Consider the following 115,343-nt stretch of genomic DNA (forward strand, 5'->3'; position numbering starts at 1 on the left):
CTCTCCAATAAAGTTTGTTACTGGTTCAAAGCTGGCAAATCATTTAATGATAGACTCATCAACGCTTTCGCTGTTCAGTTTTCAAAGAGCATTTTGCGCTTTTTACTAGCGCGGAATTTCATTCTATCATATCTCTTCAAGCGAGTCAATGACTTTTTTGAAGACGATTTGATATTTGTTCACTCGCTTTAAACTACTCATTCGCGAGCGGACTTTTAATATAACATCTTTCAAATGTAATTTCAAGAGTTTTTTTAAATCTCATTGAAATTTGTTAGTGGTGCGGTCGGCGAGACTCGAACTCGCACGGGTCGCCCCGCCACCCCCTCAAGATGGTGTGTCTGCCAATTCCACCACGACCGCATGTAAAAACGTCTCAGGAGAGGTTCGAACTCCCGACCGTCCGCTTAGAAGGCGGATGCTCTATCCAGCTGAGCTACTGAGACATATATCGTTATTTGAAATAAAAATGGGGCGATCGATGGGACTTGAACCCACGAGTGCCGGAGCCACAATCCGGTGCGTTAACCCCTTCGCCACGACCGCCATAATTGATTCAATATGTTTTTTTGGCAGGGGCAGTAGGAATCGAACCCACACCAAAGGTTTTGGAGACCTTCGTTCTACCGTTAAACTATGCCCCTATGGTAGCGGTGGAGGGGATCGAACCCCCGACCTTTCGGGTATGAACCGAACGCTCTAGCCATCTGAGCTACGCCGCCACGAACATCAGGTAGTAATTGAAATGGCGGAGGGAGAGGGATTCGAACCCCCGTGAGCTTGCACTCTAACGGTTTTCAAGACCGCCCCGTTATGACCACTTCGGTATCCCTCCGCAAAAAATGGAGCGGGTGATGGGAATCGAACCCACGCGACCAGCTTGGAAGGCTGGAGTTCTACCATTGAACTACACCCGCAAAAATATGGTGCCGGTGAAGGGACTTGAACCCCCACGGTTTCCCTCACGATTTTGAGTCGCGCGCGTCTGCCATTCCGCCACACCGGCATATCAAGTTAATAAAACTGGTCGGGAAGACAGGATTCGAACCTGCGACCCCTTGGTCCCAAGCCAAGTACTCTACCAAGCTGAGCTACTTCCCGACTATTAAGATAAAAATGGCGTGCCCTGAGAGATTCGAACTCCCGACCTTTTGATTCGTAGTCAAACGCTCTATCCAGCTGAGCTAAGGGCACATGTTATGGAGCAGACGACGGGTCTCGCTTCTACTGGCGCTGCTTCGTCAATTTCCTACCCGACAAGCCAGATTGGAAGTGCCCGTGACACTCTTCGTCGATGCTCTTCAAGGGTAAACCCGGAACGGGTGAGAGGCCCGAGAACATCTATGGAGCGGACGACGGGTCTCGAACCCGCGACCTTCGCCTTGGCAAGGCGACGCTCTACCAATTGAGCTACGTCCGCATATTTGTTTAAGAAAATATGGTGCGGTCGAGAGGACTTGAACCTCCACGGTGTTGCCACCACTAGAACCTGAATCTAGCGCGTCTGCCAATTCCGCCACGACCGCATATTCACTTTGTAAAAACTGGTGAGCCATGAAGGACTCGAACCTTCGACCCTCTGATTAAAAGTCAGATGCTCTACCAACTGAGCTAATGGCTCTCATTATGGCTGGGGTACTAGGATTTGAACCTAGGAATGACGGAGTCAAAGTCCGTTGCCTTACCGCTTGGCTATACCCCAATAGCCATGAAGTAAAGATGGTGGGGAGAGACGGATTCGAACCGCCGAACCCGGAGGGAGCAGATTTACAGTCTGCCGTGTTTAGCCACTTCACTATCTCCCCATCTTGTCCTTTTTCAGCATCAGTATTATCAACTGAAAATTAAAGGTGGTGCCGGCAATAGGACTTGAACCCACAACCCCCTGATTACAAGTCAGGTGCTCTACCAATTGAGCTATACCGGCATATTTGATTATTTCATGGTGGCTCGGGACGGAATCGAACCGCCGACACGAGGATTTTCAGTCCTCTGCTCTACCGACTGAGCTACCGAGCCTCGTGCATATGAGATGCCACCATTAGTTTGAATAATGGCGGAGCTGACGGGACTCGAACCCGCGACCTCCGGTGTGACAGACCGGCGTGAACTCCAACTTCACCACAGCTCCATATTAATTATCATTTTGTAATAATGGTGGAGGCTGACGGGATCGAACCGCCGACCCTCTGCTTGTAAGGCAGATGCTCTCCCAGCTGAGCTAAGCCTCCGTACTCCCCGACTTTTGTCAGGGACCCAACAAAGTAGTTGGGATTCATAGGTGACCCGTAGGGGATTCGAACCCCTGTATGACAGCGTGAAAGGCTGCTGTGTTAAACCGCTTCACCAACGGGCCGTGCTTTTTAACAATCTGGTGCTCCCGACAGGAATCGAACCTGCGACCTCTTCCTTACCATGGAAACGCTCTACCGACTGAGCTACAGGAGCGTGATATGGCTCCTCGGGACGGACTCGAACCGCCGACCGATCGGTTAACAGCCGATTGCTCTACCAACTGAGCTACCGAGGAACAATACAATATCCAGGCCAATTGCCTTTAGGAGTCTATGGTGGAGCTGAACGGGATCGAACCGATGACCTCCTGCTTGCAAGGCAGGCGCTCTCCCAACTGAGCTACAGCCCCATTTTCAAATGGGTAAGCGATCTTGATTTTGCTGCTATCGCCTTATGTAAGTGGTGGGCCTAGGCTGACTCGAACAGCCGACCTCACGCTTATCAGGCGTGCGCTCTAACCAACTGAGCTATAGGCCCGTATCGCTTCCTGGATCTTTAATCTAGCATAGATTTTTATTCATTGCAATAGAATTTTTGATTTTTTTATCGGGTAAAAGTGAATTTTTTGCAAGAAGGCTGGCCCAACTACGAAAAAGCCAGCGAAAAACCCGCTTCGATCCGCAAAACAGCGTGGTAGAAGCCTTTTCCACACCTGTTTCATAGCTGAGCCTTCCTGCAATCAATGTCTATATGGAGCCATCAAGGTCTTAAATATCCAAATCTCTGACAGTCGCTGCGTATTGCTCAATAAACTCTCTGCGCGGCTCTACTTCATCGCCCATGAGCGTCTCAAACACCATATCGGCATCCATGGCGTCTTCCAGGTCAACTTGCAAGAGTGTACGCATCTCTGGGTCCATTGTAGTTTCCCACAATTGGTCCGCATTCATCTCACCCAACCCTTTGTAACGTTGCACATTTGGCTTTGGTGTAGTCTTCAGGGTAGCGAGTATTTCATCCCGCTGCCTGTCGTTGTAAGCATAATGCAGCGTCTTGCCCTGCTTGATGCTGTACAACGGCGGCTGCGCAATATAAATATACCCCGCTTCGATGAGCTGACGCATGTAGCGATAGAAGAACGTCAACAGCAACGTACGGATATGTGAGCCATCCACGTCGGCGTCCGTCATGATTACGACTTTATGGTAGCGCGCTTTGGTGATGTCGAAGTCTTCGCCCACCCCTGTGCCGAGCGCCGTAATGATCATGCGAATTTCGTTGTTGCCGAGAATTTTGTCCAAGCGCGCCTTTTCTACGTTCAACACTTTTCCACGCAAAGGAAGAATCGCCTGGAAGTGACGATCGCGGCCAGACTTCGCAGAACCGCCCGCAGAGTCTCCCTCAACGATGAACAGTTCGGATTCGGAAGCGTCCTTGGAAGAGCAGTCGGCCAATTTACCCGGCAGCGCACTGACTTCGAGCGCGCTCTTGCGGCGAGTCATTTCCCGGGCTTTACGGGCAGCTTCACGGGCACGCGAAGCCATCAGAGCCTTCTCGACCACTTTTTTCGCTACGCCAGGGTTTTCCTCCATAAAGGTGCTGAAACGATCGCCAAACACGGACTCGGTAATGCTGCGCGCTTCCGAGTTGCCGAGCTTTGTTTTCGTTTGCCCTTCGAACTGAGGCTCCTGGATCTTCACCGAAATAATCGCCGTGATCCCTTCACGCACATCATCCCCGGACAAGTTCGCATCCTTTTCCTTGAGGAGATTGAATTTGCGGCTGTAGTCGTTGATCACGCGGGTAAGAGCTGTCTTGAACCCGGTTTCGTGCGTACCGCCTTCATGCGTGTTGATGTTGTTGGCAAAAGAATAAATATTGCTCACGTAGCTGTCGTTGTATTGCAGGGCAACCTCAACAAGCAGGCCGTCTTTCTCCCCTTCGCAATAAATGACTTCTTCGTGCAGCGCTTCGCGGTTTTTATTCAAATATTCCACAAACTGAACAATACCGCCCTCATAGTGGAACGATTCTTCCTTTTCCTGTTCGGGACGGGTATCTTTCAGCGTAATCCGCAGTCCTTTGTTGAGGAAAGCAAGCTCGCGAATACGTTTTTGCAAAATGTCGTATTCGAAAACGGTTGTTTCTGTAAAGATGGTCGGGTCTGGCTTGAACGTGACTTTTGTTCCCGTCTCTTCTGTCTCGCCAATAACAGCAAGATCAGCAACAGGTGCGCCGACCGTAAAACGCATATAGTGAATTTGATTGTTCTGCTTTACTTCTACTTCCATCCACTCGGATAGCGCGTTTACAACCGAGCTACCTACCCCGTGAAGACCGCCGGAAACTTTATATCCGCCGCCGCCAAATTTTCCGCCGGCGTGCAGGACAGTTAAAACCGTTTCTACTGTCGACTTCCCGGTTTTCTCGTGGATGCCGGTTGGGATTCCCCGGCCATTATCAGTTACAGATACGGAGTTGTCCGGATGAATGACCACCAAGATGTTGTCGCAATAACCGGCAAGCGCCTCATCGATGGCATTGTCGACAATCTCCCATACCAGGTGATGCAAACCGCGGCTGCTGGTTGAGCCGATATACATGCCGGGGCGTTTCCGAACCGCTTCCAGCCCTTCCAGAACCTGAATCTGACTCGCATCATAGTTTGTATCGTTCGTCGTCACTTGATCCACTACTCTGTCAACTCCTCCACTTCAGCTTGTACAAAGGGAAACTGATCCAAGCTGTCCACGAACTGAGCGCGTCGCTTTAGCGTCAGAGAAGAAATAGGTGAACAGTAAATGGCATCCTTGGTGATTACATACGATTTTGTTTCTTCTACGCTGTGGTCGACGATCGTCTTCCGCTTTTCCTGCAAGAAAGCCTTGTTGACCTTCGAGGATTTCACGGTTTGATGATCGAGGATGGAAATGACTTCCTTTGTGCTCACCACAGTATCTCCACCAATGTGAATAAACATCCCTGATCCCTACCTTTCTCCCGAGATTGTCCCTTCCTTCACGTAAAAACGAGAGGCTTGCTGGAGAACCTGATGCTTTAAGCCTTCCACACCTGTCGTGCTCACAAACGTCTGAACCCGATCCTGAATGGTTTCGAGTAACAGGGTTTGCCGATGTTCATCCAACTCTGACAAGACATCATCCAACAAAAGAACGGGGTATTCCCCCACTTCTTCTTTAATCAGTTCGATTTCGGCCAGTTTGATGGACAGTGCGCTCGTGCGCTGCTGCCCTTGTGAACCGTACGTTTGGACATCCATGTTGTTCACTTTGAGCGAAAAATCATCGCGATGCGGTCCGATCAAGGTGCTTCCGCGCATGATTTCCCGGTCGCGAACCTCTTCATAGGCAGCCAGCATTGTATCAACAGCCTGCTCGACCGACATTTCTTCCGTAACTGGCGATGAGTTTACATAGTGCAAGGAAAGCTTCTCCCGGCCATTGGTAATGCCCGTATGGATCTCCTGCGCCCATACTTGGAGCTTGCGCAGAAACTCAAACCGCTTCCTCAACAATTTTACCGCTAAATCGGCTAGTTGGGTATTCCAAATTGCCAGCATTTCCAGCGAATGGCTTTTTTTCATCGCCAAGTCCTTCAGCAGTTGATTCCGCTGCGCCAGCACTTTGTTGTAATTGCTTAAATAATACAGATAAGTGGGCGATACTTGGCCGATTTCCATGTCAATAAAACGTCTGCGCTGAGCGGGTGCCCCTTTTACAATGGACAAATCCTCCGGCGCAAACATGACTACGTTCAAGGCTCCCACATAGGCGCTCAGCTTTTGCTGCTCCATCCCGTTGATTTTGGCCCGCTTTCCTTTGCTTGTCAACTGCAGCTCCAAACGAACAGAACCGTAGCGACGAAGAACATCGCTACGGATCGTGGCGAAATCGGCATCCCACGTAATTAGCTCCTTGTCTCGGGGCGTACGGTGGGATTTGGCCAGAGCCAGAACGTATATCGATTCGAGTGCATTTGTTTTCCCCTGGGCGTTGTTGCCAATAAACAACTGGATGGGGCCATCAAAATCCAAGGACAGGGATGAATAGTTGCGATAGTTGGTAAGCGACAGGTTCTTGAGAAACAAGAATCACGCTCTCCTCTCAGCGGCGTACCACTTGAAAGCGGCCATGGCCTTCAATCGCCACTTCATCGCCAGGATATAGCTTGCGGCCTCGTCTGTTGTCCAGCTCGCCATTGATTTGAATCGGCACCTCTGCCAAAAAAGCTTTGGCCATGCCTCCGGTATCGATGACGTCAGCCAGCTTTAAAAATTGGCCGAGAGCAATGTATTCGGTGTTGATGGAAACCTCACGCATGGCTTGGCTCCTTTCTTTTACGAAAAAGAACTTTTTTACGAAAAAACCCTAGTAAGTACGGACTGGCAAGATCAAATGCAGCATCCAATCGTGGTCCGTCGGACGAATGACAAACGGGCTCATCGGGCCAGTAAAGCTGGCTCTGATTTCGGAGCTGTCAATCGCACGCAAAGCGTCAATCATGTATTTGGCGTTGAAGGAAATCTTCAGCTCTTCGCCTTCCATCGCTTTCGGACTCAAAATATCCGTTACTTTCCCGATTTCAGGAGCGTTGGAGGTGATCTCTACAGTGCCATCCGGCAGCGTAACGAGCTTGACCACATTGGATTTGCCTTCGCGGCTGAGCAAGGAAGCGCGCTCGATCGACTGCAAAAATTCTTTGGTGCTGACAGTGATCTCTGTTTTGCTTCCTTGTGGAATGATTCTGGTCGTGTCTGGATAAGTTCCCTCCAGCAAACGCGAATAGAACAAAATGTGCTTGGACTTCACCAAAATTTGATTGTCGGCTACGACGATATCAGCAGGATTTTGGTCATCATCCAAGATTTTTACCAATTCGTTGCAGCTTTTTCCTGGTACGACTACGTTGTGGAAGGAAAGGTCATCCGGGCATTCTACCATGGCAGTACGGCTGGCCAAACGGTGACTGTCAGTCGCAACAAAACGAAGCTTGCCTTGTTCCAGGGACCACATCAATCCAGTAAGAATCGGGCGCATTTCAGAAGTGGATACGCCAAAAACAGTCTGACGGATCATTGCTTTTAGCAAGTCACAGGGAACGCTGAATACTTTATCCTCTTCCAGATGCGGCAATTGCGGATACTCGCTGGCATCCATTCCGTTGATGGTGAACTCAGCTTGTCCGGAACGGATTTGGGTAACAAGGCGATCGTCTACCTGGATATGGATTTCGTTGCTTGGCAGCTTGCGGACGATTTCGCTGAAAATGCGAGCTGTCAAAACGATGCTTCCAGGCTGATGGATCGTTACTCCCCATTCTCCCGCTTCTTCCAAAGGAATCTGTACTTCGATGGATACATCCGAGTCGCTTGCAGTCAGAGTAAGCCCCTCGTCATCTGTTTTTATCTTAATCCCGGTCAAAATCGGAATGGTTGTTCGGCTGGAAACGGCTTTACTGACATGTGACACGGCGTTAGACAGCTTGTCTCGCTGAACGGTAATATGCATCAACGTGATCCTCCCTCTATCTGCGCCATTTTTTTAATGGACTATGCATAATGGCTGCGTCTTTATCATAACTTATTAGGATATATCTTTTTAACAGAAGTAGTAATAGGGCCTGTGGATTTGTGGATATGTGGACTGATAACGTAAAAGATAGCCTATACACATGTGGGTAAGTTGTGTATAGGCTTTTTGCGTTATGCACAGGTTTAGTGGTTTGCTTTTAACTTTTCAATGAGCGACTGAATCGTAGTTTGCATCTGCGGATCACTTGCCAGTGCCCGCGAGATTTTTTCATGCGCATGGATGACAGTTGTATGGTCGCGTCCGCCAAATTCGTCGCCGATTTTTGGCAAGGAGGCGTCTGTCAGCTCCCGAGACAAATACATGGCGATTTGGCGAGGAAAAGCGACGGTTTTGGTCCGCTTTTTCGCTTTGAAGTCTTCCAGCTTCAGACTGAAAGCTTCTCCGACAGCACGCTGAATGTCCATAATGGTAATCACACGCGGGCGAGAAGACGGAATGATGTCTTTCAAAGCTTCGGCAGCGAGCTGCGTATCAATGTCGCGATTGATCAAGGAAGAGTAAGCAACGACACGGATCAGCGCACCTTCCAGCTCGCGGATGTTGCTGTCGATTTGATTCGCGATGTAAGCCATTACCTCGTTCGGAATGTCGAGGTTTTCTGCCTTCGCTTTTTTGCGCAAAATGGCAATCCGCGTCTCCAGATCAGGCGGCTGGATGTCGGTAATCAGTCCCCATTCGAAGCGGGAGCGAAGCCGGTCTTCCAGCGTCGGGATCTCTTTTGGAGGCCGGTCGGAGGAAATGATGATCTGTTTGCTCTCTTCGTGCAGAGCGTTGAACGTATGAAAAAACTCCTCTTGCGTCGACTCCTTGCCAGCCAAAAACTGAATGTCATCAATCAAAAGAACGTCTACACTCCGGTACTTGTTGCGAAATTCGACGGCCTTGTTGTCCCGAATGGAGTTGATGAACTCATTGGTAAACTTCTCGGACGACAAATAGACCACTTTTGCCGATGGATTGTGTTGGATAACATAATGGCCAATTGCGTGCATCAAGTGGGTTTTGCCAAGTCCGACTCCTCCGTAAATGAAGAGGGGATTGTAAGCTTTGGCAGGAGCTTCTGCGACTGCAAGCGAAGCGGCATGAGCGAAACGATTTCCCGCACCGATAACGAAAGTGTCAAAGGTGTACTTGGGATTCAAAATGCTGGGTGGCTGGTCATCCGCTGCTGTGGGCGGAGCGCTCATTTTCACCCGTGGGGTAGGTTGTTCCTCGGCAAATGCGGCATCCTGATTTTGCAGGGCGACGAATTTTACCTTCATATTGATACCTGTCACTTCATATAGTGTATCGGTAATCAGTTGAGCGTACCGGGTTTCGAGCCAATCTCTCGCAAAGTCATTGGGCGCCACGACGATCAGTGCATCCTCTTCCAGGGTGGTTGCCCTGGTTGCTTTGAGCCAGGTATCGAAACTTGGTTTGCTTAGCGATTTTTCTATCTTGGCGAGAACTTTGCGCCATAGTTCGCTAATCGCTGCATCCAACCAGAATCCCTCCTTTTGGGCCATCCGAAAAATAAAAATCACCGATAAAAAATAAACGATAACAATTGCAAAAACCGCATATGTGTGACCCGATTGTCAACACGGTCGTATTTGACGACTGTGGATAAAAAAAGTCGAAAAATAGGGATTCTGCTCGCAGAAGAGAAAAAAAGCAGACGGTTATCCTCATCCCTGTGTGTAACGACATACACATAGGAAGGAATCTGTCCACAAACTTATCCACACCCTGTGGAAAAACCGATTAGCCTATCGGAGTTATTCACGCTTCAAAACAAAAACATAATAACAGATATAAGGCATGGCATCAATGGTTTTTTCATACTTATCCACAAACACAACCACTGGTACTAGCCACATATTCACATATCTATATTTTGTGTACAAGCTGTAGATAAAGTTGTCGAAACCTGTTTTTGTGGATAAAACGATATCCACAGACCCGGGAAATAGTTTTGTGGGGATATTTGCCTTGGAAACGAAATTCCATCGCTGCTTGACTTTTTTTATATATGTCCTTATAATGCAAAAGAATGTCTGTGCTAGACGGAGGTGTATACGATAATGAAACCATCATTCAACCCTAACAATCGCAAGCGCAAAAAGGATCATGGATTCCGTAAGCGCATGAGCACAAAAAACGGCCGTAAAATTTTGGCTGCTCGTCGTCAAAGAGGTAGAAAAGTTCTTTCCGCGTAGGCCACATTTCCAGTGGCCTTTTTGTTTGCCAGATGATGTCGGAAAATTCTTTTTTTAGGTGGAAAGAGGAAGTCTCGCCGCGGCGTGGAACCTTTTGGTGGAGAATCATTACCTAGCTACCAAAAAAGTTCTTGATTCATGCTGTTTGAAAAGAGCGGGAGGGACGATGAAGCCTAATGAAGAGAATTTCACCGACTTTTTTATTGGGGTAGGCCGTGATTTTGTCCATGAGCTGGCTTTGCCTGACTTAGTTTGCGCCTATGCAGGAGGTTCGGTTGGGAGAGGGGAGGCAGACGCCTTCAGCGATCTCGACTTGAACCTTTTTGTGGAGGGAACGAGGGAACACCGCAGCGAAAATCATTCGTTTCGCGGTCAACTGATTCAGCTGCACGTCCATCCTGTGCCGACTGCGGATGATGTACGCGACAATCCTTGGCGTTGGCGCTATTTGCAGGAAGCACGGCTGGTGGCAGATCCAACTGGCCGCTTTGCAGACTGGTTTCCACAGATGCGTGCTTATCTCGAATCAGAAGAGGCAAAAGCGAAGATGATTGCACAGGCGAGGGCGGCGGTCGAGGAGTACGAGCGCATCGCAGATGAGGCTTTGGCAGAAGGGCGCTTGTACTCCGCTGCTTTGCTCGAATGGGCAGGGTGGCTGGAGGCCATGCAGCTGATTGCTTTCGTCTCGCAAGGACAGCTCAGCGATCGTGCGCTTTTCCAGCTCGTGAGTGGGTTAGGCGGCTGGTCGGAGCTTGAGCGGCACTTTTCCGTGAGATACGCTGCAAGAGAAGCGCTTATGGAAGGGCTGGCGGTGCTTTCCGATTATCGTGCCCACTTGCAAACGAAGGCTGGTCCAGAGGCGTTCGCACTCGGAGCGGAAAACGATGTTCTTTTGCAGCAGAAGATGGGAAGACTTTTGCAGAAGGAGCAGTATGCCGAAGCGGGGTTCCTGCTGTTTTCCGAAGCGGTTTGGCTGTATTCGAGCACAGACGCCGACAACTGGTGGGAGGAGCATCGACAAGAGCTTCCGCCAGGGCTTGGGGAGTCGCTGCTGGAGCTGGGCTTTTTCCAGATGGATCAGGCGAAGGCGGCAGAACTGCGAAGCGCAAGAGCCGAGCTGATCGCGAAAATCGGCTAAATTTCTTGCAAAGTATGTGTACTTTGGGAAAAAAGTGGACGAAACAAGGATATACTGGTAGATGCTGTTTGCGTTTTCTACTATAATTGTGATGTTAGGGGTTGTTTACCTTGCATCGTTCACACCGGCTCAAAAAAAATGAGCACTTTCAAGCGGTTTTTCAACGAGGAACTTCTGCTGCCAACAAGCAATTTGTCCTGTATTCAGCCAAGCAGGAGGGACAAGCTGCTTTTCGCGCTGGAATTTCCGTCAGCAAAAAAATTGGTAACGCTGTTATCCGCAACAAAGTCAAGCGACTGATCCGAGAAGCGGTAGCGCGGTTGGAGTCAGTCATTCCACTCGGCCTCGATCTAGTCATCATCGCCCGTCCGGGAGTGGAAAACATGTCGCTTGAAGCCATTGAGCAATCTTTGTTGCATGTGATGAAGCGGGCCAAAGTGATCAAACGGGCACCCGTACATAATGGAAAAAGAGGGTGAAACGATGGTTGCGAAAATCATGGTTTGGTTGATTCGGGGATACCAGCTGTTCATATCTCCGTTAAAGCCTCCTTCATGTAGATTCGCGCCCACCTGCTCACACTATGCGATCGAGTCGGTTCGCCGATTTGGCGCGTGGCGTGGAGGCTGGCTGGCTCTTCGTCGCATCCTGAAATGTCATCCGTTCCACCCGGGCGGGTTTGATCCAGTTCCGGATCAACGCAAATAGCATACCTCACTGAAGCGGGGAAAAGGAGGACCACCCTTGAGTAGACGTACCCTCAGCATAATTATGCTGACTATGCTGGTTCTTGTTCTGTCAGGCTGTAACCCGACGACTGCTGCACCAATCGGGCCTGACGCAACCGGCTTCTGGGACAAATATCTCGTATATCCCTTGTCCTGGTTGATTAAAGAAAGCGCTTTGATCCTTGGCAACAACTACGGCTTTGGTATCCTGGTAGCGACGGTCATCATCCGTTTGATCGTACTGCCATTGATGGTCAAGCAAATCAAGAGTTCCAAGAGAATGCAAGAGCTTCAGCCGGAAATGCAAAAAATCCGCGAGAAGCACAAAAACGATCCGCAAAAGGCTCAGCAAGAAACAATGGCTCTGTTCCAGAAAAACGGCGTCAATCCACTCGCGGGTTGCTTGCCGATGCTGGTGCAAATGCCAATCCTGATCGCCTTTTACCACGCGATCATCCGAACAGAAGAAATCAAGACTCAAACCTTCCTGTGGCTGACGTTGGGCGAAAAAGACCCGTTCTACATTTTGCCGATCATCGCCGCAGTTACGACTTACTTGCAGTCGAAAATGATGGGACAGGCTACACAGGGCAACCCGCAAATGCAAATGATGCTGATCATGATGCCGCTGATGATTTTGGCTATCGCAGTAACCTTGCCATCTGCGCTCTCCCTGTACTGGGTATACGGTAACCTGTTCACTATCGTACAAACGTATTTCCTGTATCGTGATAAAGGCAATAAGCTTACTCCCAAGGAGGGAACCTCCAAGTGAAAAAGGTGGTAGCTACGGCAAAAACGATAGACGATGCTGTGCAAAAAGCTTTGCTGGAATTGGGTGTACCGCGTGAAAAGGCGAGTATTCGCGTCCTGGAGGAACCAAGCAGAGGGTTGTTTGGCCTGATTGGGGCGAAGGACGCCAAAGTGGAAGTGGAATACCACTACGACCCGGTTGCACAGGGACGTGACTTTCTTCAAGATGTTTTGTCTAACATGAAGGTGAACGCCAAAGTGGAGACTCGTACTAATGAAGAGGGCATCCTGTTTGATATCCAGGGCAGCAACCTTGGAATCATCATTGGCCGCAGAGGGCAGACTCTGGATTCCTTACAGTATCTCGTAAACGTCGTAGCGAACCGTCATGCGGACAAACACGTACGCATCACATTGGATGCCGAGAATTACCGGATGCGCCGCAAGGAAACGCTGGAGCAGCTGGCTGACCGGGTGGCGAAAAAAGCTTTGTCGACCAGACGGGATGTGCGGCTGGAGCCAATGTCGGCTGCCGAGCGCAAAGTAATTCACGCCTTCTTGCAAAAAAGAGCGGACGTCGTTACCTTCAGCGAAGGAGACGAGCCAAACCGATACATCGTCATTGCACCGAAAGAAGCCTCGCGTTAGGCTTCTTTTTTTGTGTCAAAAGGAACGTGTTATCGACAAAAGTCGACGTTTGCGCATGCAGGCGCAGCTTATGTCGAAGCAAACGGTTGTCCACTGTGGATAAATCAAAGCGAGGGTTGAGCTTTTCGAAAAAAGATCATACTGTGGATAACGAGAGCGGACAGCAACCTTGGACGGCAGGGTTGCTTTTTCCTGTTGATGAAGAGAGGGTGTAAAATTTACACTTTCATTTGGAATTTTTCAAGGCGATCTGTTAAGCTAATAAGTTAGTGGCTGACTTGTCTGATTGGAAAGCTTGAGGTGAAGGTCATGAAATTCGATACAATTGCAGCGGTTGCGACGCCGATGGGGGAAGGTGGCATTGCCGTCATTCGGGTAAGCGGTGCGGAAGCGCTCGAAGTTGTGGATAAGATATATAAAGGAAAACAGCGGTTGTCCACTGTGGACAGCCATACGATTCATTACGGGCACTTGTACGACCCGCATACAGGAGATCGGGTGGAAGAGGTGCTGGTGTCTGTTATGAGGGCTCCGCGAACTTTTACGCGAGAGGATGTAGTGGAAGTAAACTGTCACGGAGGAATCGTGTCCGTTGAAAAGGTGCTGGAACTGATTCTCGATAACGGAGCCAGACTGGCGGAGCCGGGCGAGTTTACGAAGCGTGCGTTTTTAAACGGACGCGTTGATTTGTCCCAGGCAGAAGCTGTCATCGATCTGATTCGGGCGAAAACGGACAGAGCGATGAAGGTGGCACTGAATCAGGTAGAGGGGAAGCTGTCGCGTTTGATCCGCCAGCTGCGCCAAAATTTGATTGAAGCCATGGCCCATATAGAAGTAACGTTAGATTATCCCGAGCATGACGTGGAGGAGTTTACGCAAAACTTCCTGCGCGGAAAATGCCTGGAGGTAAAAAGCGAGATTCAACGTCTTTTGCAGACCGCAAAGCAAGGAAAAATCTTGCGTGAAGGCTTGTCGACAGCGATTATCGGGCGGCCAAACGTGGGGAAATCCTCTCTTTTGAACAGCCTTGTTCAAGAGGAAAAGGCGATTGTCACGGATGTAGCCGGGACGACTCGCGACGTTATCGAAGAGTACGTCAATGTGCGCGGGGTGCCTTTGCGTCTGATTGATACGGCAGGCATTCGCGATACGGACGATATCGTGGAAAAAATCGGGGTAGAGAAATCGCGGCAGCTTTTGCAAAAGGCGGATCTCGTCTTGCTCGTGATCAACTACAACGAACCGCTCACTGCTGATGATTATGCGATTTTTGAAGCGGCAAAAGGGTTTCAGGTCATCGTGATTGTGAACAAGTTCGACTTGCCGCAAAAAGTGGACCTGGAAGAGATCAAACGCCATTTTCCACAGCAGCCGCTCATCATGACGTCGGCGCGCGAAGAAAAAGGCATCGATTTGCTGGAGCAGGCGATCGGAGAAATTTTCTTCAGCGGCCGTGTACAGCAGGATGATTTGACGTATGTCAGCAATGCCCGGCATATTCAATTGCTGCGCCAGGCGGAAAGAGCGATTGACGAGGCGCTCGGCGGCATTGACGATCTGATGCCAGTCGATATGATTCAAATTGACATCAAGAAGTCGTGGGAGCTGTTGGGAGAAGTCATCGGCGAGAGTGTCGGTGAGGATTTGATCGATCAGATTTTCTCGCAATTTTGTCTGGGCAAGTAGGCTGGTAATAGAAAAGAAACAGTTCGTCATTCGCCGCAAGCAGGGGATGCAGGCATGGCGATGGTGCGTAGTCGGTTAGAGCGAGGAAAGCTCGCGGCATAGGCAAGAAAGAAGTCGTACTGTATTGGCAGGACGCAATCGTTTTTATGAAAAGAAAGTTAGATGCGAGATAGCACTTATGAGCAAGGGGGAAAACAAAATGAACGCTGTACCTGCGTATGAAGCAGGCTCGTTTGACGTCATCGTAATCGGGGCAGGTCATGCGGGGTGTGAGTCAGCTTTGGCTGCGGCACGCATGGGCTGCAACACGCTGCTTTTGACGATCAATCTGGATGCGGTCGCTTATATGCCCTGCAATCCGTCGGTAGGTGGTCCGGCAAAAGGCCACGTTGTACGGGAGCTGGATGCACTCGGCGGCGAAATGGGACGAAATACGGATAAAACGCATATTCAAATGCGGATGCTGAATACGGGAAAGGGTCCTGCTGTACATGCTTTGCGTGCACAGGCAGACAAGTTTGCCTACCAGCACGAAATGAAGAAAACGATTGAAAATACGCCAAATTTGATCCTTCGCCAAGCCATGGTCGAGGAGCTGCTCGTCGAAGATGGAGTATGCGTAGGGGTCATCACCCAGACAGGCGCTCGCTACAAGGCTAAATCCGTCGTGTTGACTACCGGAACGTATTTGCGCGGAAAAATCATTCTTGGCGACTTGCAGTATGAGAGCGGGCCGAACAACATGCGCCCGTCGATTCGCCTGGCGCTGCATTTGAAAGAGCTTGGTTTTGAAATGACTCGCTTCAAGACGGGAACGCCACCTCGTGTTCATAAAAACAGCGTTGATTTTTCCAAAATGGAGATTCAGCCTGGCGACCCTGTTCCACGGGCATTTTCTTATGAAACGACAGAATTTATTATGGACCAGCTGCCTTGCTGGCTGACGTATACCAATGAAGACACGCATGGCTTGATCAATAGCAATTTGCACCGTGCTCCGATGTACTCCGGCATGATTGAGGGAACCGGGCCGCGTTACTGTCCGTCCATTGAGGATAAAGTGGTGCGTTTCAACGATAAGCCACGCCATCAAATCTTCCTGGAGCCGGAAGGGCGAAATACAGAAGAGATGTACGTACAAGGCTTGTCCACGAGCTTGCCGGAAGACGTGCAGTTGTCCATGCTGCGTTCGATGGCTGGAATGGAAGAAGTCAAAATGATGCGCCCTGGCTATGCGATCGAGTACGATTCGATTGTGCCGACACAGCTTTGGCCGTCGCTGGAAACGAAGAAATTGCCGGGATTGTTTACTGCCGGGCAAATTAATGGAACATCTGGCTATGAAGAAGCAGCGGGCCAAGGTTTGATGGCCGGGATCAATGCTGCACGCCGCGTTCAAGGGAAACCGCCTGTCATTTTGGGCAGGGAAGAGGCGTATATCGGCGTGCTGATCGACGACCTCGTGACAAAAGGAACGCATGAGCCGTATCGGCTGCTCACTTCCCGGGCCGAGTACCGTTTGCTTTTGCGCCATGACAATGCCGATTTGCGCCTGACTGATATCGGCTATGAAATCGGCTTGATCAGCGAAGAGCGCTACAGACGCTACAACGAAAAACGCCGATTGATCGAGCAGGAAAAGGAACGTGTGGAAAATACGCGTGTACGCCCTGATATGCAACATGTGCAGGAAGTATTGCGCGCTGCCGGTTCGCCGGAATTGACAGAAGTGATCGAGCTGGCTCAGTTGTTGCGCCGTCCAGAGATCAACTACAGCCATATTGTGGCGATGGTGCCAGCCCCGGAAGTTTTGCCGGACGATGTGACAGAACAGGTAGAAATCCAGATTAAATACGATGGCTACATCAAAAAGTCTTTGCAGCAAGTAGAGCGGATGAAGAAAATGGAGGAACGTCGCATACCAGCCGACATCGACTATCATCAAATTTCCGGCTTGTCCAAAGAGTCCCGCGAGAACATGTCCAATATCCGCCCGCTGAACATCGGGCAAGCAGCGCGTATCGCCGGGGTTACTCCTGCGGACATCTCGGTATTGATGGTGTATCTGGAGTATAAACGCGTAGGGGCAGCGGAGTAAGGAGATTAGCCAAAATGACTAAAGAACAGTTTGCCGAGGCGCTTGCCGCACAAGGCATTTCCTTAACAGAGCGTCAAAAAGAGCAATTCGACCACTTTTTCCGTTTGCTCGTGGAATGGAACGAAAAAATGAATTTGACGGGCATTACGGAAGAAGGACAAGTGTACGTCAAACATTTTTACGACTCGATCACCCCTGCCTTTTACTTTCCTTTTGACCAGGTAAAATCGGTAGTGGATATCGGAGGAGGAGCCGGGTTCCCCAGCATTCCGCTGAAAATTTGCTTCCCGCATGTGAAAATGACGATTATTGATTCGTTGAACAAGCGTATGGGCTTCTTGCAGCATGTGGCGAGTGAACTGGGGCTGGAAGATGTTCATCCGGTGCATGGACGGGCAGAGGATCGCGGGCAGGAAGCCAACTATCGGGAAAAGTTTGATCTGGTCGTAGCACGGGCTGTAGCCCGCCTGAATTTGCTCTCTGAATTTTGTTTGCCATTTGCTCAGCCAAAAGGTCATTTTATCGCTCTCAAAGGGGCAGATATTACGCCAGAGCTGAACGAAGCGAAAAAGGCGATCAAGACGCTGGGCGGCAAAACGCGAAAGGTCGAGACGTTCCAACTGCTGGAGGAAGCAGGAGAGCGCAACATCGTGATTATCGAAAAGGTAGAAGCTACACCCAAGAGCTATCCGCGCAAAGCGGGCGTTCCTGCGAAAAAACCGCTGGTATAGTCACTTAATAGGTTTTAAGGAACGAAGGAAGATCGCAGTTTGATGCTGCGGTCTTTTTTTGTGTGAAAAACGTCTCGACGTTTTTCATGAAATGGGATGTGACCACTCGCGGTCAACAAAACGGTCAGGTCATGACCGTTTTGTAGGCAAAAGTCTTGGCGTCTGGCTGCAAAAAAGAGATGCGCTTGAGTGCTGATTGCCCAAAACAGTCATGGGCGGTGTGGTTTCTGGTTTCGTTTCATGGAAAAAGCTTGTGCCAAGGAGAGTGAGTGCTTTGGGGCTGATGACGTGACGGGTATTTCCGTCTTTTTTCTCGAACGGGGCTTTTCTCATGACAAAAGGGAAAGAGATCTTTTGGTGGTCTTGTGATGTGTGCAGGGGAAAGGTGTTTGTGATTGTGTATCGGTCATTGATCGATGGTGATCGGGCAAAGGAATCTACTTTTTCAAGCATGGAGTTCTTTCAGAGGGCATATACATACCAGTAACGTTGCAGGGAACGACAACCGTTCTGAGAGGATGATAGACATGGAAGAAGTGTGGATGTCTCTTTTTCCATCAGAGCTTCCGACCATATTGCTGAGGCTGTTTCTCGCTTTTTTGGCTGGAGCCATCATGGGGTGGGAACGCGAGCGTTTTATCAAGGATGTGAGCAGACAACGAGGAGCGGGTTTTCGCACGTACAGCCTGGTTTGCTTCGGCTCATGTCTGTTTGGACTAGCTTCGATTTACGGCTTTCAGTCCAGCGGGGTAAACAACGACCCGGGCAGGGTAGCTGCTCAGGTGGTGACTGGCATGGGCTTTTTGGGAGCGGGAGCCATCCTCAAATTTAACGGTTCCGTTAAAGGCTTGACTACGGCAGCAGGGATGTGGGTTGCGTCTGCCATCGGATTGATGTTTAGTGCCGGAATGTATATTACGGCGATTGTCGCTGCCTTCTTTGCCTACCTGACTTTGGACTTTCATCGACTGTTTCCGAAGCTTTTTGCTGTCACCAAGATTTCACATCCTACAGATGAGAGCATAGGAGGAGAGGAGCGGGGCAAACACAGCGGCAGAGCCAATTTCTATGACCATGATCACGATTGATGTTTCACGTGAAACGTTTTTCCCAAGCAGGAATTGGGCAAAGCTTGCAGAATTACTTATATAAAAGAAAACCGAAGTCATTTGTCTAGAAAATGACGATAGGTCAAAGGGGATTTTTCAAAACGATCGGATAGGCAAGAAGCGTCTTTTAGGAAGGACAGTCTGTAGGGCCTGAGAACCTTGTAAGCGAGATTTATGCGCTATCCTCTAAAGGAAACGGAGGAAATGAGGGAAAGAGACATTTCTGAGGGAAAGTGGCTGACGGTTTGAAATGCGAGGAGGACGGAAACTAGCTCTGAAGAACTAGCCTCCTTTCACAGTGTGAACAGAACATCTATCTCCACAAGCATTTTCGAAAAGACTCGATCAGGTCCGTGCATGACTGAATGGTTGTCATTCACAACAAGCATGTACACTCCTAACAAAATCTTGTAAGCGCACACGCCGATGGATTTTGTCATGGAAGCGGGGATGACAAACTGTAGGCACAAGGAAATTGGGTATACGGTGAATAGTCCCTTCCAGCCGATGTATAAGAGAGACAGACAAATAGCTTCATGAAAAGATTCTGTCGTATGCAGCATGCATAGACAGGGCCTTTTTTTCACGTGGAGGATTGTCTGCGCCTTCGCCAAGCAAAAGGGAATGGAAAAGATGATGTCGCGAAACGATTGGGGTGTTGTCAGCAAACGCTGCCAGGAGCTTGCTTTTTGCTGGCGATTGTTTCAAAAGACTCATCTGGTCGAGTATGCGTGGTAATGAGGTTGGAATGACTGATGAAGAAGCCCGTGCCATTGTAGCAGCAAGATTTTTTGTGAACAGCTTGGCGATGTTGATTTTTCCAGAAGCAATCACAAGCAGCAGCGTAAGGATTACCAATAGTACGGATGGAACGGGTAGAAGTGGGGGATTTTTCTATGGCAGTAAGGGATTCATTTTCTCGGATTTTTGGATTAACGGACAAGACAGAGAATGAAGAGATCAGGCAATTACCAGTCGAGGAGATTGTACCGAATCCATACCAGCCTCGAACAGTATTTGATGACGAGAAAATCGATGAGCTGTGTCAAACGATACGCACTCACGGGCTTATTCAACCGATTGTTGTACGGTTGAGAGATGGTCAGTATGAGTTGATTGCCGGAGAACGACGTTTACGGGCAACAAAAAAGCTGGGCATGGAAAGAATCCCTGCGATTATCAAAGATTTCAATGATGCGCAAACAGCTTCCATTGCTTTGATTGAAAATCTGCAGCGAGAGGGATTAACAGCAATTGAAGAGGCGGTTGCCTACCAAAAGCTGATTGATTTGCACGACCTGACACAGGAAAGCCTGGCTCAACGCTTGGGAAAAGGACAATCCACCATTGCCAACAAGCTGAGATTGCTGCATTTGCCGCAAGAGATTCAAGATGCGCTGTTGATGCGACAAGTAACCGAGAGACACGCGAGAGCCTTGATCCCGTTGAAGGATGCGGAGTTGCAAAATAAAGTGCTGGCCGAGATCGTCGAGCGAGAGTGGAATGTCAAGCAAACAGAAGTGCGAGTCAAACAGCTTCTGGAAGCAGCAGAAAATCCAAAAGCGGAAAAAGAGTCGAAGCCGCGTTGGAAGGCATTTTCCCGAGACGCTCGTATCGCCATCAATACGGTGCGGCAATCGATTGATATGGTCATGCAGACGGGTCTGCCCGTAGAGACAAATGAAGAAGACCATGATGAATTTTATCAATTTACGATTCGGATTCCGAAAAACAACAAGTAGGAATGCCGCTTAGGTCGGAGCAGATGACAGCGAGGAGTTCTTCGCTGTCTTTATAGAACATAGATAGCAAAAGCAGCAAGGGGATGGCGACAAGGTCGCCTTTCTTTTTGGGCAAATGTCGAAAGTAGCAAAACATGATGGTAGGATAAACGGGGAAAAGCAGATAGGCGGGCAGGGAGTTTTTTCTGTTCAAAATCGATTTGTCTGTAAACGTTTGTCAGAATCAGGCGCATCTTTTCCAGCAAAAAGGGGTCAATTGGAACTGTTCGGGCAAAATTAAAGACAAATTGTCTCAATATCAAAAAAACAGCGTACGGGCAAGCATTAAATCTGGTAACATGGGTATTACCGAGCCAGATCATGCGATTAATGGCTGTTCACTTCTGTAAAATGGAAGGGCGTCTTGCGGTTTGTTCGTATCCATAGCCCAGAGGATGAACGAGTTTTTGGGCACCATGTAGCGAATGGCAGAAAGAGTGCGTAATTATAGGTAACGAGGATCACTTTTCATGGTGGAGCAGGCTGATGTTTGCAGAGTACGTTATGTGTCAGACGGCGGGATTGTTGCACAAATGGCAAGCACCGCACTGAACTGAACGTTCAGGCTGTACAAGCAACTGTCCAGGCAATGAAAATGATCCATTTATGAGTCAATGAGCGTAAATAGATATTGATATGGGCGTTCCGGAAGGCTGTCGATTGTTTTATGGCATAATCAGCGGCATTCCTACACGAAGAGAATGAGGTGGAGAAGTTGGGTAAAATCATTGCGGTTGCGAACCAGAAAGGCGGCGTCGGAAAAACGACTACGTCCGTCAATCTAAGTGCTTGTCTGGCCGCATTGGGGAAAAAGGTGCTGCTGGTGGATATTGATCCACAAGGGAACGCAACCAGTGGTATCGGGGTAAACAAAGCCGATGTGCGCTATTGTATTTATGATGTTCTCATTAATGACATCAGCCCCGTAGATGCGACTTTGCCTACCGAGATCGAAGGATTGATGATCATTCCGGCTACGATTCAATTGGCGGGAGCGGAAATCGAATTGGTTCCGACCATTTCCAGAGAAGTACGTTTGAAAAAAGCGCTGGAAGTAGTGAAGGACAAATACGATTTCGTCATTATCGATTGCCCGCCTTCTTTGGGGATTTTGACAGTCAATTCGTTGACTGCTGCTGATTCCGTTTTGATTCCGATTCAATGCGAATACTATGCATTGGAAGGTTTGAGTCAGTTGTTGAATACGATCCGACTGGTCCAAAAACATCTCAATTCGCAGTTGTCGATCGAAGGGGTCGTGCTGACGATGCTGGATGCACGCACCAACTTGGGGCTGCAAGTCATTGAAGAAGTGAAAAAGTATTTCCAGGAGAAAGTATACAAAACGATTATTCCACGCAATGTTCGCTTGAGCGAAGCGCCATCACATGGACAAGCCATTATCACGTACGATCCACGTTCGCGTGGTGCAGAAGTTTATTCTGACTTGGCGAAGGAAGTGGTTGGGGTATGAGTAGAGGTTTGGGAAAAGGGCTGAATGCGCTTATTACCTCCAATCTCATTGAAGAAGGGGAGCAAGTGAAAGAAGTCTCCGTCAGTGAGATTCGTCCCAACCCGTATCAGCCCCGTAAAGAATTTGAACAATCGGCTATTGATGAATTGGCACACTCCATTCGAGAGCATGGCATTATCCAACCATTGATTGTTCGGAAGAGCATCAAGGGATTTGAGCTGGTAGCGGGAGAAAGACGTTTGCGCGCCGCAAAGCTGGCGGGATTGAAACAAGTCCCTGTAGTGGTCAAAGCTTATACGGATCAGCAGTTGATGGAAATCGCCCTGATTGAAAACCTGCAAAGGGAAAACCTGAACCCTTTGGAAGAAGCCGAAGCGTACGAAAAGCTGATCGCACACCATGAGTACACGCAGGAGCAGCTTGCACAACGGATCGGAAAAAGCAGACCGCACGTAGCGAATATGCTGAGATTGTTGCAGCTTCCCGAAAGCATTCGCAAGCTGGTCGCAGCTACAGAGCTGACGATGGGGCACGCCCGTGCACTGTTGAGTGTATCGGATGAAAACATGCAAATGCAGTTGGCGAAGGATGTCGTGGAAAAAGGTCTGAACGTCCGCCAATTGGAAGAACTGGTCAAGCAGTTGAATGTTTCACGTGAAACAAAGAAAAAAAAGCCGGCAAAAAATGAGCCGATTTTGATAGAGATGGAAGAACGGTTGCGCAGTCGCTTTGGAACCGCCGTCAAAATTAAAAAGGGCGCAAAACGCGGCAAGATCGAAATTGACTTTTATTCGCAGGAAGATTTGCAGCGAATCATTGAGATACTGAATGATGAGAAGTAAGTCCGGGAGGTAGTCATGGCGATCATCTATTTGGATAACGCAGCGTCAACTTGGCCAAAGCCACCAGGCGTGAAGGAGCGAATGGCTGAGGCCATCGAAGATTTTGCCGCTAACCCTGGTCGAGGTGGACATACCTTGGCGATGAAAGCGAGCAAGACCGTGTTTCGGACACGCGTGCAGTTATCGCGGTTGTTTGGGATTCAAAACCCGAATAACCTCTTTTTTTATCTAAATGCGACACAAGCACTCAATCAGGCGATCAAAGGCTACCTGAAAGCTGGCGATCATGTGATTGCTTCTTCCGTGGAGCATAACTCTGTCAGACGTCCGATTGAATATATGCGCCGTGAGCATCAAGTAGAAGCGACTTTTGTCGAGCCGAGAGCGGATTTCCTTTTTCATGTAGAGGACTTTGTCAAGGCGATTCAACCGAATACGCGCTTGCTGGTAGTCAGCCACGCTTCCAATCTCACAGGTGTGATTTTGCCGATCGCTGAATTGGGGCAACTGGCAAAAGAAAGAGGTATCGCCTTTTTGGTAGACGCTTCTCAAACAGCCGGGGTACTGCCGATTCACGTAGAGGAAATGAAGATCGATATGCTGGCGTTTCCTGGGCATAAAGGGCTGTATGGGCCACAAGGCACGGGCGGTTTATACGTGCATGGCGACATCGATTTGGAGCCTTTGATTCATGGGGGAACAGGAAGCCAATCGGAAGCGATTGATCAACCGACTACACGCCCTGACCGATATGAGAGCGGTACGTTAAATACGGCTGGTTTGGCCGGTTTGCAGGCTGGCGTCGATTTCATTCTCGAACGAGGTGTCGATCGCATCCGCGAGCACGAGTGGGAGCTGGCGAAGCAAACGATCATTGGTTTACAGCAAATTCCCGGCGTTCAGGTGTATGGTCCAGGGATTGAGACAGAACGGGTTTCCGTCATCGCCTTCAATATCGGGGAAGTGGATGCTTCTGAAGTCTCGTTTATTCTCGATCAGCAGTATGGAATCGCTACGAGATCAGGGTATCATTGCACACCGCTTGGGCATCAAACAGTAGGGACCGAGCAGCGTGGAGCTGTGCGTGCCAGTTTTGGGATTTTCAACACAGAGAAAGACGTAGAAGCGCTTATGAACGCCGTGAGAGAGATAGCATCCGCGTTTTCGTAATGCAGCTATAGGGGGACACAATCGTGATCTTGTTAGGCACCCTGGTAAACGCTGGCGCCATCATCGTTGGAGCCTTGTTGGGCAGGCTTCTGACGAAAATTCCTGATTCGATACGACATACCGTCATGCAGGGCATCGGTCTTGCTGTCATGATTTTGGGAGTCAAGATGAGTCTTGGATCGGGGAATTTTTTGTTGGTGATCGTCAGTATTGTGTTGGGGGCAATCGTAGGAGAATTGATTGGGATTGAAAAAGGCTTGAATCATCTGGGGCATTGGCTGGAACGAAAGGTTGGCGGAGGTCAGGGAAGTATTGCCACAGGCTTTGTAACAGCGACTTTGGTCTATTGCATCGGTGCGATGGCTGTGCTCGGAGCCATGGACAGCGGATTGCGGAACAACCATGATATTTTGTTCACCAAAGCACTTTTGGACGGTTTTTCCGCCATCATTTTCACTTCGACACTAGGAATTGGCGTCATGTTTTCGGCTGTGCCTGTATTTGTGTACCAAGGTTTGCTTACCTTGCTCTCAACGCAAATCTACAACTTTGTGAGCCAGACGATGCTCGATGCGATGTTGGCAGAAGTAACGGCAGTAGGCGGCTTGATGATTATCGCTATCGGGATTAACATTTTGGAGATTAAAAAGATCAATGTGGCGAACATGCTGCCAGCATTGTTGATTGCGGCTCTCGGGGTTCCTTTTAGCGAATGGTTGTCCAAGTTTTTATAAGAGAGTGGAAAAAGATTCTTCCTGAACGGGAGAGTCTTTTTTTTGTAGGCAAAATCAGCTTTGCATATGGGACTGAGGCAGTCAAACAGTGGGGTGGGCGCGGACCTGCTGGTACGGGCAACAAAAAGCAAAGGAACAAATGCCGATAATAAAAGAGTCGATGAAATACTGGCAAGCGCACTGCCAAAAATGTTAAGAAGCTTGCAAGAGCCGGCATGACATAAAAAACCGCTATCATCAAAAGAAAATGTCGTGCGATAATGACGAGTAGAACAGAAAGCGCGTTATGGGGAGAGAAAGTCAATGGTAGGTTTTATCGTCAATCCTGTGGCGGGTAATGGCAAAGGGAAGAGAATCTGGGAGAGGATAGAGCCTGCTGTAAGTGGTCTGGGAGCTGTTTTTGTCGTCAGGGAGACATCTGGTGACGGGTCAGCTGAAAAACTGGCAAAAGAGATGATTGAAAAAGAGGGAGTAAATAAAATCATTGCCGTAGGGGGAGATGGAACCGTTCACGGTGTATTGAACGGAATCTATCAATCGGGCCAGTCATGCAAGTTTGGCTTGGTGCCGGCGGGGTCAGGAAATGATTTTGCCAGAGCGCACGGGATTGCCACAAATCCTGTCGTGGCAGTAGAGCGGGTTTTGTCAGAGACAGCGGAAAAACGAATTGATTTGATGTGGATGAACGGGCGTGTTGCGGCAAATTCGATTGGTGCCGGATTTGATGCGCAGGTAGCAAGAGCGACTGATCAGGCAAAATACAAGGCATGGTTGAATCGGTGGCGATTGGGCGGTTTGGCGTATGTGATTTCCGTGTTGCGTGAACTGCGCAGATTCCAGCGCAGCACTCTCGTCATGCAAGTGGATGGACAAGTCATCAAGATGGAGGCAGCATGGCTCGTAACAGCTGCCAATATTCCGAATTACGGCGGGGGAATGAAAATTTGTCCCATGGCTGTAGCAAACGATGGTTGGGCCGATATTTGCGTCGTCAGCAATGCGAGCTGTGGGGAACTGTTGCGCGCCTTTGCGAAAATTTATTTTGGCTCTCATATTCATCATCCGAAAGTTTCATTTTATCGAGGGCGCCAGATCACGATTGAGACCGTTAGACCGTATTTGGTTCATGCAGATGGAGAGTTGGTTGGTGAAACGCCGATCGAGATGAAAATGCTGCCGGATCAGCAAGCGATTTTTGTATAAAAAAGGGACCTGTCATCCACATGGGAGTAAGACAGGCCAAAGCAATACGTATAGATGTTGAAAAGGTCGAGGGAAGATGGTCAGTCGTGCAAAACACTATCCAAACGGTTCGGCGAAGCAGCCATTGAAGTGGCTTTGGCCAAACCAGAAGCAATAATCTCGGCCATGTTCATGACGACGGCAAGACGGGTGTTTTGGAGAACGAAATACTCCATGAAGCCGCCGACATTGACGATTCCCGTGATATGGAACGTACCGACAGGCGGCAGCTCCTTTTTAACCCCAGCGCCAGGCTTTAGAGGCCCGCTGATGACGTTGATGTTGCCTACGTGGCTGAATTGGCCGAGACAGGCATCGACGGCAATCAGGGTAGATCTGGGGTGAGTTTCTTGGATGGAATCGAGCTTTTCTTTGAGATTCATCGCATGCACTGGATCGTCCAGCGTGCCGTAAATTTGCAAATGGCTTGGTGCGGCCGCTTGCAGCTTGGTTCCGACAAGAGGACCGAGTGCGTCACCCGTGGACCGATCTGTTCCAATACATACAATCACAATGTCTTCTTCATACGGTTTTAAGCGAAAGCGCTGCGCAAGGTGTCTAGCCAGATGATCCTCTGCGTTTTCACTGCGGTATTCCACTTTAAAAGGTGGCAAAGAACAGTTTTTGAGATTTTCAAATGTACTCATGGCTACCCCCACTCTTGCGGTCTTGGCTTAAAAGTTATAGAAGAGTATTCACAGTATAGTACCGATCCGTCATTTTTATACCTGCTAATGAGAAGGTTGTGTAGGTTTTGAAAAATCAGGGAAGCTGGCAAGCGGGATTTTGAACAGGTAAAATAAGAAGTGCACGAAGGAAAAGCTTTGCCAATAAGAAAGCAAAAATCCGGGAGGGAGATGGATGGAAGGAGAGACTGTACTGATTGCGTTTGACTCCACGCAGCAAGCTTTACGTGCAGAGATGCTGCTGGAGTACGAAGATATTGATATTGACACAAGACCGACGCCAAAAGAGATAACAGCCGGCTGTGCCCTTTCCATTGAATTTCCTCTGCCTGATTACTCTCGTGCCAAAACGGTCATGGAAGAGCAGCAAGTAGTCATCCGGGGATACTTTCGCCAGTTCCTGGGCAAGTACCAGGAAGTCGACGAAAACGGCAACCAGAAGGAGAGGGCAGAATGAATACAGAAAGCTTTTTTGAAAAAATATACGGTGAAATTTACAACTACGTAGCAGATGCAAACATGTGGGTAAGTATAGGGATGACGCTGCTGAAAATCGTTGGAATCATCATCGCATCGCGAATTGTGGTGTCGCTGGTGCAAACAGCAGTCAATCGCGTTTTCCAGCATCGTCAGGGAGCCAAGATACACCTGGATCAGCGCCGCGTCGATACGATGCGCGTGCTCGTCAACAACATCGTCCAGTACACGCTGTACTTCCTGGCGATTTTGATGATTTTGCAACTGGTCGGCATCGATTTGAAGCCTGTTTTGGTGAGCGCAGGGGTGTTGGGGCTGGCAGTCGGTTTCGGGGCACAAAGTCTTGTCCGTGATATCATCACCGGGTTCTTCATTATTTTTGAAGACCAGTTCGCGGTTGGCGATGTCGTAACGATCAATAACATGACAGGTACTGTACAGGAAATCGGCTTGCGAATTACCCGTGTGCGCAGCTGGACTGGAGAGGTTCATATTTTTCCGAACGGCACGATCACGCAAGTAACCAACTTTTCGCTGCAAAATACGTTGGCTGTCGTGGATGTTTCGGTAGCGTATGAGGAGAATCTGGGTCAGGTGGAAGAAGTTTTGAAGGAAGTGCTGGCAAAAGCGCAAACCGAGCTGGACGATATCGTGGCAGAACCGCAAATTCTCGGAGTGCATGCATTGGGGCCGTCTGAGGTCGTTATGCGCGTGACAGCCGAGTGCAAGCCGAATACCCACCACGGCGTCAACCGCAATCTGCGCGCCATGATCCGCACCGAGTTTACAAAGCGCGGCATCCAGATTCCGTATCCAAAAATCGTTGCGATGTCGGGTAAGGCACAGGGGCAAGCATAGAGCAGAGAGGAGAAGAGAGATGGAAAGGAAGCAATTTGGACTGGGGGACGTTGTACAAATGAAAAAGCCGCATCCATGCGGCACAAATGCGTGGAAGGTCATACGCATGGGGATGGACGTACGAATCAAATGTACGGGATGCGACCATAGCGTAATGATTGGGCGGCTGGAGTTCGAGCGCAAACTGAAAAAAATATTGGTTCGCGCAGAGGAAGAAGCGCAGGAGCAATAGCCATTAGCGATAGCGAAAAACTTTTGAAGGACCTGTCTGTCTTTTTCTACAATGCCCGTAAACGGTGATGACGGCCAAAAGCAGCTGCACCGTTCAAACGGGAGGGATTTTTGCGATGGATGTCAGACGGTTTTGGATGCAATGGGTAGTGATGCTGGGGATTTTGCTGGTGTTTTCACATTCAGCTGCGGCGAAGGAGCCGAGCAGCTGGAAAGTGAACATCTTGCCCGAGGACAAAGCGGTCGGAGTCGCTGTGGATGATGTGATCACGATGACTTTTTCCGGGGCGATCCAGTTGAAAAATTCTCGGGACATCACTGACAAGTCGTGGTTGTCGCTCGTCCAACTGGTGGATGAGAAGAAAAAGAAGGTGGCTTTCGCAGCCGAGTGGAACGATTCAGCGAAAAGCCTCGTGATCGATCCTGTGGGCAATCTGGAAGCGGGGAAGACGTATCGCGTCACCCTTTTGGCGAAGAGGCTGAAGGATGCGCGAGGAGAGCTGAACCCTGAGCTTTCCGTTGCTTTTGCGACAAAGGCTCCCGTGGATAACATTGCGCCACAGGCGGTGATTTTGCCAGGACATGGAGCCAAACAGGTGAAAAGCGGTGAGAAGGTGACGCTTCAGTTTGCCGAAGAGGTGGCATTGGTGAGCGGAGAGACGCTATCCAGCAAAACGGCGGGCAAATTGGTGCGAGTGACAGATGAACAAGGCAGGGCTGTCCCGCATACGGTCACCTGGAACAAAAGCAAGCGGACACTGACGGTCAAGCCAAAAGGAAAATGGCAGCCGCACACGAGCTATCATGTTCATCTCGTTGGCGGGCTGCTGCAAGATCGTGCGGGCAATGCGAATAACTCACAATCGTCCAGTTTCACGAGTGGCGCGAAGTAGTGAAAACGGACTGTGGATAAGCAGAAAAAAAGGATGCAGCCTTATGACGAGGCGCATCCTTTTTCCTTTTGTACGATCAGATGTATCTCCCGGTGATTGTACGAAGGTTATGACTGATCATTGTTTATCGGCTGCATAGCCTGCTAATGATCTATGTGGAATGGGGAAGGTAAGATGCACTCTTGTGCAAGCTTACCTTCAGATAGGCCGGATGGCAGCGGGAAGCTTAGTTGCAGTCACAACCTACGATTACGAGGAGAATGAAGAGAACCAAGATCAGCGCGAAATCGTCAAAGCCGTTAAAGATACCCACTTGCTAACACCTCCTACCCTAGTTTCAATACTCATGCTATGTAGGAACATGAAAATGGGTATGGGCGAATGCCCTGGTTCCGACGAAAATAAGTTATCCACATTGTATCCACAGAAAATGTGGATAACTTATTGTCGAAAAAAGTAGAAAAAAATGGCGAGTTGAAAGCGGAGTAGCTGTGGATAGGTAGTTATCCACAATCTTATCCACAAAACTGAATTTTCTCTGGATAAATTGACTGTTGTTAATAAATATTTAAAATATTTTTATTAATAAGAAGGAGTTTCAAGGTGGAATAACGTAATTACTCTAACTAGAAATTGGAAAAGCTATATAGAGAAGGAAAAGGGGCGATTTGGATTTGAAAAAGCAAGTATTTGCATCTGTTACTGCATTGGCCATTGCACTTTCAACTGTGTCGGTACCATTCATTCCGTACAGCACACCGGCAGTCGCTTTTGCTGCTGAAAAACCAAATTATCAGACTCGCGCAGACATTCCCGATGAGTACAAGTGGAAATTGAATCATATTTACCCAACCGTGCAGGATTGGGAAAAGGACGTAGCCAAGGTGGAAGCTTTGGCGAATGCATTTACCAAGCACCAAGGCAAGCTGGGAACATCTTCGGCAGCCATGCTTGCGGCTTTTGATGATTACGTGGAAATGATGAGGCTCAATGACAAGGCGTATGTGTATGCCAACATGTCTCTCGACGTAAACTCGGCAAATGCTGATTTGCAGAAGCTGGGAGACCGTGCTGAAAAAATGTACACGCTTGTCTCGGAAAAAACCGCGTGGGTGCAGCCAGAAATCGTTGCGATCCCGGATGAGAAAATCAAAAGCCTGCTCGCTGACAAGTCGCTTGCGCCGTACAAGCTGTTCATTGAAGACATGCTCCGCACCAAGCCATACTCGTTGTCCAAGGAGATGGAGGAGCTGCTGGCGAAGTCTTCGCCGCTCGGCAATGCGCCGACCAACATTTACAGCATGTTGTCCAAAGACGTGAAGTTCCCGAAAATCAAGGATGAAAAAGGCAAAGAAGTCCAGCTTACGCGGGCCAACTTTATCTCGTATATGGAGAGCAAGGACCAACGCGTGAGAAGAGATGCGTTCAAGGCGTACTACAGTGCCCTGATTGACTTCCAGGATTCTTTTGCACAGACATTGGCGGCAAAAGTGAAAGGCGACAACTTCTACGCGCAAGCACGCAAGTACAACTCTGCGCTGGAAGCAAGCCTGACGCCGAACAACATTCCGACCAAAGTATACGATGAGTTGATCGATACCGTTAACGACAACTTGCCGCTGTTGCATCGCTACATTGCATTGAAGAAAAAAATGCTCGGAGTGAAAGAGCTGCACATGTACGACATCTATGTGCCGATCGTTCCATCCGACGACAAATATATTTCCTTCGAGGAAGGGAAGAAAATTGTCACCGACGGTTTGAAGGCTATGGGCGACGAGTACGTGAAAGTGCTGTCTGACGGACTCAACGGAGGCTGGGTAGACGTTTATTCGACGGACGACAAACGCACAGGCGCTTACCAGTGGGGAGCGTATGACACGCATCCGTACGTGCTTTTGAATCATCAGGGCACGCTTGATGACGTATACACAATCGCTCACGAAATGGGTCACGCGATGCAGTCCTACTACACGAACAAAAATCAGTCGTACATCTCGTCCAACTACCCGACCTTCACGGCGGAAGTGGCTTCGACAATGAATGAGACATTGCTGTTCAAGAGCATGTACGCGCAGGCGAAGACGAAAGAAGAGAAGATGTATCTTCTGAACCACTATCTGGAGAACTTCCGCTCGACCTTGTTCCGCCAAACGCAGTTCGCCGAGTTTGAAAAAGCGATCCACGACAAGGAACAGGCAGGAGAATCTCTCAACGCCGAGGCGATCAAAAAAATCTACCTCGACATCAACAAAAAATACTACGGCAAGGACATGGTTTCCGATGAGGAAATCGGCATGGAGTGGGCGCGCGTATCCCATTTCTACAACTATAAATACTACGTATACCAATACTCTACGAGCTTTGCGGCATCCCAGGCGCTGGCGAAGCAAATCATCGACGAAGGACAGCCAGCCGTTGACCGCATCCGCAAAAACTTCCTGGAAGCAGGCAACTCGGCACCTCCGATCGAAGTGCTGAAAGCGGCAGGGGTAGATATGTCTACATCCAAGCCGATCGAGCAAGCCATGGAAATTTTCGAAGAAACATTGATAGAGCTGGAGAAATTGGTGAACGAGAAGTAAAATCGTGTAAAAACAAAGCAAAGGCTCCCTGCTGGTTGATGGCAGGGAGCTTTTTGTTGATGATGAGTTTTCGCCAGAGAGTAGACGTTCTGCGTTAAGACAACATCACGGTAACTTTGACAGACGTTTAGCGTTTAATGATGAACTTGCAAAAATCAATGACATGCAAAAAAATCCAGAAACAGCCATAAGCGTATTGTATTCATGGTAACTGTTCATGAAAGACTGGACCATAGAAAAGCCCCATAGGAAAGCGGGGAAAACAAGAAAATAAAACAATTCAGTGCTGGACGAAAGTTTAACATAGAGCAGGACTGTGATTGTGGAAATGAGTAATGTCAGAATCATATTCTGCATTTCAGCGGAAGAAATGGACATGGGAATATCACTGGAAAGCATCATCTTATACAGCCAGAGAACAACGAACCAAACAGCAATGACAGCGTTAGCACAATACATCAAAAGCTTTTTCATCATGCTCCCTCCAGATAAAGCCAGACCGTAAGTCTGAGGAATAGGCTAATCGTTATAACGGGAAAAAAAGGAAAAGGTTTCAATGAATATGTGGTGCGTCATTGCAGTATCAGATATGCCCCTTGTTCACTAAATGGCAGCTTCCCAGCCAAAACAACACCTAATAAGCAATCCCCACCCGCATCCGCAAATAATCCAAACTATTGAGCTGCTTGTACGCAAACTCGGCTGTATCGGGAACGGAAATTTGCATGCCGTCTACAGGCAGGTGGTGCGCTTCCACCCGATAGTTGCCTGTGTAGCTGCCGTCTGGCAAGTAAGTCGGGCAAACAATCGTCCAGTCTAGCCCGGATTGCGCAAGCAGCAAGTATGCCTTGTGGTGTTCTTCGGCGGCGCGGGTCAGTTTTTGCCGGGATTCACTCGATTGGTAGCGCAGCAGTTCAGGGGAGACCCGGCTTTGCAAAATTCCTGCCGTACCTACCGTGACAATCCGGCTGACGCCTTCCTGCTTCATGGCATCCAGGATGAAAGGCATGCTGTCGGTGAGAGTTGTGGTTCCGTCCGTACCGAGAGCGCTAATGACTGCACTGGCTCCCGACATGGCCTGCTTGACATCGTTTTCGTTGCAAACGTTTCCGGCAAGTACGCGCACAGTTTGGGGCAAATCGTGAGGGAGTTTGTCTACAGAGCGAACCAAAACGGTCACTTCATGGCCGTCTTTCAATGCATGCTGCAAAACATGGCTGCCGACGCGTCCTGTTGCGCCGAGAAGCAGAAGCTTCATTATGTATCCACCTCATTAACGTGTGATCGGGTCAAGTGCTTTTTGTAAAGTCTAGCATGTCTTTTTTTGTCCCACCAGCTTCAGCTATCGTAGAGCTTGAAAGGAGGGAGGATTTCACGCAAGCTGCTTCCAGACAGGGTCTAAAGTTGCCACAAGGAGACAATTGTATTCTTAAAACCAAATCTATATACTTAAAAGGATGTTAGGATGATGACAAGGGAGTGTATATAGATGGGTGCATCTTGCGGGATTGTTGGTCTCCCCAACGTAGGGAAATCGACACTGTTTAATGCCATTACACAAGCGGGCGCTGAGTCGGCGAACTACCCGTTCTGTACGATTGACCCGAACGTGGGGATCGTAGAAGTTCCAGATCCGCGTCTGACCAAGCTGACCGAGATCGTGGTTCCGAATAAAGTCGTTCCGACTGCATTTGAGTTCGTGGACATTGCCGGTCTGGTAAAAGGCGCGAGCAAAGGCGAAGGACTCGGCAACCAGTTTCTCGGACACATCCGTGAAGTAGATGCGATCGCACACGTGGTTCGCTGCTTCGAGGATGAAAATATTACGCACGTGGCAGGCCGTGTCGATCCCCTGAGCGATATCGAGACGATCAATCTGGAACTGATTTTTGCCGATCTGGACTCCGTTGACCGTCGGATCGACCGCATCGCGCGCAAGGTGAAATCCGGTGACAAAGAATCGAAGCAAGAACTGGACGTGCTGGAAAAGCTGAAGGCTGCTTTCGAAGAAGGTCAGTCTGCACGCAGCGTAGAGCTTGACGATGAAGAGCGCAAATGGATTCGCGACCTGCACCTTTTGACAATCAAGCCGATGCTGTACGTGTGCAACGTAGCGGAAGACGGCATCAACGACGCAGACACCAATCCGCATGTGCAAGCGGTTCGCGAGCATGCGGCAAATGAAGGGGCAGAAGTAGTTGTCATCAGTGCCAAAGTCGAGGCGGAAATCGCCGAGCTGGAAGGCGAAGACAAAGAAATGTTCCTGGAGGAGCTTGGTTTGGCTGAGTCCGGTCTGGACCGTTTGATTCGCGCTGCCTACAAGCTGCTCGGTTTGGTTACCTACTTTACCGCAGGGGTACAGGAAGTTCGCGCATGGACCATTCGCCAGGGCACAAAAGCTCCAGGAGCGGCTGGCGTAATTCATACCGATTTCGAGCGCGGCTTTATTCGCGCAGAAGTGATTGCCTACAACGATCTGGTAGATGCTGGTTCGGTTGCGGCAGCGAGAGAGCGCGGAAAGTACCGTCTTGAAGGGAAAGAGTACGTTGTTGCCGATGGAGATGTCATGCATTTCCGCTTTAATGTTTAGTACGAAATAGTTGATTCGCCATAGGCATTTTGCTATAATACGACAATGCGAGTATTTATGGAGTGCATGTTATGCGTTTCGTTTTAGCACTCGCTCCTTGCCCGAACAGGGCCGCAAAGTCCATAAGGAGGTGAAAAGGTATGCGTCAATACGAAGTTATGTATGTATTGCGTCCAGACCTTGAAGAAGAGAAAGTAAAATCCAATGTAGCTCGTTACAGCGAAGTTGTGACTAACTACGGTGGCGAAATCTCTAAGCTTCAAGAAATGGGTAAACGTCGTCTTGCGTACGAGATCAATAAGTTCCGTGAAGGTTACTACGTTCTGATGAACTTCAAAGCGAACTCCGATGCTGTTGCGGAAGCAGAGCGTTTGATGAAAATCAACGACGACGTAATCCGCTTCATGTTTGTTCGTGATGAGAAGTAATCATTGTCGCGGTCAGAGGGGGAACCAAGATGAATAAAGTTATTCTCATCGGCAACCTGACGAAAGATCCTGAACTTCGCTACACGCCAAATGGCGTTGCCGTTGCTACTTTTACCGTGGCTATCAATCGTCCTCGCACTAACCAGGCGGGTGAGAGAGAAGCCGATTTCATTAATATTGTCGCTTGGCAAAAACTTGCCGATCTTTGTGCAAGCTACTTGCGCAAAGGAAGACAAGCTGCCATCGAAGGGCGCCTTCAGACGCGTTCCTACGATAATAAAGAAGGAAAACGCGTATACGTAACGGAAGTCGTTGCTGAAAACGTTCAATTTTTGGGCGGACGAGGCAATGAAGGCGGCGGAGATAACGCAGGATACGATCCAGGACCGGGCTTTGGTGGCGGTAACAAGCCATCCGGTCAGAGAAACAATGACTTTGATCCGTTTGGTGATCCCTTCGCGAGTGCAGGCAAGCCGATCAACATCTCTGATGATGACTTGCCGTTCTAAGAATCGTACAACTTTCACATTCCTAAGAAGGAGGGACTATCATGGCACGCAAAGGACGTCCTAATAAGCGTCGTAAAGTATGCTTCTTTAAAGTGAACAAAATCAAGCACATCGATTATAAAGATGTAGACTTGCTCAAAAAATTCATCAGCGAACGCGGCAAAATCTTGCCACGTCGTGTAACTGGTACTTCTGCGAAGTATCAACGTGCTCTGACAATCGCGATCAAACGCGCTCGTCAAGTAGCATTGCTGCCTTACACGGCTGAATAATTTACACAAGTGATAAAAAGGGGGACACAATTGCGTGGCCCTCTTTTTTCCATATTTTTTGCTAATCTCAAACGAGGTGCTGACATGCCTTCCAAAACAAAGCAATTGGCTGAAAATGCCCTGATGCTGGGTATTGCACTGGTGCTGTTGTTCCTCAGTACATATACCGTGCTGGGATCACTGGTCAGTTTCCTTTTGCCGCTGCCTTTTATTTTTCTGGCCGTAAGCCGAAGCGTGTCCAACATGGTGTGGATTTCAGTCGTATACACCTTCCTTGGGTGGATTCTCGCAGGGCCGATTGCCGCCACGATCGCATTGATGGGCGCGGTCTGGGGTTCTGCCATGGGGATTGTTTATGCGAAAAGAGGAAAGGCGCTTCCCGCGATTGTGGCCGGAGCGGCGGTTGTTTTCCTCAGTACCGTTTTTGGACTGGCTTTTATGGCGTACGGGATGAACTTCAACTTTCAGAACATGCTGGAAGAAACCGCCCGCATGCGCCCTTCCTTTGTGACCAAGGAACAGTTTGATCAGATGCTGGCTTTGGTCAAGATGGTGTTGCCTACGAGCATCGTGATGTTCAGCTTTATTTCCAGCGCCATTACCCATGGTCTGGCTGGCCTGATTGGAAGACGGATCAAAAAGCCGATTCCGTTGCTTAAGCCGATCCGGGAATGGAGCTTCCCGAGATCTTTGATGTACTACTATTTTATCGCCATGATCAGTATTCTGGTCTTCGGCGCCAGTATGCAGGGAACGTTCTGGGAAACAGCAATCATGAACGTAAAGGTCATGCTGGATGCGATTTTTACGCTTCAAGGCTTGAGCTTCTGCCTGTTTGCCGCGTACTTGTACGGGTGGAAGAGATTGACTCCAGTGCTTGTTGTCTGTCTATTTATTTTTCCGTTCTTAAGCACTATACTTAGTCTGGTAGGGATATTTGACTTAGGGCTTCGTTTGCGTGAAAAACTGGAAACAAGAGTGAAGAGGGGCTGAGGAAATGCCCAAATTCCTGTTAAAGCGTTGGTACGGGATGCATATGGTCCTGGCACTCAGCTTTAGCTTGCTGTTGTTGGGGATTTTGACCCTGCACCATTGGATGTACGGGGCGATCGGCATTATCTGCTTGATTGGCCTGATTCTATACGCCCTTCAAGCGGAAAAAGGATTCCAGCGGGACTTGCGCCTGTATTTGGCGACAGTTACCCACCGGGTGAAAAAGGCCGGAGAAGGCGTTATTCAGGAGCTGCCGATCGGAATACTCCTATACAACGAGGAAAAGGCAATCGAGTGGGTCAACCCGTTCATGACACATATGTCCGGGGATGAGTCGATGATCGGGAAAAGCCTTCAAGAGGTATTTCCCCAACTCGTGTGGAAGCCGGAACAAAAACGGCTGGAATTTACTTATAATGAGCGGGTATACGAGGTCATGGTTCGGTCCGATGAGCGTCTTTTGTATTTCAAGGACATTACGGACTTTAAAGAATTAACGACGCGTTACCATCGAGAAAAGGCTGCTCTGGCGATTATTCACCTCGACAATCTGGACGAGGTTGGACAAGTCATGGACGATCAGAGCCGCACGCTGCTGTCGACGAGTGTGGCTGGCGTGATTACAGAGTGGGCCAACAAACATGGCATATACCTTCGCCGAATCACGGCTGACAAATTTTTGGCGCTGATGGAACGGGAAGCACTTGATAAATTAGAAGAAACACGTTTTGACATTCTCGATGTGGTGCGGGAAATGACAGCCGACAACAAAATTCCGATTACGCTCAGTATCGGGGTGGGAGCGGCTGCAACTACGTACATCGAGCTGGGGCAAATGGCCCAATCGAGCTTGGATATTGCCCTTGGCCGCGGAGGAGACCAGTGCGCGATCAAGATTGGCAACAAGCTCACCTTCTACGGAGGAAAATCGAATGCCGTGGAAAAACGGACGCGCGTTCGCGCACGGGTGATTGCCCATGCGTTGCGTGATTTGATCCACGAGGCTGAGCATGTGATCGTAATGGGCCACAAGCAGCCGGACATGGATTCCATCGGTGCTTCTCTCGGTGTGCTGAAGGCTGTGCAATTGCACAATAAGGCAGCTTATATCGTCATGGATGAAGGCAACAATTCTGTAGAACGACTGATGCGGGAGATTTACGCCAATGAAGAATTGGCAGAAACATTCATCACTCCGGAGCAGGCGATCAGACTGGTAACGGGCAGAACGCTGCTCGTGGTTGTCGATACGCATCGTCCGTCTTTGGTCATTGAGCCGAAACTGCTTGGTGAGACAAGCCGGATCGTCGTCATTGACCACCATCGACGTTCGGAAGAGTTTATCGAGCCGGTTCTTCTGTACCTTGAGCCGTATGCTTCTTCGACATCAGAGTTGGTTACGGAGCTTTTGCAATACCAGAGCGAGCGCTTGAATATTGACAATCTGATCGCTACGGCTCTTCTGGCAGGGATCGTCGTCGATACGAAAAGCTTTGCCTTCCGTACGGGTTCGCGTACTTTTGAAGCAGCGTCTTTCCTGAGACGGAACGGTGCCGATACGGCTGCTGTTCAACGTTTGCTGAAGGAAGATTTGAGCCAGTACGTGAAACGGGCTCGCATCATTATGAATACAGAGACCTACAGAGACAACATGGCGATTGCCATGGGTGATCCTGCCGAGAACTATACGCAAGTCCAGGTCGCACAGGCAGCGGAACAGCTGCTCACACTTTCTGGCATCCAGGCATCTTTTGTCGTTGCCGAGCGAGGCGATGATACGATTGTCATTAGCGGTCGTTCTTTGGGCGACATCAATGTACAGTCGATCATGGAGCTGCTTGGCGGGGGCGGACACCTGACAGGGGCCGCCACCCAAATCCAGGGCATTTCCGTCAAGGAAGCGACCCGACGTTTGAAAGAAGCGATTGATTCGGTCGTGTAGGCCAATATGAAAAGGGGGAAACGATGATGAGAGTCATTTTTCTTCAAGATGTAAAAGGCCAAGGTAAAAAAGGCGAGATTAAAGATTTGTCTGAAGGCTACGTACGCAACTTCCTGCTGCCGCGCAAACTGGCAAAGGAAGCGACAGATAGCAACGTGAAAACATTGGACGCTCAAAAGCGCAGCGAAGAGAAACGTAAGGAGCAGGAAAAACTGGAAGCGCAAGAACTTGGCGTGAAGCTGGGCGAGCTGACAGTGAAAGTAGCAGGAAAAGCTGGCGAGGGTGGACGACTGTTCGGAGCGATTTCCAGCAAGCAAGTCGCACAAGCGCTGGAAGAGCAGTTCAAAATCAAGCTGGACAAACGCAAGCTGGAGATGGATGCGATCCGTTCCCTTGGCGTAACCCAAATCAAAGTGAAGCTGCACAATGAAGTAACGGCGACACTCAAAGTTCACGTGGTGGAAGAATAATGACGCAAACTTGGAGGGTGTGACGTGAGCGACCTGTTTTTGGATCGTGTCCCGCCGCAAAACAAGGAAGCGGAACAATCGGTACTCGGTGCCGTGTTCTTGTCTAAGGAAGCTTTAATCACGGCTATCGAGATTCTCCGTCCGGAAGATTTTTATAAGACAGCGCATCAGCGTATTTTTCAAACGATGGTGGACCTGTACGAGAAGGGCGAGCCAGTCGACCTGGTTACCGTAACCGCAGATTTGCAGGACCACAAGCTGTTGGACGAAGTTGGCGGCGTAACGTATTTGACGGAAATCGCCAGTTCCGTTCCGACAGCAGCGAATATCGAATACTATGCCAAAATCGTCGAAGAAAAAGCTTTGCTGAGACGATTGATTCATACGGCAACCAAGATCGCCAACGACGGCTACTCCCGCGAAGACGATGTAACAGAGATCATCGCGGATGCCGAGAAGTACATCATGGAAATCGGGCAAAATCGCAACAGTGGCGGTTTTACACCCATTCGTGATGCCCTGTTGGAAACGTATGAGCGGATCGAGTTTTTGAGTCAACGCCGCGGAGACATTACGGGTATTCCATCGGGATACACCGATTTGGATAAAATGACCGCAGGATTTCAGCGCAGCGACCTGATCATTTTGGCGGCGCGTCCTTCTGTAGGGAAAACGGCTTTTGCCTTGAATGTCGCACAAAATGTAGCTGCACGAGCTGGAGAGACAGTCGCCATCTTCTCGCTGGAGATGGGTGCTTCCCAGCTGGTACAGCGTATGATCTGTGCGGAGGGCAATCTGGACGCTTCGCGCATGCGTTCCGGGACGTTGGAGGAAGATGATTGGCAGAAGCTGACGATGGCGATTGGGACACTGGCGAAAGCGCCGATTTTTATCGACGATACGCCAGGGGTAACCGTTCAGGACATCCGGGCAAAATGCCGCCGTCTGCAAGCAGAGCGCGGCCTCGGCATGATTCTCATCGACTACTTGCAGCTGATTCATGGCCGAGGCAAAGGCGACAACCGTCAGCAGGAAGTATCGGAGATTTCCCGTACGCTCAAAGGGATTGCCCGTGAGCTGAATGTGCCCGTGATCGCCCTGTCTCAGCTCAGCCGTGGTGTAGAGCAACGGCAGGACAAGCGTCCGATGATGTCTGACATTCGTGAGTCCGGTTCGATTGAGCAGGACGCCGACATCGTAGCGTTTCTGTACCGTGATGACTACTACGACAAGGAATCAGAAAACAAAAACGTGATTGAAGTCATCATTGCCAAACAGCGTAACGGCCCTACCGGAACAGTTGAGTTGGCGTTCCTCAAAGAATTTAACAAATTCGTCAGCCTGGATCAGCGCTTCCGAAACCAGGCAGGGTAATAGAAGAAAGAGAAAAACCGAAGCCGGAGTAAATTCCGGCTTTTTTTCTTGGCCAAAAAGATTGACAAGGCCAAGTTTTCTAAATTGAATTGCCGAACATATAATCTTTCCACTATTTAAATGTTCGTATTTTCCGTTGACATGCAAGAAATGGTTTAGTACACTTAGATTGTTTCAGGCCCAAAAGGACATGATGATATCAGGAGGTGTTTTTCGATGTCAACAGTCGTTGTCGTCGGAACCCAGTGGGGCGATGAAGGTAAAGGTAAAATTACAGACTATTTGGCTGAAAGCGCAGAAGTAGTAGCTCGTTACCAAGGTGGTAACAATGCAGGCCATACCATTATTTTTGATGGTAACAAATATAAGCTGCACCTGATTCCATCCGGAATTTTCTATACTGACAAGACCTGCGTAATCGGAAACGGCATGGTAATCGATCCGAAGGCATTGGTAAAAGAACTGGAGTACATTCACAGCTTCGGATTCTCTACGAAAAACCTGAAAATCAGTGATCGTGCGCATGTCATCATGCCATACCACATCAAGCTGGATGGCGTGGAAGAAGATAGCCGCGGAGCTAACAAAATCGGTACAACCCGCAAAGGGATTGGCCCGGCATACATGGACAAGGCAGCTCGCATCGGTATCCGTATCGCTGACTTGCTCGATCGTGAAGAGTTTGCTCGCAAACTGGAGCGCAACCTGGCAGAGAAAAACATGCTGCTGGAAAAGCTGTACAATACAACTGGTTTCGAACTGCAAGAAGTGCTGGATGAGTACCTCGCTCTGGCTGAAATCATTCGTCCATACGTAGCTGATACTTCTGTTGTACTGAACGACTCTATCGATAACGGCAACCGCGTTCTTTTTGAAGGCGCACAAGGGGTATTGCTCGATATCGACCAAGGCACGTATCCGTACGTAACGTCCTCCAATCCGATTGCAGGTGGAGTGACAATCGGTTCCGGTGTGGGACCAACCAAGATCAACCAAGTAATCGGTGTAGCAAAAGCATACACCACGCGCGTAGGTGACGGTCCGTTCCTGACTGAGCTGACTGACGCTACTGGCGATCACATTCGCGAAGTTGGCTTCGAATACGGCACCACAACTGGTCGTCCGCGCCGCGTAGGCTGGTTTGACAGCGTAGTCGTTCGCCACGCTCGTCGCGTGAGCGGTATTACTGGCTTGGCGATCACCAAGCTGGATACTTTGTCCGGTATTGAGACTCTGCGCATTTGCACAGCGTACAAATACAACGGCGAAATCATCGAATCGTTCCCTGCAAACCTCAACCTGTTGGCAAAATGCGAGCCGGTTTACGAGGAACTGCCAGGCTGGACAGAAGACATTACAGGTGTTCGCAACCTGAACGACCTGCCAGAAAACGCTCGTCACTACATTGAGCGCATCACCCAATTGACTGGTATTCCAATGTCGATCTTCTCCGTAGGACCAGATCGCGAGCAAACCGTTGTTGTACGCGGCATTTGGGGATAAGCATCACGTCAATAGCATACGTCCTCGCCAGTACATGTGCTGAGAGGCGATAAGAAAAGCTGTCGATGATTCGGCAGCTTTTCCTTTTTTTACGGACAGACAAGAAACGACACCCTCTGGGCATAAGGTTAGACATAAGGAGAAATGGAGAGGTGATCGTGATGATGGGATTTGATCAAAAAGCCAAGAAGCTGCTTGGGAAAAACGTACAGGTGAAGATGATCAACGGCGTCGTGATCAAAGGAACCATGACACATTTCAACAACGGTTACCTTTGCTTCATCACCACTTACAAGCAGCAAAATGACGCTGAAAAGACAACGATTCGCAGACTCGCACTCAAAGATGTAACATCGATGCAAGAAGTGTAAGTCTGGATGTCCGCGACGAAATAAGCCATCTTTCCGTACGATCAGGAAAGATGGCTGTTTATTGTTTGCCTTAGGCTATTGCTCTCCCAGTAATGAAAATATCCCCCAAATGTTTGTCCATCTGGTGAATATTCGCTCGTCATAATTTTTATTCGACAGCAATTTACACTTGATGTTGTCGTGAAACTTATGGTAAAGTCGACATAGTTGGTTTCTTTGGGCATTTTGGCAGATAATTGGAAACTAAATTTTGGGATATATGACCTAGTCGGTATTTTTAAAATTTTCGGAAATGGAACGAGATAGTTGTATCTGTTTTCAGGAGGGACAAGTTATGCAATGGTCTGAGTGGACGGCCAAGCTGCAAGAACGGTCAGAACGTATCGTTCGAGATTGCAGCGATCTGGCGAAACGCGCAATGAAACGTACAAGCTCGTACATCCAAGAACATAAAAAGCAGACACTTTCCATCGCAGCGGGATTGGTCGTTACGGTGGCAGCGGGAGCTTCTGCACAATATTACTACACGAGCAATGTCACATCCGTTTATCATGTCATCGTCAACGGACAGGAAATCGGTGTGGTGAACGACCCGAAAGTCATTCATGACTGGACGACAGCGAAGCTGGAAGAGGAAAAAGCAAAAAAAGGTCTGAACCTGACGCTCGCTGATTATGTAACATTCCAGGAAGAGCGTGAATTTAAAGCATCTTACGACAACGATGCAGCTGTCAAAGCACTTGCTTCGATCGCAGACATCAAAGTTCAGGCAGTGAAGCTGATCATTGACGGAAAAGTAGTCGGTTACTTGCCTGATCAGGAATCAGCAGACAAAGTGCTGGCTGACGTGAAGCAAAAATATTCCGGCGTTCCAGCTTTGACTGGCAAGCAAGCGGCAGTAGCAGCAGCTTCCATGTCTGAAGTGAAAGCAAACCCGGTAAAAGAAGTAACATTCAAAGAAAACGTAGAGTTGCAGACCGAACCAGTAGCTGCAGCTCAAATTTTGCCTGCCGAAAAAGTGGAAGAACTTTTGGTCAAAGGCTCTTTCAAAGATTTGAAACACACCGTAGTTGAAGGAGATTGCATCGGTTGCATCGCCAAAAAATACGGCATTACTTCAAAAGACATCTATGCCAACAACCCGGGCATTACGGAAAATACACTTTTGCAGCTCGGTCAGGAAATCAATGTGACAGCGATTCGTCCGTTGGTTACCGTACGGGTAAAGGAAGAAGTATCCCAGCAAGAAATGATCGCGTTCTCTACGCAGATCAATAACAACGAGAAGCTTCCCAAAGGGGAAACAAAGGTTATTCAAGAAGGTAAAAACGGTACGAAGCTCGTTCAATACGAAGTAGTGAAAGAAAATGGACAAGTTGTCGATCGCAAGGTTATCAAACAAGATGTAGTTGCACAGCCTGTAGCAAAGATCATGGAACGCGGAACAAAAGTGATTCCTTCGCGCGGGACAGGCCGTTTGAGCTGGCCAGCCAGCGGATATGTGAGCAGTGGCTTCGGTTCTCGTTGGGGCAGACTGCATAAAGGAATTGATATTGCCGGACAAGGTTCTGTCATGGCGGCAGACAACGGCCGCGTAAAATTCGCGGGCTGGGACGGCGATTACGGAAAAGCAATCATCATCGACCACGGCAATGGCATGGAGACGCTGTACGGTCACTTGAACACGATCAGCGTAAAAGTCGGCGATGTTGTTGAACAAGGAAAGAAAATTGGCGTTAAGGGTTCGACAGGAGACTCCACAGGTGTCCATCTTCATTTTGAGGTTCATCAAAATGGACGAGTTCAAAACCCGATTCGTTACTTAAAATAGACATGTAATTTTTGGATGAAGAAGGGCGACTCTTTGGAGGAGCCCTTTTTGTCGTATCAGGATGCTTTTGCATACAAGGGCAGGGAGTGTCTGGCAGGGGTTTCTATGCAGGCCGGACATGGTGTATTGTAGAGGAATAGCGATGTGCGAAGTGGAATTGTTATAAGGAAAAGGAGGGAGCGGGATGGCAAAACTCCTCGTGGTAGATGATGAAAAGCCGATTGCAGATATATTGAAGTTCACTTTTGAAAAAGAAGGGTACCAGGTGGTGTGCGCCTACGATGGCGATGAAGCGCTCGTTGTCGTGCAGGATGAGAGACCGGACCTGATTTTGCTGGATGTCATGCTGCCTGGCAGGGACGGGATGGATGTATGCCGCGCTGTCCGTCAAACACATGATATCCCGATTATCATGCTGACAGCCAAGGACTCGGAGCTGGACAAGGTGCTTGGATTGGAGCTGGGGGCGGACGATTACGTCACGAAGCCTTTCAGTACGCGCGAGCTGGTGGCACGGGTGAAGGCTCACTTGCGCCGCAATCGTCCGAAAGCCGAAGAGAAAGACAGCCAGCATCTGTTGCGGGTACACGAGCTGGAGATCGATTTAAATTCCTACACGGTGGAAAAAGTGGGAGAGCTGCTGGATTTGACTCACCGCGAGTTTGAGCTGCTGATGTACTTGGCCCGCCACCAGGGACAGGTGATGACGCGGGAGCACCTGCTTCAGTCTGTTTGGGGCTTTGACTATTTTGGCGATGTGCGGACAGTGGACGTTACGATTCGCCGCTTGCGTGAAAAGATCGAGGACGATCCTAGCCAGCCGAAGTACATTATCACTCGTCGCGGCTTGGGCTACACGATGCGCAATCCCGGAGTGGGAGGCACGCCTGGATGATGAGGCGGCTGTTTAAAACGATCCAGTGGAAAATGGTCGTCATCTACATGCTGCTGATCCTGCTTGCTATGCAGTTCATCGGCGCTTATTTCGCTCGGGAAGTGGAAAGCTATTACATAAATAACTTTTCAGAGGCTTTGAATGCTCAAGCGAGTCTGTTGGCGAGTCTCCTGGAAAGCGATTTGCGGCCGCGTGACGGAAAAGAACCGAGCGTGGAGCAAAATCGCCAGGACATCGACAATCTCATCAACAACCTGGTGAAAATAAACGGTGCCAACGTCCAAGTCATTGACCAGACGGGAACGGTGGTCAGCACGACAGAGGACAAGAGCACGATCGGCCAGCGTACCTCGCAGCCGGAAGTTACGGTGGCATTGCTCGGAACGCGCAGTGAATCGATGCGGATTGATCCGCGGACCGGAGCGCGAGTCAAAGTGCTGGTACTGCCCGTAAAAGGCGATCAGATTGTCTACGGCGCTGTCTACATGATGGCTTCCATGGAAGGAACCTATACGACGATTCGCAAAATGAACGGGATCTTGGCGACGGGCACGATGTTTGCGCTCGTCATCACAGCGGTGCTTGGCGTGGTGCTCGCCCGGACCATTACGAAGCCGATCAAGGAAATGACGAAGCAGGCCAGGCTTGTTGCCGATGGTGATTTTAACAGCAGTGTGCGCGTGTACAGCGACGACGAGATCGGACAACTGGGGATGGCTTTCAACCATATGACGCTGCGGTTGCAGGAAGCGATTTTGCAGCAGGAAGAAGAGCGAGAAAAGCTCGCCGGTATTTTGAGCAACATGACAGACGGCGTGATTGCGGCCAACCGCAGCGATCAGATTATTTTGTTCAACCGCGCTGCGGAAGAGATGCTGCAAGTGCGAATGGCTGACGTCCTGCGCAAAAAGAGAACGTTGGCTGATTTGCTGGGGCTTCCCCCTGAGGACGAAATGTCGTTGTACGCCCAGGAGGAGCCGCTCTTCATTGAAATGCGCCTGCCCAATCAGGAAGAAGTTATTTTGCGCGTGACGTTTACGCCGTTGCAGCACGACAGCGGCAAAAAGGGCGGAATCATCGCAGTAGTGGCAGACGTAACAGAGCAGCAGCGGCTGGAGCAACAGCGCAGGGAGTTCGTCGCCAACGTATCGCACGAGCTGCGCACTCCACTGACGACGATCAAAAGCTATGTAGAAGCTTTGCTGGATGGTGCGGTGGACGAGCCTGATCTGTCCAATCGCTTCTTGAAAGTCACCATGTCCGAGACGGAGCGGATGATCCGTCTGGTCAACGACTTGTTGCAGCTAAGTCGCTTCGACTCCCAAGGTGTGCGCCTGCATTGCAAGGAGGCGGACCTCGGCCGGCTGTTGCGCTATGCGGCGGATCGCTTTTCCATCTTCAGCGAGCAGCAGGAAGTTCAGCTTGCCGTTGATGTGCCGAGCAAGCTCCCGCCTGTTTACATCGACCTGGATGCGATCAATCAGGTACTGGACAATTTATTGTCCAATGCGATCAAGTATACGTCCCAAGGCGGCACGGTCGTGCTCTCTGCCAAAGAAAACCGCAGCCTGAACCGTGTGCAAATCTCCATCAGCGATACAGGGATCGGGATACCTGCCCGTGATTTGAAGCGGATTTTCGAACGGTTCTATCGGGTGGACAAAGCCCGCTCGCGGGGACAGGGAGGTACTGGTCTGGGACTGGCTATCGCTCGTGAACTGGTACAGGCCCATGGCGCAGATATCGAGATTACCAGCGAATGGAACGTGGGGACGACGGTGACGTTCTGGGTCCCATTTGCCCAAGGAGGTAGTGCGGGATGAAGCGGATGCTGGAGCCTGCCAAGACCGTCTTGCTTATCGTGCTGGTAGTGTCCAGTTTTTGCCTGACAGCGATGCTGTGGGCGAACCAGCCCAATTTGCAATTTATCGAGCCTGCACAATATACAGAGTCCAAGCCCGTCAAGGAAAAGACGTTGGAGCAACTGGTCACTCCGGAGTCGGTGGTCTTTCATTACGGGGAAGAACGCCATACGCGGGCAGTCGCCACGGATGCTCCGTACAGCTTGATCGTGAGTGAGATGTCCAAGTGGATTTTTCTCGATTTTTCTCCGTATGCGTTGTCGAATGACAAGTGGGGGGAAATTGCCCGGGAAAAGTTAGGGATCGAGGTTCGCTTTCGCAGCACGATTCCTTTGTCGATTGTTGGCCGCTTGGTAACGTTTCGCGACGAGTATGACCGCGAAATCAAAGGAATCGACCGGATTTGGCTGTACTACGAAAAAGACGAGGATGTCGTCTATGCGCTATTTCTCTCCACAGAGGAAGGCCGCATGATGCGTTCCCGCACGTCGATCAGTCCGAAAGATTTGCGAGAGTCGTATCTGGCTTCCGGAAGCTCCATGCCGGAGCAAATCATGAAGGTGGTCAAACCGGAGCGAACTTTTACAGCGATTGAAGGACCAGCGCCGATTTGGAGTACGTATTATTTGCCGAAAAATCAGTCGCGCATGCAGCAATTCCGCTACAGCTATGTGCCAGTCACCAACGATCGTCTGATGGAAGCGTATTTTATCGACCAGTCGCTGGTGAGGCAAATCATGGAGCGGGACAAGACGGTTATTTTTACAGACGGAAGCAGATCCATTCAGTTGAGGGCAGAGCAGCAGGCGATTACTTTTACAGACCCGGCTTACCAGCAGCGGGCGCAAGAGTTGTCTGACGAGGAAAAAGTCCAAGGTGCAGTTACTTTTATCAACAAGCATCTCGGATGGCTCGATGACTTTCATTTTGAGCGGATTAAAAAAAGCTACAATGAAAAGGACCTGATTACGTTCCGGCAGTATGTAGGCGCCTATCCGTTGGTCAGCACAAGTGTGCCGATTCAGATTGATACGATCCAGATTACTTCGGAAGCGGGACAAGTTGTGACAATGAATCGCTCTCTGCTCGATTTGGACAAATATATTGGCAACAGCGAGCAGACCATCCTGTCGGGACCGGAGCTGTATCAGTTGATCAGGGACAAAAAACTGGCGGATACGGAGCAAATCACCAATGCGTATCTCGCCTATCAAACGGTCATCGGAAACGGTTATGTCGACTTGATCCCAACCTGGATCGTCGAGCTGGCGAATCAGGGGAATCTCTATATTCTCGCACGGGTGCAGCAGGGAGGGGGAGAGACGCATGGATTGGAGTAGAACCAAGACCATTCTGATCTGGGCCTTCCTGCTGCTCGATCTGTTTCTGTGCTACCAGGTGTACGTGACGCGCATCAGCTTGTGGAATGACAAGGAAGTGGCGCAGGGCGAGAAGTGGAATATGGAGATGTATCTCAACCAGCAAAATATTTCCCTGGACACGGAAGTGCCTCAGGAAACGCCCGAGATGGCTTATTTGGACGCTGAATACGTCGGGATTAATCCGATTAACCTGCATGATTTACCAGGGATTCAAGCTACGGTGGAAAAGATGTCGCTTGCGGCAAGACTTGATCCGCCGATTCAGCTTCGCGGTCAGCTGACGCCAAATGAGTTGCTGCGTCAGATCGGGCCAAAACTGATGTACGCCGATCAGTACGGGCCGGATTCGTACCAGTCGAACCAATCACGTCTGCTGTACTGGCAAGTTCACGAAAAGATGCCGATCTACATTGCCCCTTTGGAAGTGTACTTGGAAAGCGGGACGATTTTGGGATACAGGCAAACCTTTTTCCATGTACGGGAACAAAAAGGCGTGCGCCAGGTCATCTCCGGCTACAAAGCATTGCAGTCGATGGTGGAAAAGAAAATCATTCAGCCGGGAGAACGGATTGAGAATGTCAGCTTGGGCTATTACGGTTCATATGACGCGGACATTCAGGCGCTTGCTCCGGTATGGCGAGTCATTCACGACGGCAAGCAGCATTTTGTCAATGCGTTCACAGGTGCTCTGGAGCGCGCGATGGTTACGAACAGGTAGCAGATATAGACAGACTGTCAGGGAAAGTTACGGGAAGAGGGATGTTCGGTGAGATTTAGTGTGTTGGCAAGCGGGAGCACAGGCAATGCCATTTACGTAGCGACAGATCGTGTTTCCGTGCTGATCGATGTGGGGATTACGGGCAAACAGGCAGAGGCGGCGCTTCAGACGATCGGCGTCAATCCAGCCGATTTGAGTGCGATTCTCGTTACGCACGAGCACGTCGACCATATCAAAGGGGTCGGAGTGATGGCGAGGCGATACGATCTGCCGATTTACGCCAATGAAAAAACGTGGGCAGAGCTGAACGGGCAGATCGGCACGATCAAGGAAGACCAGAAGCGGCTCTTTGCCGTAGGAGAGAAGCAAGAGCTTGAGGATTTGGGCATTGAATCGTTTGGCATCTCGCACGATGCGGCGGAGCCGATGGGCTTTTGCTTTTACCATGGCAAAAAAAAGCTGAGTGTCGCAACAGACCTGGGCTATGTCAGCGATCGGATCAAGGAGACGATTCGCGGTGCGGATGCGTATGTATTTGAATCCAACCACGATGTGGAGCTGCTGCGCATGTCGCAATATCCGTGGAGCATCAAGCGGCGCATTTTGAGTGATGTGGGCCACTTGTCCAATGAAGCGGCAGGCGACGCCCTGATCGATTGTCTCACAGGGGGAGCAGAGCGAGTGTATTTGGCTCACTTGAGCAAGGAGAACAACATGATCGACCTCGCCAGACTGACGGTGAAAAACATTTTGGAGGAAAAAGGTCTGGCGGTCGGCAACGATGTGCATTTGCGCGATACATACCCTGATCGGCCGACCAAGCTGGAAGAGCTATAGGAGCGGTTTGGTCTGGGTTTGGCGACGGCTGATGGCGTTCGAAAGCTGGGCGATCGTATCGAGTTGAAAGCTCAGTTGACTATCCAGCTCGTTCACTTTTTCTGTCAGTTCGTCATGTGTCAGCAAGCCTTTGGCAACGAGGATATCGATGAGAGCGTGCAGGACAAGCGTGTTGTGGTAATCGGTTTCTTGCAGATCGGCAAGCTTGGCGATGATCTGTACCTCTTTCATATCTATCAACCCTTTCATATTGGATGGGGTCGTAAAAAGCTTCTAATCTAGCATATCCGGGCTCTCGGTGAAATATTCCGAGGGCTTTTTGCATTCCACAACCTTTCCATATTTCTCACGCGATTTTGCCGAAACCAAGACGTATACTAAGGGTGTCAAAAGGAAGCAGTCAACCAGAACTCATACATGCAAACCTGTGATACAGGTGTATAGGAGTAACGCAAACCTGTAACCCTAGTATTAGTAGAGGAAGAAGGAGAGTGTGAATCATGGGGTACTATGATGATTTGACTCATGTGGAGCGGAAAAAACGAAGCGGTTCAATCGGTCGTACTGTTCTGACGTCAGTAACGTCAGCGGTGATTGGGGGAATGGTCGTCCTGCTCATGCTGCCGACTCTCTCCAACTCCGGATATATCAACATGGTCAAGCCAGGGACAACGAATGTCATGAGCAACCCGGCAGCCAACCTGTTTGCCCAGCCTGTCTCTGTAAAGGTGGAAACGGGTACAGTCAACGCAGTGAAAAAAGTGGAGAACGCAGTAGTCGGCGTGATTAATATCGGACGAACTCGAACCAACTGGTTCAGCAATACACAAGATGTCGAGCAGGGCGAAGGCTCTGGCGTCATTTTCGAGAAAAAGGGCGGAAAAGCCCACATCATCACCAACTACCACGTAATCGATCAGGCGCAGAAGCTGCAAATTGCTTTGCCAACTGGTGAAAAGGTAGACGCGAAGGTTTTGGGTGCCGACCCGTACGCTGACTTGGCTGTTCTGGAGATCGATGGAGCGAAAGTAACGACAGTAGCTGAGCTTGGGGATTCCTCCACGCTGCAAGTAGGCGAGCCGGCCATCGCGATCGGGAACCCGCTGGGAATGAAGTTTTCCCGCACCGTGACGCAAGGTATCATCAGCTCGCTGGAACGCTCGATGCCAATGGACTTTAACGAAGACGGCCAGGACGACTGGGAGCTGGACGTTTTGCAAACGGATGCCGCGATCAACCCGGGCAATAGCGGGGGCGCACTGGTCAACATCGAAGGCCAGGTCATCGGGATCAACACCTTGAAGATTTCCAAAGAAGGCGTGGAAGGCTTGGGCTTTGCCCTCCCAATCAATGATGTAAAAGTCATCGTCAGCGAACTGATGGAAAAAGGCAAGCTGGAGCGCGCTTACCTCGGCGTGCAGCCATTCGACCTGACAAACGTGCCGCGAGTGCATTGGAAAGAAACACTGAATCTGCCGGACGATGTGCAGGCAGGGGTAGTGGTTCAAGGCGAAGTAGGCAAATTCTCCCCAGCAGGGCAAGTCGGCCTGAAGCAATATGACGTCATCGTCAAGCTGGACAACAAGGACATCTCGAATGGCGCCCAGTTGCGCAAATTCTTGACCTTGAACAAAAAGCCAGGCGATTCGGTGGTCATCACTTACTATCGCGATGGTGTTAAGAAGACAGCTACAGTTAAGTTGACGAAAACACCGCAGTAAGTAGAGGCAAAGCATCGATTGGAATGACTCGTGAAATGACCCGCGCTTGCTATGGCGGCTGATGGCTTACGTATGCCGGATGCCGCTCCTTTTTCAAGCGAGGACAGACGGATGGTAGATGTAAGCTGATGCCGTTCCTCTTTCAAGCGAGGAGAGACGGATGGTAGATGTAAGCCGGATGCCGTTCCTCTTTCAAGCGAGACAGACAGATGGCATATGTAAGCCAGGCCGTGTGAGTGTAAGCGTTGCGGCAAGAAGGCAGTATGTTGGTGCTGGTGGCTTGTGGCGGCATGAAAAGCCCGCAAGACGAGCAATCATTGGTGGCAATTCCGGGACGAATTTGTCCCGTTTGCATATATGTTCCCCCCTCTATCTATTTTTAAATAGATCCCTTCATTGAAGAGCGTCGAGCTGAGATCGGCGCTCTCTTTTTTTGCTGTTTAACATGTTTGTGCTGGGGTATCTTCGCGTTCTTCCGTGCATCTTTATTTATGGTTCAGGAGGTGCTGGGAGTCCAGTGCTCTGGCGCGGGCTACGGGCTAGGTTATGACGTGACGGAGCGTCCACGATGACAAGTCAGCTTAGCTCGGTTCGAAGCAGATGGATTTGTTTTGCGGGCGTTCTGGGGTAGAATAGGAAACGACATGAAAATGCGCGGAAAAGAGGCAATGGACATGGACAAAGGCAAAATGATGGAGAGCATTCAAATAGATGGACAAAAGGTGGAGTTGGAGGCGGGATTTCCGGTGCGGTTTTCTTGCATGGAGCATGTGGAGCAGGAGCTGGACGACTACGTAAACGACTTCGAGGCAGCGCCGGACACCTATCCAGCAAAAGCAATTGACGACGATGCAGCAGACAAGCGCTGCCGAGTATGCGGCGAGCCAGGCCAGATTGCGCTTTTGAAAGAGAAAGGAATGTAGACGATCGTGCAAATCACAATCATTACGGTAGGCAAACTAAAGGAAAAATATTTGCGCGAAGGCATCGACGAGTACAGCAAGCGCCTGTCTGCCTACTGCAAGCTGCAAGTAATCGAAGTCAGCGACGAAAAGGCTCCGGAAGAAATGAGCGCCGCCGAAATGGAGCAGGTGAAGCGCAAAGAAGGCGAGCGCATCCTGGCGCAGATCAAGCAGGACCAGTACGTAATCGCGCTGGCGATCGAGGGACAGATGTGGTCATCGGAAAAGCTGTCGGCGGAACTGGACAGGCTGGCTCTGCATGGGCGCAGCCAGGTGGCATTTGTGATCGGCGGATCGTTGGGACTGGCAGACACGGTTCTGAAGCGTGCGGATGCGCTGTTGTCGTTTTCAAAGATGACGTTTCCGCATCAGTTGGTGCGGTTGGTGTTGTTGGAGCAGGTTTATCGGGCGTTTCGGATTAGTCGGGGGGAGCCTTATCATAAGTGACGCAAATTTAAAGTGAGATAGCTTATGGGAGATATGTATTTGAAGATAAGCTAGGGTTATAATTAATAAGAGAACTTTTGAGTGGGGTGAAAGAATGTCCAATCTTACTGGCCAATTATCTCTTGATGATTTTTATAGAAGCAGTGATGTTGAAAAAACAGATGAATCAAGCGATATGTTAATAACAAATCCATTCGATCCAGCAAAGATTGATATAACTCAAAAATCACTAACAATTGATTTGCTCATTAAAAGATTGAAAGAAGACGAAATAAATCTCTTAACTGACTTTCAAAGAAAAGGGGGGTTATGGGACGTCGGACAACAGAGCAGGTTGATTGAATCATTAATCATTAGAATTCCTTTACCAGCTTTCTATTTTGACGGCAGTAACGACAATAACTGGTTAGTTGTTGATGGGCTTCAGCGCCTAACTACATTAAAGAGGTTTTTTATTGATAAAGATTTAAGACTGAACAGCATGGAATATGTTACACAATTTGAGGGTTTTACTTACGATCAGTTACCAAGGCATATTCAAAGAAGGGTTGAAGAAACCCAAATAATTGCCTTTATTATAAACGATGGAACACCTGAAGAAGTAAAGTACAATATTTTCAAAAGAATCAATACCGGTGGGGTTCCTTTGACGCCTCAAGAAATTCGCCATGCTTTAAATCAAGGGGTGGCATCTGCTTTCCTAACAAAATTAGCAGGAAGTGAAGAGTTTTTACAAGCCACTTGCCACTCTATTAAATCAGATAGAATGGAAGATCGTGATTTTGTGTTGAGATTTTTAGCTTTTACTATGACGCCTTATCAAAATTATACTCCGGATTTAGAAAACTTTTTGAATTCCTCAATGAGTCTTCTTAATAAAAAAAGTGAGAAGGAATTAAAGCAGTTAGAAGAAAAATTTAAAAAAGCCATGGTTAATTCGATAAGGATATTTGGTGACGATGCTTTTCGGAAAAGATATAACGTTGGTGATACACGAAAGCAAATTAATAAGGCTTTATATGATACTTGGTCAGTTAATTTAGGCGGTCTAAATGACGAGCAAAGCGAGATGGTTGTTAGCTGTAGTGGTTTAGTAAAGGAAAAGTTTATTAACCTCATGAAAGATAAGAATTTTGATGGTGCCATTTCTCAGGGAACAGGTGACCCTCGAAGGGTCCAATACAGATTCTCAAAGGTTGAGAAACTAATAAGGGAAGTGTTAACGTGATAACGGGAGTTCGTTTAAAAAATGTAAAGTGTTTTCAAGACCAATTTATAAAGTTTGGTCCTCTAACATTATTTACAGGATTAAACGGAGCAGGTAAATCGACTATTCTTCAATCCCTTCTTTTGTTAAGACAGTCTTATTTGCAAGGTACTATATTTAATCAGGGTTTATCATTGAATGGTGATTTAATATACTTAGGTACTGGTCAAGACTTACTAAACGAGAATGCAGAAAGCGAAGAAATCGGTATTGAATTGCAATTTCGTAATGATGAGAAGATAAGCTGGGTGTTCGATTATGAAAAATCGGCAGATTTATTACCAATCAGAGAAACGAATTATGATAACAAAATGATCGATATTTTCTCTGAAAAATTCCAGTACCTGAGTGCAGAAAGAATTGGGCCACGAACATATTTCAACCGGTCTAATTACAAAGTAAAACAACAAAATAACCTGGGGATAAACGGTGAGTATACCACCCATTTCCTTTCTGTTTTCCAAAATGAAAGTATCCAAAATAATCACCTCATTCATCCAGAAGGTGTTTCAGACAATTTAAAAGCACAAGTCGATGCTTGGCTAAGCATAATAACACCGGGTACAAAGATTGTTATTGGTGAACATACAGATATGGATATTATTAGCCTAAGGTACCGATTTACTGGCGATAGGGATTTGAGTAACACTTTTAGAGCTACAAATGTAGGGTTTGGATTAACATATACATTACCTGTTCTAGTTGCCTTGTTAGCTGCCAAGCCAGGTACAGTTTTGCTAATTGAAAATCCAGAAGCACATTTGCACCCTAAAGGACAGTCCATAATTGGAAAGTTAATGGGACTTGCTTCAATGGGGGGAGTTCAAATTCTTACAGAAACTCATAGTGATCATGTGCTTAATGGAATTAGATTGGCTATCCACGGCGGACATGTATCACCGGATAACGTTTCCATCAATTTCTTTGCAAAACGAGAAAAACAAGGAAATATTTTGCATTTAGTCGAAAATTTAAAAATTGATAAGAATGGTCGAATTGATAGTTGGCCGGAAGACTTCTTCGATGAGTGGGATAAAAGCTTAGACCAACTACTTAATATTACTGATTAAAGGAGGGAAGGGAAATTTGGACTTAGTATTCAATGAGTTATCCCTTTCCAAACCATTAGATAGTCTAGCCGAAGCAAGAAGTAGGATGGGAAATTTCGTAGAAATTATTCAACACTTATTTCGTGACGGATTAAGTAAGGACTTAAGAGTTACAGATGATTTTCTACATTTGTTATTGGCAAACGACTATAGGATAGTACAATGGTTAAATGATAGCGAAGTTGACAGGGAAATCAAAAGATTTTTTAAAGCTAGGATTTCAAGGAAACCATACATCGATGCACACACTGAATCACATTTATATAATCATTTTGTAAGTTCTGAATTCATGTACAATGGATTTAACAGCAGAGGGTTAGGGGTTGCGTTTCTTTTAGATGGAGTTGGGATTAGTGTGTTTTCTCATGAACAGTGGAATACACATTCAGTAGAAGCAAGTTTTATTGAATTAGATTCTCAGGGTGAACTATACGAAGAAAGAATTCAAATTCGTCATATTAGCACTTTTTCACATTTCGAATTTCATAAACCATACTACGAACAAAGAAAATGGTTAAATATTGAGCAGTTAGATTGGAGAAATTCATTAGAGGAGTTATTTCCGTCTTTAGAGTTTTGTGAACGTGCTGTAGCTCAATTGTATGAGTACGGAAAAGGTGAACATATACTCAAACAAATAAAAGGTAGATTAATTGAACTTGAAGAATACTTCAATGCTTGGAGTGAAGGTGGGTTTGATAGTTCGTTATTTTCTTTTAAAGTAACCCCTGAAAGTCAAAGAACTCTAGAACACTTTAAAGAAGAACATACTTTCTTATGCCCCGACGGGCAATATAGGGTTTTTTCTTGGCATTTAAGGATGACGCCTGGAGCAGGACGTATTTTCTTTATACCAGATGAAACTACTCGAAAATGTATTATAGGACATATTGGAAACAAATTAAAGACGGTGAATGACCCAACTTAACATCCCTCCTACTTGAAAGGAACCGAGTTGTTTTTAAGAAAAAACTCGGATTCTTTTTTTAATACATTTCTTACTGCAAAAAAAGCAAAGTTGCCTAAGCAGCCAAGACAGATAGCGATTTAGACATATTGATGTAATTTCGCATTAGCGATGATACGGTGAACCATACCACAAGTAAAGAAAGTTTCTACAGAGACGGAATTAGGAAAAATTTGTCTCCCCAACACCATACCATTTATACCCAAAAAGCCCCCACATTAGCCAGGGGGCCTTAAAACTGTCTATTCACATTACCGCCATTTAGAACCAAACATGACTACTTCGTCTTCGCAGTATCAGAATTTTTCCAAAACAATTTTCCCAATGGTCCGTCCGGATTCCAACTTTTCATGCGCGAGACGAAGGTTTGCTGCATTAATAGGCTCCAGTCGTTCAGTCAGTGTAGTTTTTATTTTTCCATCGTCGATTAAGTTCGCCAGTTCATTCAACAATTCGTGTTGTTTCATCATGTCATTGGTATGAAACAAGGACCGTGTAAACATGAACTCCCATACAAATGTTACACTCTTAGAAAACAGCAAGTCCATTTTCAGGCTCCCTGCCCAGGTAGCCTTATTTACAGGAACGATCGAGCAAATTTTACCTTGGGGCACGATGACTTCCGCCATGTTTTCAAGATGTTGAACAGTATCATTCAAGCAAAAGATATAATCTACAGCGTCAATGCCAACTTCCTTGAGTTGAGGGTGAAAAGCGTTGTTGTGGTTTATGGTAAAATCCGCACCGAGATTTTTGACCCATTGGATTGACTCTGGACGTGAAGCCGTACCGATGACGGTCAAACCTGCTGCTTTTGCAAGTTGAATGGCAATCGATCCTACTCCTCCAGCTGCACCGATAATCAGTATGTTTTTGTTTTCACCTGTATTTGCGCTAATTCCCAAACGATCAAACAGGCCCTCCCATGCAGTTATCGAGGTAAGCGGTAATGCAGCGGCGGCTGCGAAATCCAAACTTCTTGGCATATTTCCCACAATACGTTCATCAACCAAATGAAATTCACTGTTACTGCCTGGACGAGACACGCTGCCCGCATAATAAACCTTGTCCCCAGGTTTAAACAATTGGCAGTCTGGACCAACCTGTTCTACGATTCCAGCGGCATCCCAACCAAGAATTTTCGGTGACTCGGCTTCGTAGTTATGTGTTTCGCGAACGCCTACGTCGGCAGGGTTGACTGAGATTGCTTTTACACGTACAAGCAAATCGCGGCCTGTAGGTTCTGGTTTATCCAAGTGCAGATCAATAAGGCTTTCCGGGTTGGATATGGGGAGGTATTGGTAAGCACCGACAGCTTTCATCTTTTGGTGAGTATTCATGGGTATCATCCTCTCAATAGGAAATGTTGTATAGTTGCATTGTAAATCGATGCAATTACTTTAAGTAAGTACGCATATTTTTATGGTATAGTATTAAAAATCAAACCATTGGGGGATAAGCTGATGGGAGACCGGAGAAATAAATATGGAGCAAGTCCGGATATGCAAGCATGTCCGGTTGAAACAACGCTGGATGTTATTGGTGGAAAATGGAAGGGGATTATTCTCTATCAGCTCCTAAACGGAACGAAAAGATTCAATCAATTAAGGCGCCTCAATCCGGGAATAACGCAGTTTATGCTCACATTGCAGTTAAGAGAGCTTGAACGGGATGGCGTCATTCATCGCGAAATATATAAAGAGGTTCCTCCGAGAGTGGAATACTCCCTTACTGATTTCGGAAGGACTTTGGAACCGATCATTATGTCAATGAAAGCATGGGGGGAGTCTTATAAAGTACGGCTTACTGAAAATCGAACGATACAAGAAGAGGAAAATTAAGGCGGTGGGTACAAGGCCACAGCTACGGGAAGGAAATCAGATATATATCATTTGAAGGCCATCCCCGCAAAGGATGGCCTTCGTAACTTGCTGTTACAGACAGCGCGGAGAACCTTACTATGAGTAAGGGGTCGTTTTTGCGGAATGCCTTGCGGGGCATGGATCTTCAGGGAAAGAGAACGATGGATTCGTTGGAGAGGTGAATAGTGCCATGAATTATATCGAAACGAATTTAGCGGACAATATCTCATATGATGACATAACTCAGCTCGCCTGGTGCTCTACGTATCATTTTCAACTAATGTAATCGTATGCGCGCATACAACTTGGACAAAATCAATCGTCCATTTTTAGTTTGTCCATTGAGTACGGCACAGTTATCCATTACGATTACCTTTATACTGATAACGATTATCATTTTCTTTAATAATTTTCGGGGGAGAACTTATATGCATCGAGGATCCAAAGCATTCGTTCTATTAAGCACTTTTGCGCTGATGGGGGGACTATTGCTAGGCTGCGGCAACAACGAGGCGAAGGAAAGCCAATCGGCAAGTCCTAGCCCTGTCGCTGAAACGGCGAAAGCGTCTGCCGCAACGACTCGTATGTTCACGGATTGGGCGAAGCATGAGGTCGAAGTTCCGGTCACACCGCAGCGCGTCATTTATCATGGAGAGACGACGGGGGATTTGCTTGCCCTTGGCGTCGAACCGATCGGAATCATGAAGCAGGCTATTGAGGGCACTGTGTTGGAAGACAGGCTGCCGGCTGCCCAGGACGTTGGATTTCCGCTGAACGTAGAGAAGGCTTTGACGCTTAACCCGGATCTCATTATTTTCTCTAACTCCGACACACAGCAATACGAAGCGATTTCGAAGGTGGCTCCCACCGTCACCTTCAATACGTTCGATACGCTGGAAGTACGGATGCGCACCTTGGGCGATCTATTGAATAAGAAGCAAGAGGCGGAGGAATGGTTGGCGGCTTATACGGTTAAAGCGGCGGATATGTGGGCAAACCTGCGTGCAAACGGCATACAGGAGGGCGAAACGGCCTCTGTATTCACGATGTACCCGGGCAATCGTCTTTTCGTAATGGCAGGGGCGGGCCTCCCTCAATTCTTGTATGAAAAGGGCGGGTTCAAACCGTTGCCGATCGTTCAAGAATTAATCGACCAGCAGACCGGATTCATCGAGATATCCACGGAACTCCTTCCGAAATATGCGGCCGACCGTATCTTCATTCTGAATCCCGTCGATTCTGCGGCGCAGGATTCCACGAAAGAACTTCGTGCAAGTGAAGTTTGGCTGAATCTTCCCGCAGTGAAGAGCGGTAAGGTCTACGACTTCGATATTTTGAAAGCAAACAGCGATGCGACATCGAGGGAATGGATGATTACGGAATTGCCCAAAGTATTGTTAAACCAAAAAGGGAATCATTAACTCCCGAAACCTAAAGCCAACATGAAGAAGCTCTTCAACGCTTGTTGAAAAGCTTCTTTTTTTTATTTATAATGTCCTCAATTGATAATCGTTCTCACATATGGAAAGAAGGTGTCCTATGACTCCGTCTCCGACAGTCCCTATACCGCTGCATTCCTTGTTGTTTCATTATATAAATGTCGAATTGCTCAACCATGGCGCCGGCGCGGTATTAGCCGAAGAAGTTACTTCAAGTTATACGTTATTCGTGTTTAAGAGTGGTAAAGGGAGAATCTATACGGAGTCGTTCAGCGCGGCCTTCTCGACGGACAGTGTTTTTCTACTTCCGCCTGCCGCCGTTTACCAATTCGAGAGCATGGACGATGGGCGAATCGAATATTTTCGGATCGCCTTTGGAGTGTTCCATATTGAGGACGGCAAAGCTGAGCCTTACAGTCAACCTTTATTCCCGGACCGCCAAGAGCTTCGCGTTTATCCGCAGTCGCAATGGAACGAATTGTTGGCCCAGTTGTATGTTGGCCATGCAAGCCGGCACGGCATAGAGGCGTACCGTCAACAATTGCAGTTCCAGGAGGTCATTGCCTTTCTGCTGGAGCATAATATGGGGGGCGATCAGTTGCAGGGTCCCACCCAAGCGGTAGAGCAAGCGATCCAATACATGCGAACGAGCTTCCAGGACCCGATCACCGTTGTCCAGCTCGCGCGCATGGCCAATGTTCCTTCGTGGCAGTTCACGTCGATTTTCAAAGAGCTGACCGGAAAAAACCCGCTCGATTACTTGACGGAGCTGCGTATTAATTGCGCCAAAGAGTTGTTAATCCGCACGGAGAGCCCCCTTCGGGAAATAGCTGAACTTGTCGGCTTTACCGATGAATACTATTTCAGTCGGCGCTTCAGGCACATGACGGGTTTCTCGCCCAGGCAATATGCCGTCTCCATGAGACAGAACATTCTCGTTAAAGATTGGAACGGCCACGAAGTACGAATCCCTTCCAACCCGCACCGGATTCTGTACTGCGGGGAAACCGCGGGCGATATTAGCGCGCTGGGTATTCCGTTAATTGAGAAGCAGCTCTTCTGCAAAGATACACCGCTTGATCAGGAGCTTGCTTCCAAGCTCTCGCCGGACTTAATTATCGTCGATCATTCCGATGAGAAGCTCTATTCGCAAATTTCGCGGATCGCACCCACCCTCGCCTACAATTCTCGCGGTTCGCTGAACGACCGGATGCTCATGCTCGGCGAGTGGTTCGGCAGAAAAAAAGAAGCCCAGCAATGGCTTCTTCATCATAATAGCGATACGTTGCTGATGTGGCGTCAGCTTCGGCCGCTCATACGGCCCGAGGAGACGGCTTCCGTGTTCGTCTTCCATCGGGGAAAGCGGTTGTTCGTGATGGGGAATATCGGTTTGTCCGCCATCTTGTATCATCCCGATGGATTCCGACCTGCGGGCAAGGTCCAGCAGATCATGAAATCAGGCAGGCCTTACAAGGAAATCACGGCCAAGACCATCCATCACTACGCTGGAGATCGCGTGTTCATGATGCTCCCGGAAAGCGCCGAGTCCAGGACTGCGATGGAGGAGTTCATGAACGGCCCGATCTGGAACAATCTCCCCGCCGTGAAAGACGGGTTCAGCTATGTGCTGGACGAGAGGAGTTGGAACTACGAGGACGCGAGGACGAGGGTCAAGCTGCTCTCCCTGCTGCCTACGCTCTTTACGCGGTCCTCATAGTATCACGGAGAGATAGATTATCCGGATTCTTTATCTAGTTACTTTGGCCGGAAAATATGGACTACAACGATTCAGGTGGACTATATCACAAGTGATAGCAAGCTTTCGGGAATAACCCCGTACAGAAATATTCGATAGCAGTTAGACCGAGATGTCGTGAACACGTTGCGGACGATGGGCGACATTGTGAACCGCAAAACGGAAGCGGAAGCGTGGATCGCCAAGTTTGAGGAAAAGCTGCAACGCATTCGCGACCAGATCGACGTGAAGATCAAACCAGGCACGACGGCGACGAGCTTCATTTTCTATGAAGGAGAGTTTCTGATCGGGGGAACGGATGGCACGCTCGGCAAGCTGATTTATGAGGATTATGGCTTCGAAATGCCCAAGAACCTGAAAAAGTTCAAGGACGGCGACACGGGGCTTTCGATCGAGGCATTTGTAGCCGAACCAGCCGACAACTTCTTTACACAGATGACCGAGGCAGAATTGCCAGGTTTGCTGGAGCGCTTTAAGGAGCCGATGTATCAAGGAATCCCGGCGATCAAGAACAGCCGCATCATCAACGTATCCCGCGAAAACTGGAACTACGGCCCTTACCTGGTGGATAAAGCGGTTGACGACCTGATCGCGCAAATGAAAAATCTGCAATTATAAATGATAAGGGGCCGAGTGTTGCTGGCGTGAAGCTTGGCAAATCGCAATGACCCCTTCCTTTCTTTTCCGGCATCCGATTGGGTGCCTTTTTGATTCGCTGGACAACATCTAACAGTTGGAGGTGCGGTTTTTTGTGCGTGGCGCCAATCAACCATGAGCGGGCTGTGTGTGGCCACCGTTGATCGGCTTATGCGCACATCACATTTATGCGTGATCAGATGACGGCAGCAGTGGAACAGGCATGAATCGACGCTGATCTTGCTAGTGTCGGCTTCGAATGAGGAAGATGAGGAGGAGAATGCCGATTAGAATGAACTACGGATTCGTGCTTACGGTGTCGCTGTATCTGAACCTCAACCTTTTTGACACGACTATAACTGTCAGTTGCATGATAGCCTATCTTCCCAAAACGAACACAAATGACGAAATAGCCGTAGCCTTCACTACATTCATAAGAATATAATGAGAATAGTTATCATCTGGTGAAGGGGTGCAAAGATGGATGAGGACGACGAACCTTACAAATAAAGGTCATGAGGACACAAGCTCTTATTTGTTCAAATTAATCAAGGTAATTCAAATGGACGATGCGAGTTTGTCCGCAGCGCTGAGTAGAGAACACCATGCCTTGCTATATGTCCATCAATCCCGGAACGGTGAAGAGACTGCTCAGATGCACTATGCTGCGCCATACACTCCCTTCGTCTGGAAGCCGGAAACTGCTGCTCAGCCTTCATCCTGCTATGAACTTCAATTTGCGTGCTACTCACCGAAAAACAATAATTATGAGCCTCATTTATCGCCGATCCTGCCTGCTAATGTGCCAATATCGCCATTTGCCGGCATTACCGACCTCGTGAAAGAGCTGGCACAACTGCAAAGTCATGCAATGGCGATGCAGTTGGAGCAAATGAAAGCCAATATCAAGTTTCAGGAATTATTGCTGGAGCTAATGGCAGGGTCAGCTGAAGAAAAGGATGGGCTTACCGAGCAGGGCATCGAGTATTCCCGCAAGTACATAGAGCAATTTTATGCTTCGGAAATTACAAGAGAGCACCTGGCAGCATTAGCTGGTCTAAATCCGGATTACTATTCACGCGCTTTTAAAAAGAAGTACGGCAAAACGCCGATCGAGTATGTAAATCAAGTGAGAATCAAGCATGCGAAGCAATCGCTTTTGCTGTCAAATGAGTCGTTTCGCACAATCGCCCATCAAGTAGGATATAGCGACGAATTTTATTTTAGCCGCAAGTTCAAGCTGGAGACGGGCATGTCGCCCACTTTTTACATCAATAAAATCAAGATGACGGATAAGATTGCTTCGTTAAAGCATTTAACAACCGGGCATCTGGTAGCTTTGAACGTTCAGCCTTATGCTGCGGTTAAAAATAATATATACCCGATTGAAGATCGCCTGGAAGACACCATTAACATCGGACAGAGCACCCCTGAACTGGAAAAACTATTAGAGGCGCGTCCTGAATTGATCATCATGCGAGAACATACCCATGAAGACTTGTCTTTGAAGGAACAATTATACAACCAGATAGCACCAACCATTACCTTGCCTTATCACCAGGACTGGCGTATTCACCTGCAATCCATCGCCAAAGCAATAGGCAAGGCGTCAGCCGCTAATGCATGGCTTGAGCAATACGAGGAAAAAGCAGAGCGAATCCGGCGGAAATATGCACAAAAAATCGAGGGCCAGACCTTTCTGATTGTAGGGATTGGAGCGGGGGAAATGTGCATTTACGGAAAACGGAACGTCGGGACTGTCCTGTATGGCGATCTACAGCTTGCTGTACCTGCTGGTGTCGAACAAATTGCCCACTATCAGGAAACGAATGTACAAGCATTGAAACAGTACGACCCGGAACATATTATTTTGACGAGCTATAGGCACGACGGATCAGAGAGGATGAATTACGCGATCAACCGTGAAGTCCAGCAATTGTTTAGACAAGCGGATTGGCAGGAGTTGAAAGCAGTCAGAAATTCATCTGTTTATCCGATGTACCAAAGGCAGCATCTTTACACTTGCTATACCTCTTTATCCCATGATCTGCTTCTGGATCAAATGGATCAGCTGCTAGAGTCTTATATCTCCAAATAACAGTCGGATACGTCCATGTTAAAAAGAAGATAACTTCATATAATTGATAATGAGAATTAATATCGGACAACAGTAGAGGAGACTGATGTATGCAGCAGAAACCGAAGTTATTGCTATTACTGCTTATGACGATGGTACTTTCGATTTTTACAGCAGCGTGTGGTAGTGCGGATAACAAGGTATCCAATAATTCGGAGGCTAAGCCAGCCGAGCAAACTCGCAAAATTACACATCCGCTCGGCACTACAGAGATCGTGGGAACGCCCAAGAAAGTTGTGACGTTATTTCAGGGAGCGACAGATGTAGCAGTTGCCCTGAATGTGAAACCAGTTGGCGCCGTTGAATCATGGTCGCAACAGCCTGTCTATGAATACTTGCGGGACAGCCTGAAGGATGTTGAAAATCTCGGAGTAGAAACACAACCTAATCTGGAACTGGTATCCAAGTTGAAGCCGGATCTCATTATCGCTTCTATTTCACGGCACGAGAAAATCTACGATCAATTAAGCAAAATCGCTCCAACCGTTATGATCGATCCATTATACGATTTTAAAAATACGCTGACTGTCGTGGGTCAAGCACTGAATAAAGAGGCGGAAAGTAAAGTTTTGCTGGATCAGTGGGACAAGCGCGTGGCAGATTTAAAAACAAAACTTCAAACCAAGCTTGGCAGCGCTTGGCCGCTCGAAGCAACCGTATTGAATTTCCGGGAAGATCATGCGCGTATTTACGTGACTGGATTTGCAGGGGATATCCTCGATGAGCTGGGGTTCATTCGCTCCAAGACGCTACAGGCTGAAGCCGATAAAGGAACGGTTCACATGAAGCTGACGAGCGTAGAAAGCATTCCTTCGATGAATGCAAAGGTCCTTTTTGTATTCAAGTTTGACGATTCTGGAGCAGAAAAAGTGCAAAAGCTGTATCAAGAGTGGACGAATCATCCGTTGTGGAAAGGTCTGGATGCAGTAAAATCCAACAATGTACATCTGGTTGATGAAGTCACATGGAATGTCGGTGGAGGGATCATTGCCGCCAATCTCATGCTGGATGATATTTACCAACGGTTCGGATTAGAGAAGTAACATGGCGCATTTATTGTTTGACCAATCGAAGAAAATTTGGGGGTGTGTGGCTGCGTTCGTTTTGTTTATTCTGGCTGCTACAGCCAGCGTATCTCTCGGACAGATCACCATTCCCTTTTCGACAGTCGTGGATGCGTTCGTTCACTTTGACCCAGCCATTACCGAGCACATGCTTGTTCGTACAACCCGTTTAACCAGAGCGATTATTGCCATGGTTATCGGAGGAGCGCTTGCTGTTGCCGGAGCCTATATGCAGGCGCTCACTCGAAATCCGTTAGCCTCTCCGAGTATATTTGGAATTAATGCAGGTGCGATGTTTTTTATCGTACTTGCTCTTTCCATTTTTCCGGCAGCTTCGATGCTGGTCTATATGTGGGTCGCCTTTCTGGGTGCTGCGGTGGCCGCCGTCATTGTCTACTTTTTAGGATCTTTGGGCCGAGACGGGCTGTCTCCTGTAAAAATGGTGCTGGCAGGTTCAGCCGTGGCGGCTCTGTTTGCTTCCTTTACGCAAGGGACGCTTGTCTTAAATGAAGAGAACTTGGAAAGCGTGCTGTTCTGGATGGGCGGCTCTGTCTCGGTTCGTACAATGGAGAACGTCCAACCGCTGCTGCCTATTATGGGTGCGGCTTTTATTCTTGCCTTGTGTCTGGCTCGTCCGGTGAATGTGTTGATCTCCGGGGATGACGTTGCGCGCGGTTTGGGACTGAGGCTGGGATGGGTGAAATTTGCCCTTGCCGTAGTAATCGTTGTTTTGGCAGGCGGTTCGGTTGCGATGGGAGGAACGATTGCTTTCATTGGGTTAATCGTTCCTCATATCGCCAGAGGATTGGTCGGGCAGGATTATCGCTGGATTGTTCCTTACTGCGCGCTAATGGGAGCAAGCCTGCTGCTGTGCGCGGACGTGTTGGCCCGCTTCATCATCATGCCGCAAGAGATGCCGATTGGCGTCTTGACGGCTTTAATGGGAACCCCTTTCTTTATTTACATTGCACGCAGGGGGTTTGTGAAGAAATGACAAGGCATCAGCGGATGATAGTCGTAATGGCAGCAAGCTTGGCATTGCTGGTCTGCATGGCGGGATTAACATTGGGGTCGACCCTGCTTTCTCCTTTGGAAGTGATTGCGGAGCTGTTCGGTTTAGGCGACGGTGAAAATGCTTATATTGTCATGACACTGAGACTTCCGCGGGTGCTACTGTCTTTTCTGGCGGGTGCGGCACTCGGGATATCGGGTCTTATTTTGCAAAGCGTCATTCGGAATCCACTGGCTTCCCCGGACATTATCGGGATTACGAACGGAGCGGCCGTAGCCGCTACGCTGTATACGGCGCTGTTGATGGGAAAATGGGGAGTGGCTGGCTTACCTTTTGCCGCCATGCTCGGCGCAGGAACGGTATCTCTCCTTATTTATCTGCTCTCCTGGAATAAAGGCGTGACTCCGATTCGGCTCGTTCTGATCGGGATTGGGATGGCAGCGGCGGCAGGAGCGGTTACGACGATGATGACTGTGCTCAGTCCAACTATGGTCGCTTCACAAGCGTACATTTGGATGATCGGTACTGTTTATGCGGCAAATTACGCGGAGGTTGGAGCAATGCTTGTCGTCATCGGCGTTTTGGTGCCGTTGACCCTGATACTGACTCGACCGGCGCACGTTCAAGAACTGGGAGATGATGTTGCTACAGGCTTGGGTGACGCCGTGCAGCGCCATCGAACGCTTTTTATCGTGATCAGTGTAGCGTTGGCTGGCTCTGCCGTGGCATATGCGGGTACGATCGGTTTTGTGGGATTGGTAGCTCCTCATATTGCCCGAACCTTGATTGGGCGATCGTTCTATCTGCTTGTGCCTGTAGCCGGGTTATTAGGCGGCTTTCTTGTATGTGCGGCAGATGTGATCGGAAGAACGCTGTTTTTGCCGTATGATATGCCGGCGGGAATCTTTACCGCAGCGATTGGCGCGCCGTTCTTTATCTATTTGTTGTACCGAAATCGAAACCTCTAATACCGCTCGGGAGGAGACTATCAGTTTGCAGCTAGAGACGAAAAGTTTGACTTTAGGATACGGTCACAAGACAGTCATTGATGCATTAGATCTTCAAATTCATGAAGGCAAAATCAGCGTGTTGATCGGCAGTAATGGCTGTGGGAAATCGACATTGCTGCGTTCGTTGGCACGGTTGATTAAGCCCGAAGATGGAACGGTTTTATTGGATGGCAAACAATTGGCCCAGTGGTCTACAAAAGAGCTGGCGAAGCAGTTGGCGATTTTACCGCAAGGCCCCATTGCCCCGGAGGGATTGACCGTCAGGCAGCTGGTCGAGCAGGGAAGATACCCGCATCAAGGCTTGTTGACGCCAAAGTCCGCACGGGATGAATGGCTGATTAACCAAGCTTTGGAGGCGACACAGCTGACCTTGCATGCGCAGCGAGCGGTTGATTCCTTGTCAGGAGGCCAAAGGCAACGAGCGTGGATTGCCATGGCCCTTGCCCAAGATACTCCGATCTTGTTGCTGGATGAGCCGACGACCTACCTCGACATGACGCATCAAATCGAGATTCTGGACTTGCTGTTTGAGCTGAACCGCCAAGCTGGGCGTACGATCATAATGGTCTTGCATGATCTCAATTTGGCGTGCCGTTATGCCGACCATATAATTGCGCTGCGCGATCAGCGAATCTATGCGCAGGGCAAGCCAGAGGAAGTCATATCGGCAGCGGTTGTCAAAGCGGTTTTTGATTTGGACTGCGAAGTGATTCGCGATCCGCTTTTCGGCACACCACTGGTTATTCCTTACGGGAAACGAAAGAGCTATGCTGAATAAAAGCCCAAGAGCCCCTAGAGCAAGGGGGTTCTTGGGCTTTTGTGGTGTAGAGAAGTAATTGTTACACTGTTCTATCAGTAGGAGCAAATCATCCCTGCCTCCTGATTGCCTAATGCAACAAAAGAACCAGCGTGCATCTTTCTGAAGCATCGCTGGTCTTTTTTTACACTCACACTCAGTCTGTTTCCGTCCTTGCAATTGGTGCCTGCCATCGATGTAGAGCATTGTTCGGCGGGGCGCGCAATAGGGACACAAACCAATCACCCGCGCCGATTCAGCTCTGCAAGCCGTTGTATATTGACCTCAAACTCCGGTACGGATTGAGTTTCCTCAGCCTGCTTGACCAATTGCACAACGAGGTCGTTGTAAGGCGTCAAAATATCTTTGCCTGCCGCGAGCCGGGGAATGACACCGTTGATGCAATCGATTTCCGTTTTGCGTTTTTTCTCCAGATCTTGCAGCATGCTCGCTTTCAGCAGGCGGGAAGCCTTCATCAGCTGGAGCAGCTTTTGCGTGCTTGGGGAAATATCCTCTTCGCGGTTCAGTTCCAGTGATGCCGGATCAAATCCGTTCATGGCCGCGAACTGCACACCGTTGGCATGGCCGACCTTGATTGTTTCATCGGCAATATGAGCAGCGCTGATCAGGCTGATTTCATGATCGAGTACCCCGCCGAATGTAGTGTTAAGCGCCGCTGACAAGCCGCTGAACGCGTTGTTAATCAGCAATTTGGACCATTTTGTTCCGACCAGGTTGTCGGAAATGTGAGTGCCTCCCACGAGGTTTAAAATCGCTTGAATCTGCTGTAGCCGCTGTGTGGTGCTACCGTCCAATTCGCCGATTTGAAAAGCATACTTTTTAAAGTGACGATGCTCGGTGGTAAGCTTGGAAACGCCCGGCTCCATAAACGTAGCGCCAAATTCGACCGACCCGGCAATGACGCGCTCGCGGCCTACGATAGAAGCTACCTTTTCTTCCGGTATCCCGTTTTGCAAAGAGAGGACGACGCTTTGGTCATGCAAAAAGGGCAACAAGTCTCGCAGGACGGAATCGTTGTGCAACTGCTTGGTCAATAGCAGCACGAGGTCGTAGACGCCTGACATGTTGTCCGGGGTGACGGCTTTTACTTTTGCCTGGAAGTCCGTCGTACCGACAATTTTGGCGCCTGACTGATTCAGAGCATCCACATGCGCCTGGTAAACGTCAATCAACTCCACCTCTTGTCCTCCGGCAGCAATATAAGCTCCGGCAACTGTTCCCAAAGAACCTGCTCCTAGTATGGCAATGCGCATTTGAATAGCCTCCCTTTATTTATTAGCTAAGTAATTATATGCGATTGTTGGAGAAGCCAATGACAGCTCGGTATCATGTAGCCCATCGTCGCAGAGGTATTCATTCGATTAACCTGGGCTGCTAATCCCTATTTTAAGGCGAGTTTATTATTTAATATAATACATAATAAACTATGAATTTATTTACGATAATAAATATAGGGGTGGCATTAATCGATGGAGTTGCTTCAATTAAAATACTTTCAAACGGTCGCCTATACCGAGCATATTTCCAAGGCCGCCGAGCAGCTGAGGATTGCTCAGCCTTCTTTGAGCCTGACGATCAAAAGACTGGAAGACGAATTAGGCACAAGCTTGTTTCACCGCAAAGGAAGACACATCGAGCTAAGCCCATCCGGACGTATTCTTCTAAAGCACGTGAACAAAATTTTTACCGCCATTGAAGCTGCAAAAATGGAGATTCAATCACAGACTGAACAAGCTGCGCGGACGATCAAAATATCGATCTCGAACCCCCGATTTCTTTCAGGACTGATCAGCGAGTACATTGCTTGCCATCCAGGGGCGAAAATCCAGCAAGGAATCGGATCGAGAAGCGTGATACAGACAAGTTTGAAGAAAGGAGAACTTGATTTAGGGATCGCGGGGCCGCCGATTGCCGATGAAGAGATTGAGAGCTGCGTGCTGGTGGATGAAGATATCGTGCTGGCGCTGCCCTCCGGCCACAAGCTGGCAGGCGAGACAGCGGTAGCGTTAAGCCAAGCGGCCAATGACCCGTTTATTGCCTTGGCTAACAATGAAGAATATCGCAGCTTTACCATGGCGCTTTGCGAACGGGCAGGATTCGTTCCTGCCATCAATTTTGAACTGGATTCCGGACTGTTGGCGGAGATTGTCAAGCTGGACCAAGGGGTAGCGCTGCTCCCGGTTTCCGTGTGCAGAAAATTGAATTTAACTTACGTCAAGATCGCCGATATGGATTCCACCTATACGATCGGGTTGTCCTGGCTGAAAGATCGCCACTTGCCACCGGCAGTAATCGAGCTGCGAGACTTTATCATTTCCTACTTTCAACAACGATACGAAGCATACAAGGTGTACTGACCGTTTCCGCTCGATCCGGTGTCTTAGAAGAAAAAAAGAGTAGGAGAGGAATACTTCTTGGCACATGATTCACCGAAATACCACATGAAAAAGAGCCATATTGTCCTGCTGCTAGGGTTGTTAGTGGTTGTCTTGTCCGTGTCGCGCATTTTGTGGATGGATTTGTTTCGGTATCACCAAGTGTCGATTCAGAACGGACAATTGGATTTGCGCGACTGGAACGCAGAAGATGGCGACATTGTGCTGCTTGATGGGGAATGGGAGTTTTTCCCCTCGCAATGGTTGATGGGGAGTCGATCCAACCAAGTAGCAGACGAGAAGAAGCCGGCACTTATATACGTTCCGGGAGGCTGGAATGAAGCGTTGAATGGCGAAAAGCCAACTCCATACGGCTTTGCTTCTTATCGCTTGCGTCTTCATGTCAATCCGGAAAAAGAAAGGCGTTACAGTATTCGTGTACCAAGCGTGCGTACGGCATCGGAACTATATGTGAATGGCCGATTGCTTGCCAAATCGGGACGGACAGCGGAGTCGAAGGAAAGCTATGTTGCCGAGAATTTGCCTTATTCCACAACCTTTACGGCAGATGAAAACGGCGTAATTGAACTGGTCATTCAGGCCGCCAATTATGTAGATGGGCGAAGCAGCGGCATTGTTCGATCCATCAAGTTTGGCTCAGAAGAAACCATTGCTAAGGAAATGAAAGCATCTGTTTTTACGCAGCTTTTGGCAGCGCTGATCTTTTTGATGCATGCCGTTTATGCGCTGATTTTATATGTACTAGGAAACAAGGAAAGAAGGCTGCTTTATTTTGCGTTGCTGGCATTAACGACGGCTTTTAGCACGGTGTTAAGCAATGATGAAAAGTTGTTCCATCAATTCTTCTACATGGGCATCGATTGGGATTTCCGTCTGGCTAATTTCTCTTTCATGCTCGGAGCTTACGCTTTGCTTGCGTGTACGAGCCATCGCGAGCTGCCTTATTGGAGCAGAATATATCCGGTTTACAAAATAGTTAGCCTGGGGATTGCGGGTATTACGCTGGGTTTAAACCCCGATCAAATAACGATGCTATTCCCGGTCTATCTCCTGTTGAGTGCGATTGCCGCAGCAGTTGCGATGATCTCCATTTTGAAAAGACTGATCAAGGATGTCATGGGCAATCTGCTGCTGCTTTGTGCTTTGCTCGCGCTGATTCACCATCTGATCTGGATGCTGGTCTGGCGGGAAAGCGGCTTGAGCCTGGTCTACTATCCGTTTGATCTGATCATTTCCATCGGGTGTATTGCTTCGGTATGGTTTAAAGGTTACTTCATCATGCATGCCCAAACAAAAGAGCTTGCTGCAACCTTGCAAAGAATGAATGACCACAAAGATCAATTTTTGGCGAATACTTCGCATGAATTTAAAAATCCGCTGCATAGCATGTTGAACATGTCGCAATCTGTTTTAAGCAGGGAACGGCATTCGTTGCAGGAAAGAAGTGTCAAGGAGCTAGAGACGGTTTTATCGGTAGGACGTCGGCTGACATTGATTTTGAACGACTTGATTGACGTGATGAGTTTGCGGGAAGGCAATCCGCGTCTGCAAAAAACCGTCATTTATATTCAGCCGATTGTGACAGGTGTGATTGATATGCTGCAAATTAACGCAGAAGTGAAATCTGTGAAAATGATCAATGAAATTCCGGAACAGTTCCCTCCCGTCCACGCGGATGAAAACCGGGTGATTCAAATCGTGTTCAATTTGCTGCATAATGCGGTGAAGTACACGAACGAAGGGATGATTTCGATTCAGGCTTTTTCCAAGGAGGGAAGGGCTTATATCGTTATAAAAGATACAGGGATCGGCATGGATGAAGACATGCTCAAGCGCCTGTTCCATCCGTATGAGCAAGCCAGCACGAGCGAGACCATGATTGAAGGCGGTTTCGGGTTAGGGTTAAGTATAAGCAAGCAGCTGGTTGAACTTCATGAAGGGACGCTAGAAGTGTCCTCTGTGTTGGGAAAAGGTTCAACCTTTACCTTTTCGTTAGAGCTGGCCAATGTGCAAGAGCAGGAAGAGGTCTTTGTCCCGGCCATGTCGATTCAGGAAAAAGCGGAAAGCTTGTCGACTACGAAACGAACAGCTGTAGTCAAAGCGAAAAGCGGCCGCCCCAGCCTGTTAATCGTGGACGATGATCCGATCAACCTGCAAGTGCTCGAAGCGATCCTGCCTCCAGAACAATACGATCTAACAATGGCGACGAGCGGAAAAGAAGCGTTGGCTTTATTGGATACCAAGGAATGGGACTTGGTCATTTCCGATATTATGATGCCGCAGATGTCCGGTTATGAGCTGACGCAGATCATTCGCCAGCGGTTTACGCTCACTGAACTTCCTGTTTTGTTGCTTACGGCAAGAAGCCAGCCGGAAGATATTCAGAGCGGTTTTTTGGCGGGAGCAAACGATTATGTGACGAAGCCAGTAGATGGAATGGAGATCAAATCGCGGATTGAGGCATTAACTACGATCAAGCAGTCTGTTCGGGAACAACTGCGCTTAGAAGCTGCCTGGCTGCAAGCGCAAATCCAGCCGCACTTTATATTCAATGCGTTAAGTGCTGCGACAGCTTTGAGTGACATAAATCTCGATAAGATGCGTGAATTGCTTTATGAGTTCAGCAATTTTTTGCGGTATAAATTTAAATTTGAAGACATGGGTGGACTTGTGCCGATCGAAACAGAGCTGAGTCTGATCCGTTCGTATCTGTATATTGAAAAGGTGCGGTTTGAAGAAAGGCTGGAGGTTGTTTGGGAGATAGATGACTGTGAGGAAGTAAAAATCCCCTATCTGACGATTCAGCCTCTCGTTGAAAATGCGATTATACATGGCGTGATGAAGCGCAATTCTGGGGGGAAAATCCTCATTCGGATTGCTGTCCACGAAACGCAAGTGGAGATAACCGTTGAAGACGATGGGATTGGAATGGACGAAGCCCACTTGCGACAACTGCTGGAAAGAAAGGCAGATAGCAAGTCAGGGGTTGGATTGATCAATACGGACCAGCGATTGAAGCGGCACTTCGGGACGGGACTTCATATCAAAAGCGCGCCAGGTATAGGCACGAAGATAACTTTTTATATACCAAGCACAGGATAAGTGGTTATTGGCTTCACCGAGCCGACAAGCGGGAATCGCGCTGAAAATGAACAAGCCATCCTGATAGGGGATGGCTTTCATGCTGTAGTGGCATGTGTCTATTACTCAAAAAACCGCACCAATTCAATCTCGCGCTCCACATGCGTCGTGAGAATATCCAGCTTCGGTACAGGCACGTCGGCTTTTCCGGTCAACAGCAGCTTCAGCGCCAAGTACGGGAAGTTCACTCCGGAGCGGCAAGATGCATACATTCCGCCGGAAGCACGCGGATTGATTTCCAGGAGCTTCGGCACGTTGTCCTTGTATTTGATTTGCACATTATACAGGTAGGAAAGCTGGAGCCGCTGCTGTACTGCTTCGGCTATGCTCAGCAACTCTTCGTTATGTTCCAGCTTGCGAATACGGCCCTCGACTTTTTTGCGCGGCACCGCTGCCAGCAATTGACCTCCGTAGGCGAGGCAGTCGATGCTGTATTCATACTGGTCCAAATACTCCATAACCATGATGTCGTCAAAAGCCTCGCGCGTGGACAGCACGCGGAGCGCTTCTTCTGGCGTGATCTGATAGTGGGCTGATCGAAACAGGCGATCAAACGGATCGAGCTGATCTTCCACTACATAAAACCCCGCCCCGCCTTCGCCACGGGCAGGCTTGAAGCACACCTTGTCGCCATTTTGCTTGAGCTGTTCATAGGCAGACTGGAACTGCTCGGCCGTGTTCACAATCTGATACGCGGGAAGCGGTACTTCCGGCACGTCCTGGAACAGTTGAAACAACTTGCCTTTATCCGAGATGTCCTCCAACAACTGGTGTTCCTGAGCGATCATAACCTGTGTGCCCAGCCGTTCAAATTCCTCGATATGCTGGGAGATTTCCACGAGGCGATAGTTGGGGAGAAATACGTCAATCTTGTGCTTTTGACAAAACGACAGGCAATAGTCGATGTATTGCGGTACATCGAGTGTCGGCTCCAGTTCAGCATAGTCTGCGATTTGCAGCATCACGCTATGGCGTTTCGGGTGAGTCACAAAAATCTCGAAGGCGATATTGTCAGGGTTATTGCGAATCATTTCAACGATTGGATACGCCGTAGCAAAAGTCCGATTGAACCAGAGCCGTTTTTTCATTTAAGCCAAAACTCCTTTTTGTTTTGCTTCTTCCAGCCAAAGCGGGAACTCGTTCAGCAGCAGGTCGTAGAGAGCTGCGTTTGAAATCGTGTCGATGTTATCGATTTGAAAAAAGTTGGCGTTATCGACAAAGCGTCCTTCGATTGTATCGAGCTTTTTCAACACGCCGAAATCTGCGTTGCCGATCCCTACGAATTGCCAAAACAGCGGCTTTGTGGCTGACTCGATGATCAGCTTCTGAACGGAATCGCCAGCTTCATTTGCCCCTTTTTTCACGCCGCCATCGTTGATGAACGTGATGTAGGTGGGCAGACTGCTCGGCTCTTCTTGCGTATATTTGGCGATAATATCGCGCATGACTAACGGCTCGTCGTTCCGGCCGAACTTTTCAACAGCGGCGTTTTCGAGGATGGCACGGTTTACGTAGTTTTCAAAGTCTTGCTCAGTTACGGATGGAAGTCGGGAGAAGCGATGATCATAGACCCATACGTCGAGTGTCTGGTCATCGTCAAACTGGCTGGCTACTGCCAAAATGCGTTCTACTACCTTTTGCACCGTCCCGTTTTTATAGTACGGACGCATCGAGCCGGTTATATCGAGGACCAGGGCAACCCGTGCCTTCACCTGTTGCAGCTTTTTCTTTTCCAGGACCACCTGCACGTCTTTAACAAACGATATCATCATCTAGCCTCCTTTTTTCGAAAAGAAAAGCGAGTGTCTGTTGACCTCGCTTTCTGCCTTTTCTATCATGCTGTTTCCGCAACTTTGTCTTTTGAAGCATCTTGATCTTTGTGTTTGCGCTTTTTCGCCCTATGCACGATGAATGTAGCGAGGAAGGTGAGAACGAGAACACCGAAGAAGATGTAAGACTCGATGTGGAAGCCAGCTGCGCCCAGGAACATTTTCACAGAGATGAGCGCAATCAGTACGAACGCTGTCGTTTCAAATTCAGGAATACGTGCGATCAGCTTCAGGAAGATTTGAGCGACACCCCGCATCATCAGGACGCCGAGAATCCCACCGAGGAACAGTACCCAAACCTGGTTGCTGACACCAAAGGCAGCCAAAACAGAGTCGATGGAGAAGGCGATATCCATCATCTCAACAGCAAGTACCGTTTTCCAGAAACCTTTTCCTTTGTTCTCGATTTCTGGTTCGTCGTCGTTGCCACTTTTGAATACGCGGTAGAGCAGCCAGACGATCAGCAATCCACCGAGGATTTGTACCGCCAGGATTGGAATGAAGTACAAGCATGCCGCCATTCCCAGATAGAGCAATACATTGATTGCTTTTTGGGCTTTCTCGTTTTCACCAACGAAGTAATCGGCCGCGATTTTGAGCAAGTAGAGGGCACCCATTACTTTGATCGCCGTCATTTTGACTAAGAAGACCCCTAAGCCGATCGCCAGGAAACGGAATAAATAGGCGCCGAGCAAGCCGTAAAACAAGGCGCGTTTCTTTTGTTTTTCTGGCAAATGATTGACCATGACTGCCAGTACAAGTGCATTGTCTGCTGACAGCAAACCTTCCAGAATGACCAACGAGAGAATAATGGTCCAGTTGGCAGGGTTCGTTAATACTCCTTGCAAGACTTCCCACGAGAAAAAGCTTGAATAGGTTTCAATCAGCCCATTCAAAAATTCCATTTTGTCTTCCTCCTACGCTATTTGCTGCCTGCGGCCCAACGCATGTTCCAACCATAGTGGCGATCCATTTGTTCGTGTCCATTGAAGTATTCGACCAGGCGCTTGATTTGGAACGTATCGTCTTTTCTCTCAATCATGGCAATGGCGCACATGATCTTGCGCGGGTCATGAACATCCATGCGGACGACGATTTCCGGGTTGTCCGCTTGTTTGATCGTGACAACACCGTCTGTTTCCGCCCATTTTGCCACACCATCGTAAATGTAGGCAAAGATCAGAACCCGACTAAACTCGCGTACTTGGTTGCCGTTAATGCGGAGGTTCTCCCCATCTGTTCTGGCTCCCGTGCGGTCGTCACCATCCAGCTCGATGAACGGGAAGTCCGTATATTGGCCAAACTTCCTGCCAAGCGCTTGAATGCACCCTTTGTATCCGTCTGACAACTCATACAAGCAACCGAGGTCGAGATCGATGCCAGAAGATTTGTCAAAACCTAAAAACCCGATAGATTTTTTGACTTTTCTGTTCCAGTTCAGGTTTACGCTGATTTGCCCAAGTGCTCCGCTCGATTTGCGCAGGCTGATCGTTTCGCCTTTTTTGGTCAGCTCTACTTTGGACAGATTGATAGGCGGTTCCGGCGGTTGCTCAACCTTTGGCGGCGCTGGAGGAGGTGGTGGTGGAGAAGATGGTTGTTCCTGTGCCACTTCCACGCCAAAGTTTCCGCACAAGGCAGCCAGCCCGCCGTTAAAGCCGCTCCCGATCGCATTGAACTTCCATTCACCCTTGTAGCGATACAATTCACCAGTCACAATCGAATTTTCCGTAGTGAAATCAACCAATGGGAACCGGATCATTTCAACAAAGGTCACGGGGTGCATGATCCGCAAATAAAGATCGGAAACCTGACGGAACGTTTGTCCGCGTGTAATGGCATCGTAAATCGTAATGGTAAAAGCGATCTTTTCCACGTCGGATGTTATTGCCGCAAGGTCCAGCTCGAATTGCTGATTATCTCCAGAGCCGTCGCGCAAGGAAACCGCTCCGTTTACTGATCTGGGGTTTCCGTAGAAAATGAAATCTTCCTCACGATTCACTTTCCCGGACGCGCCCAATTGAAAAGCCGATGCATCCAGCTCAATTCCGTTGCCAGCGCGCCAGCCAAGGCCGACAATTACTTTGCTCAATCCCGGAAACTGCTTAGTAATATCGACTTTTTGCCCCTTCACAATCGTCATCGTCATCACTATCACCTTTATCTTCGAAAACTTGGCTTCGCCAAAAGCATGGCGTCGCCGCATTGTGTCCAGCTTAAAAAAAGCAAGAAAGGATGCTAGTCCCTACTATCAAACTAGCATCCTCAGGTTGACGAATTACCCTGCTTGTAATCCGAAGTTATTGCAAAGCGCTTTAAGTCCGCCGGAGAAACCGCTGCCTACAGCAGCAAATTTCCATTCGCCCTGGTGGCGATACAGTTCGCACACGACGATAGCCGTTTCTACGGAGAAATCCTCGCCCAGATCGTAGCGGAGAACTTCGCGGTTTGTCGTTTCATCAACGACGCGAACGAAGGCGTTGGAGACTTGTCCAAAGTTTTGTCTTCTCGCTTCGGCATCGTGAATCGTGATAGTAATGGCGATTTTTTCGATCTCCGCTGGTACTTTGGTCAGATCGATTTTGATTTGCTCGTCGTCTCCATCGCCCTCACCTGTCAGGTTGTCGCCTGTGTGCGTAACGGAGCCGTTGCCGCCTTGCATGTTGTTGTAGAAAACGAAGTCTTGAATGCCAGTCGCTTTGCCGCCTGCACGGAGCAAAAACGCCGCAGCGTCAAGGTCGAAATCAGAGCCACCATTGTATTTGTTCGTGTCCCAACCAAGTCCAACGACTAATTTGGTCAGGTTAGGATTACCTTTCGTCAGATCAATTTTTTGACCTTTGGATAAGCTGATTACTGACATGGGGAGTTCATCCTTTCCACAAATCGTAATGGGTTATTAACCGATGTTTACACCGTAATCGCGAGCCAGTCCTGCGAGACCGTCTTTGTAGCCTGCACCAACTGCGCTGAATTTCCATTCGCTTCCATGACGATACAGTTCGCCAACAACTACAGCAGTTTCAACGGAGAAATCTTCGCCGAGGTCGTAGCGGATCAGTTCCTCGCCGCTGCTTGCGCTCAGTACACGCGCATACGCATTGGATACTTGACCGAAGTTTTGGTTGCGGGTAGCCGCGTCGTAGATTGTGATGGTGAAAGCAACCTTTTGTACACTTGCGGATACTTTGGACAGGTCGATTTCGATTACTTCGTCATCGCCGTCTCCAGCGCCAGTGCGGTTGTCTCCGGAGTGAACCACGGAACCGTCAGGGCTTTGCGGGTTGTTGAAGAATACGAAATGTTTGTCGTCTTCCACTTTTCCGAGTTCATTCAGCAGGAATACGGATACATCGAGGTCAAATTCGCCGCCGCCATCGTACTTGTTGGTGTCCCAACCAAGACCGACTTTGATTTGGGTCAAGCCAGGGTTTGTTTTGGTCAAATCTACTTTTTGTCCTTTTTGCAATGAAACGGCCATGTGTGATTCCTCCTAATAATTGGGGTTTTATTGTGATGGGAAGTACAACCGACAAAGAGCTATGTGTATCGTCCGACAAGATGGGAAATCGAAGTATCTGCTGTTCCTTCACCAATAGCAGCAAATTTCCATTCACCAGAGTGGCGATACAATTCACCCACGATTAGCGACGTTTTCCCTGCGTAGTTATCTGTCAGGTTGAATTTGCACAGTTCCTGGGTGGTAGATGGATTCATGATGCGGATATACGCGTTGCCGATCATCCCGAAATCTTGGCGACGGCTGACGCAATCGTAAATATTTACAACGAAAATGAGTTTGTGTACATCGGCAGGGACGCGGGAAAGCTCGACAGAAATTTGTTCATCGTCTCCATCGCCATCACCCGTCAAATTGTCTCCGGAGTGAACGACGCTGCCACAACCACTTCTCTTATTTCCGAAATAGACGAGATTTGTTTCTTTTGTAAATTTTCCGTTTTCGTTCAGCATGATGACAGAAGCATCGCAATCGATGTTGGCTTGTCCACCACCAAACAGTCCGCCAAGCAGTCCTCCCGATTTTTTCACCGGGTCCCAACCAAGTCCAACCAGCACTTTGCTCAAGCCAGCATTTCCTTTGGTCAGGTCAATTTTTTGCCCTTTTTGCAAACTGATAACTGACATGTACACCCTCCACTCTGTCCGGGTTTTCACCCATTCTTTTGCAGATTACAATTCGATTATTTCATTGCATGACGATAAAATCTACATAAATTTGCAAAAAACTTCAATTTATGCCTGATTTGTAACTTTTTCGGTCGATTTCCCGCGTTTCTTGTCTAGCGTGCTCGCAGCTCCTGGCGCAAGGAGGCGAGAACCGTCTGCAAAATCTCCTCGGAAGCGCTCATTCCTGATGCTTGCGTAAAATGAAAGCTGGCTACGGCGTCATTGTGGCCGCGAAGCTGATAGATTTCCCCGTGCGGAGGAACGACAGCGAGGTGTGCTGCTTCCAAAAGCGGCATGTCCAGCAGGGAATCGCCAGCAGCAATCATCCGATCGTCTTGCTCCAATGCGCACACGTACAGGGAAGCATCGCGCTTGTTTACGGCTTGCGGTACGAGGTAGAGCTTTCGGCCCTGAATGGACATGCTCCAGTTTTGCTCAGTGACCCACTGTTCGAAGTCGCGCAGTTCGTCGACAGGCATTTTTTCGCGATCGATGATGCTGTAGAAAAACAAATCTTCAGCCATTCGCTCGCGGATGACCCACTGCTCGTGGCTGATCTGGGCGAAGCCTGCCAGCATGTCGTGGATTGCTGCGCATTCGTTGATCATTTTACTGCGCACCTGATGGCTCCATTGCTCGTCGATTTGTCCGTCACGAAGCACATGGCCGCCGTTGCTCGTAATGGCATAGCGCGGTACAAGCTCGTTTTGGAAAATGGCAATGCGTTTATACTGCTCAATCGTTCTTGTAGTCACTGGTACAAACAAACACTGCAAGTGCACCTCATGAAGCAAGTGAATCGCCAGGTCAGACATGTGCGAGATAGGCGCGCCGTCCAGCACCTCGACCACCTGAAACGGTTGTGTATGGTCTGCAAGGAAGCGCGTTCCGTACAGGAGCGTCTGATCCAGATCGCTGGCAAAAATCATTGGTTTTCCCCTCTCATCGGTCGGATAATGCCGCAGCAGGAATAGCTCATATCCGAACGTTCCTCCACCAATACACCCCTGTCTTTGGCGAGCATGATGATATGGGCAAGATTCGGGTTGTCGACTGAATCGACGAGGATTTTCCACGGCACTCTGCGCAAGAGTACGCGAGTCGTTTCACCAACCCCCGGTTTGATCAAATTGACATCATCTATTTCCAGCTCCTGCTGAATCCGCGAAATATCGTGCATTCCTTTCCAGGTTGGCACGTAGTCGTCTTCATGGCGGATCAATTCGGCTGCTTGTTCCTTGGCTTCGGCGGCAATATCGGCAAAATGGGCCGAGATCGTATCGACGAACAAGTTCGAGACATCTTCTGCGATCCATTCCCGATAAAATTTGGCTCCATGAAATTCGCCAGCTGCAAGGAGATCATCGCGGTGGACGGTACGGCTGATCAAGCCGGACACAGTCGAGTTCAGGCAAGCGCTGGGGATCAAAAAGTCTTCGCGGGTGCCAAATGTTTGGACGCAATGCCCCGGGTCAGCGAGTACAGCCAGATCGGCATCAAGCCGCAGCAGGTACTTTTGATTGAAACGGGATATCGCCTCGTGCAACACGGACGTAATCGCCCCTTTTCCCGTCCAGCCATCCACGAACTGAATCTTTTTGCCCGGATGCTGTTCCAGAATGTAGTGCAGCGCGTTTTCGTCAATGCCTTTGCCGCGAATGATCGAAATGCTGTAGTGAGGTGCATCGAGCTGATGAATTTGGCGCAAATAGCGGCGGATCAAAACACCAATGGGCGTCCCGGCCCGCGCCAGTGAGGCCAGCACAAGCTCCCTGCCTTTTCGCGCCAGAATCAATTCAGCTACGACTGCTGACGCCAGCGCCACTTTGCGTGCCGTCGTCTGCAAGGCGTGATGAAACAAGGAGATGTACTCGGCAGAAGGCTGATACTCAACAGGAAGCATTTCCGAATAGTGGGTGCCTGCCTGAATCAGTTCTTCGCGGTCTTCCGTGTTGGTTTCTTCCATCAATTCGCTGATATCTTTCAACAGGAAGGTAACATCTTCTGCTGGATAGCTCCCCATTTGGGGCGGCTTCATAAGTTCTACAGCGTATACTGATCCTCGATCCATGCGGTTTCCCCCTCTCTTGGCTGTTAGCAAAACATGACGACATACTTGTGCGGAATCGGCAGTTGAGCCAAAGCTGCGTACAAACTGTTCAGCCGTTCATCGCTCGTCCCGCGTTCAAGGAACAGGAACAACTCGCTATACCGCTGCTCCGGGATGTTGTAAATAAAGTTGGGAATGGCAGGATCATCGGGACTCTCGTAGGAAAATGCATTTTGCACGGCGTAAGCCTCTTTTGTTGCCGGGTGGATGGGGCTTCGCGTCGTCGATTGATACAGGACGTCGTCGCCCATAAAAGCGGCGATCATCATCGGAACGTACATAAATTCGCCCGTTCCCATACATAAGGCCCTGCCTGTGCGGTATTGCTGCAAAGCTTGTCCCAACTCGCGAAGTGTGCCGTGCAATTCACGCTGCTGCTCGGCTGTTATTCCGAAGCGGCCCGTTTCCAGCAAGTATGGTTGTGTGTTGATGAACCCTGACGGAGTGATGGAAGAAAAGGACAGTTTGGTCAGCGCAGCCGTTTCCAGCGGGATAACAACCGGGGCTGTGCCTGCGTGGGCAGAGGCAACGATTGTTTGCTGTGTCGGTTGCTCGCCTGTTGCTCCGTTTACTTCAATCTCCCCTTTGAGCAGAGAAATGGCCGTGATTTTGATGTCCAATTCGGCTTCAAGCTCCTGGAATTTGCGATGATCCTCTTGGGAACGCCAATCCAGCAAGGAAGCGACGATGTATTGCTTTCGCGGGAAGTGATGCTGAATCTCGCGAATGATGTTCAACGCTGTCTTGCCAGTCGTAATCTCATCATCTACTAATACGATTGGGCACTCAGAACGTAGCAAGTTTTTATTTACCGGATAAAAGTGATGAGCTACTGCGTGGGAATGCTCTTCTTCAAAGTCAATCGTGGACGGAAGCTCATTGATGCGCTCCCTGGTCGTGTGAATGTATTCGGTCTTGCTGCCAAACGCACTGAACATGCTGTGTCCAAGTGCCGTAGCCGTCTCCGCAAAGCCGATGAACAACAACGGTTCGGGCAATTCAAAAGGATGCAGCAGCAGCTGGTGAAGAATCTCATCGCTTTTTTCCTGATGGACGATCCCTTGCACAATCGCGGGCAGCTCTGCGACTTCGAGGGAGTACCGTTCTTCGAGGAGCCGGGCAGCCAATGCCATTCCGCTCAGCACAGATGTGGCGGGACGAACGGGCAAATGCTTGCCGAGAACTTTGCTGACAAACAGAAAGCTTCGTTTTTTGTTAATGCGGGCAGCCATCTGAAACAGTGCTTCCGGCGGGAGTTGATACGGATTTTGCTGAACGCGGATGGTGATGTCCAGATTACCGAGAATATTGAAGTTGAATATTTGATGTTCGGGCGAGGAGGTTGATAAAGTTGTTATGTTCATGGAACACCCCGTACACTTTTGATTTGATCATGATTTTTTTCGCCCAGCTCGTATGCGGCTTGATTTCGTTCATCTTGTTGGCATATTGGCTCTTGGTCACGCCGTTTGTCTGGCTTTGCAGGATGGTACAGGCATCCTCGTATTCTTCTCGTGTAATCACTGCAAGGGAGTGGACAATTTTGATGTGGCTCGGGTGAATAATGGTTTTGCCAGTCAGGCCGTTTTCCTTGTCCAGCAACACTTCCTTGATCAGCCCGTCCTGCCAGTGATTCAACAGTTGTTGGCGAAGCCTTCTCCCGGATGAACCGCCGAGTTTTTGTTCAAAAGGAGACTGGCGAAGTTGCGGTTTCAGCAATCTTTCTCCGGTTCCAAAATACTCCCAGACCGGACCTGATACGACGTGCTCGCTGCCCCGGCGGGTAAACATGTTGACGATGTCGCCGATGCAGTCGCGAATCGTGGAAATATCGTAAATCGACACGTCCGGCCCCCGGCGTAATCCGAACAGGCTGGAAAAGTCGGTTGCTCCCATGCGCACGTTCAGAACGAGGTGCCGATATTTGTCTATCGTATTTTTGATAGAGAGCAGCTCGGCTGTCCGGGTCTCTTTGTAAATAACGTCGGCAGATTCCAGAATGGGCATGCCGTACACGGGAAAGGAAACATGCCGATTGCAGGATTCCAGCGCCTCCAGATACTCTTCTGCGTTGCGGCTGGTAAACTTCGGGAACACAAACCCTGTCAGGCAAATCAAGTCTTCTTGCAGCTCATCGACAATCCGGTTCATTTGGGCGACATCCCGTACCCGCACGAACATGATCGGAATATCGTCCTGGTGGATCAAGCCGTGCCGCATTTGGCTGGAAATATCGCGCACTTGCCGAATCAGCGATTGCTCCGCCTCAGGCACCTCATGATCACCGATGGCGTCTTCCAGGCAAATTACCATCGAAATCAAGCCTTCGTGTTTTTTGGTCATGACGTCCTGGGAGATGGTAGCCCGCATGGCTGGCATATAGAGCGTTGCTCCCAGTGCGTGGGCCAGCACTTCCTTTTCGGTACTTCGATTGATCGGAAGAGGGTGTATACTGAACAGTTCTGCTCTTTCATCTTCTAGCAAGTAATCAAAATGCCGCATAAAAAGAAACGACTCCCCTCTTCATCCCAATTCGCCATACGATAAAAAAACAAGACTGCCTCTGGTATAAGGCAATCCCGCTTGTTGGTTACAGCTGGAAATCGCCTGGATTCAAATTAACGGTCTGGCAAATTTCCCGAACTACCATTTTTTCTTTCTCATCAAAATCGCCGTCTGCTGCACCAATGGCACAACACACACTGATGAGAACACGTGCTGCTTCCGAATTATTTTTGATTTTTCCGATTGCTTTGAGCGCTTCCATCTTCCCTACGCCATGATCAAATTCAAATCCGCTGACAAAATGGTTGAACCGGGCGATAACATCGTTCATATTAAAAACTTTCAATTCTTCGCTTCGGTTGATATAAGCGGCCATCTTTTGTTTTTCTGTGGAGTCTATTTGTCCATCGGCTGCGGCAACCAATGCGCATCCCGCGACGACTGCATCCATAAAGTCACGATTCTGAAACTTTTTAACCTGGTCCCGCAAGGTCGATTGCGTGCTTTTAAGCCAGTTCGAAAATGTGCCAGAAATTGACATTTTATTACCTCCATCAACAAACTTCTGAAACTATGACGCCTATGCTACAATCTTACAACATTTGATATAATTTGGCAAAATCATAACGGATTTGTAAGAATTCCAGTATTCTCTTAAATTATTTATTGTTGGTGAAAGTCTGTTTTTGCATGATTTTCGCTTGATACCGTTCGACAAAAACAGATAAATTTCCACAAACAACCAGCCTATATGTAAAAATTGATCCTTTTATACAATTGTGTGATCAAGTTCCGACTGACATAGGCTACTTGTTGCAGGCCATCGAATGTAACAATGTATGTTTGACCAGACGGGTAGATGGCATGAATATCGTGGGGGGCGAAGCAATTGTACACATCCCCGAACGCTTTTTTGCGATGCGATCATATAATATCCCGCTATAAGGCAAAATAACGGAAGAACCCTGCCGATAACCCCGCAAAACTCATCGAGCAGTGGCTTTGGTTTTTGTGCCTTTATAAGGTTTTATGACCGTTTTTCAGTATGTCTCTATTAAAAGTGCATCATTACTAAAATTTAAGGCACCTTTAATAGCATATAACTATCAATATATAGCAAATATTTTATTCTAAAGATAAAAGTGTTACACTATATACAGGTTGTAATTATTCCAGAAAAGGTGTGTACTAGGTAGCACCCTGACTTGCAACGGGGCCAGATCAGGAGCCGCCTGCATCTTTTCTCCAAATACCAGCGAGTTAGGACGGTAAAAATGAGTAGCAGACAAATGCAAACAGACGTTATCTTAATTGGTGCCGGCATCATGAGTGCGACCCTAGGGTCACTGCTGAAGGAATTAGTACCAGACTGGAAAATTACAGTGTTTGAAAAGCTCTCAAAAGCAGGAGAGGAAAGCTCCAACGAGTGGAACAATGCAGGAACTGGGCATGCTGCACTCTGTGAGCTGAACTACACCAGCGAAAAGAAAGACGGATCGGTCGACATCAGCAAAGCAATCAAGATCAATGAGCAGTTCCAAGTTTCCATGCAGTTCTGGTCTTATCTGGTGAACAACAAGCTGATCAGCAATCCGCAAGATTTCATTATGCCATTGCCCCATATGAGTTTGGTGCAAGGGGAGAGAAATGTATCGTTTTTGAAGAAACGTTTCGAAGCGATGGCAAACAATCCTTTGTTCCAAGGCATGGAGTTCTCCGATTCTCCAGAAAAACTGAAGGAATGGATTCCGCTTGTGATGGAAGGCCGCAACTCCGACGAGCCAATTGCTGCCACAAAGATCGACTCTGGAACGGATGTCAACTTTGGGGCCTTGACGCGTATGCTGTTTGATCACTTGAAGAGCAAAGACGTTGAAGTGAACTACGAGCACAGCGTTGATGACCTCAAGCGGGCCAGCGACGGTTCTTGGGAGCTGAAAGTGAAAAACCTGCATAACGGCAGTGTTCAACGCCATAAAGCGAAGTTCGTCTTTATCGGCGGTGGGGGTGGAAGCCTGCACTTGCTGCAAAAATCCGGTATCCCGGAAGGAAGACGCATTGGCGGCTTCCCGGTAAGTGGTATTTTTATGGTCTGTAAAAACCCGGATATTGTGGCGCAACATCATGCAAAAGTATACGGTAAAGCCAAGGTCGGCGCTCCGCCGATGTCCGTACCTCATTTGGACACACGTTATATCGACAATAAAAAATCGTTGCTGTTCGGGCCATTTGCTGGCTTCTCGCCTAAGTTCCTGAAAACCGGCTCCATGTTCGATTTGATCACTTCTGTCAAACCGAACAACGTGATGACGATGCTGGCAGCAGGCGCGAAAGAGATGTCATTGACCAAATACCTGATTCAGCAAGTCATGCTTTCGAAAGAACAACGCATGGAAGAGCTGCGCGAGTTTATTCCGAATGCGAAAAGCGAAGACTGGGATATGGTTGTTGCCGGTCAGCGCGTACAGGTAATCAAAGATACCGAAGCTGGCGGCAAAGGAACGCTCCAGTTCGGTACGGAAGTCATCACGGCTGGCGATGGTTCGATCGCAGCTTTGTTGGGGGCATCTCCGGGTGCTTCTACCGCAGTATCTGTCATGCTGGAAGTCCTCAAAAAATGCTTCCCGCAACATGTAACCGAGTGGGAAGCGAAGTTTAAAGAAATGATTCCTTCTTATGGCATGTCTTTGATGGACAATCCAGAGCTGTTGCATGACATTCATGTAAACACAGCAAAGACGCTGGGGCTTGACAACAAACTGGTTGCTGTCCAGTAGACGGCAGACGGTTCTTTAATCCAATCATAAGCAAGCGGCCTTTCTCCTGCACATTGCGTTGCGGGAAGAGAGGCCGTTTTATTTTGGCTGTTTGCTTGGTCAGCCGCTCGTCTGTTCGTGGATGACAGGCTGGCATGGGATTGCTACGGATAGGCCGCAAGTAGCATTTTCAAAGACTTCCCTGATTTCAAAGGAATATGTTGGAGAATGGTGGAAAAAGAAAGAGAGTCATTTCGGGAGACAATTTTCAGACAAAGTGGTGAACCGCGTGGAACCTGTATATTCGCAAATCGATGCTATCCTTTCTCAGATGCGGTCAGTCGTGCAAGCAATGTGCGAACAAGACCCTGACTTTTACGCGAAACATCCGATGCAACTGCTTGCCGAAGCAGACGAGCAAGCAATCAAAAGCGTGACGGAAACATGGACGCTGCCTGAGGAGTACGTGTACTTTTTGCAGCACTATGTTCCACAGTCTGTGTCCTGGAGCACGGATGATTATATCAACCTGGATATATACGGGGCAAAGGATTTGCCGGATGGCCAGCTCGGGTACAACTACAATCCGGTGACAGATGAAGTGATAGAGGACTGGCCGAAAAGCTTTTTGGTGATTGCTAACGACGAGGGCGATCCATACTGCATCGATCTGTCCAGAGGCGACACCGTGATTTATACCGCAGAACACGGCAGGGGAGTCTGGGATTTTGCTGTCGCGTACGACAATCTGGCGGAGTTGCTGCGCAGCGCTCTGCGACCGCGGAGCATCACGGAAACAGACGTAGAAGAGATGGAAGACTTTATATACAACAAAGTCATGATCACAGGTGCGGGTGCTGACAAGCTCAAGACGCTGCTGTTCATCAAAAAATGGTTCAAATGCGATTACGGGCAAGCAAAAGCTCATCTGGAAGCTGCTCCTCTGCTCGTGTTCAAAGGACTGGAGTCAGTCGCTGCCAAAGTCGCAAACGAGCTGGCCAGCATAGGTGCGGAGTACGAGGTAAGCGAAATCAGTTTTACGGAATTTGTGCAAAGATAGGCTGGTGGGAGCATAGGGCTTTCTTTTTATTTACCCGCATGAGCACTTGATGTATACTCTTTTAGTGATAATGATTATCATTTTCTTTATTGATCGTTATTCATTAATAGAGAGGGGCTTTGATTCAGCTATGTTTAAAAAGGAACGCCTGCTTTCTCTGCTCGGTCTGCTGCTCGTGATGGCGTTTTTGTCAGCTTGCGGCGCAACGACTGCACCTGCCACACCTGATGCTGGAAAAGCGAATGCGGGTACCGAGACAAGCAAAGACGCTGCTCCCGATACAAAACCGGCTACAAAAGTCGTAAAAGACGTGCAGGGACGCGAAGTGGAGTTCCCGGTTCAAGCGCAGAGGGTTGTTTATGTCGGCAGCAATCCGGGTGATTTGCTGGCGATCGGCGTGAAGCCGATTGGCGCCACCTTGAGCGTCATCGCGAGTCAGATTGCCTACCCTGAACAAATAAAAGGAATCGAAGACGTCGGTTATCCATACTCGCAGGAAAAAGTATTGGCGTTAAATCCGGACCTGATCATTTTCGACGACTGGGATGAAAAAGGGCTGGCGGCTCTGGAGAAGATTGCACCGACTGTCGTCACGGGGCTGGACGATGCCACACCGACCAAAGAGCGCGTGATGTTTACGGCAGATGTGCTCGAACGGACGGAGGCGGCAGAAGCTTGGTTCAAAGCGTACGAGGAAAAAGCAAAAGCGACCAAGGAGAAGCTGCAACTGAAAGGCGATGAGACTGCCGTATCGCTGCTGCTTTTGGGCAAAGAGATGTATGTGATGGGGAATCAAGGGCTGAATACGACGGTATACGGCCAGCTCGGTTTCAAGCCGTCACCAGGAACGCAAAAACTTGTAGACAAAAACGAGCGCTTCGTGGATGTCTCGAACGAAGTTCTCCCTGACTATATGGGCACCGATATTTTTCTGCTGACGGATGGTGGCAACGAGACGGTTGCCCTCCAGCAACAGTTGATGGACAGCTCCGTCTGGAAGACGATTCCGGCTGTGCAGCAAGGTCGCGTGTATATTTTGGATAGCAAATTCAACTACGATGACCCGCTGACCTTGGACTTGCTGTTGGACGAAATCGTTTCAGTCATGTCGGCGAAAGCAAACAAAAAATAACGGTCAACCGACCGGGTTATCAGAAGCTGCTCGCCACTTTTGCGGGCAGCTTTTCATTTTTCACCCGCCGCATAATCAAAGCGCAACAGGCAGCGGATCATCCGCGATGGAAATGATAAGACAAAAAGGAGTTCCATTGCAGATGCAGCTCGGGGTGGCCGGGAGTGGTATTTCGCGGGGAGGGTCGCGTGGTCGCTACCCGCGATTGTCTTCGATAAGGCGATGGACTATAGTAATAATATGAAAATGATTATCAATATCATGAATAAAACCGATTTTCTATGAAAAAGCGCAGGAGGTGGCTGAGCATGTTCAGGAATGAACGGAATCAAGGCAAGGAAAGCGGCATGGCTGCTCGTTTGTCGCTTGCGGAAGTCCGGGAGTATATCGCCAGCCGTTTTGCCGAACCTATATCGATTCATGAGCTGGCCCAGTTGACCGGACTTAGCCCCAATTACTTTGGAGATGCGTTCAAAAAAGCGTACGGACAGAGCGTGATGGATTATGTGACGGAGCTGCGCATCGGGCGTGCCAAGCAGCTTCTGCGCGATTCCGATTTGTACATGCACGAAGTGGCGCGAAAAGTCGGCTACACGGACGAGTTTTACTTCAGCAGAAAATTCAAGAAAGCAGTCGGCGTATCGCCTTCCGCATACAGCAAGGAGACGCGAAGGCGGGTAGCGGTCACGTCCACGGCCGGGACGGGAAATCTGCTCGCGCTGGGAATTGTTCCGGTTGCGGCTCCGCTTGATCCGAAATGGAGTCCTTTTTACCACTATTACTATCAAGACCGGATTCCAATTCATTTAAGCTCACCGGAGACGGAGTTGGACGAGGAAAGCCTCAGAAAGCTGAGCTTGGCCAAGCCGGATTTGCTCATTTTGCACCATGAATACGACCAGGCGATTCGCAGTCAGCTTGAAACAGCCGGGATTAAGTGCGTCGAAATCAAAGCAACCAAATGGCGGGAGCAGCTTAGGGAAATGGCAGCGATGGTGGACAGACAATCAGATTGTGAGCAATGGCTGCAAGCCTACGAGGAAAGCGCAGGGCAAGCCAGGCAAAGCGTGCGCGAAGCAGTTGGAAATGACGTTTTCGTCACCTTGCGTATCTCCGGGGAGGACATCTATCTTTACAGCAACAGGGGGATTCGCGACATGCTGTACCAGGATTTGGCCCTGGCAACGATCCCGGAGCAGAAAAAGCTGTGCAACGAAGTGATTTCGCTTGAACAACTGTCTCACATTAATCCTGACAGACTGCTGGTATTGATCTGCCCGGACGCGCGGACGCGAAAATTTTGGCTTTCCTTGCAGTATCACATGCAATGGAGAAGTCTTGAGGCGGTCAAAAACAGCAAGCTGTACGTCATTCCGTCCAACCCGTGGTTTGAGTATTCCGCCCTGGCGATTATTCGGATGATGGAAGAAGCGACGCTGATGCTAACAGGGAAAAATCCAGCCTCTTCTCTTGTTCCTGTCCATGGAGTCACCTGATGTTTTCTTCTATAATCCTTTCTTGTGAGAATGGTTATCATTCGAAAAGGGGGACTTATTTATGATAAAGAGATGGAGCAAGCGACCAAGTCGCGCCCACAAAACAATGGCTCTGCTGTCAACCGTGCTGCTCGTATCCGGGCTGCTTGCCGCATGCGGTACAGAAACAGCCAAGCCACAGGACAGCAAGCAACAGACGGCAGCCGAGAGCACTCCGACCGATTCGGCAAAAGGTACTGCCCAGACAGAGGTTGCCTACCCGTTGACGGTAAAAGACGAGCTTGGTCATGAACTGACGATTCCAGCCAAGCCTGGCAAAGTATTTGCACCTGTCATGGAGGATTCTCTGCTGTCACTCGGGATCAAGCCCGCGATGCAATGGTCGAACGGGGTAAGCCCGCAAGAATACTTGCAAGACCAGCTTGGCAGCGTGCCGCAGATCAGCTTCGCTGGCGGAACCCCTTCTTTTGAAGTCATTTTGGAATCGCAGCCGGATCTCATTATTTTGCACAATTCGTATTCGGCGGAAAACGGCGCGTATGAGAAATACGCCAAAATCGCTCCCACCTACGTTTTCAAAAGCGCCTCTACTGATTTGAACAGCTCGGTTCGCACGTTGGGAAAACTGCTGGGGGTTGAAGACAAGGCGGAGCAAGCTTTGAAAAACTACGCGGACAAAGCAGCCGATGCAAAGGCAAAGCTTGCGGCAAAAGCAGAGGGTAAAAAAGCCGCGATCATCCGCTTTAACGCAAAAGGAATGTTTTTCATGAACAGCGATTACTTCAGCGGCTATGTGCTTGCCCACGATTTGGGCTTTGAACCGAGCAAGCTGGTCAAAGACGGCGCGTTTGAAGTATCGATGGAAATATTGCCTCAACTGGATGCCGACTACATTTTTCTCGTGAACGACGGCAACCAGGGGGATGCATTTTTAAAAGAATTGAAGGACAGTGCCGTATGGAAAAACGTCCCGGCAGTGAAAAGCGGCCACGTATTTGAGACATCCAATGACTACTGGCTGAGCGGCGGTTTTATCGCCCAAAGCAAAGTGATTGACGATGTGGTGAGGTTCATGCAGCCATGAACAAGATGATCGAAACACCTCATATTCCGGAGCGTTGCTACGAATACAAGCTGACATCGAAAAGACAGCTGGAATACCGGATTTTGCTCGGGAATCCAGCAGATGAGGCACCTCCCGGCGGGTATGCTGTCATCTACGCCCTGGACGGAGATGCGCTATTCCAGACGCTTGCCGAAGCAGTCAAGCTCCAGACTCGCAAGCCTAAAGGCTTCGACCCCATTTTGGTTGTCGGCATCGGGTATCCTTCACGCGAGCCGTTTGATGTGGAGCGGCGATGCCGTGATTTTACGATGCATGTCGACGAAGCGTCGCTTCCCGAGCGGCCTGATGGCAGACCGTGGCCACCGCATGGCGAAGCGGATCAGTTTCTCGATTTTCTCGAATTTGAGCTGATGCCGGCGATTGCCAAGGAATGGCCGATTGATCCGAACCGACAATTGCTGGTCGGCCATTCGTTGGGTGGATTGTTTGCCTTGCATGCTCTGTTCACCAGGCCGCAATTGTTTACGCATTACGTGGCGGGCAGTCCGTCTGTCTGGTGGGCCAACAATGAGGTGCTCAAGGAAATGCAGCAGTTCAAAGCGGGCTGGCAAGGCGAGTATCAGCGTCAACTGTTGTTGACCATTGGCGCTGACGAGCTGGAGGATATGCTGGAAGGCGCAGAAGAAGTCGCCGCGGGTATGGCGACGCTTGCCGAGCAAGGTCTTCATCTGGAGTGGATAAAGTTCACAGGGGAAGACCATGTGACGGTCTTGCCTGCCATGCTTAGCCGTCTGCCGCGTTTTGTGTGGTCCGGCAAAGAACCGAAGTAAAGACAAGAAAGAAAGCGGATTGGCTGTCAAAAAGATGACAGCTGATCCTTTTTTGCGTTGCACGCTGACGAGCATCTATGATAATTTTTGTAAGGTCAACCGAGACAGACTAACCGTACAGCTGGGCGGGCGTCAATCCAGTGGCGCAAATGGCGTCCAGCGTCCAAGACTATTAAACGAGGTGCAGCATGTCGGCATATTTCATACCGATTCAAACGGCATTTATCGCATTCATCCTGCTGGGATTCGTGCTGGTCATTCCCTGGCTGATCTACAGCTATCGGAAGTACGGCTTTTTGAGCCTGTGGGCTTCCATCGTGGCCTATTCTTTTATGTACTATATGTTGTCTGCTTTGTTTCTGGTGCTGTTGCCTTTGCCGGAGTCCCGCAACACATGCGCCTACCAATCAGCGGATACCGTGTATTACTCGCTGATCCCTTTTTCCTTCGTCACAGATACGTTGAAGGATGGGGCGATCGTCTTGTCCAATCCCGCGACGTACATGCAAATTTTCAAGCAGAGCGCTTTCTGGCAGGCAGCCTTCAATTTCTTGCTGCTGCTGCCGTTCGGGGTCTACTTGCGCTATTTTTGGCAAGACAAGCGGTATTGGAAAAAGGCATTTGGCTTCGGCTTTGCCCTCTCCCTGTTCTATGAAATCACGCAGGTAACCGGGATTTACGGCATCTACAATTGTCCGTACCGCATTTTTGACGTAGATGATCTGATGCTGAACAGCACAGGAGCGCTTGCTGGCTACTGGATTGGCCCGATCATTCTCGCCTTGTTCCCGTCCAAAAAGACGCTGCTTGCGAAAAAGGCAAAAATCGAGTCTAGCCGACTGGTGCCGCCGCTGTCGCAATTGCTGGCAGTGTGGGTCGACTATTTCTTGATTCAGGCAGTCTGGCTGGTCACGATCGGATTGTTCTCGTCCAATGACGTGATGGAGATGGTGTACACCACGGTCGGTTTCCTCGTTGTGTACTTCGTCCTTCCGCTGCTGTGGGGCGGCCAGACAGTCGGAACGAGATTGCTGCGTTTCAGGCTGGCAGGCCCGCAAGGAGAGGTTCCTTCGTGGAAGGCGCTGTTAAAAAGGACGTTTGCCTTGTACTTGCCTTGGGGAATCTCGGCTTTCATTGGAATCTTGAGTCGGGTGGAGATCGAGATGGATTCGGCACTGTACCCGATCCACGTCTGGATGACCGTTGTCCTCTTCGCGTGCATGGCGATCATGGTCGCCGTTCTCTGCCTGCACGTTTTGCTTGTGCTTCTGAAAAAGGGAGAGCGTACCTTCTACTTTGATGCCGCCGCCGATATCGTTCCGAGCAAAAAGTGAATACGTTGTAACCGCAACAGCAAATCTCTGAGCGAGGTTTGCTGTTATTTTTTTAAGGATTAGTTAAGGTTCGGATTAAAACGCTGTAAGGTACGGACAGCTATAATCGTCTCAGAAGCAATCAAAAGGACACGAGGTTGGGAGAGGAAGTCATGAAAAAGAGCATGATTACGTGGATCGTCATTGCCGTCATCCTGATTGCTGCCGTGCCGCTTATGCAAAAAGTGAATTTGAACAGGCTGGGAGCAGACGTCTACTATACGCAAATTCAAGGAGAGGGCAAGAAGCTGGTCGACAAAATCGGCGGCGGAGAGACGCTGGTCCGTTACGAATACGAGTTGCCCGCCTACGACCAGGACGGCAGTCAAAAGACATTTACTTTCACGGCAGATAAACAACTGCGGGAAAAAGCATACTTGAGTCTGTTTGTGAAAGAGGGCAAAGGCGTGACTTCTTATCAGGAAGTAGCCAAGGAAGAATTGCCAAAGAAAGCGGACGAAAAACTGCAATAAAGAAAGGAGCACAGTCTAATGAATCCCTCTGTCCCGCAAAAGGAACGGATTGTCGCTTTAGATATCATTCGCGGTCTTGCCTTGTTCGGTATTTTGTTTATTAACATCAAAGGCTATATTATTCTGACGGAAGGAATGAGCATTCCTGAATTTACAGGAGTGAACCAATGGATTGATACGCTTACCCTCATTCTCATTGAAAAGAAATTTTTCTCGATTTTCTCGTTTCTGTTCGGAGTAGGGTTTTACATTTTCGCTTCACGGGCCGAGATGCGGGGAGACAGGCCGCTGCGCCGTTTTTCCCGGCGCTTGCTGATGATGTTTTTGATCGGAATTGTGCATGTGTTTATTTTTTGGGGCACGATCTTGCCAGCTTACGCACTGATTGGATTTCTCCTGCTGCCGTTTTACCGGGCAAAGCTTGCCACGATCAACAAATGGCTCGCCGGAGTTGTCGCTGTGTACGTAGTGGCGCTGATTGCCAAGCTGATCGGAACAGAAGGTGTCCTGTCTACGGTGCTTGATGTGATCATCGGTGATTGGACTTTGATTTTCACTATGTTTTTGGCTGGGTTCTCTGTCGCAAAGGCTGATCTGATCAAACGCGTCGGTGAATGCAAAAAGCAGCTGCGTCTTCTGGCAGCAGGTTTGTTGCCTGTCGTCGCTGGTTTTGCGATCTGGACGTGGTTTGCTTCGGCAGGAGCAGCCGAGAGTTTGCGACTGATCGTTTCGCTTGGCACGATTCCAACGGTCTTGTTCTATGTCGCTGTGATGTTTTTGCTTCTGGAGCATGCGGCGATTCGCGCTTTCTTCGCGCCAGTTGCCCGGGTCGGACAGATGGCGTTGACCAATTACGTGGCGCAAAGCTTTATCGGCTTGCTGATCATTTCGATCATGGGGCTGGAGTATGTATCTCCGGTGAATGTCGTCATCATCGCCAGCCTGATCTTCGTCGTCCAAATCATTTACAGCAATCTGTGGTTCAAATTTTTCGCGATGGGGCCATTGGAGAAGATGTGGCGCTTTATGACGTACGGCAAGCAAAAGGCGAAATAAGCAAACATGGCGCGCGCAAAAAGGCTGGCAGCAAAAGTCTTTTTGCGCCTTTTCTCTATGGAAGAACGGCTTGGCTTGCTAAATGGAGGGCGGTCAGGCATACTCTCACATAAAAAGGGTTCGGTTTTTAAAGGAGGCGAAGCGGCAATGTCCGGGAAAAAGGTACTGATCATTGACGACGAAGAAGATATTTTGAAGCTGATTCAAACGGTTCTGAAAAAAGAAGGGATCGAGCACGTCTGGACTTCGACCACCGCCAAGGACGGCCTGGCTCAATTTCAGGAGAAAAAGCCCGACCTCGTGCTGTTGGACATCATGCTGCCAGACGGAGAAGGTTATGAAGTATGCAAACAGATCAGAGGCTTTTCCAAGGTGCCGATTTTGTTCATCTCCGCTAAAACCGAGGAAATTGATAAAATTTTGGGCTTTGCCATTGGCGGCGATGACTATATTACGAAGCCGTTCAGTCCCAAGGAGCTTGCCTACCGGGTCAAAGCGCAACTGAGAAGAGCCGATTATGCGGTCGTTGAGCCTGTAGTCGAGGAAGACCCTGTGCTCAAGGCTGGGCCGTTTGAGTTGGACCCGCAAAAAGCAGAGCTTTTGAAGAACGGCAGTCCGATTGACTTGAAGCCGAAGGAGCTTGGGCTGATGAAGGTTTTTTTGGCAAACGCCAACAAAGTCATCAGCAAGGAAAAGCTGTACGATACAGTCTGGGGCGAGGATTTTATCGGGATCGACAACACCGTCATGGTGCACATACGCCGACTGAGGGAAAAGATCGAGGACCAGCCTTCTTCTCCCGAATATTTGATTACCGTGAAGGGTTTGGGTTATAAACTGGTGATCGAGGAGCAGTGATGGATGAAGTGGAAGGTCACAGGACGGTATTTGCTGTCCGTTGTCTTGGTTGTGATTTTGGTTATTTTCATCAATTTTTTCGTTATGCTGGGATTATTTATTGCGCAAAAAGGCTTCGACGTCCCGATTTTTCAGGATCAGGCGGCTTCTCCCGAGCAATTTACGAGAGAGTTTGAGCAGCGGCTCGATCTAGCGGGAGACAGCATCGCGATAACCGCAGAAGGAAAAGACGAGCTGCAAAAGAAAAACGCCTGGCTACAGATTCTGGACGAAAACGGCAATGAAGTGTTGACTTACCGAGTGCCCGCCGGACTAAAGAAGCATTACACGCCCGCAGACATGATTCAAATGTACAAATACCAGGAAGTAGATGGGGATACGACCGTTTTCGTCGGGGAAAAGGCAAGTGCAGCAAAGCGCTACAGCTACTTGATCGGGATTGAAAACCGCGACTTGAACAGGTACGTCATTTTCTACGACAACCAGGTTATCTTGCGCGCATTCAATGTAGGGCTCATCATTTTTATGATCGACATCCTGATCGCTTTGTGGATCGGCTATTGGTTCAGCAAGCGGCTTACGCAGCCTATGCATTCGCTGATCGACGGGATCAAGCAGTTGGCGAACAATCAGTTTTACGTCCATTACAAACCGGAAGGCGTCTACCAGCACGTATTCGATAACTTGAATCAGCTGTCGCACCAGTTGCAGGCGAACGAAAAGGAGCGCAAAAAGCTCGATCAATTAAAAGAGGAATGGATCGCCAACATTTCCCACGACATGAAGACGCCGCTTGCTTCGATTCAAGGCTACTCGGAAATGATCAAGGACCCGGACTATCAGTTTACATGGGACGAGATCAGGGAGTACGCAGGAATTATCGAGAAAAAGTCAGTGTATATCAAAGAAGTCATCGAAGACCTCAATTTGACGACACGCTTGCGGAACAAAGAGCTGTCCGTTCAAAAGAAGACGGTCAACATCGTTACCCTTTTGCGCGGCATCGTGATCGACATCCTGAACGATCCCAAGTATGCGAAGCGCCACATTGAGTTTACGGTAACCGAAGAGTTCATCCCCGTGGAAGTCGACGAAATCTTGATGGTGAGAGCGATCAACAATCTGATTTACAATGCGATCGTCCACAATCATGACGAGGTAAAAATCGAGGTGCGCGTGGAAAAGCAAGAACGCGTGCATATCTCGATCAAGGACGACGGGAAAGGGATCAAGAAGGCGGAACTGGAACGGATTTTTGACCGCTACTACCGAGGAACGAACACAGGCGATGCCCACAAAGGATCGGGGCTTGGGATGGCGATCGCACGCGATATCATCGACGCACACCAAGGCGAGATTGTCATCAGCAGCGAAGAAGGACAGGGGACGTCGATTGAGATTGTGTTGTAAGACGTAGACTAAGGCGAGACACCTGCATAAGGTGTTTTCTTTTTGTGCAAAAGAATTTATTTTATCTATCATATATTTTTTAATTTTATATAATCCGAATATATTGATTTACCAGCTATTTTTCCAGGGAATATAATTGTTATTATCAAAAAAACGTATTACAATAAACAAGTGTTGCTGAAGTAAAGCATTAATAGGGAGAAGAATAATCTGACCAACTATTAGGAATGCTTTACAAGAGGTCACATGAAGTGGATGGTTTGCCCATGTTCCACAGTTTTCTGAGCATACGCTAGCCAAGGCAGAGAGGAAGAAGAACCGAAGTGGAAAACAAAGAATTGAAAAGGGGTCTGGAAGCTCGTCACATTCAGATGATCGCTTTGGGCGGCACGATTGGTGTAGGGCTATTCATGGGCTCTGCAAGCACGATCAAATGGACAGGTCCATCCGTAATGCTTGCTTATGCAATTGTAGGAATTTTTATATTTTTTATCATGCGCGCCATGGGAGAAATGCTGTATGTGGAGCCAAGCACTGGCTCATTCGCAACTTTCGGGCATAAGTACATTCATCCGTTAGCTGGTTATTTGACGGCCTGGAGCAACTGGTTTCAGTGGGTAGTCGTCGGGATGTCGGAGATTATCGCGGTCGGGGCGTATATGAAGTATTGGTTCCCTGATTTGCCAGCCTGGATTCCCGGGATTATTGCCATGGTGATTTTGGGCGCAGCGAACTTGTTCTCGGTTAAATCGTTTGGTGAGTTTGAGTTCTGGTTTGCCATGATCAAGATCGTTACGATTGTGTTGATGATTATTGCCGGACTTGGCCTGATTTTCTTCGGAATCGGCAACGGCGGTCATGCGATTGGCTTATCCAATCTGTGGGAAAACGGCGGTTTCTTTACCGGCGGCTGGACAGGCTTTTTCTTCGCTTTGTCATTAGTGATCGGGGCTTATCAAGGGGTTGAGTTGATCGGGATTACGGCTGGTGAGGCAAAAGATCCGAAGAAGACGTTGACCAGCGCGATCCAGAGCATCATTTGGCGGATTCTGATTTTCTACATCGGTGCGATTTTTGTAATTGTAACCGTTTACCCGTGGGATCAATTGCAGTCGATCGGCAGTCCGTTCGTAGCGACGTTTGCCAAGATCGGCATTACCGCAGCAGCGGGACTGATTAACTTCGTAGTCATCACCGCAGCGATGTCTGGCTGTAATAGCGGGATTTACAGTGCAGGCCGCATGCTGTATACACTTGGTGTCAATGGACAGGCGCCGAAAATTTTCACCAAGCTGTCCCATAACGGTGTGCCGCTTTTGGGAACGATCGGTGTTCTCGTCGGCTTGGGTGTCGGCGTCATCCTGAGCTATATCGCGCCGGAAAATCTGTTTGTGTACGTGTACAGCGCGAGCGTGCTTCCAGGGATGATTCCTTGGTTTGTGATTTTGATCAGTCAAATCAGATTCCGCAAACAAAAAGCGGCCGAACTGGGCAACCATCCGTTCAAGATGCCGCTCGCTCCACTGACGAACTACATTACCATCGCCTTTTTGCTGATGGTGTTGGTCGGAATGTGGATCAACGATGACACGCGCATCTCGCTGATTGCCGGGATCGTGTTCCTGGGGATCGTGACACTTAGCTTCTACGCTTTTGGCATTAACAAAGCCGTTCCGCTGGATGAGCAAGCACAAAGCGGCGAGCGAAAATAAGTATGCAGCAGAAAGGGACATCAGCGACGATGTCCCTTTTTTATTTAGACGCGACATGTACGACACGCATTCGAAAAGCGGAAAAGTGGAAGGCTGATGGAGGGAATGCAGTTGCAGACTTGAAATTTAAGATAGAGATTCTTAAAATAAAGATATTATTCGGAGCGAGAAGAATAGGGAGGGCTTTGTGGTGGAGATTGGCATTAGCACGTTTGTAGAGACGACTCCTGATGCACAGACAGGGGAGGTCATCAGCCATGCGCAACGATTGCGGGAAGTCGTCGAGGAAATTATTTTGGCCGATCAGGTAGGACTGGATGTATTCGGCGTGGGCGAGCATCATCGCGAAGATTTTGCGGCGTCTTCACCTGCGATGGTGCTTGCGGCTGCTGCGCCACAGACCAAACGGATACGGTTGACCAGCGCAGTTACCGTGTTGTCTTCTGCTGATCCGGTGCGGGTTTTTCAGGATTTTGCTACACTCGACGCGATTTCCAACGGTCGCGCAGAGATCATGGCGGGTCGAGGTTCTTTTATCGAGTCTTTTCCGTTGTTCGGTTATGACTTGAACGATTACGACGAGTTGTTCGAAGAAAAGCTGGAGCTGCTGCTGAAAATTCGCTCGTCGGAAAAGGTGACCTGGCGAGGCAAGCATCGTCCGGCCATTCAAAATCTCGGCATTTATCCGCGGCCAGTGCAGGACCCGTTGCCCGTCTGGATTGGCAGTGGCGGGAATACGCAGTCGGTAATCCGGGCAGGACTGTTGGGACTTCCGCTCGTTCTCGCGATTATCGGAGGGCGTCCGGTGCAGTTTGCGCCGTTAGTCGAGCTGTACAAGCGGGCAGCGATCCAGGCAGGCCACGACCCGCGAAAGCTGAGCGTGGCTTCCCATTCACACGGTTTTGTCGATTGGAACACGGAAGCGGCAGCGGACAAATTTTTCCCGCCAACCCAGCAAGTAATGAACGTACTCGGACGGGAGCGCGGCTGGGGGCATTACGACCGATCGAGCTTTGACGCGGCGAGAAGCTTTGAAGGCGCGCTGTATGTCGGCGACCCGGAGACGGTGGCAGCGAAAATCATTCACCTGCGCAAACAGGTCGGGGTTACCCGCTTCATGCTGCACGTACCTGTGGGCACGATGCCGCACGACCAGGTTATGCAGGCAATTCGGCTCCTGGGCAGCGAAGTCGCACCGCGCGTACGCGAAGAGGTTGCGAAGTGGGAAGCGACCCAGTAAGTACATTCGGGAAGAGCGCAAGGCAGTCGTTGCATCAGGCAACAGGCTGTCTTGTTCTTTTTTTTCGTCCAAATGTTTTTTCGAGCGAAAAAGGGAGAGACATAAATGGCAGATGAATCGTATAACTTGTAAGCAAATTCCAATCTGTCCATAAGGGTGAGTTTCCAGTGAAAAAAGCGCTCATCGTCTGCTTTGCGTTGGTCGTCGTGGCGGGCTTGCCAGGTTGCAGCCCGGAACAAGCCGCCAATCAGAGTCCAGTAACCATATCGGAAGGCAAAGGCACGTCCCAAGTGGAGGAAGCACAAAATTCTCCCGAGTATAATCAAATCTTCAACTATATGAAGGAAGAATCGAAAAAGGCTTTCTCCGCGCATTACGAATTGCTCGGTTTCGAGTTGTCTGATTATCAGGAGTCGAATGTGGCAGGAAAGGTGGAAGCTACTTTTGGCTACAAAGTGATGTACAAAAATTTTGACAAAGACCCGGACACCGTCGCCTACATCAAGGAGGCAAAAGAAAAGGGCGATCCCCACTACCAGCAGCTTCACGATGAATATTTGCAGCAAAAAGAAATGAATTTTCAGCTGAAAGCCGTCATCGAAAACGCCGATTCGGTCACGCTTTATACCAATGTGAATCCGAAAGGGATACAATGGGAGAAGGTTGTCATGTCTGATTTTATTTTGGAGAAGTAAGCGAGTGCGAGTGAACCGATTGTTATCCATGCTGCTCATTTTATCGCAAAAAGGGATGGTCACCGGAAAAGAGCTTGCCGACCATTTTGAAGTTTCCTTGCGAACGATTTATCGGGATATCGAAAAAATAGGGGAAGCAGGCATTCCCATTGCTTCGCTTGGAGGAAGGGGCGGAGGGTACTACTTGATGGAACATTATCAGGTAGACAATCTGTTTCTGAACAAAGAAGAAGCCAATCTGTTTCTGGCAGTAGTGAACGATCTTGATTTTCTGTTCGGCAAAAATGAGGCGTTTAACGATGTGCTGCTCAAGCTCGGGCATACATGGAAAAGGGACAGTGGCGCCGCAGACAAGTGGAGCGTGGACATGTCCCATTTCAGCATGGAAGAGGAGCTGAGAGAGTACCTGCTGCTCATGAACCGGGCGATCACAGAAAACAGGCTGCTTCACTTCGAATACATCAACAGAAACATGGATGCTGCGTGCCGAGTGGCAGAGCCTGTGCAGATCGCGTTTACGTCCGGGCACTGGTTTCTCGTTGCCTTTTGCCGGGTTCGCAATCAGTACAGAAGGTTCAAGCTCGTGCGGATGAGGAACCTGACCATCGGGGAAGTTTTTGCAAAAAGAGCGGCTTCCCGAGAAGAGATCGCAAAAACGATCGAAGCGAGCTATCAGGAACGCGGGGTTACGGTGACATTGCGGTTTTCCAGCCGGATTGGTGAACAGCTCACCGAGTATTTTTCCAAAGAGAGTATTACTAAAGGAACGGACAGTCAGTACATCGTAGTGAAGTCGTTCCCGTATGAGGAAGGGCTGCTGAAGTTCATTCTGGGCTTTGGCAAGGACTGCGAGATTGTCGAACCTCACTTCCTGCGGGAAGAATTAAAAGAATACGTTCGGGAACTGATGCTTTCCTACAATGGCTGACAGACTGGTGTCAGTCATTTTGTTTTATAGTGGGGGTGTGAAGACAATGGCTGGTGAAACGGATGTGATCAGGCATGACAAACTCGCTTTCCTGCACAGCAACATGGCTGCGGCATCAGGGGCGCATGTTTTACTGTCGCTACTCGTTGCGACAAGACGCTCCTGCGGTTATTTTCATAGCGGGTTTGGGAGATAGCTGCGAGACGTGGGATAAGGTGCAAGCCCGGATCGCGCAGATGGCATCGACCTTTTCCTGTGACAGGGCGGGCATCGGCAAAAGCGAGGCGGCCGCCAAAGTTCCCCGGACTTGTACTGACTTGGTGGAGGAGCTTTGCGAGCTGATAGCGCAGACCCCCGTAAAGCCGCCCTATATTTTGGTCGGCCACTCGTTTGGCGGATTGGTCGCCAGGCTGTTTGCCAGCCGCTTCCCGAAACTGGCAGCAGGCATGGTACTGGTCGATGCAGCCGCCGAGTATAAAGAGCTTGCTTATGAAAAAGTGCTGCCCGCCGCGTTGATTGCGGAAAATCGGGCGTATTTGGAAAATCCGCTGTTGAACCGGGAGCAGATTGATAAACCGCAAAGCTACAGGCAAGTCTCGGCGCATACAGGCGTGAGCCGTATGCCTTTAGCGATCTTGATGCGGGGTCGGCCAGATTACGCACAAAATGATTGGCCCCACGAGGAAATCTTGCAGATTGAACAACAGTTGCAAGCCGATTTTCAAAGACTGTCGACGGCGAGCCGGATCAAGGTAGCCAAGGACAGCGGACACGATATTCATCATGACGACCCTGATCTTGTGGCGGAAGAAATTACGATAATCGTGAATGAGGTGCGAAAAATGAGCGAAATCAAGCAGCAATTTGTCCGGGATATGGAGAGAATCGCAGCGAATCAATATCAGCTTGATGCAGGTGAAAAGCCGGGGGACTTCGTGGAGCTGATGCTGCAATACATCGGCGACCCCGATCCACAGTTGCGGGATGAATCGATCTATCCGACGTTTTACGCCTGGATTCATCGCGAAAACAAGTTCACAGAGGGCGAGCTGCGCCGTTTGCTGCTCGTGTTGACGGATGAGCAGCATTTGTTTTATCAAATTGGCAGCGCCGGGGATGACAGCGTGTTTACGCGAACTTTTTCTGTCCTGCCGATCGCTTTGATTTTGGGACAGCATCGGAAGCAGCCTTTTCTCGATCAGGACGTTTTTGAGCATGTCAAACGGGCGTTGCTGCGGTATTACAGGGAGGAGCAAGATTTGCGCGGCTATGTTCCCGAGGGCGGCTGGGCGCACAGCGCGGCTCACGGAGCGGATGCGCTGGACGAGCTGATTCAGTGCCCGGAGAGCGATGAGGCGTTGCAGTTGGAGGTGTTGGACGCCATTGCCGGGATGCTGCACAACGGCGCGCATATTTTTTGCGAGGAAGAGGACGAGCGGATGGCGACGATTGTCCATACGATGCTTGGAAAAGAGTTGCTGCCGATTGAGCAGATTGCCGATTGGATAAACAGTCTGGCTGAGTGTGGCAACTGGCCGCGGAGCCGCAGCCAACGCATCGCCCAGGTGAACAGCAAGCAATTTTTGCGTGCGCTCTTTTTCAGAAAAACAGGGCCGCAGGGCTGCGATCAGCGTGTCGCAAGCGCAATAGTGGGTGCAGAAGCGAAGCTGAACCGATTTGCGGAGTGAGGGGCTTGCATAAATATTCTCCTATCGAACGTTCAGTTCCTCAAAATGTATTGCGAGGAACTGGGCGTTTTGCTGAATTTTTCGAATGAATGGTTTCAAAGAATTGGAAAGTGGGGTATATTGCTAGGTGGGTAATAATGCTCAGCTTGTGAATGTGGGTGACCATAAAAGCACGCGAGGGAGGCGGCAGTTTGAAGACGACGCTATTTGCGCAAGAAACCCCTTTACATAAAGTGTTTTCCGATGATTATTTGTTTACCATTCCATCTGTACAGCGGCCTTATTCGTGGACAACGAATGAGGCTGGAGAACTATTGGATGATTTACTAGATTTCATGGAGCATTACAACGTAACGGAACAAAATGTTGGAGATGTAGAGGAACCATATTTCCTTGGCAGTATCGTGTTGGTAAAAAAAGATGGGCCTCAAGCCGAAGTTTTGGACGGACAGCAACGGCTTACCACTCTGACAATTCTGCTTGCGGTTTTAAGAGATTATTTGGGCGATGACTATGCCTCAGAGATTGATAGTATGATAGTTCAAAAAGGAAGCAAGATTAGGAACATAGCGGATACGTATCGGCTTTGTCTTCGCAATCGCGACAGTGATTTTTTCAAGGTAGGTATCCAAGAGCGTGGTGCCACACAAAATCTCAATGCAGGCACTCCGGTGAAAACAGACAGTCAAAAAGCAATTCGGGACAACGCGCTGTACTTCTTGGAACGTCTGAATGAATTAGAGCCACAAACTGTGAAGGCTCTGCCTGGGGTAATCGCTACGCTTTGTTATATTGTGGTAGTCTCCACTCCGAATTTTGATTCAGCTTTCCGAATCTTTACGGTGCTGAACGACCGCGGACTCGATCTTATGACGAGTGATATTTTCAAAGCACAAGTGATTGGGGACATTCCACAGCATGAACAGGATCACTACACCAATAAGTGGGAGGATGTCGAGGTCTCACTGGGAAGAGACCGTTTTAACAAGCTGTTTGATCACATGAGAATGATTATTCAAAAGCGAAAGGGTAGCGCTAATTACAAGGACGAGTATAGCGAAATCTTTTCTACAATAAGCGGAAGTCGGTTCATTGATGAATACTTAATTCCATATGGAGAGATTTATCTAAAATTAGTTAATTATAATTCTTACTTTGGGCAACAACCGCAGCTTATTAAAGTGTTGAGCTTGTTAAACCGAATTGATAACAGTGACTGGATTCCACCCGCAATGTTTTACTTGCGTAAGCACAATCAAAAGCTGGACATGTTTCTTAATCGCCTTGAAGTGCTGGCTGGCACGAGCATGATACTCCGGAAAAATTTCAATTGGCGCATGTCTCGCTACTCTCAAATTTTAAGGGAGATGGATAAAGGAGTAGATGTCTTTTCCAGTGAATCTGCTCTCGAGGTTTCGGATGAGGATAAACAAGAAGTGCTTCGTATGCTGAACGGGGATGTTTATACAGATCTGAAGGATACGGCAAGGCGATACCTTCTTTTGCGCTTGGATTCACTTTTGACACCGGGGCAGCCTTACTACGATTACTCCGTCATCACGGTTGAGCATGTCTTGCCTCAAACGCCCAAACCAGACAGCGCTTGGATGAAGCATTTTGATAATCCGTCCGAGTATGTCCATAAGCTGGCAAACTTAGTTTTGCTTACGCGTGTGAAAAATGCCCAAGCTAAGAACTACGATTTTCAAAAGAAAAAAGCATCTTATTTCCAAACTAGTAATGGTATCAGCTCGTTCGCGCTAACCACTCAAGTCATTCAGGAAAAAGAGTGGACGCCAGCTGTTCTGGAGCATAGGCAAAAAAATTTGATTGGTTTACTAGAAACGGCTTGGAACTTGCGCACGACAACTTCTCTGAACGCCTAACCGTAAACCAAAAACACAAGGACACTTTCGATTCCATGCGGAGGTGTCCTTTTGGCATGTTTGCCTCTGCGCAAAATGATTATGTGAAATTTTCTGAATACGGTTTGACATTCTTTTTTCTCGGGTGATATGATCTAAATGAAATAAAACGAAAGTATACAAAATAAAACGAAAGACAAAATAATCGCTGTAGTAAGGAAGTGAAGCATCATGCTGGCAGCTGAACGGCACAGCAAAATACTCGAGCAATTGAGAGCGGAGCAAAGCGTGACAGTCAGCGAACTCAGTCAGGCTCTCGATGTATCGGAAGTGACGATTCGCAAAGATTTGATCAAGCTGGAAAACGACGGGCTGTTGACGCGCATACACGGAGGGGCGACGATCACTGACTTTCTCCCTGTGGAACGCAGTTTTACCGAAAAGCTCGCGGAGCGCAGCGAAGAGAAGCTGGCGATTGCCCACCAGGCGCTATCCCACATCCAGCCTGGCGACACGATCATGATCGGCGCCGGAACGACGACGATGGAGCTGGCCAAGCTGCTGCGCGGGATGAACGATCTGACGGTAGTCACCAACGCGGTCAATATCGCGATGGAGCTGAACAGCCAGGGAAAACATCACGTCATTTTGATCGGCGGGGAGATGCGGCACAAGTCGTTTGCGCTCGTTGGCTCTGTTGCCGCAGAAAACTTGCGCAATCTGTCTGTCTTCAAATGCTTCATCGGAGCCGATGGCATCCATCCGGAGCATGGACTGACCACATTGAACCTGGCCGAAGCGCAGATCAACCAAGTAATGATGGAGCGGGCGAGAAAAGTGTACGTGCTGGTCGACTACAGCAAGTTTGGCGAAACGCATTTAGCCAAATTTGCCGGAGTGTCTGACGTGGACCGGATCATTACGGATGCAGCCGCACGCCCTTTTGTGGAAAGGTACGTAGAGCTTGGCATCAACCTGGAGCTGGCCAGTCCGCAAGGGGTATCGAGATGAAGCTGAGCAAGGGAATGGGGGAATCGTTATGGCGTTAGTATCATCGACACAAATGCTTGGGGAAGCGCGGGCGGAAGGGTATTGCGTCGGGGCGTTCAACGTTCACACGCTGGAAATGCTGCAAGCGGTAGTGGAGGCGGCAGAGGAAGCGAACGCGCCGCTGATTTTGCAGACGACGGTTGGAACGGTGCGGCATCTGGGACCGGAGTATGTGGCAGCGATGGCCCGGGTGGCGGCTGAGCGCGCTCGGGTGCCGATTGCCCTGCATCTCGACCACTGTCAGGAGGAGGAGCTGATCGCCCGGTGCATCAAGGCCGGGTATACATCGGTCATGATTGATGCCTCCATGCACCTTTTTGCGGAAAACGTGGAGCGGACGCAGCGGGTGGTGACATTGGCCAGGGCTTTTGGAGTCAATGTGGAAGCGGAGCTTGGCAAGGTCGGCGGGGTCGAGGACGATCTGGTCGTGGATGACGCAGACGCTTCTCTGGCTGACCCGCTCGAATGCGAGCGTTTTATGGAGCTGACAAAAGTCGATACGCTCGCACCAGCGATTGGGACGGCTCACGGAATCTACAAAGGGGAGCCGCGCATTGATTTTGTCCGCCTGGAGGAAATTGCCCGGCGCGTCCCGGCACCGCTAGTGTTGCATGGCGGCTCCGGGATTCCTGAAGCGCAAGTCAAACGGGCTGTCGCGCTGGGGATGGCGAAAATGAATGTGGCGACAGAGCTGCGCATCGCCTTTTCCAATGCGATTAAAGCAACGTTCGAGGAGCACCCAGCAGAAAACGATCCGCGCACCTACATGAAGCGGGCCAAGCAAGCCGTGAAGGAAGTGGCGCTCGCCAAGATGGAGATGTGCGGTTGCACGGGAAAAGCGTTGGTCAGGTAAGGGTAAGCCAAAACAAGCGATAGCGAGGAAAGGGACGATTGGCATGCGTATCAATCTGGATGATGTGAAGGTTTTGCGAGAGCTGGATACGATTCGGGCGTTGCAGGACACAGAAGCGTATGAGGAGCAGTTCCAGGCAGGTCTGAAATTATCTGATTATTTCGATGTATCAAACATTTCTGCTCCGATTGAAAATATTTTGGTACTGGGCACGGGCGGCGGCTCGGCTGCGAGCGTCAACCTGATCAAATCGTATTTGTTTGACGAGCTGCAAGTCCCGCTGCAACTGAATCAAGGCTACACGATCCCGGCTTTTGTCAACGAGCGCACGCTTGTGATCGTCGTCAGCCACTCCGGCAACACCGAGGAAGTGGTTAGCGGGTATGAGGCCGCGATTGCCAAAGGCGCGCAAGTAGCTGTCATCACCGCAGGCGGAACGGTGCTCGACATGGCGCGGGAAAATGGGCATGCATACTTGCTTGTGCCAGGCGGAATGATGCCGCGGATCGTGCTTGGCTATATCTTTTTGCCGATCCTCGCCATCCTGACCAAGTTGCAGCTTGTTTCCGACAAGCGCGCCGAGGTAGAGGAGACGATTGCCCTGTTTCGGACCTGGAAGCAGGAATACGGGCCAGATTCGCCGATTGAGCAAAACGAAGCGAAGCAAATCGCGGTGGAGCTGGATGGGCTGGTGCCTGTTGTGTACGGAACGCTACCTTATTTTGATGCTCCGGCCTGGCGCTGGAAAAATCAGTTGGGGGAAAACAGCAAGCTGATGGCTTTTTGGAACGCCATTCCGAGCTTGCATCACGACGAGGCGGTCGGCTGGGATTCTCCTGCGGCTCTTTTGAAAGGCTTTCATTTTACACTGATTCGAGATTGCGAGGACAGCGAAAAGACGGTGAAGCGGGTAGAGATTAGCGCGGATATTTTGCGAGAGCGCGCAGGGGCGGTGCGGGTTGTGCATTCGCGCGGCGAGTCACGTTTGGCCCGGTTGTTTTCCATCGTTTATTTGGCTGACTTTGTCTCCCTGTATGCTGCCTTGATTAGAGGTGTTGACCCTACCCCTGTGGAGGTCATCAATTTGTTTAAACAAAAAATGGGGCAGCCGCTCGTGACCGTGCAGGTGAAATAGCCATGCTCGTCACAGTGACGCTGAATGCGGCGATCGACAAAACGTACCGCCTCGCTCATTTTCGCGCGGGGGAACTGCATCGCACTCAGGAAGTATGGAGTTTGCCGGGGGGAAAAGGCATCAATGTAGCGCGGGTCGCGAATACGCTGGGCCAAAAGGTAGTGACGAGCGGGTTTGTGGCGGGGCATAACGGGAGGTTCATCGCCGAAGGATGCAACCGCGAAGGGATAGCCACCTCGTTCGTCGAGGTGCAGGGAGAGTCGAGGCTGTGCCTGACTTTTCTCGACGAGCAGGCAAAAACGGTGACGGAAGTATTGGAACCGGGGCCAGCGGTTGGAGCGGATGAGCTGGCTTTGCTGCAAGCGAGGTTGACGCGCTTGGCCCAGCAAGCGACGTATGTGGTTTTTTCCGGGAGCTTGCCGCGCGGACTTCCGGTGAACACGTACGCCGTACTCATAAAAGGGCTGGCTTCCTCGGGAGCCAAATGTGTTCTCGATACGAGCGGTGCGGCGCTGGCAGAAGGGATCGGGGCAAAGCCTGAGTTGATCAAGCCGAATCAGCCCGAAGCGGAGGCGATTCTCGGCTACTCGCTGGACAGTGACGATGCCCGGTACCGAGCCATTCGCGAGCTGTGCAGGCGGGGCGCCAAGCGGGTGCTGCTCTCGCTGGGACAGGAAGGAGCCTGGTTCGGCGATCAAGACCAGACATGGCGCATTTCGGCTGTCCCGTTGACCGAAGCAGAAGTGAACAACACGGTAGGGTGCGGCGATTCGCTGCTTGCCGGAGTGCTGACCGGGCGCATGCGCGAGCTGGCATGGCCGGACGCGATCCGGTTGGGCATGGCTTGCGCTGCTGCGAATACAAGCTCGTTTGGGGCAGGCGTGGTGACGGCTGAGGCCGTTCAGAGCATGATGAACAGGCCGATGCATGTGGAGCAGGTTGGGTAAAGGAGAGGAGGGAGTGTCATGCGTCATGTAATCGGGCTGGATGTCGGCGGCACCACCATGAAAGGCGCGGTTATGGACGAGGCAGGGCGGATTTTGGTTCGGGGAGAAAAGGAGACGCGGGTGTACAACGATTTGCCCATTCTGATTGAACGAATGGCTGGGCTCATTGATGAATTGCGGAAGCAAGCAAAAGGGAGCGTCGAAGCGGTAGGCATCGGCTTTCCCGGTCCGTTCGACGCCGAGCGCGGCATATCGGTACATTCGCCCAATTTTCAGCTCCATCAGGCCGACATTCGTACACCGCTCGCCAAGCTGGTCGACTTGCCGCTGTTTTTTGACAACGACTTGCGCACGGCTACGCTCGGGGAAGCCGTATTCGGAGCGGGACGGAACGCGTCTCACCTCGTCTTTGTACCACTCGGCACAGGCGTGGGAGCGGGGATCGTGAACGAAGGACGGCTCGTTACTGGCAGCAGCGGGTTTGCGGGAGAGATTGGGCATGTCCATGTTCCCGGGCTGACCGCTGCCTGCAATTGCGGCAAGATCGGCTGCGTCGAGACGGTCGCTTCTGCTACGGGAATCGCGAGACTGGCCCGCGAGCGACTTGCTCGGTCGTTGGCGGACGGAGCGCCAAACGCGGAACCGTCGTCGGTCATGCATGCCTTGTGCGGCGGTGAGCTGGAGCGTCTGACAGCGGAACACGTGGCAAAAGCGGTTGCGCAGGAGGATCGGCTGGCGATCGAGGTATGGGAAAAAGCGTGCGACGTCATCGGCTGGGCGCTGTCTGTCCTGATCAATGTGTTCAACCCGCAGCTTGTTGTGGTAGGCGGAGGCGTTTGCCGTGCCGGGGAACTGCTGCTTGCGCCTGTGCAAAAAAGCGTAGCGCGCTATGCCATGGATGTCGTGGGACAGCAAGCCAAGGTTGTTTTGGCGCAGCTTGGGGCAGATGCAGGAATGTTGGGTGCGGGAGCGTTGGCGCTGCAAGCGATGCAGCGGGAACAAGGCACTTGCGAATCGTTACGAGGATAAAGGAGTGGACGCAGATGAAACAACTGAATGACTGGGCAAACCATCAGCTGCTGCAAAGGAACCGCTTGCCGGCTCGGGCTTACTTTTTATCGTACCCGGAGGCGACGCAAGCATTGACTTACGACAGGGGCGCGACCCCGTGGTTTCAGCTGTTGAATGGGCAGTGGCAATTCGCCTATGCGACATCGCCGCTGAGTGCCCCGGATGACTTTTTTGCCGACGACTATGACGCTGCGGAGTGGGGGCGAATCCAGGTTCCGGGTCATTGGCAGCTGCAAGGCCATGGGAAGCCGCACTACACCGACTTGTACTACCCGTTTCCCGTCGATCCGCCGCATGTGCCTTCCGATAATCCGACTGGCTGCTATTTGCGCGAGTTTACCGTTTCGCCGGAATGGGAACAGCATCAGGTCATTTTGCGGTTTGAAGGGGTGGACAGCGCTTTTCACGTTTGGCTGAACGGCGCAGAGGTTGGCTACAGCCAGGGAAGCCGCCTGCCGTCCGAGTTCGATGTGACGGAATTGCTGCGTACCGGGAAAAATCGTCTCGCGGTTCAGGTGTATCAATGGTCGGATGGAACGTATCTCGAAGACCAGGACATGTGGTATTTGAGCGGCATTTTCCGCGACGTGTCGCTGATTGCCCGGCCCAAGCTGCACGTCAGGGATGTGGCGGTCGTAACCGAGCTGGACGACAAGTATCAGGATGGCATCCTGCGTGTGCGCGTACATGTGGAAAACAGCGGGGCGGAGCGACTTGGCGGGGTAAGCGTGACAGCCAAATTGCTCGATCAGTTCCGGCAGCCTGTGGCGGCGGAAGTGCAGCGGATTGGCGGTACGGTTGAAGCAGGCCAGGAAACGCTCCTCGATCTGCGGTTGCCCGTGTCAGGGCCGAAAAAATGGTCAGCGGAGGAGCCGAATTTGTACCACTTGCTGCTGGAGCTTGGGCAGGAGGCGAGCGGAACGGTGGAGGTCATCCCGATTCGCGTCGGCTTCCGTTCGATTGAGGTAAAAGGGAACAACTTTTTCGTCAATGGCGTGCCCATTCGTCTGAACGGCGTCAATCGGCACGATCACCACCCCGATCTCGGGCGCGCCGTTCCTTTTGAAACGATGCGCGAGGACGTGCTGATGATGAAGCGCCACAACATCAATGCCGTTCGCACCGCGCATTACCCGAACGATCCGCGCTTTTACGACTTGTGCGATCAATACGGTCTGTACGTCATGGATGAAACGGATTTGGAGACGCATGGCTTCCAGTTGACCGGGAACATCAGTCAGCTCAGCGACGATCCCGAGTGGGAGAACGCCTATGTCGAGCGGATGGAACGCATGGTCGAGCGGGACAAAAACCATCCGTCGATCATCATGTGGTCGCTCGGCAACGAATCCGGCTTCGGCTGCAATTTCCGCGCGATGGCGGCGTGGTGCCGACAAGCCGATCCGACCAGGCTCATTCATTACGAGGAAGATCGGGAAGCAGAAGTATGCGATGTGTTCAGCACGATGTACTCTTCCGTCGAAAAAATGATGCAGCATGGAGAAAACGAGCAATTGCAAAAGCCGCATATCATGTGCGAGTACGCTCACGCGATGGGCAACGGTCCTGGCGGCTTGCGCGATTACGCCGACGTCTTTGACAAGTATCAACGCCTGCAAGGCGGCTTTGTCTGGGAGTGGATTGACCACGGTCTGCGTCAATGGACGGAAGATGGACGGGAGTATTTTGCCTACGGGGGAGATTTTGGCGACTACCCGACGAACGGCAACTTTGTCATCGACGGTTTGATCCGTCCTGACCGCACCCCGTCGCCTGGTTTGCTCGAATATAAAAAAGTGATCGAGCCGATTACGGCAGTCGCAGTCGACTTGAAAGAAGGCGTCGTCACTCTGCACAATCGCTACGATTTTTGCACGCTCGATCACGTGCGGATGGTCTGGAGCATCACCGCAGATGGACATGTTTTGCAAAGCGGAACGATGAGTCTGCCTGACGTAAAAGCAGGGAGCCGTGCAGACGTCGTGATCCCGTATAAAGTGCCGGAGTTTGCAGCAGAACAAACCGATTATTGGCTTACCGTATCATTTGTGCTTGCCCAAGATGAGGCATGGGCGCACGCCGGGCATGAGCTTGCCTGGGCACAATTCGCTTTGCCAGTGCCCGCGCCGCAGCCAGCAGCAGCGCTTTCCCGGAAAATCTCGCCTGGACATCTGGAAGCGGCAGAAACGAAGCGAGAGATAACACTTGCAGGCGGCGACTTCCGGTTTGTTTTTGACAAAGCAGACGGCGTGCCCAAAAGCTGGGTGTTTGCGGGCAAGGAATTGCTTGTTGCGGGGCCGCGGCTGACTTTTTGGCGGGCGCCGATCGACAATGACATGTATGTGGTAGAAGACTGGCGCAAGGCGTTTCTGGACCGTTTGCAGACACGGGTCGACTCGGTCGCTTTGCAGCAGGAACGCGATGATCGCGCCGTCATTGTTTGCGATGTGCGGATTGGCCCGCCTGTCTACGCTTGGGCATTTGCCTGCCGATACACGTACACGGTATTCGGAAACGGCGAAGTGCATGTTGAGGTGCAGGGAACACCGCACGGCACGCCGCCAGCCATGTTGCCGCGAATCGGCTTGAAGCTGTTGATTGCCAAAGATTTGGAGCGCGTATCCTGGTACGGCCTCGGCCCAGGGGAGTCGTACAGTGACAGCAAGGAAGCGAATCGCGTCGGCGTATACCACGCCAGTGTCGATGAGCTGTACACGCCGTATGTGTTCCCGCAGGAAAACGGAAACCGCACGGACACGAGATGGATGTCGATCACTGATCAGCGCGGGATAGGTTTGTTCGCGAGCGGCCAGCCGACGATGGATTTCAGCGCCCTTCGCTACGATACAGACGATCTGGAGCAGGCCAAACATGTGACCGATTTGGTGAAAAGGGACTATGTGACGCTGCATCTGGATTATCGGCAAAACGGTTTGGGAAGCAACAGCTGCGGTCCCAAGCAATCGGAACAACATGCGTTGCGTCCAGAAGCATTCCGCTTCCAGCTGCGCCTCGCTCCCTTTTCCAAAGACGCCATTTCGGAAATCCAGTTGAGCAAACAGCAAATAAGTGACTAAAGCACACCTATTAGCCACCTGAAAAAAGTTGTACAATTTAATTAAAGATTGAATAGTGCAACTAATCGAATAATGGTGGTGGTTCTGTCACATGAAATCATGGTTGCTCGTTCCGCGCAGAAGTATCCACGCCAAGCTGCTCGCTTGTATGCTCATCGCCGCCATCATCCCGCTGTTTATTCTCGGCAGCATGGCTTACTGGAAGTCGTCGATGGTCGTGCGGGAGCAGTTTGGCACATCCGGGGAGTACATTGCGACACAGCTGCAAATCCAGATCGACAACTACCTGAGTCAAATGCGCTACATCGCCTACGACATCAACACGTACTTGTCCGACCCCACGCTGATCGTCATGCGCGAGGAGCAGCCGAAAACATACGCGGGCTTTCTGGAGCAAAAAAACTTTGAACGTTTCTTGGGGGCGTACAGCACGCAGGATACGAAAGGCATCTTTATCGTGACGCCCTCGGGGTATTTTTTCGGGAAAAATGTGATCAACGGGCAAGATTTGCAGCGCGAACAATGGTGGAAGGCGTTGCCCGCGAAGCTCACAGGGGAGAGCTGGATCGGTTTTTACACCCCTCGGCATTACGTCGGGTTTGAACAAACCGAATTTCGCCATAGCGAAAAGGTGCTGGGACTGGTCGTGCCTGTTCTCAGCGGTTACGGCGTGCTCAAGGACAGCCGGATTTTGATTGAAATGAAAGCCGGGAAGCTGTTTCAGCTGTTTCAGAAGCTGGAAGACGACATGAAGGCGTACGTAACGATTACCGATGAAAACGGCCGCCTGATTTACCAGACAGCGGGCCGTTTTACCGAACAAAAAGACGACATCGTCTGGAACAAGCCGCTGGAATCGAACAACTGGATGATGCAGGTGCGCTTGCCTTACGAGCAGATGAATCGTTCTGCCGATGTGATTGGCTCTTTTTTCGTGGCTGCCCTCGTCTTGTCGGCAGCGCTGGCAGTCATGCTCGCCTATTTGTTTTCCCGACGAATCACCGGAAAAATTCGCAGGCTGGAAGAAACGATGCGGCTGGTCGGCACGGGCGAGCTGCAAACGCGAGCGACAGTCGATACGGAAGACGAGCTGGGCAGGCTCGGCGTGAGCTTCAATCAGATGGTCAGGAAAATCCAGACGCTGGTCGCTGAGGTGAGCAAAACCGAGCAATTGAAAAAAGAGGCGGAGCTGCGCGCCGTCCACTACCAGATTAACCCACATCTGTTGTTTAATACGCTCAACTCCATCCAGTGGAAGGCAAGGCTCTCCGGAGCGAATGAAATCGGCAGCATGCTCTACCACCTGATCAA

General features: G+C 49.5%; 105 protein-coding genes, 24 tRNA genes and 1 pseudogene (1 of these 130 running past the window's edge). 80 read left to right on the forward strand and 50 right to left on the reverse strand.

Annotated elements, in window-relative coordinates:
• Window positions 1-278: 278 nt before the first annotated feature.
• From M2298_RS16955 to dnaA, 30 genes are all read right to left on the reverse strand, one after another.
• Window positions 279-363 (reverse strand) — tRNA-Leu (locus tag M2298_RS16955).
• Window positions 364-372: 9 nt separating this feature from the next.
• Window positions 373-446 (reverse strand) — tRNA-Arg (locus M2298_RS16960).
• A gap of 24 nt (window positions 447-470) precedes the next feature.
• Window positions 471-546: transfer RNA gene (locus M2298_RS16965), tRNA-His, on the reverse strand.
• A 24-nt stretch (window positions 547-570) separates the two neighbouring features.
• Window positions 571-644, reverse strand: a tRNA-Trp gene (locus tag M2298_RS16970).
• A 1-nt stretch (window position 645) separates the two neighbouring features.
• A tRNA-Met gene (locus tag M2298_RS16975) sits at window positions 646-722 on the reverse strand.
• A gap of 24 nt (window positions 723-746) precedes the next feature.
• Window positions 747-835, reverse strand: a tRNA-Ser gene (locus tag M2298_RS16980).
• Between the two features lie 8 nt (window positions 836-843).
• Window positions 844-917, reverse strand: a tRNA-Gly gene (locus M2298_RS16985).
• Between the two features lie 7 nt (window positions 918-924).
• Window positions 925-1,006, reverse strand: a tRNA-Leu gene (locus M2298_RS16990).
• 18 nt (window positions 1,007-1,024) lie between these two features.
• Window positions 1,025-1,101 (reverse strand) — tRNA-Pro (locus M2298_RS16995).
• 16 nt (window positions 1,102-1,117) lie between these two features.
• Window positions 1,118-1,194 (reverse strand) — tRNA-Arg (locus M2298_RS17000).
• Window positions 1,195-1,344: 150 nt separating this feature from the next.
• Window positions 1,345-1,420 (reverse strand) — tRNA-Gly (locus tag M2298_RS17005).
• 19 nt (window positions 1,421-1,439) lie between these two features.
• Window positions 1,440-1,526 (reverse strand) — tRNA-Leu (locus M2298_RS17010).
• A 19-nt stretch (window positions 1,527-1,545) separates the two neighbouring features.
• Window positions 1,546-1,621: transfer RNA gene (locus M2298_RS17015), tRNA-Lys, on the reverse strand.
• A gap of 6 nt (window positions 1,622-1,627) precedes the next feature.
• Window positions 1,628-1,702, reverse strand: a tRNA-Gln gene (locus M2298_RS17020).
• Window positions 1,703-1,720: 18 nt separating this feature from the next.
• A tRNA-Tyr gene (locus tag M2298_RS17025) sits at window positions 1,721-1,805 on the reverse strand.
• A 46-nt stretch (window positions 1,806-1,851) separates the two neighbouring features.
• A tRNA-Thr gene (locus M2298_RS17030) sits at window positions 1,852-1,927 on the reverse strand.
• 16 nt (window positions 1,928-1,943) lie between these two features.
• Window positions 1,944-2,019: transfer RNA gene (locus tag M2298_RS17035), tRNA-Phe, on the reverse strand.
• A 35-nt stretch (window positions 2,020-2,054) separates the two neighbouring features.
• Window positions 2,055-2,131: transfer RNA gene (locus M2298_RS17040), tRNA-Asp, on the reverse strand.
• A 24-nt stretch (window positions 2,132-2,155) separates the two neighbouring features.
• Window positions 2,156-2,231, reverse strand: a tRNA-Val gene (locus tag M2298_RS17045).
• A 51-nt stretch (window positions 2,232-2,282) separates the two neighbouring features.
• Window positions 2,283-2,356, reverse strand: a tRNA-Glu gene (locus M2298_RS17050).
• Between the two features lie 16 nt (window positions 2,357-2,372).
• A tRNA-Thr gene (locus M2298_RS17055) sits at window positions 2,373-2,448 on the reverse strand.
• 6 nt (window positions 2,449-2,454) lie between these two features.
• Window positions 2,455-2,530: transfer RNA gene (locus M2298_RS17060), tRNA-Asn, on the reverse strand.
• A 38-nt stretch (window positions 2,531-2,568) separates the two neighbouring features.
• Window positions 2,569-2,644, reverse strand: a tRNA-Ala gene (locus tag M2298_RS17065).
• A 51-nt stretch (window positions 2,645-2,695) separates the two neighbouring features.
• A tRNA-Ile gene (locus M2298_RS17070) sits at window positions 2,696-2,772 on the reverse strand.
• Between the two features lie 230 nt (window positions 2,773-3,002).
• Window positions 3,003-4,919, reverse strand: coding sequence for a DNA topoisomerase (ATP-hydrolyzing) subunit B (gene gyrB / locus M2298_RS17075; RefSeq protein WP_370641116.1), 1,917 nt, complete (start codon window positions 4,917-4,919; stop codon window positions 3,003-3,005).
• An 8-nt stretch (window positions 4,920-4,927) separates the two neighbouring features.
• Window positions 4,928-5,215, reverse strand: a complete 288-nt coding sequence (remB, locus tag M2298_RS17080) for an extracellular matrix regulator RemB (protein WP_122962223.1) — start codon at window positions 5,213-5,215, stop codon at window positions 4,928-4,930.
• Between the two features lie 9 nt (window positions 5,216-5,224).
• Window positions 5,225-6,343 carry a DNA replication/repair protein RecF gene (gene recF / locus M2298_RS17085; RefSeq protein WP_173597195.1) on the reverse strand — a complete coding sequence of 373 codons (1,119 nt, stop codon included), beginning with the start codon at window positions 6,341-6,343 and terminating at the stop codon, window positions 5,225-5,227.
• 16 nt (window positions 6,344-6,359) lie between these two features.
• Window positions 6,360-6,575, reverse strand: a complete 216-nt coding sequence (gene yaaA / locus M2298_RS17090; protein ID WP_063231699.1) for a S4 domain-containing protein YaaA — start codon at window positions 6,573-6,575, stop codon at window positions 6,360-6,362.
• Between the two features lie 48 nt (window positions 6,576-6,623).
• Window positions 6,624-7,763: a DNA polymerase III subunit beta gene (gene dnaN / locus M2298_RS17095; protein ID WP_122962225.1), complete on the reverse strand. Its 1,140-nt coding sequence runs from the start codon at window positions 7,761-7,763 to the stop codon at window positions 6,624-6,626.
• A gap of 206 nt (window positions 7,764-7,969) precedes the next feature.
• Window positions 7,970-9,331 (reverse strand): chromosomal replication initiator protein DnaA, encoded by a 1,362-nt coding sequence (dnaA, locus tag M2298_RS17100; RefSeq protein WP_063231697.1) that lies wholly within the window; start codon window positions 9,329-9,331, stop codon window positions 7,970-7,972.
• A gap of 579 nt (window positions 9,332-9,910) precedes the next feature.
• Between dnaA and rpmH the strand changes: the two genes are divergently transcribed.
• From rpmH to M2298_RS17185, 17 genes are all read left to right on the forward strand, one after another.
• A complete protein-coding gene (rpmH, locus tag M2298_RS17105) occupies window positions 9,911-10,048 on the forward strand; it encodes a 50S ribosomal protein L34 (protein WP_217022156.1) in 138 nt (45 codons plus the stop codon).
• Window positions 10,049-10,214: 166 nt separating this feature from the next.
• The gene (locus tag M2298_RS17110; protein ID WP_280648775.1) at window positions 10,215-11,186 is read left to right on the forward strand and encodes a nucleotidyltransferase; all 972 of its coding nucleotides are present in this window, start codon (window positions 10,215-10,217) and stop codon (window positions 11,184-11,186) included.
• A gap of 110 nt (window positions 11,187-11,296) precedes the next feature.
• Window positions 11,297-11,665, forward strand: a complete 369-nt coding sequence (gene rnpA, locus M2298_RS17115) for a ribonuclease P protein component (protein WP_063231695.1) — start codon at window positions 11,297-11,299, stop codon at window positions 11,663-11,665.
• A 4-nt stretch (window positions 11,666-11,669) separates the two neighbouring features.
• Window positions 11,670-11,894, forward strand: a complete 225-nt coding sequence (gene yidD / locus M2298_RS17120) for a membrane protein insertion efficiency factor YidD (RefSeq protein ID WP_122962228.1) — start codon at window positions 11,670-11,672, stop codon at window positions 11,892-11,894.
• Window positions 11,895-11,930: 36 nt separating this feature from the next.
• Window positions 11,931-12,689 carry a membrane protein insertase YidC gene (gene yidC / locus M2298_RS17125; RefSeq protein ID WP_122962229.1) on the forward strand — a complete coding sequence of 253 codons (759 nt, stop codon included), beginning with the start codon at window positions 11,931-11,933 and terminating at the stop codon, window positions 12,687-12,689.
• Entirely contained in the window at window positions 12,686-13,315 is a 630-nt protein-coding gene (jag, locus tag M2298_RS17130) for an RNA-binding cell elongation regulator Jag/EloR (RefSeq protein WP_122962230.1), read from the forward strand. Before yidC ends, jag begins: the two co-directional genes overlap by 4 nt.
• A gap of 309 nt (window positions 13,316-13,624) precedes the next feature.
• Entirely contained in the window at window positions 13,625-15,001 is a 1,377-nt protein-coding gene (gene mnmE, locus M2298_RS17135; RefSeq protein WP_122962231.1) for a tRNA uridine-5-carboxymethylaminomethyl(34) synthesis GTPase MnmE, read from the forward strand.
• Between the two features lie 199 nt (window positions 15,002-15,200).
• Window positions 15,201-17,099, forward strand: a complete 1,899-nt coding sequence (gene mnmG / locus M2298_RS17140; RefSeq protein ID WP_173598909.1) for a tRNA uridine-5-carboxymethylaminomethyl(34) synthesis enzyme MnmG — start codon at window positions 15,201-15,203, stop codon at window positions 17,097-17,099.
• A 14-nt stretch (window positions 17,100-17,113) separates the two neighbouring features.
• Window positions 17,114-17,830, forward strand: a complete 717-nt coding sequence (rsmG, locus tag M2298_RS17145) for a 16S rRNA (guanine(527)-N(7))-methyltransferase RsmG (RefSeq protein WP_122962233.1) — start codon at window positions 17,114-17,116, stop codon at window positions 17,828-17,830.
• A 527-nt stretch (window positions 17,831-18,357) separates the two neighbouring features.
• Window positions 18,358-18,918, forward strand: a complete 561-nt coding sequence (locus M2298_RS17150) for an MgtC/SapB family protein (RefSeq protein ID WP_063231689.1) — start codon at window positions 18,358-18,360, stop codon at window positions 18,916-18,918.
• Between the two features lie 769 nt (window positions 18,919-19,687).
• A complete protein-coding gene (locus tag M2298_RS17155) occupies window positions 19,688-19,894 on the forward strand; it encodes a hypothetical protein (RefSeq protein WP_242775353.1) in 207 nt (68 codons plus the stop codon).
• Window positions 19,836-20,681: a nucleoid occlusion protein gene (gene noc / locus M2298_RS17160; protein ID WP_122962235.1), complete on the forward strand. Its 846-nt coding sequence runs from the start codon at window positions 19,836-19,838 to the stop codon at window positions 20,679-20,681. Before M2298_RS17155 ends, noc begins: the two co-directional genes overlap by 59 nt.
• 754 nt (window positions 20,682-21,435) lie before the next feature.
• Complete coding sequence (locus tag M2298_RS17165; RefSeq protein WP_063231686.1) at window positions 21,436-22,194, forward strand: ParA family protein; 759 nt, start codon at window positions 21,436-21,438, stop codon at window positions 22,192-22,194.
• Window positions 22,191-23,036 carry a ParB/RepB/Spo0J family partition protein gene (locus M2298_RS17170; RefSeq protein ID WP_122962236.1) on the forward strand — a complete coding sequence of 282 codons (846 nt, stop codon included), beginning with the start codon at window positions 22,191-22,193 and terminating at the stop codon, window positions 23,034-23,036. The genes M2298_RS17165 and M2298_RS17170 overlap by 4 nt, the downstream gene beginning before the upstream one ends.
• 15 nt (window positions 23,037-23,051) lie before the next feature.
• Entirely contained in the window at window positions 23,052-24,206 is a 1,155-nt protein-coding gene (locus M2298_RS17175; RefSeq protein ID WP_280648776.1) for an aminotransferase class V-fold PLP-dependent enzyme, read from the forward strand.
• A gap of 23 nt (window positions 24,207-24,229) precedes the next feature.
• Complete coding sequence (locus M2298_RS17180) at window positions 24,230-24,940, forward strand: DUF554 domain-containing protein (protein ID WP_122962238.1); 711 nt, start codon at window positions 24,230-24,232, stop codon at window positions 24,938-24,940.
• Between the two features lie 303 nt (window positions 24,941-25,243).
• The gene (locus M2298_RS17185; protein ID WP_280648777.1) at window positions 25,244-26,143 is read left to right on the forward strand and encodes a diacylglycerol/lipid kinase family protein; all 900 of its coding nucleotides are present in this window, start codon (window positions 25,244-25,246) and stop codon (window positions 26,141-26,143) included.
• An 80-nt stretch (window positions 26,144-26,223) separates the two neighbouring features.
• On the opposite strand, the gene yyaC is transcribed toward M2298_RS17185, so the two are convergent.
• Entirely contained in the window at window positions 26,224-26,829 is a 606-nt protein-coding gene (gene yyaC / locus M2298_RS17190; RefSeq protein ID WP_122962240.1) for a spore protease YyaC, read from the reverse strand.
• Between the two features lie 214 nt (window positions 26,830-27,043).
• Between yyaC and M2298_RS17195 the strand changes: the two genes are divergently transcribed.
• The 4 genes from M2298_RS17195 to M2298_RS17210 all read left to right on the forward strand — a co-directional run bounded on the left by M2298_RS17195 (window position 27,044) and on the right by M2298_RS17210 (window position 29,327).
• A complete protein-coding gene (locus tag M2298_RS17195; RefSeq protein ID WP_122962241.1) occupies window positions 27,044-27,325 on the forward strand; it encodes a putative Se/S carrier protein in 282 nt (93 codons plus the stop codon).
• Window positions 27,322-28,203 (forward strand): mechanosensitive ion channel family protein, encoded by an 882-nt coding sequence (locus M2298_RS17200; RefSeq protein ID WP_173598913.1) that lies wholly within the window; start codon window positions 27,322-27,324, stop codon window positions 28,201-28,203. The genes M2298_RS17195 and M2298_RS17200 overlap by 4 nt, the downstream gene beginning before the upstream one ends.
• Before the next feature lie 19 nt (window positions 28,204-28,222).
• Window positions 28,223-28,435, forward strand: a complete 213-nt coding sequence (locus M2298_RS17205; protein WP_063231675.1) for a DUF951 domain-containing protein — start codon at window positions 28,223-28,225, stop codon at window positions 28,433-28,435.
• Between the two features lie 115 nt (window positions 28,436-28,550).
• Window positions 28,551-29,327: an Ig-like domain-containing domain gene (locus M2298_RS17210; RefSeq protein WP_280648778.1), complete on the forward strand. Its 777-nt coding sequence runs from the start codon at window positions 28,551-28,553 to the stop codon at window positions 29,325-29,327.
• Window positions 29,328-29,553: 226 nt separating this feature from the next.
• On the opposite strand, the gene M2298_RS17215 is transcribed toward M2298_RS17210, so the two are convergent.
• The gene (locus tag M2298_RS17215; RefSeq protein ID WP_016739383.1) at window positions 29,554-29,640 is read right to left on the reverse strand and encodes a YjcZ family sporulation protein; all 87 of its coding nucleotides are present in this window, start codon (window positions 29,638-29,640) and stop codon (window positions 29,554-29,556) included.
• A 361-nt stretch (window positions 29,641-30,001) separates the two neighbouring features.
• Between M2298_RS17215 and pepF the strand changes: the two genes are divergently transcribed.
• Entirely contained in the window at window positions 30,002-31,912 is a 1,911-nt protein-coding gene (gene pepF, locus M2298_RS17220) for an oligoendopeptidase F (RefSeq protein ID WP_122962397.1), read from the forward strand.
• A 105-nt stretch (window positions 31,913-32,017) separates the two neighbouring features.
• Here the strand turns inward: pepF and M2298_RS17225 are convergent, their stop codons facing one another.
• Both M2298_RS17225 and M2298_RS17230 read right to left on the reverse strand, forming a co-directional pair.
• Window positions 32,018-32,386: a hypothetical protein gene (locus M2298_RS17225; protein WP_229049782.1), complete on the reverse strand. Its 369-nt coding sequence runs from the start codon at window positions 32,384-32,386 to the stop codon at window positions 32,018-32,020.
• A gap of 160 nt (window positions 32,387-32,546) precedes the next feature.
• Complete coding sequence (locus tag M2298_RS17230) at window positions 32,547-33,170, reverse strand: NAD(P)-dependent oxidoreductase (protein ID WP_217021979.1); 624 nt, start codon at window positions 33,168-33,170, stop codon at window positions 32,547-32,549.
• 231 nt (window positions 33,171-33,401) lie between these two features.
• On the opposite strand from M2298_RS17230, the gene ychF reads away from it, so the two are divergent.
• The 16 genes from ychF (at window position 33,402) to M2298_RS17310 (ending at window position 49,889) form a co-directional block, all read left to right on the forward strand.
• A complete protein-coding gene (gene ychF, locus M2298_RS17235) occupies window positions 33,402-34,502 on the forward strand; it encodes a redox-regulated ATPase YchF (protein ID WP_122962245.1) in 1,101 nt (366 codons plus the stop codon).
• A gap of 140 nt (window positions 34,503-34,642) precedes the next feature.
• Window positions 34,643-34,930, forward strand: coding sequence for a 30S ribosomal protein S6 (gene rpsF / locus M2298_RS17240; RefSeq protein WP_047070274.1), 288 nt, complete (start codon window positions 34,643-34,645; stop codon window positions 34,928-34,930).
• A 29-nt stretch (window positions 34,931-34,959) separates the two neighbouring features.
• Entirely contained in the window at window positions 34,960-35,439 is a 480-nt protein-coding gene (locus M2298_RS17245; protein WP_063231668.1) for a single-stranded DNA-binding protein, read from the forward strand.
• Window positions 35,440-35,480: 41 nt separating this feature from the next.
• Window positions 35,481-35,711, forward strand: a complete 231-nt coding sequence (gene rpsR, locus M2298_RS17250; RefSeq protein WP_005831740.1) for a 30S ribosomal protein S18 — start codon at window positions 35,481-35,483, stop codon at window positions 35,709-35,711.
• Between the two features lie 84 nt (window positions 35,712-35,795).
• Window positions 35,796-36,704 (forward strand): DUF2232 domain-containing protein, encoded by a 909-nt coding sequence (locus M2298_RS17255; protein ID WP_173598916.1) that lies wholly within the window; start codon window positions 35,796-35,798, stop codon window positions 36,702-36,704.
• Between the two features lie 4 nt (window positions 36,705-36,708).
• On the forward strand, window positions 36,709-38,646 hold the full coding sequence (locus M2298_RS17260; protein ID WP_063231664.1) for a DHH family phosphoesterase: 1,938 nt from the start codon (window positions 36,709-36,711) through the stop codon (window positions 38,644-38,646).
• Window positions 38,647-38,672: 26 nt separating this feature from the next.
• On the forward strand, window positions 38,673-39,116 hold the full coding sequence (rplI, locus tag M2298_RS17265) for a 50S ribosomal protein L9 (RefSeq protein WP_122962248.1): 444 nt from the start codon (window positions 38,673-38,675) through the stop codon (window positions 39,114-39,116).
• A gap of 24 nt (window positions 39,117-39,140) precedes the next feature.
• Window positions 39,141-40,490: a replicative DNA helicase gene (dnaB, locus tag M2298_RS17270; protein ID WP_122962249.1), complete on the forward strand. Its 1,350-nt coding sequence runs from the start codon at window positions 39,141-39,143 to the stop codon at window positions 40,488-40,490.
• A 216-nt stretch (window positions 40,491-40,706) separates the two neighbouring features.
• Entirely contained in the window at window positions 40,707-41,993 is a 1,287-nt protein-coding gene (locus M2298_RS17275) for an adenylosuccinate synthase (protein WP_122962250.1), read from the forward strand.
• Between the two features lie 161 nt (window positions 41,994-42,154).
• Window positions 42,155-42,364, forward strand: coding sequence for a hypothetical protein (locus M2298_RS17280; protein ID WP_007780462.1), 210 nt, complete (start codon window positions 42,155-42,157; stop codon window positions 42,362-42,364).
• Between the two features lie 334 nt (window positions 42,365-42,698).
• The gene (locus tag M2298_RS17285; protein WP_122962251.1) at window positions 42,699-44,195 is read left to right on the forward strand and encodes a M23 family metallopeptidase; all 1,497 of its coding nucleotides are present in this window, start codon (window positions 42,699-42,701) and stop codon (window positions 44,193-44,195) included.
• A 184-nt stretch (window positions 44,196-44,379) separates the two neighbouring features.
• The gene (gene yycF / locus M2298_RS17290; RefSeq protein WP_122962252.1) at window positions 44,380-45,090 is read left to right on the forward strand and encodes a response regulator YycF; all 711 of its coding nucleotides are present in this window, start codon (window positions 44,380-44,382) and stop codon (window positions 45,088-45,090) included.
• Window positions 45,090-46,913: a cell wall metabolism sensor histidine kinase WalK gene (gene walK, locus M2298_RS17295; protein WP_122962398.1), complete on the forward strand. Its 1,824-nt coding sequence runs from the start codon at window positions 45,090-45,092 to the stop codon at window positions 46,911-46,913. The genes yycF and walK overlap by 1 nt, the downstream gene beginning before the upstream one ends.
• A complete protein-coding gene (locus M2298_RS17300) occupies window positions 46,910-48,292 on the forward strand; it encodes a YycH family regulatory protein (RefSeq protein ID WP_217021981.1) in 1,383 nt (460 codons plus the stop codon). Before walK ends, M2298_RS17300 begins: the two co-directional genes overlap by 4 nt.
• Entirely contained in the window at window positions 48,279-49,052 is a 774-nt protein-coding gene (locus M2298_RS17305; protein ID WP_122962254.1) for a two-component system regulatory protein YycI, read from the forward strand. The genes M2298_RS17300 and M2298_RS17305 overlap by 14 nt, the downstream gene beginning before the upstream one ends.
• 48 nt (window positions 49,053-49,100) lie before the next feature.
• A complete protein-coding gene (locus tag M2298_RS17310; RefSeq protein WP_063231647.1) occupies window positions 49,101-49,889 on the forward strand; it encodes an MBL fold metallo-hydrolase in 789 nt (262 codons plus the stop codon).
• Here the strand turns inward: M2298_RS17310 and M2298_RS17315 are convergent.
• Window positions 49,884-50,120 carry a hypothetical protein gene (locus M2298_RS17315; protein WP_173597202.1) on the reverse strand — a complete coding sequence of 79 codons (237 nt, stop codon included), beginning with the start codon at window positions 50,118-50,120 and terminating at the stop codon, window positions 49,884-49,886. The two genes, M2298_RS17310 and M2298_RS17315, sit on opposite strands and share 6 nt — an antisense overlap.
• 269 nt (window positions 50,121-50,389) lie before the next feature.
• Between M2298_RS17315 and M2298_RS17320 the strand changes: the two genes are divergently transcribed.
• Complete coding sequence (locus M2298_RS17320) at window positions 50,390-51,610, forward strand: S1C family serine protease (protein ID WP_122962257.1); 1,221 nt, start codon at window positions 50,390-50,392, stop codon at window positions 51,608-51,610.
• A gap of 142 nt (window positions 51,611-51,752) precedes the next feature.
• Here the strand turns inward: M2298_RS17320 and M2298_RS17325 are convergent, their stop codons facing one another.
• A complete protein-coding gene (locus tag M2298_RS17325; protein WP_173597203.1) occupies window positions 51,753-51,965 on the reverse strand; it encodes a hypothetical protein in 213 nt (70 codons plus the stop codon).
• Between the two features lie 319 nt (window positions 51,966-52,284).
• Here M2298_RS17325 and M2298_RS17330 point away from each other — a divergent pair, with 319 nt between their 5' ends.
• The 5 genes from M2298_RS17330 to M2298_RS17350 all read left to right on the forward strand — a co-directional run bounded on the left by M2298_RS17330 (window position 52,285) and on the right by M2298_RS17350 (window position 56,323).
• Entirely contained in the window at window positions 52,285-52,533 is a 249-nt protein-coding gene (locus M2298_RS17330; protein WP_242773407.1) for a CxxH/CxxC protein, read from the forward strand.
• 6 nt (window positions 52,534-52,539) lie between these two features.
• The gene (gene rlmH / locus M2298_RS17335; protein WP_063231642.1) at window positions 52,540-53,019 is read left to right on the forward strand and encodes a 23S rRNA (pseudouridine(1915)-N(3))-methyltransferase RlmH; all 480 of its coding nucleotides are present in this window, start codon (window positions 52,540-52,542) and stop codon (window positions 53,017-53,019) included.
• Window positions 53,020-53,113: 94 nt separating this feature from the next.
• The gene (locus tag M2298_RS17340) at window positions 53,114-54,247 is read left to right on the forward strand and encodes a DUF262 domain-containing protein (protein WP_122962258.1); all 1,134 of its coding nucleotides are present in this window, start codon (window positions 53,114-53,116) and stop codon (window positions 54,245-54,247) included.
• Window positions 54,244-55,356 carry an AAA family ATPase gene (locus tag M2298_RS17345; protein WP_122962259.1) on the forward strand — a complete coding sequence of 371 codons (1,113 nt, stop codon included), beginning with the start codon at window positions 54,244-54,246 and terminating at the stop codon, window positions 55,354-55,356. Before M2298_RS17340 ends, M2298_RS17345 begins: the two co-directional genes overlap by 4 nt.
• Window positions 55,357-55,372: 16 nt before the next feature.
• Window positions 55,373-56,323, forward strand: a complete 951-nt coding sequence (locus tag M2298_RS17350) for a hypothetical protein (RefSeq protein WP_122962260.1) — start codon at window positions 55,373-55,375, stop codon at window positions 56,321-56,323.
• A 335-nt stretch (window positions 56,324-56,658) separates the two neighbouring features.
• Here the strand turns inward: M2298_RS17350 and M2298_RS17355 are convergent, their stop codons facing one another.
• Window positions 56,659-57,702, reverse strand: a complete 1,044-nt coding sequence (locus M2298_RS17355) for a zinc-binding alcohol dehydrogenase family protein (RefSeq protein WP_217021984.1) — start codon at window positions 57,700-57,702, stop codon at window positions 56,659-56,661.
• 123 nt (window positions 57,703-57,825) lie between these two features.
• Between M2298_RS17355 and M2298_RS17360 the strand changes: the two genes are divergently transcribed.
• The 9 genes from M2298_RS17360 to M2298_RS17400 all read left to right on the forward strand — a co-directional run bounded on the left by M2298_RS17360 (window position 57,826) and on the right by M2298_RS17400 (window position 68,056).
• Window positions 57,826-58,203 carry a winged helix-turn-helix transcriptional regulator gene (locus tag M2298_RS17360; protein WP_122962262.1) on the forward strand — a complete coding sequence of 126 codons (378 nt, stop codon included), beginning with the start codon at window positions 57,826-57,828 and terminating at the stop codon, window positions 58,201-58,203.
• A gap of 449 nt (window positions 58,204-58,652) precedes the next feature.
• Window positions 58,653-59,645 carry an ABC transporter substrate-binding protein gene (locus tag M2298_RS17365; protein WP_173597206.1) on the forward strand — a complete coding sequence of 331 codons (993 nt, stop codon included), beginning with the start codon at window positions 58,653-58,655 and terminating at the stop codon, window positions 59,643-59,645.
• 247 nt (window positions 59,646-59,892) lie between these two features.
• Entirely contained in the window at window positions 59,893-61,380 is a 1,488-nt protein-coding gene (locus M2298_RS17370) for a helix-turn-helix domain-containing protein (protein ID WP_280648779.1), read from the forward strand.
• Window positions 61,381-61,536: 156 nt separating this feature from the next.
• A complete protein-coding gene (locus M2298_RS17375) occupies window positions 61,537-62,037 on the forward strand; it encodes an ABC transporter substrate-binding protein (RefSeq protein WP_280648780.1) in 501 nt (166 codons plus the stop codon).
• A gap of 502 nt (window positions 62,038-62,539) precedes the next feature.
• On the forward strand, window positions 62,540-64,153 hold the full coding sequence (locus tag M2298_RS17380; RefSeq protein ID WP_280648781.1) for a helix-turn-helix domain-containing protein: 1,614 nt from the start codon (window positions 62,540-62,542) through the stop codon (window positions 64,151-64,153).
• Window positions 64,154-64,242: 89 nt separating this feature from the next.
• Window positions 64,243-65,235, forward strand: coding sequence for an ABC transporter substrate-binding protein (locus tag M2298_RS17385; RefSeq protein ID WP_173598923.1), 993 nt, complete (start codon window positions 64,243-64,245; stop codon window positions 65,233-65,235).
• A gap of 1 nt (window position 65,236) precedes the next feature.
• The gene (locus M2298_RS17390; RefSeq protein WP_242773465.1) at window positions 65,237-66,250 is read left to right on the forward strand and encodes a FecCD family ABC transporter permease; all 1,014 of its coding nucleotides are present in this window, start codon (window positions 65,237-65,239) and stop codon (window positions 66,248-66,250) included.
• Window positions 66,247-67,236 (forward strand): FecCD family ABC transporter permease, encoded by a 990-nt coding sequence (locus tag M2298_RS17395; protein WP_173597210.1) that lies wholly within the window; start codon window positions 66,247-66,249, stop codon window positions 67,234-67,236. Before M2298_RS17390 ends, M2298_RS17395 begins: the two co-directional genes overlap by 4 nt.
• A 25-nt stretch (window positions 67,237-67,261) precedes the next feature.
• Window positions 67,262-68,056: an ABC transporter ATP-binding protein gene (locus M2298_RS17400; protein WP_229049780.1), complete on the forward strand. Its 795-nt coding sequence runs from the start codon at window positions 67,262-67,264 to the stop codon at window positions 68,054-68,056.
• Between the two features lie 260 nt (window positions 68,057-68,316).
• On the opposite strand, the gene M2298_RS17405 is transcribed toward M2298_RS17400, so the two are convergent.
• Entirely contained in the window at window positions 68,317-69,348 is a 1,032-nt protein-coding gene (locus tag M2298_RS17405; RefSeq protein WP_280648782.1) for a ketopantoate reductase family protein, read from the reverse strand.
• Window positions 69,349-69,564: 216 nt separating this feature from the next.
• On the opposite strand from M2298_RS17405, the gene M2298_RS17410 reads away from it, so the two are divergent.
• Window positions 69,565-70,452, forward strand: a complete 888-nt coding sequence (locus tag M2298_RS17410; protein ID WP_242773469.1) for a LysR family transcriptional regulator — start codon at window positions 69,565-69,567, stop codon at window positions 70,450-70,452.
• Between the two features lie 57 nt (window positions 70,453-70,509).
• On the forward strand, window positions 70,510-73,593 hold the full coding sequence (locus tag M2298_RS17415; protein ID WP_280648783.1) for a hybrid sensor histidine kinase/response regulator: 3,084 nt from the start codon (window positions 70,510-70,512) through the stop codon (window positions 73,591-73,593).
• 101 nt (window positions 73,594-73,694) lie between these two features.
• Here the strand turns inward: M2298_RS17415 and M2298_RS17420 are convergent, their stop codons facing one another.
• From M2298_RS17420 to M2298_RS17475, 12 genes are all read right to left on the reverse strand, one after another.
• On the reverse strand, window positions 73,695-74,720 hold the full coding sequence (locus tag M2298_RS17420) for an ATP-grasp domain-containing protein (RefSeq protein WP_280648784.1): 1,026 nt from the start codon (window positions 74,718-74,720) through the stop codon (window positions 73,695-73,697).
• On the reverse strand, window positions 74,721-75,401 hold the full coding sequence (locus M2298_RS17425; RefSeq protein ID WP_233454152.1) for a vWA domain-containing protein: 681 nt from the start codon (window positions 75,399-75,401) through the stop codon (window positions 74,721-74,723).
• Between the two features lie 65 nt (window positions 75,402-75,466).
• On the reverse strand, window positions 75,467-76,366 hold the full coding sequence (locus M2298_RS17430) for a TerC family protein (protein WP_280648785.1): 900 nt from the start codon (window positions 76,364-76,366) through the stop codon (window positions 75,467-75,469).
• Between the two features lie 17 nt (window positions 76,367-76,383).
• Window positions 76,384-77,607 carry a TerD family protein gene (locus tag M2298_RS17435; RefSeq protein ID WP_122962278.1) on the reverse strand — a complete coding sequence of 408 codons (1,224 nt, stop codon included), beginning with the start codon at window positions 77,605-77,607 and terminating at the stop codon, window positions 76,384-76,386.
• A 129-nt stretch (window positions 77,608-77,736) separates the two neighbouring features.
• Window positions 77,737-78,321 (reverse strand): TerD family protein, encoded by a 585-nt coding sequence (locus tag M2298_RS17440; protein WP_122962279.1) that lies wholly within the window; start codon window positions 78,319-78,321, stop codon window positions 77,737-77,739.
• A gap of 36 nt (window positions 78,322-78,357) precedes the next feature.
• Complete coding sequence (locus M2298_RS17445) at window positions 78,358-78,939, reverse strand: TerD family protein (RefSeq protein WP_063231632.1); 582 nt, start codon at window positions 78,937-78,939, stop codon at window positions 78,358-78,360.
• Window positions 78,940-78,998: 59 nt separating this feature from the next.
• Complete coding sequence (locus M2298_RS17450) at window positions 78,999-79,604, reverse strand: TerD family protein (RefSeq protein WP_122962280.1); 606 nt, start codon at window positions 79,602-79,604, stop codon at window positions 78,999-79,001.
• Between the two features lie 155 nt (window positions 79,605-79,759).
• Window positions 79,760-80,575, reverse strand: a complete 816-nt coding sequence (locus M2298_RS17455) for an HAD family hydrolase (protein WP_280648786.1) — start codon at window positions 80,573-80,575, stop codon at window positions 79,760-79,762.
• A complete protein-coding gene (locus tag M2298_RS17460; RefSeq protein ID WP_280648787.1) occupies window positions 80,572-81,717 on the reverse strand; it encodes a cysteine protease StiP family protein in 1,146 nt (381 codons plus the stop codon). Before M2298_RS17460 ends, M2298_RS17455 begins: the two co-directional genes overlap by 4 nt.
• 23 nt (window positions 81,718-81,740) lie before the next feature.
• The gene (locus tag M2298_RS17465) at window positions 81,741-83,120 is read right to left on the reverse strand and encodes a phosphoribosyltransferase family protein (protein ID WP_280648788.1); all 1,380 of its coding nucleotides are present in this window, start codon (window positions 83,118-83,120) and stop codon (window positions 81,741-81,743) included.
• Complete coding sequence (locus M2298_RS17470; protein WP_280648789.1) at window positions 83,053-84,258, reverse strand: HpcH/HpaI aldolase/citrate lyase family protein; 1,206 nt, start codon at window positions 84,256-84,258, stop codon at window positions 83,053-83,055. The genes M2298_RS17465 and M2298_RS17470 overlap by 68 nt, the downstream gene beginning before the upstream one ends.
• Before the next feature lie 88 nt (window positions 84,259-84,346).
• Window positions 84,347-84,802, reverse strand: coding sequence for a tellurite resistance TerB family protein (locus M2298_RS17475; protein WP_063231626.1), 456 nt, complete (start codon window positions 84,800-84,802; stop codon window positions 84,347-84,349).
• A 691-nt stretch (window positions 84,803-85,493) separates the two neighbouring features.
• On the opposite strand from M2298_RS17475, the gene M2298_RS17480 reads away from it, so the two are divergent.
• From M2298_RS17480 to M2298_RS17600, 25 genes and pseudogenes are all read left to right on the forward strand, one after another.
• Window positions 85,494-87,038: a malate:quinone oxidoreductase gene (locus M2298_RS17480; protein ID WP_256436830.1), complete on the forward strand. Its 1,545-nt coding sequence runs from the start codon at window positions 85,494-85,496 to the stop codon at window positions 87,036-87,038.
• A 268-nt stretch (window positions 87,039-87,306) separates the two neighbouring features.
• The gene (locus M2298_RS17485) at window positions 87,307-88,077 is read left to right on the forward strand and encodes an SMI1/KNR4 family protein (protein WP_229049778.1); all 771 of its coding nucleotides are present in this window, start codon (window positions 87,307-87,309) and stop codon (window positions 88,075-88,077) included.
• Between the two features lie 130 nt (window positions 88,078-88,207).
• Window positions 88,208-89,209, forward strand: coding sequence for an ABC transporter substrate-binding protein (locus M2298_RS17490; protein WP_280648790.1), 1,002 nt, complete (start codon window positions 88,208-88,210; stop codon window positions 89,207-89,209).
• 308 nt (window positions 89,210-89,517) lie between these two features.
• Entirely contained in the window at window positions 89,518-90,705 is a 1,188-nt protein-coding gene (locus tag M2298_RS17495; RefSeq protein WP_173597218.1) for an ABC transporter substrate-binding protein, read from the forward strand.
• A 61-nt stretch (window positions 90,706-90,766) separates the two neighbouring features.
• The gene (locus M2298_RS17500) at window positions 90,767-91,789 is read left to right on the forward strand and encodes an ABC transporter substrate-binding protein (RefSeq protein ID WP_173597219.1); all 1,023 of its coding nucleotides are present in this window, start codon (window positions 90,767-90,769) and stop codon (window positions 91,787-91,789) included.
• Window positions 91,786-92,601: an alpha/beta hydrolase gene (locus M2298_RS17505; RefSeq protein WP_122962289.1), complete on the forward strand. Its 816-nt coding sequence runs from the start codon at window positions 91,786-91,788 to the stop codon at window positions 92,599-92,601. The genes M2298_RS17500 and M2298_RS17505 overlap by 4 nt, the downstream gene beginning before the upstream one ends.
• A 188-nt stretch (window positions 92,602-92,789) precedes the next feature.
• A complete protein-coding gene (locus M2298_RS17510; RefSeq protein ID WP_280648791.1) occupies window positions 92,790-93,935 on the forward strand; it encodes a VanZ family protein in 1,146 nt (381 codons plus the stop codon).
• 152 nt (window positions 93,936-94,087) lie between these two features.
• Window positions 94,088-94,447: a YxeA family protein gene (locus M2298_RS17515; RefSeq protein WP_173597222.1), complete on the forward strand. Its 360-nt coding sequence runs from the start codon at window positions 94,088-94,090 to the stop codon at window positions 94,445-94,447.
• A gap of 18 nt (window positions 94,448-94,465) precedes the next feature.
• Entirely contained in the window at window positions 94,466-95,503 is a 1,038-nt protein-coding gene (locus tag M2298_RS17520; RefSeq protein ID WP_280648792.1) for a DUF418 domain-containing protein, read from the forward strand.
• A 147-nt stretch (window positions 95,504-95,650) separates the two neighbouring features.
• Window positions 95,651-96,361: a response regulator transcription factor gene (locus tag M2298_RS17525; protein ID WP_122962291.1), complete on the forward strand. Its 711-nt coding sequence runs from the start codon at window positions 95,651-95,653 to the stop codon at window positions 96,359-96,361.
• Between the two features lie 3 nt (window positions 96,362-96,364).
• A complete protein-coding gene (locus M2298_RS17530) occupies window positions 96,365-97,771 on the forward strand; it encodes a sensor histidine kinase (protein ID WP_280648793.1) in 1,407 nt (468 codons plus the stop codon).
• A 323-nt stretch (window positions 97,772-98,094) separates the two neighbouring features.
• Window positions 98,095-99,483: an amino acid permease gene (locus M2298_RS17535; RefSeq protein WP_122962293.1), complete on the forward strand. Its 1,389-nt coding sequence runs from the start codon at window positions 98,095-98,097 to the stop codon at window positions 99,481-99,483.
• A gap of 190 nt (window positions 99,484-99,673) precedes the next feature.
• Window positions 99,674-100,723, forward strand: a complete 1,050-nt coding sequence (locus M2298_RS17540) for an LLM class flavin-dependent oxidoreductase (RefSeq protein WP_122962294.1) — start codon at window positions 99,674-99,676, stop codon at window positions 100,721-100,723.
• Window positions 100,724-100,890: 167 nt separating this feature from the next.
• Window positions 100,891-101,418 (forward strand): hypothetical protein, encoded by a 528-nt coding sequence (locus M2298_RS17545; RefSeq protein ID WP_122962295.1) that lies wholly within the window; start codon window positions 100,891-100,893, stop codon window positions 101,416-101,418.
• A gap of 4 nt (window positions 101,419-101,422) precedes the next feature.
• Entirely contained in the window at window positions 101,423-102,346 is a 924-nt protein-coding gene (locus tag M2298_RS17550; protein ID WP_173597227.1) for a helix-turn-helix transcriptional regulator, read from the forward strand.
• Window positions 102,347-102,471: 125 nt separating this feature from the next.
• Window positions 102,472-103,143: pseudogene (locus tag M2298_RS17555) on the forward strand (alpha/beta fold hydrolase); the annotation flags it as partial.
• A gap of 45 nt (window positions 103,144-103,188) precedes the next feature.
• Window positions 103,189-104,034, forward strand: coding sequence for a DUF2785 domain-containing protein (locus M2298_RS17560; protein ID WP_280648828.1), 846 nt, complete (start codon window positions 103,189-103,191; stop codon window positions 104,032-104,034).
• Between the two features lie 191 nt (window positions 104,035-104,225).
• Window positions 104,226-105,920 carry a DUF262 domain-containing protein gene (locus M2298_RS17565; RefSeq protein ID WP_173598937.1) on the forward strand — a complete coding sequence of 565 codons (1,695 nt, stop codon included), beginning with the start codon at window positions 104,226-104,228 and terminating at the stop codon, window positions 105,918-105,920.
• Between the two features lie 210 nt (window positions 105,921-106,130).
• Window positions 106,131-106,910 carry a DeoR/GlpR family DNA-binding transcription regulator gene (locus M2298_RS17570; protein WP_173597228.1) on the forward strand — a complete coding sequence of 260 codons (780 nt, stop codon included), beginning with the start codon at window positions 106,131-106,133 and terminating at the stop codon, window positions 106,908-106,910.
• A gap of 28 nt (window positions 106,911-106,938) precedes the next feature.
• Window positions 106,939-107,802, forward strand: a complete 864-nt coding sequence (locus M2298_RS17575) for a class II fructose-bisphosphate aldolase (protein ID WP_242773521.1) — start codon at window positions 106,939-106,941, stop codon at window positions 107,800-107,802.
• 43 nt (window positions 107,803-107,845) lie between these two features.
• Window positions 107,846-108,937 carry a bifunctional phosphoglucose/phosphomannose isomerase gene (locus M2298_RS17580; protein WP_173597229.1) on the forward strand — a complete coding sequence of 364 codons (1,092 nt, stop codon included), beginning with the start codon at window positions 107,846-107,848 and terminating at the stop codon, window positions 108,935-108,937.
• A 2-nt stretch (window positions 108,938-108,939) separates the two neighbouring features.
• Window positions 108,940-109,884, forward strand: coding sequence for a 1-phosphofructokinase family hexose kinase (locus tag M2298_RS17585; protein WP_280648794.1), 945 nt, complete (start codon window positions 108,940-108,942; stop codon window positions 109,882-109,884).
• 18 nt (window positions 109,885-109,902) lie between these two features.
• Window positions 109,903-110,913, forward strand: coding sequence for an ROK family protein (locus M2298_RS17590; protein WP_280648795.1), 1,011 nt, complete (start codon window positions 109,903-109,905; stop codon window positions 110,911-110,913).
• A gap of 14 nt (window positions 110,914-110,927) precedes the next feature.
• Window positions 110,928-114,032, forward strand: coding sequence for a beta-galactosidase subunit alpha (gene ebgA, locus M2298_RS17595; RefSeq protein ID WP_280648796.1), 3,105 nt, complete (start codon window positions 110,928-110,930; stop codon window positions 114,030-114,032).
• 91 nt (window positions 114,033-114,123) lie between these two features.
• On the forward strand, window positions 114,124-115,343 hold the 5' portion of the coding sequence (locus M2298_RS17600; RefSeq protein ID WP_173597233.1) for a cache domain-containing sensor histidine kinase. The gene runs 514 nt beyond the window's last position; only the first 1,220 of its 1,734 coding nucleotides appear in the window; the start codon lies at window positions 114,124-114,126; the stop codon falls past the right edge of the window.

Source organism: Brevibacillus sp. 1238, assembly GCF_029892995.1.
Taxonomy (GTDB): domain Bacteria; phylum Bacillota; class Bacilli; order Brevibacillales; family Brevibacillaceae; genus Brevibacillus; species Brevibacillus parabrevis.

Bases quoted from the DNA above. Each gene is read 5' to 3' on its own strand.
- M2298_RS17525 (WP_122962291.1), top strand. From the start codon at position 95,651: ATGTCCGGGAAAAAGGTACTGATCATTGACGACGAAGAAGATATTTTG.
- M2298_RS17450 (WP_122962280.1), bottom strand. From the start codon at position 79,604: ATGTCAGTTATCAGTTTGCAAAAAGGGCAAAAAATTGACCTGACCAAA.
- M2298_RS17170 (WP_122962236.1), top strand. From the start codon at position 22,191: ATGAGTAGAGGTTTGGGAAAAGGGCTGAATGCGCTTATTACCTCCAAT.
- M2298_RS17510 (WP_280648791.1), top strand. From the start codon at position 92,790: ATGTCGGCATATTTCATACCGATTCAAACGGCATTTATCGCATTCATC.
- M2298_RS17505 (WP_122962289.1), top strand. From the start codon at position 91,786: ATGAACAAGATGATCGAAACACCTCATATTCCGGAGCGTTGCTACGAA.
- M2298_RS17445 (WP_063231632.1), bottom strand. From the start codon at position 78,939: ATGGCCGTTTCATTGCAAAAAGGACAAAAAGTAGATTTGACCAAAACA.
- M2298_RS17515 (WP_173597222.1), top strand. From the start codon at position 94,088: ATGAAAAAGAGCATGATTACGTGGATCGTCATTGCCGTCATCCTGATT.
- M2298_RS17110 (WP_280648775.1), top strand. From the start codon at position 10,215: ATGAAGCCTAATGAAGAGAATTTCACCGACTTTTTTATTGGGGTAGGC.
- M2298_RS17355 (WP_217021984.1), bottom strand. From the start codon at position 57,702: ATGAATACTCACCAAAAGATGAAAGCTGTCGGTGCTTACCAATACCTC.
- M2298_RS17315 (WP_173597202.1), bottom strand. From the start codon at position 50,120: ATGAAAGAGGTACAGATCATCGCCAAGCTTGCCGATCTGCAAGAAACC.
- M2298_RS17275 (WP_122962250.1), top strand. From the start codon at position 40,707: ATGTCAACAGTCGTTGTCGTCGGAACCCAGTGGGGCGATGAAGGTAAA.
- M2298_RS17300 (WP_217021981.1), top strand. From the start codon at position 46,910: ATGAAGCGGATGCTGGAGCCTGCCAAGACCGTCTTGCTTATCGTGCTG.
- M2298_RS17495 (WP_173597218.1), top strand. From the start codon at position 89,518: ATGTTCAGGAATGAACGGAATCAAGGCAAGGAAAGCGGCATGGCTGCT.
- M2298_RS17155 (WP_242775353.1), top strand. From the start codon at position 19,688: ATGACTGATGAAGAAGCCCGTGCCATTGTAGCAGCAAGATTTTTTGTG.
- M2298_RS17425 (WP_233454152.1), bottom strand. From the start codon at position 75,401: ATGATATCGTTTGTTAAAGACGTGCAGGTGGTCCTGGAAAAGAAAAAG.
- M2298_RS17420 (WP_280648784.1), bottom strand. From the start codon at position 74,720: ATGAAAAAACGGCTCTGGTTCAATCGGACTTTTGCTACGGCGTATCCA.
- M2298_RS17255 (WP_173598916.1), top strand. From the start codon at position 35,796: ATGCCTTCCAAAACAAAGCAATTGGCTGAAAATGCCCTGATGCTGGGT.
- M2298_RS17150 (WP_063231689.1), top strand. From the start codon at position 18,358: ATGGAAGAAGTGTGGATGTCTCTTTTTCCATCAGAGCTTCCGACCATA.
- yidD (WP_122962228.1), top strand. From the start codon at position 11,670: ATGGTTGCGAAAATCATGGTTTGGTTGATTCGGGGATACCAGCTGTTC.
- walK (WP_122962398.1), top strand. From the start codon at position 45,090: ATGAGGCGGCTGTTTAAAACGATCCAGTGGAAAATGGTCGTCATCTAC.
- M2298_RS17205 (WP_063231675.1), top strand. From the start codon at position 28,223: ATGGAAAGGAAGCAATTTGGACTGGGGGACGTTGTACAAATGAAAAAG.
- rpsF (WP_047070274.1), top strand. From the start codon at position 34,643: ATGCGTCAATACGAAGTTATGTATGTATTGCGTCCAGACCTTGAAGAA.
- M2298_RS17580 (WP_173597229.1), top strand. From the start codon at position 107,846: ATGCGTATCAATCTGGATGATGTGAAGGTTTTGCGAGAGCTGGATACG.
- M2298_RS17530 (WP_280648793.1), top strand. From the start codon at position 96,365: ATGAAGTGGAAGGTCACAGGACGGTATTTGCTGTCCGTTGTCTTGGTT.
- M2298_RS17405 (WP_280648782.1), bottom strand. From the start codon at position 69,348: ATGCGCATTGCCATACTAGGAGCAGGTTCTTTGGGAACAGTTGCCGGA.
- M2298_RS17340 (WP_122962258.1), top strand. From the start codon at position 53,114: ATGTCCAATCTTACTGGCCAATTATCTCTTGATGATTTTTATAGAAGC.
- yyaC (WP_122962240.1), bottom strand. From the start codon at position 26,829: ATGAGTACATTTGAAAATCTCAAAAACTGTTCTTTGCCACCTTTTAAA.
- M2298_RS17435 (WP_122962278.1), bottom strand. From the start codon at position 77,607: ATGACGATGACGATTGTGAAGGGGCAAAAAGTCGATATTACTAAGCAG.
- M2298_RS17280 (WP_007780462.1), top strand. From the start codon at position 42,155: ATGATGGGATTTGATCAAAAAGCCAAGAAGCTGCTTGGGAAAAACGTA.
- M2298_RS17395 (WP_173597210.1), top strand. From the start codon at position 66,247: ATGACAAGGCATCAGCGGATGATAGTCGTAATGGCAGCAAGCTTGGCA.
- M2298_RS17210 (WP_280648778.1), top strand. From the start codon at position 28,551: ATGGATGTCAGACGGTTTTGGATGCAATGGGTAGTGATGCTGGGGATT.
- mnmG (WP_173598909.1), top strand. From the start codon at position 15,201: ATGAACGCTGTACCTGCGTATGAAGCAGGCTCGTTTGACGTCATCGTA.
- M2298_RS17570 (WP_173597228.1), top strand. From the start codon at position 106,131: ATGCTGGCAGCTGAACGGCACAGCAAAATACTCGAGCAATTGAGAGCG.
- rplI (WP_122962248.1), top strand. From the start codon at position 38,673: ATGAGAGTCATTTTTCTTCAAGATGTAAAAGGCCAAGGTAAAAAAGGC.
- M2298_RS17390 (WP_242773465.1), top strand. From the start codon at position 65,237: ATGGCGCATTTATTGTTTGACCAATCGAAGAAAATTTGGGGGTGTGTG.
- M2298_RS17440 (WP_122962279.1), bottom strand. From the start codon at position 78,321: ATGTCAGTAATCAGCTTATCCAAAGGTCAAAAAATTGATCTGACGAAA.
- M2298_RS17230 (WP_217021979.1), bottom strand. From the start codon at position 33,170: ATGAAGCTTCTGCTTCTCGGCGCAACAGGACGCGTCGGCAGCCATGTT.
- M2298_RS17490 (WP_280648790.1), top strand. From the start codon at position 88,208: ATGTTTAAAAAGGAACGCCTGCTTTCTCTGCTCGGTCTGCTGCTCGTG.
- M2298_RS17365 (WP_173597206.1), top strand. From the start codon at position 58,653: ATGCATCGAGGATCCAAAGCATTCGTTCTATTAAGCACTTTTGCGCTG.
- yaaA (WP_063231699.1), bottom strand. From the start codon at position 6,575: ATGCGTGAGGTTTCCATCAACACCGAATACATTGCTCTCGGCCAATTT.
- M2298_RS17470 (WP_280648789.1), bottom strand. From the start codon at position 84,258: ATGCGGCATTTTGATTACTTGCTAGAAGATGAAAGAGCAGAACTGTTC.
- M2298_RS17305 (WP_122962254.1), top strand. From the start codon at position 48,279: ATGGATTGGAGTAGAACCAAGACCATTCTGATCTGGGCCTTCCTGCTG.
- yycF (WP_122962252.1), top strand. From the start codon at position 44,380: ATGGCAAAACTCCTCGTGGTAGATGATGAAAAGCCGATTGCAGATATA.
- ebgA (WP_280648796.1), top strand. From the start codon at position 110,928: ATGAAACAACTGAATGACTGGGCAAACCATCAGCTGCTGCAAAGGAAC.
- M2298_RS17260 (WP_063231664.1), top strand. From the start codon at position 36,709: ATGCCCAAATTCCTGTTAAAGCGTTGGTACGGGATGCATATGGTCCTG.
- M2298_RS17325 (WP_173597203.1), bottom strand. From the start codon at position 51,965: ATGCAAACGGGACAAATTCGTCCCGGAATTGCCACCAATGATTGCTCG.
- M2298_RS17460 (WP_280648787.1), bottom strand. From the start codon at position 81,717: ATGGATCGAGGATCAGTATACGCTGTAGAACTTATGAAGCCGCCCCAA.
- M2298_RS17500 (WP_173597219.1), top strand. From the start codon at position 90,767: ATGATAAAGAGATGGAGCAAGCGACCAAGTCGCGCCCACAAAACAATG.
- M2298_RS17585 (WP_280648794.1), top strand. From the start codon at position 108,940: ATGCTCGTCACAGTGACGCTGAATGCGGCGATCGACAAAACGTACCGC.
- M2298_RS17320 (WP_122962257.1), top strand. From the start codon at position 50,390: ATGGGGTACTATGATGATTTGACTCATGTGGAGCGGAAAAAACGAAGC.
- M2298_RS17385 (WP_173598923.1), top strand. From the start codon at position 64,243: ATGCAGCAGAAACCGAAGTTATTGCTATTACTGCTTATGACGATGGTA.
- M2298_RS17455 (WP_280648786.1), bottom strand. From the start codon at position 80,575: ATGATTTTTGCCAGCGATCTGGATCAGACGCTCCTGTACGGAACGCGC.
- M2298_RS17200 (WP_173598913.1), top strand. From the start codon at position 27,322: ATGAATACAGAAAGCTTTTTTGAAAAAATATACGGTGAAATTTACAAC.
- M2298_RS17330 (WP_242773407.1), top strand. From the start codon at position 52,285: ATGGACAAAGGCAAAATGATGGAGAGCATTCAAATAGATGGACAAAAG.
- M2298_RS17380 (WP_280648781.1), top strand. From the start codon at position 62,540: ATGAGGACGACGAACCTTACAAATAAAGGTCATGAGGACACAAGCTCT.
- M2298_RS17285 (WP_122962251.1), top strand. From the start codon at position 42,699: ATGCAATGGTCTGAGTGGACGGCCAAGCTGCAAGAACGGTCAGAACGT.
- M2298_RS17465 (WP_280648788.1), bottom strand. From the start codon at position 83,120: ATGAACATAACAACTTTATCAACCTCCTCGCCCGAACATCAAATATTC.
- M2298_RS17590 (WP_280648795.1), top strand. From the start codon at position 109,903: ATGCGTCATGTAATCGGGCTGGATGTCGGCGGCACCACCATGAAAGGC.
- M2298_RS17195 (WP_122962241.1), top strand. From the start codon at position 27,044: ATGGAAGGAGAGACTGTACTGATTGCGTTTGACTCCACGCAGCAAGCT.
- rpsR (WP_005831740.1), top strand. From the start codon at position 35,481: ATGGCACGCAAAGGACGTCCTAATAAGCGTCGTAAAGTATGCTTCTTT.
- M2298_RS17560 (WP_280648828.1), top strand. From the start codon at position 103,189: ATGAGCGAAATCAAGCAGCAATTTGTCCGGGATATGGAGAGAATCGCA.
- M2298_RS17360 (WP_122962262.1), top strand. From the start codon at position 57,826: ATGGGAGACCGGAGAAATAAATATGGAGCAAGTCCGGATATGCAAGCA.
- M2298_RS17520 (WP_280648792.1), top strand. From the start codon at position 94,466: ATGAATCCCTCTGTCCCGCAAAAGGAACGGATTGTCGCTTTAGATATC.
- M2298_RS17575 (WP_242773521.1), top strand. From the start codon at position 106,939: ATGGCGTTAGTATCATCGACACAAATGCTTGGGGAAGCGCGGGCGGAA.
- M2298_RS17430 (WP_280648785.1), bottom strand. From the start codon at position 76,366: ATGGAATTTTTGAATGGGCTGATTGAAACCTATTCAAGCTTTTTCTCG.
- dnaN (WP_122962225.1), bottom strand. From the start codon at position 7,763: ATGCATATTACCGTTCAGCGAGACAAGCTGTCTAACGCCGTGTCACAT.
- M2298_RS17475 (WP_063231626.1), bottom strand. From the start codon at position 84,802: ATGTCAATTTCTGGCACATTTTCGAACTGGCTTAAAAGCACGCAATCG.
- M2298_RS17175 (WP_280648776.1), top strand. From the start codon at position 23,052: ATGGCGATCATCTATTTGGATAACGCAGCGTCAACTTGGCCAAAGCCA.
- M2298_RS17185 (WP_280648777.1), top strand. From the start codon at position 25,244: ATGGTAGGTTTTATCGTCAATCCTGTGGCGGGTAATGGCAAAGGGAAG.
- mnmE (WP_122962231.1), top strand. From the start codon at position 13,625: ATGAAATTCGATACAATTGCAGCGGTTGCGACGCCGATGGGGGAAGGT.
- M2298_RS17410 (WP_242773469.1), top strand. From the start codon at position 69,565: ATGGAGTTGCTTCAATTAAAATACTTTCAAACGGTCGCCTATACCGAG.
- remB (WP_122962223.1), bottom strand. From the start codon at position 5,215: ATGTTTATTCACATTGGTGGAGATACTGTGGTGAGCACAAAGGAAGTC.
- M2298_RS17225 (WP_229049782.1), bottom strand. From the start codon at position 32,386: ATGAAAAAGCTTTTGATGTATTGTGCTAACGCTGTCATTGCTGTTTGG.
- M2298_RS17245 (WP_063231668.1), top strand. From the start codon at position 34,960: ATGAATAAAGTTATTCTCATCGGCAACCTGACGAAAGATCCTGAACTT.
- noc (WP_122962235.1), top strand. From the start codon at position 19,836: ATGGCAGTAAGGGATTCATTTTCTCGGATTTTTGGATTAACGGACAAG.
- ychF (WP_122962245.1), top strand. From the start codon at position 33,402: ATGGGTGCATCTTGCGGGATTGTTGGTCTCCCCAACGTAGGGAAATCG.
- rsmG (WP_122962233.1), top strand. From the start codon at position 17,114: ATGACTAAAGAACAGTTTGCCGAGGCGCTTGCCGCACAAGGCATTTCC.